Consider the following 115,343-nt stretch of genomic DNA (forward strand, 5'->3'; position numbering starts at 1 on the left):
AATTGCTACGGATTCATTCCGGCATTCGGATTCGGCGTCCCCCGCAATCCGACAGTACGGTCATACGCGTCGAAAATTTGTCTGGCGATCGGCGCGGCGCCGTACGAGCCGAATCCACCCTCCGGCACGACGACCGCGATCGCCAGCTTCGGCTTGTCGGCGGGCGCGTACGCGATAAACACGGCATTGTCGACTTCTTTGCCCGCTACGCTTTGGGTCGACGTCCCCGTCTTGGTAGCTACCGGATACGGGAAGCCGTCGAAGCCGGATTTATTGACCTGCTCCATCCCTTTCTGCACCGCATCCCAATATTCTTTCGGGAAGCTGACCTCGTTCAGCACCTCGGGCTCCATCTTCTTGACCAGCTGCCCGTCGTTCGTCTCGATATGGTCGACGAACTGCGGCTTGAGTCGTTTCCCCCGGTTGCCGAGCATCGCCGTGAACTGCGCCAGCTGCAAAGGCGTATACCGGCCCAACTGTCCCCACGAGGCACGGGCCAAAGCGGATTGGGAGCTCGCCTTCTGCGCTTCGTGGAAGTAGTCGAGGACGCCTTCCTTCTCGCCGAGCAGACCGCTTCCGGTCAATACGCCCAAGCCGAATTGCTTCATGTAGCTGTCCCAAGTGTTCAAGCCGTTCGGGCGCGCGTACAAGCGTAAACCGACCATGTCCGTCATGTACGTATTCGAGGACTTCGCGATCGCGGAGATCGCATTCAGCGGTCCCCATGCTCTCCCGTCGGAGTTGCTGATCCTCGTCTTGTCTTTCCCGAATGTCGTTGATCCGCCGTCGTAATACGTCTCGTTAACGGTAATCAGCTTCTCCTGAAGACCGATCAGAACGGTCAGCGGCTTGATCGTGGAGCCCAAGTAAACGAGCGACGACGGGTGTTTCGCCCGCTCCTTCGGATCTTTCCAGTCGGCCGGAACGTCGCTGATCGTCCCGTTGCGGTAATACAGCATAATATCGTTCCACTCTTCATCCGTCAGCCCTCCGTACCAGGTCGAAGGATCGTAGTCGGGCATGCTGGCCATCGCGACGACGTTGCCGGTATCGACTTCCATCGCGACCGCATAGCCGGTAGTCGCATTCGGAGCATACGTGTACCGGTCCCTTCCGGGACTTTTAATATATTTCAGATGGTTTACGATCGCTTCCTGGGCGGTTATTTGCACGTCCTTGTCGATCGTCAAATACAGGTTTTGCCCTTTCTCCGGCGTCGTCAAGGACACTTTGCCGACGATCTTCCCTTCGGCGTTGACCGGGTAGCTTTTCACGCCGTTTTTGCCGCGCAGCTCCTCCTGGTACATATATTCGATTCCGTCGAAGCCGACGTACTCGTTGTCGAGATACTTCTCCGTCGGATCGGTGGACTTCGCCTTCTCCTGATAAAACTTCAATCCGTTCGTCGCGTTGCGGGCGCCGGAAAACTGCTTCAAATATCCGGTCAGCTGGACGGCGATCCGGTTGTTGTTGTATTCGCGGATGCTCTCTTCCTGAATGTCGACCCCTTTGAACTCGTCGCGGTACCAGGAAAAGTAGGCGATTTCCTGCTGCGTCAAGTCGCCTTTGATTTTGCGCGGAACGGAATAATAGCTGGGGTCCTTCGTCTTGGCTTTGTTCATATCGTATCCGACGTCCATCAGCTTCAATATTTCGTCGGCGGTCGGCTGCTGCTTCTTCGGATCGCCGTAGCTTTTGAACGACTGCTCCAGCTTGAGGGCCAGCTCGATGACCGAATCCCGGTTTTTGTTGCTGGCGTCCACCGTATAGTAAAGCGACTGGGTCGAGGTGGAGGTCGCGATCGGGTAGCTGTTTCTGTCGTAGATGTTGCCCCGGATCGGCGGAATCGAGTGCGAGCGGATCGTGCTGTTCGACTCTTCCTCGGAATACCGCTTGCCGTCGACGAATTGGAGCAGCGCGAGACGGACGATCAGAATGGAAAACAGCAAAAACGTACAGAAGAAAAAAAAGTTGAGCCGGAACGAAAAATGCCGGCGGCGGATTAGTTCCTTTTTATCGGGGTCTTCCATGTTCACGGGGAATGCTCACTCCTTACCCGAGCTCGCGCAGCGAAACGATGCCGTCTCCGGTCATATGGGCGTATCTCTTTATTTTGACGGCACGGATGCCGATTTGGTTCGGTGCCCAGATGTCGTTTTTGTCGTGATCACCGACGTACAGCGTTTCTTCGGGCTGTAAACCCGCTTGCTCGAGCGCGAGGCGAAAAATAGCCGGGTTCGGCTTCTCGAGGCCGACCTCGGTCGAGACGATAACCGGATCGAAATAATGCAAAATGCCTTTGTGGCGCAAAATATGTTTTAAAGTGGGCGCAAAGTTGGAAACGATCCCGAGTCTGTATCCGGAGCTCGTAAGCCGCTCCATCGTTTCAATCACGTCTTCGAACAGCTCATACTGCTCGGGCGAGGTGAACAACTCATAAAGCTCGTGGCTCCACTTGTGGATCGTCTCCTCCTCGTGCTGCTCCTGCACGCCCAGCCCGTTCAGTACGAACGTATAGATGCCGGCCCAGAACGTCCGGTCCGATTCCGGGGAGCAGAGCTCCGTACCGCTAGCCGGCTTCTCGTAATAAAACTTGCGGAACGCTTCGTCGAACAAGACGCCGATCGGCTCCTGCTCCCGGTGAAGCTCGCGTTCGGACAAATAGCGCTGCAGGATAGCCCGGGCGCCCGGAATCGTCAGCAGTGTATCGCCCGCATCGAATAAAACGGCTTTGATGCCGTGAAGTGAGATGTTCATGCCGTTCTCCTTGCCGATCAGAATAGCGGATTATAATGACTATTCCAGTGTATCATATTTTCGTCCCCGTATGCCAAAGACGCAGTACGACACATAGAAACAAATCCCCCAGAAGTGAAGATCTGCTTCGTAGATTATTCCTATTGCTTCTGGGGGAGTCCCCGTTTTCCACAGAAATTAGCTTCGCATAATTTCCTATACGAAAAAAGACGTATCCAAGCGTGCATGCCACCCGCCTGGACAACGTCCCCGATTTTCGCCGAAAAAATGCCTTCTGACGCTTATGGCTGGACCTATTCCATCCTTACGCCTGACGAATATGCGTCTTGTCGAAGCCGGGCGGATTAAACCAGTTGCCGCCGCTCGACAACCATGTGGAATCAAGCGGAACCCATTTGTTCTGTTCGGCCAGAAACACTTCGTTCCACGCATGCGGTCCGTACCCTCCCTGACCGTCGTAGCCGAGTCCCGTCACCACTTTCACATCCAGGCCGACCGAACGGGCCATTACCGCGTAAAGACGCGAGTAGTCGATACAGACGCCCTTGCGCGTGGCGAATGTCTCCTCCGGGTTTTGCTCCTTCCAGATCCGCTTCGTCTCGTACTGCTCGACCTTGTCCCAGTCGTACTGGACGCGGGTGCCGACCCATTGGTACAAAGCTCTCGCCTTCGCCTCGTCGTCTTCCTTGCCGGCCGTAATCGTCTTCGCCGCTTCCGCGATGTTATTCGGAATACGGGCGTCGATCACCTCGTATTTGCGCTGCAATATTTGGCTGAATTCTTGTCCGACCTGCTTGGCGAACACGGGCAGACGATCCACGAGCAGCTCGCCCCCGACCGGCGCGATCACCCGGGTCGCTCCCTGCATGTACAGATCCGATGCTTGTACATATTGCGCAAACTTCGATTCCGGATACAGCGCCGTATACACGAACAAGCAGGCGATCAGCAGCAGCGCCCGTCCGCAGCCGATCAGCGAGCCGATCGCTCCTCCGATGCCGCTGCTCATCCAGGACCGGCCTCGTTCTCCGGACGACTTGCCCAGTAGTCCCGTCGAGATCGCTACGAGCATCCAGAGCCGGACCAGCAGCGTTTTGCAAACGATATACACGATGACGAACACGATTCCGATCCGGAGCAAAGGAAAATCCCGTACCCCCGTTACGAACGTGTAGTACATTTGGCGGAATAGTCCCATGTCCTCATTTGGAATGCCGATTTGTTTGGAGACGAGCCAAGACTGCACCGCCGGTGAGAGCATATCGGACAGCTTCCATGCCACAACAACGCTGACGACCGTAGCGGCCCCTTCGACCGCGAACAGCATGAATCGTTGAGCGGAACCGGATGCGCCCCGGATCGCCCCCTGAAGAATGGAGGCGAGTACCGTACATACGAGAACGACCGAAACGAGGTTGACGGAAAACGATTGTAGCAGCGATGCGGAATCGGCCATGCATCATTCCTCCCTGCGTTTCAGCTTGGTTTAAGGTACTGCGGCGTAAAAGCCCGAGACTAGCCGTTCTTCTTCGCCGTTTCGATCGCTTTCTTCAAAGCTTCATCCAACGAAAACTCCGCCGATACGCCGGCGATCGTAATTTTCACTTTATCCGACCCGTTTTTGCCGTCCAGACGGATGCTGCCGGACGTAATCGTATACGTGCCGTCGCCGTTATCCTTATACTTGGCGTCTTTGCCCGCCAGTCCTTGCAATGCCTTTTCCTTCAAGTCGGCGACCGCTTCCATGGCGGTTGCGGCTACGTTCTCGCCGATATCTTTAAGCTGATCGGTGTAAGTCGAGCCATAGTAAATCAATCCGGCGACGATGGCAAGCACGAGAATCCATTTCAGCACCGTCTTGACGATCTTGATGACGACGAAAAGCGCGATGATGGCGATAACGACTACAAGCCATCGGTCTTGCAAAAAGGCGGTAAGCTGGTCCATGAAACGTTCATCCTTTCAATGGCGTTCAATTGGTCGGAAACTAATTTCTAGCTTATCATACAAAACCGTCCGGGAAAACCGTCTCCTCCGGGGTTTCCGCCGCGTGAAAGCCTTCTCCCGCCAGCGGTACAGCACCGAGCTCGAACCAGTGTCGGCCGTTCGATCGATTCATGACATTTTGTCCGTTCAGTCATATCGCCCCGGACATATACGTACAAGTATTGGTGAGGCACGCGAAAGGGGGGTTCCGATGAAAACGGCCATATGGCTCTATTTGTTCATGTTCGTCGCGTTTTTCGATTTGCACGCCCAATACCCGATTCTCACTCCGTTCGCCATCTCGCTCGGGGCCGCCCCGACCTTCATCGGCTGGATGATGGGCATGTATTCGCTGACCCACCTCCCCGGCAACCTGCTGGCCGGCTATTGGGTCGATCGTTACGGCAGCAAACTGTTCATCACGTTAAGCTTAATGCTTGCCGGGGTGCTGCTGCTCTACCAGTCCAAGGTCGGCGACCCTTGGCATCTACTGCTGATCCGTTCGATCAGCGGCTTCGTGCTGGCGTTTCTGTCGCCCGCCTGTCTCGCCATGCTCGCCAAATTGGGCAGCTCCCGCGTCCAGCAGGGCAAGCTGATGGCCGGAAACGGTCTGGTCCATACGCTCGCCTCCGTCATCTCGCCCGCCGCCGGCGCCCTGCTCGTCGCCAAGGTCGGGTTCACGACCGCCTTCACCGTACTCGGCTGGGCCTTGATCGTCATCGGCGCGTGCTCCTATTTCTTTATCCGGGAAACCAAATCCGCGGCGGCGGCCGGAAGTGCTTTGGACCATTCCCATCATGGCTTGACATTGCCTGCCGCGAATCCGGACATGAGAGCCGGCGGCGGCATTCCGTGGCTGTTCTATGGAATCCCACTCGGACTCGCCTGCTCGCAAGGCATCTTGTTTTTCGAGCTGCCGCTCATGAAGGCGTCCCAGCAGTCGCTGCTCACATCCGGCCTGCTGTTCTCGATGGTCAGCCTCGGCGCGCTATGCACGCTCAGCATGATGTTTCTGCACAAGTACTCACCGTTTATCCGGACCACGTTCGGCGCACTGGCGCTGGCCATCGCTTTTTTCGGGCTTGCCGTCGGGTGGCCCGCGCCGCTTGCCTTCTCGCTGTTCCTGATCGGGATGGCGAAGGGCGTCGTCTTCCCGGCCATGGCGACGCTGCTCGCCAGCGTATCGAGCGCAAGCCGATACGGTCGCGTATTCTCCTTCTTGGCCATTTCATCCTCGATCGGCGCGTTTATCGGACCGGTCGTGGCCGGTCAACTGCGGCATACCGTTTCCCCTTACTTCATCGCTTTCCTCATCATGATGCTGGCGCTTACGCTGCTTGCGCCGGGGAAATTCCGGACGGCGGACGCTCCCCCCGTCGCCGAATAGACAATTACCCATTTTGCCCGGTACGGGCGGATGCACAGGCGATGTGCCCGGTTCGGTAATACGATGTTATTGTCAAAGCGACAAATCGTCTACCGAGAAGGAGTGAATGATATGTCTCATTGCGAACCCGGTTACGGTGGTATTTTCACCTCCACCGCCATTATCCTCGTGCTTTACATTCTGCTGGTCATCGTCCTGCGCTCCGGCTGGTTCTGATCCGCGAGCCTCTTCAGCCAGCCTCATACAGAAAGCCGTCGACGCCGCGACGGCTTTTCTTCGTGTATTCGTTTAACCGCCTTAATAGTAAACCCGGTTAGAAGCCCTCTGCCGTACATAAAATCTCTTTATATGGCGCCGAAACCGTACTCGCTCGGACCGTCCGCCGACCGCTTCGACATTTCCCGGGAAATCCGCCACCGGCCGACTTGTTTGTCGTAACGACGATTGGCTATACTGGTGAAAACGACAAACCGCAGCGAAAAGTCGAACCGGAGGTGCCGATATGTCGATCGCGATCATCGTAGAAGGAAAAAACGACAAGAGCCGCCTGCGCAGGCTGCTTGACGACGAAATATTGATTTTGTGCACATACGGCACGCTGAACTCGGAGAAGCTCGAGCAGATCAAGAAAAAGATCGGGGATCGGGACGTATACTTGTTCACCGACAACGACCCTTCCGGGAAACGGATTCGCGGCGTGCTGCGCGACGCCTTCCCGGACGCGGAGCAAATTTATACGCGCAGAGGCTATGCGGGCGTGGAAGGAACACCGGACGAATACATCGTCCAACAGCTGGAGAAGGCCGGACTCGACGAGTACATCCGTTATCCGGAGCCGGGACCTTCTTTCTAGGCGGTTATGAACCAAAAACAACCCGCCCGCTTCAAGCGGACAGGCTGTTATGCGCGCGTTACCCTACGAACTGAAGCAAGTAGATGACGAAGGTGACGGTAAAAATGCTGAACACGGTCGACGAGAACACGGCCTGGGAAGAAAACTCCGGCTCGTTGTCGAATTCGACCGCGAGCAGGACGCTGCTGAGCGATGTCGGAACGGCGCACGACAAGATGAGCGCCTTCGCCAAATCGCCCTGAAATCCGAACGCGAGCACGATCAGGAACCCGAGCAGCGGTCCTACGCATAACCGCAGGACGTTCGATATGGCGACGTCGCGCAGCTTCAGCTCCCACTTCATGCTTCCGAGCTGGACGCCCAGCGTCGTAAGCGCCGTCGCGATAAAGCCTTTGGCGATATAGTCTATCGATATATAGATCGGATGAGGAACGGGTATATGGAAGCCGCGCATGATCAGAGCAATCGGAATGACGTAAATGATCGGCATCGACATAATCGTCTTCATCGTGTCCTTCAGCTTCTGCCGGTGCGCATTGACGGAATAAACGCCGTACGTATTCGGAATAAGGCTCTGCATCATCATAATAATGATCTGAATCGACAGCGTGAACGGATCGCCGACGAATACGAGCTGGTTGAGCGGAATCGCATAGTTCGCGCTATTGTAGAAAATAACGCTGTTGCGCATCGCGCTCCGCATGCCGCCCTTATACCCGCGTATCCGCATCACGATCTCGACGACGCCGATCAGAGCGAAGAAAAATACGACGAAAAACAACAGCACCTGAGACATAACCTTAAGCGAAAGCTCCGTCTGATACAGCATCTGGAACATGATCGCCGGCGAGAACAAGTAAAAATTCAGTTTCGACAACGTCTTGATATCGAGCCGGAACGCCCGCTGCAGCACGATGCCGAGCCCGATCAGCAAGCTGAGCGGCACAACATTGTTCAGAAGAATGTAGACGAAGTATGACACGTCGGCGCTACCTCTTTCAAGTAGTTTGAACGGCTCCTTATTGTTCCTTGGCCAAGCTCTTCACGGCTTCCGCCACAAGCCTGTAGCTCAGGTTGCCGTCGGTAGCGACAAAATATTTGCGGAGATTGCCCGCCCGGTCCACCAAGGCGACGGAGTTCGTATGCGCAAAGTTGCCGTTATTGTCCTTCAAGACGCTTACCCCGTATTGCTTCGCCAAATCGACAACCGTCTTGGAATCCCCCCGCAAAAACTTCCAGCCCGACGGGTCGGCCTCGAAGCGGGCCGAGTACTTCTTCAGCTGATCGACCGTATCCCGGTCGGGATCGAAGCTGATCGAATAAATGACGGCGTCCGTGCCGAGCAGGCTGCTCTTCTGCAGCTCCTGCTGCACTTTCGACAGCTCGTACGTCGTCGGCTGGCACACATCCGGGCAGGTCGACCAGAAAAAGTAGACGAGCCGGACTTTGCCGTTGTCGTCGCTCAAGCCGATTTGCTTGCCGTCGGTATGCTCGAGCTTGAAGTCCGCCGCCTTCTTGATCACCGGAAGCTTCTCCCCGCCTCCTTGCGATTTGTAATACCATCCCGCGGCCGCGGCCACGATTACGGCTGCGATCAAAACTTTGAACCAGTGCTTCTGCCAAAAAACGCCCACAATCCGTTCCCCCTGTCCCTTCTATAAAAGAAAAAGTTCCAGAAAAAAGAACAAGCCCGTAGAAGCTTGTTCCTTCCCTTTATCTAAAATCGATTAAGCGCGAATCGTATCGATAATCATCACGATAAACAAAAGCGGCAAATAGTTGATCGAGAAGACGAACATTTTCTTCGCCCAGTTGTCGTCGTCGTTCGTTTTGAACCCGGCCAGCCCGATAAACGTCCAGACGAGTCCGAGCGCGATAGCCGCGATCAAATAAATTTCGCCGACATAGCCGTATGCGTACAGCAGCAGCGAAACCGGAACGAGCATGACCAAGAAGCGGATCATGTGCATTTTGGTCACTTCGTTGCCGTGCACGACCGGCAACAACGGGAAGCCCGCCGCCCGGTATTCTTCCTTGCGGCGCATGCCGAGCGCCCAGAAGTGAGGCGGCTGCCAGAAAAACAAAATGCCGAACAAAATCCACGCGCCCATATCCACCTGATTCGTAACGGCGCAATAGCCGATAACCGGAGGCATCGAGCCGGAAATGGCGCCGATCGTCGTGCTGAGCGGCGAAGTACGTTTAAGCCATGCCGTGTATATAAAGACGTATACGAGCAGCCCGACTACGCCAAGCAGTGCGCTTAGCGGATTCACGAGCAGGCATAGCACGCTGAGTCCCGCGGCCCCGAGCACGATCCCGTACCAGAATACGATCCTCGGATCGACAACGCCCGTAGGCAGTGCGCGCTTGCGCGTGCGGGTCATTTTCGTATCCAAATCGCGGTCCAAATAATTGTTTAACACGCATCCGGAAGCCATAACGAGCAGCGTTCCGAGCATGGCGAAAATCAACAGTTTGAGATCGAACGTATCGCCCGAATTACCCCAAGCGACCCAATAACCGCCGAAAGCGGTAATGATGTTGGAGAACAAGATTCCCGGCTTGGCCAAGTGAACGAAATCTTTCCAAGTCGCTTTCCGCACGACGGCCTGCGCGTCTTGCGCCCCGGCGACCGCGGCTGCATCGATGCTAAGCTGTTTGTCCATATAGTGGCAAACCTCCTGAACGCTTCCTTACAACGCGCCTGACGGGCGTTGTTCACAACTTATCATAGCAACACGGACCGCTTTTGACAACAAACGGAATCCGTTATTCATAATTTTGTCGATAATGGTGTCACGTTTCCGACATACGCCCATACACTATAATGTAGGTTTCAGCCTATTGCCCTGGCGGGACGGGCAATACAACTTGAAGGAGGCTCATGATTATTATGATGAACATGAATCCTTACAAACCGGGCGCCGCTGCGCCGCAAGCGATGCCGGCTCCCCAACCGATGCCGGCGCCCCAGACGATGCAAGCGATGCAAGCGCCCCAGGCCGTACAGGCGGCGCAAGCGGCACAGCCGCCGCAATACTATTATTATCCAATGCCGCCGCAACCATCCGGCGCAGGCGCCCCCGGTTATCCGATGCCCGGATTCCCGATGCCGCCCGGCGTTGGTCCGACCACACCACCCGGCATGCTGCCGGCCGAAGAATCGTATATCGAGAACATACTTCGCCTGAACCTGGGCAAGATGGTTACCCTGTACATGACGTATGAGAACAACAGCGAGTGGAACGCGAAAATTTTCAGAGGCGTTCTGGAAGCCGCCGGACGCGACCATATCATTATAAGCGATCCGAAAACGGGCATGCGCTTTTTGCTGCTGATGGTCAACCTCGACTATGCCACCTTCGACGAGCCTTTGAATTACACATACCCGTTCCGTTAATTCCGTTAACAACATGAAAAAGCGATGCGTCCCCTTAAGGATGCATCGCTTTCTTGTTGCCGATCCTTATACGCCCACTTCCGCAGGTATCCGTTCGTAGGACAGCAGAACGCCCAACTGACCGCGCGGGTCCGACATAAACTTCTCGTAAGCCGAAGCCGCATCCTCGATCGGAAAGCTGCTCGTAATCATCGAGCCGATCCGGACTTTCCCGTCGGCCAGCAGCCTGACATACTCGGACATATTGCGCCCTTCCGTCCACCGGACATAGCCGATCGGATAGTCGACTCCCCCGCCCTCGTAGACGGGATCGTAACGACCCGGCCCGCCCGCCCGCGATATCAGAACCTGGGCTTCTTTGGAGAACAGGCGGTTGCGGTCGAATTCGGCCTTTACATCGCCGACGATTACGACTTTGCCCCGGTCTCTCAGCCATGTAAGCGCCTGATCGATCAGGCCGCCCGCTTTGCCGCCCGCGCAAACGAATACGGCGTCGGCGCCTGCGCCCTCCGACCGCTCTTTAATCGCTTCGGCCAGCTCCTCCGCATCCGCGCATGCCCAGCCCGCCCCGCTTGCGCGCAGCTGGTCGCACCGTTCCGGCAGCAGATCGAAGCCGATCACGCGAAATCCGGCGGCGCTGGCGATCTGGCACAGCAGCTGTCCGAGAATGCCCAGGCCTACTACAACCGCCGTTTCGCCGAAACGCAGATCGGATTGGCGGAGCGCATGGATGGCGATCGTCCCGTGCGCGACGAATGCCGCTTCGCGAATATCGACGTGATCGGGCAGCGGAACCGCCAAATTTTTCGGAACGGCGATTTTCTCCGCATGCCTGACGAACGGCGCCCCGTAGCAAGCTACACGCTGGCCGACGCGCAGCTTGTCGACTCCGGCTCCCGCCTCGCGGACGATTCCCGCGGAGCTGTATCCGAGTACGAGAGCCTGCTCGACCTCCTTGCTTCGGTTGATGATCAGCATTTCCGTACCCGGACTTATAGCGGAATATATATTTTCTACGATTACATAATTGTCGGAACACGAAGGTTCCGGCATGTTCTGGGTTTGAACGTTCCCTTTGCTCGACGTCACTACTTTCATGGTGCCCGCTCCTCTGGTTCACATCTTGTATATATAAACTAAATTATAGGCGGCGAACGAACGAGCGTCAACTTCTCTTTTGCCGGCTTTCCCGCTATAATGGGTACCACAACCGTGCAAGATTTTGGCCGAACGCACTTATCGGAGGGTTCCGATTCATGACCGAGAAACCGAAGCGCACCACTTTCCGGATCAGACTGGAAGAAATGGTCGTCACGTTACGAAACGATATCGCCATGGGCCGATACGGACCGGGCGACTTTTTGCCGTCCGAATTCCAGCTGATCGAACAATTCCGTCTGAGCAAAAACTCGGTGCGCAAAGGATTGGACAAGCTCGTCGAGCAAGGCTTGATCGAGAAAGTGCCGCGCGTCGGAACGCGCGTCGTCGTCCGGCCGGAAGCCCGTCCCCCGGCAGCGATCCGGCTCGGCTATCATTCCACGATGATTGGGCAGGCGAATTTGCATGCGCTGCTCGACCTTTTCCATCGCGCTCATCCGGATATGATCGTCCAGCCGGTACCGCTTCCCCAGCTCCGGCTGGCTGCGGAATGGAACGATTTTATGAGAACGGAGCCGATCGACGTCCTGACGGTCAACAACCAGCTGTTCGAGAGAATCTCGGAATTCGGACCGGTCCAAGACGTGCTCGAGCCCGTGGAGAAGGCGGAAGGAACGTACCCGTTCTTATTCCGCTCCTTTACCGAAGAGGATACGTTGTATGCGCAGCCGTTCGTGTTCTCGCCGCTTGTGCTGTGCTACAATAAATCGCACTTCCGGCAATGCGGCTTGCCCGAGCCTAGCGACAGCTGGACATGGGACGACGTAGCCGAGGCGTCCGGGCTGCTCTCGGCCAAGCTGGGCAGTTTGGGCTTCTACATTCATTATTTATCGCTCAACCGCTGGCCGCTCTTCCTGCTGCAAAGCAATCTCCGTTTCGAACGCGGTGCGGACGGACGGCTTGCCTTCGATAACGGCCGGTTCGGGGCCGCCGCCGCGATCGGGGCGGCGCTGCTCGCGAAGACCGGATCCATGTCCGCTTATTTGTCGGAAAGGGACGACGACGCGGAACGATTGTTTATGCAGCAAAAAGTATCGATGCTCGTCACGAGCTATTTCGGCCTCAATTCGCTTCGGGACACCGACCTGGAATACGATATCGCTCCGCTCCCCCACTCCGGACAAGCGTCGACGCTGCTGCTGCCGATCGGTCTCGGCATCAACAAACACGGCAAACAGAAGCGGGCGGCCATAGCGTTCGTCGATTTCTGCTTGGGCGAGGAAGCGCAGCTCCACTTGCGCCAAACGACCCTTTCCGTTCCCGCCCGGATACGGGCTGCGGAATGGAGGGGGGAAGACAAGCTGAACCGGCCTTCCCGATTTTTCTTGTACCGCGACATCGTTCCGACGTTTCGCCTGCACTCGGATATGAACATCAGTGGCGGCGAGCTGGAGCGGATGTGCGAGGAGCTGAAGCTGTTTTGGGCCGGACTGGAGGACATGGACACCGTATGCCGCCGGATCAGGGATAACGTCTGACAGGAGGACCGGACGGGCTTATATTTTCTCCGAGGCGTGCTTCGAAATAAGCGGGGCCGCCGTGTTTACATAGCAATATCATGCCTGTATAATCTCACTGTAGATTCCGCTCATGAGCGGCTGCGCTACATATTGGATACCTTATCTCAACTCGGCGGAACATCACGGACAACGAACTGGGAGGAATACAGCATGTTGAGTTTTGAGCAAAAGCTGGACAATTACGCGGAACTGATCGTGAAAGTCGGGGCGAACGTCCAGAAAGGACAGACGCTTATGCTCCAAGCGTCGATCGACGCCGCGGAGCTCGCCCGCCGTATCGTCAAGAAAGCGTACGAAGCCGGCGCCTATTCGGTCAAAGTCCGCTGGAGCGATGATGAAGCGTCCCGCATCGCCTACGACCTCGCTCCCGAGGAATCGTTTCTGGAGGAGCCGAAATGGACGGCGGGGGAGAAAATCGAGCTGGCCAAGAACGGCGCGGCGTTCGTTACGATTACATCGGCCGACCCTGATCTGTTGAAGGGCGTATCGCAGCAAAAAATAAAAAACGCAAACAAGACGACCCGCCAAGCTATGGCTCCATACAGCGAGCTGGCCAGAGCGTTCAAAATCAGCTGGAATTTGGCGACTACGCCTTCCAAAGCATGGGCCGCTAAAGTATTCCCCGAGCTTCCCGAAGAAGAGCAGGTTGCGAAGCTGTGGGACGCCATCTTCAAGATGGTCCGTGCCGATCAGCCCGATCCGCTCGGTTTGTGGGAAGAGCATATCCGGGAGCTGAAACGGAGAGCCGCCTACTTGAACGGTAAGCAGTATAAAGCGCTGCATTACACCGCACCGGGCACCGACCTGACGATCGAGCTTCCGAAAAACCATATTTGGCTCGGCGGTAGCAAACAAAACGAACAAGGAACGTGGTTCGTCCCGAACTTGCCGACGGAGGAAGTGTACACGGCCCCGTTCAGAACCGGCGTGAACGGCACGGTGTCCAGCACGAAGCCTTTAAGCTACAGCGGCATCATCATCGACGGCTTCTCGTTCACGTTCGAGAACGGCCGTGTCGTGAACGTAACCGCGGCTCAAGGCGAAGAAACGCTGAAGGGCTTGATCGAAACCGACGAAGGAGCCCGGTACCTCGGCGAAGTGGCGCTCGTGCCCCATCGCTCGCCGATTTCCGATTCGAACATTTTATTTTATAAAACGCTGTTCGACGAGAACGCCTCTTGCCATCTTGCCGTGGGCAGCGCCTATACGGCTTGCATCGAAGGCGGCGTCGGCATGACGCAGGAGCAGCTGCAGCAGAACGGTCTGAACGTCAGCATGGCGCATACGGACTTCATGATCGGTTCGGCGGAGCTGGACATTTACGGCATAACCGAAGACGGCGCGAGAGAGCCCGTGTTTCTTAAAGGGAATTGGGCATTTTAAGAAGTAGAAGGAGCTGTCCGGCCCAGGACAGCTCCTTATTTTATCGCAAATAAAGGATAACCCCCCATCCGGGGATTGACAAATGCTGGTGGAGACGATATGATTGAAACGCTTCAATGATATCGTTTTCACAAAATGGATGATTCAAGGAAGGCTGTTCATGAAGAAGAAAAAAAGCGCAACGATCGTGGATGTGGCCAAATTCGCCGGAGTATCGATCGGAACCGTTTCGAACGTATTAAACCGCAGAAACGATGTTCCGCTCGCGGAGGATACGATCCTGAAGGTCAACGAAGCGATCCGGCAGCTCGGCTACAGGCGAAATGCGATTGCCGCCCATTTAAGCCGCCAAAGATCTTACGAGCTTGGCATGCTGCTGCCGAGCTACGACGACTATTTCGTGAAATTCGCGGGCGAAGTCGAACACATCGTGCTTGAGAAAGGGTACCACCTTTCCGTCTTCTCCGCGCCCGATAAACCCGAGCTCGGCCGTAGACATTTGGAATTGCTGCTTCAGCGCCGGGTGGACGGTTTGTTCTGCCACGGTCTGGCCATGCCTCCGGATACGGCAAGAGCGATCGTTAAGGAAGGCACTCCGATCGTGCTGTTCAATGCATGGGGCTGGCCGGACGATATCGCAGCCGGTCTCGTCAATTTGGATGTTGCCTCCGCTTGCGCAGAGGCGGTGCTCCATCTGTACGAGCAAGGCTGCCGAACGATCGTCTACCTGGGAAACATGATCGCGGCGGCTACCGACGAGCAGCGGCGAATCGGATTCGAGGAGGGCATCCGCAGGCTCGCGAACGAACCTATCGTAATAGGCATGCTGGATAGCCATAATCCAAGCTGGCTGAAAGAACTGCAACGTTTCATCACCGGCGACCATCCGGTCGGCGTTCTCGGCTTCAACGATTTGACCGCCTTTCATGCGATGTCGAAGCTGCTCGAGCTCGGGTACCGCATCCCGGAGCAAGTGAAAATCATAGGCATCAACAACACGCCCGTAAGCCGGCTAAGCTTCCCCGGCATGACGAGCATCCAGAACCCTTACAAGCTTCAAGCCGAAGCCGCCGTTCGCATGATGATGGCGCGGCTCGAAGGCGAACCGGGCGAAGGCGCAATCGTACAAATTCCGCTACAATTAATTCCCCGCAAATCGACGGAACGTTGAGCGGCTTCTTTTTGGCCAATGTTGAAACGTTTCAACTATTCTTGAAGGAGGTGAATCCGAGTTCGAACCGACGGCATCAGCGCCGGGTTGGATAGCGGAGTTGCAATGGATGAATTGGAAGCGATTTCGTCGGGGAAGAAATGAAAGCGTTTAATACAGCGGGTACTGCCGCACCACCATGCAAACCGATCAAGGGGGAAAAACTCGTGAAACGTAAATTGATGGCAAGTTTGACTTTGTTGTCGCTCTCTGCAGTGCTCGCCGCATGCGGCGGAAACAACGGCGGCGGAGCCGCCTCCGGATCGGGCCCGGACAAAGCGAAGGATGCTTCGGGCGCTCCCGCTCCGCGCAAAGATCCGGTCGAGCTTTCGATCGTCAACGGGATGAGCAACATGACCGAAGAGCAGTTCATGGATGAATACGGCAAGAAGATCATGGAGAAGTTCCCGCACGTGAAAGTCAAATACGTGATGAACAATACGAGCAAATTGATACAAGACCGGATCACCTCCGGCGAGCCGATCGATATCGTCTTCGCCTCCAGCGGTCTGACCGACCAAAGCTTGCTTACCCCAGCCTTGCAATTCGACATCTCCGGTCTGATCAAGACCTACCAGTACGATTTGAGCAAGCTCGAGCCGACGACGATCGATTTTCAGAAAATGATCGCGAACGGGGGGATTTACGGGCTTCCGGTCAATACGAATACGGTCGCTCTGTTCTACAACAAAGATATTTTCGATAAATTCGGCGTTCCGTATCCGAAGGAAGGCATGACGTGGGACGATATGTACGACTTGGCGAAGAAGCTGTCCCGGCAAGACGGCGGAGTGCAATACCGCGGCTTCCTCATGTCGTTCCCGCACGTGTTCCGCCTGAACCAGCTGTCCGTCCCGTTCGTCGATCCGAAGACGAACAAGCCGACATTCGACACCGACGCGTTCAAGAGGCTGACGGAAACGTTCACGAAATTTTTCACGATACCGGGCAACGAAGGCACTACGGCTACTGTGCAAGGCTTGTCGACGCAAAGAAATTTGTTCTATAAAGAAAAAACCGCGGCGATGATCGCCGATTTGGGCGGAGCCTACACGAACCCGCTGCTGAAGGATATGAACTGGGACATCGTGCAGCTGCCTTCGTTCAAGGACAAGATGGGGCTCGGCACGCAAACGTACCCGACCTATTATTACATAAGCAGCTCGAGCAAATACAAAGAGCAATCGTTCGAGATCATTTCTTATTTGACGACAGAGGAGTTCCAGACGTATCAAGCGAGGAAAGGCTACGCGCCGATCGTGAAAAACAATGCGGAGATCATGAAGGTCGTAGGGCAGGATACCGATGTGCTCAAAGGCAAAAATGTGAAAGCGCTGCTGCCGGAGAAGTTCGCCTCCCCCGTCATGCTGTCGCAGCAATCGTCCGCAGTGGAAACCGCGCTGTGGAAAGCGTTGGAGAACATTGTACAGAACAAGTCGGACATGAATACCGCTCTCAGGGAAGCGATGGAGGCCGGAGACAAGGCGCTCAAGGAGCTTGAGGCGAAGAAGAAGTAAGCGAACATGTGAAAAGCTCGGTACCGCCGCCGCTATTTGGGGCAGCAGTGGTGCCGAGCTTCTTTTCTTTAAAAATAAGTATAGTTTTTGTTCACGATAAGCACGTTGATTCTCCACTGCATCCCTTCCCTGCTTCGGAAGCGGATTTTCGCGTAGCCGTCCTTCCTTTGCGTCACGGCCAAAATATCGGTGGCGAATTCGCCTGCCGCAAGCACTCGCTCCGGTTTCCAACCGGCGCCTTGCCCTTCGATCTCGATCTCCGTATAGGACGGGGCGTCCGCGTCTCCGGATACGAACAGCACATCGTACCTTCCTTTCGGCAGCTCGAGCCAAAACGAGCGCTCCCCGGTTCCGCCGATAAAATCTTTCCGCAGCTCGTCCGGCCCGCCCCGCTCCTCCGCGATCAAGCCTTCGGCACTTTCCCAACCGTGCCCCCGGAAGCGCGTAAATGCCGTCTCGGGCGTTATTCGCCGGAAATCTTGCCCCAATACGCCGTCCATATGAAACTGCTTCGGCAGCGCCTTGGCATAATCTTTCGCCGGGCGGTCGCCGGCCCCGAAGTCCAGCCGGTAAACGGCGGTACGAGATTCCCGGTAATTGCCGGAGTAGTAGTCGAAGGTGAAATGATCGAGCAGTTGGATATGGCGCGTGTCCCGGTTTTTGCCGAGAAATACTCTCCGGTGCGTATGAGCCTCATGAACCCGCGGATAAACTCCCGGATCGGACGGTATCATTGCCGGATCGGCTGCGGACGTTTCCGTATTCGGCGAAGCCGATTGCGGCACAATCCAATACTCCCCGCCTACGACCGTCTCGAATACGATGCGGTCGCCTTCCGTTCGGTGCTCCGCCGGGGCAGGATACGTTCCGTTTCCGTCCATCCGTACGACCGATACCGTCTCGCCGGAAGCGAACGGATAACGTACTACGGCCTGCTTGCCTGCCAAGCTTTTGATTCCGACACGCACGGCCCGGCCTTCTTTCCTAACGGCGCTAACCTCGAAAGCGCCTACGGCGAGCAGCCCCTGAAACTCGCAGTCGTCCCACCTGGCGTATGAGCGGTGCATCCTCGCGGCATCTTCCTTCTTCATGCCGATCCCCCGTTCTTGCTCGGGCTCGCCGTTCGGAATCGCCGGGAATACGTCGATGACGCCGTCATAGCTTTGCAGCAGCATTTCGTTAATGGAGGCTACCGTCTCGCCGGAGGCTTCCATTACATGCGGGTAATAAAGCGGCTCGTTCGTAATGTTGCAGTAGTTGATCCATCGTTCCGTCTCTTCGGCGAACAGCCCGTTGCTCCGCAGAGACAGGTCGATTCCTTGCTCGTACAGCAGACGGATCGCCGTATTGCCTTTGCCTAGCCTCGACGCCGCGCATGACAGCCAGCCGAACTGGAACACCCCGGTTTCCGTATGCTCCTCGACATAGCGCAGCGTATTCTCCGCTCTTCGGCGCAGCTCCTCCCCGCTGTTCTTGTCGATCTCGCCGATCGGATAAATCGGCATCAACAGCGACGGATGCCGCAGGTGCAAATCCTCAGGCGCCCATTCCGAATCCAGAATAACGTCCCCGTACGTTCCGGAAACGCCGGTCGGATAAGGAGCCAGCTTCTCCGCAAGAATCGCCCATTTGTTCCGGTCCTCTTCCGCTTCCCCGAGAATAACGTTCGCTTCGATTGCGATTTGCAGCAAATATTTGACCGTCGCGAGCGTGATGGTCGAGTTCCGCGTCAACGGCCCCTGCTCCGGCGATATATCGGGATATACGACGTAGTGCCCCTTGTCGGAATCGTACTGCAAATAGCCTTCGAAAAACCGCAAAATCGAGCGGAATAACGGATACGCTTTCTCCTTCAAAAAATCCGCATCCATGCTGTACTGGTAATAATGCCAGCAAAACTGCGCGCACCAAGGCCATATGCTCAAATACAGCGCATGCGGATAATCGCCCGCAACCCCTTCCAAGCCGTAAAACTGCTTGGCCATCTTCTCGGCCGAATCGGTGTACGTCAGCAGCGCGTCATGGAATGCTTCGGCCACTTCCAGATGGTTCGCCGTGTAGAGCGGCCAGAAGGCGGCTTGTATGTTGACGTCCCAGTACCACATGCTGCCCCACTTCGTCGGCTGCTTGATGTCCCATAGCCCGTTAAGCCCGCACGCCTGCTCGAACATGCGCCCGCCCTTCCCGCTGCTGCAGGCGATGGCGTACAAATTGACGTACCACAAATCTTCGAGCATTTTATCCGGCAGCATGACGGAGGAGCGCTTCCAGAAGTCGGCCCAATGGTCCCGGTGACGATCGATCAAGCCCCACACATTCGACTCGGCTTCGTCCAGCCTGCTGCGGGCGGTCTCGAGCAGCTCGGCGGTTTCTTCCTCCGTAACGACCGTCGTAATCAAGACAACGCTCTTCTCCGCATCGCGAAGCCGAATCGTCATGCCTTCCTCGGCGATTTCCGCGCTCCCTTTGGCTCCGGCCAGCCTCGTCATAACAACAAACGTAAACGGTCCGTACTTGTCCCGGTCTTCGCCGTCCGGGTAGAACGAGCCCGTGTAATAAAAGGTCGTATCGTCCAGCTGGTAATAGCTTGCGGATAAATTCTGGTATTTCCGGACCGGCAGCGTCATATGCACCGCCTCCAACAAACCGGAGTCGGTTTGCCCGACCTCCGTTACGATGCAATCGCTCTCCCATGTCACGATCGTGCGCGCCTCGAGCTTGTCGGCGCCTTTCTCAATCCGCAGCCCGACGGATGCCTGCTCCACGTCGAGCTGGAGGGTATAGTGGTCCGGCTCGGCCAGCCGACCCTCCGGAAGCAGTTGGATTTCGCCGGTCGGATAATGCGAGGAGCCGCCCGCCGGTTTTCCGTAGCGGGTTTCGTTCCAGCTGTAGCCTAGCGATTCCCTGTAGCTGAAGTACGAGTCTTGCGCAGGGTCTCGGTACTTGTCGGCCGCGAGCCGCTTCAGCTCGTCGAACGTCATGCCGGCTTGCTTCGAGTAATCGCGTCCCGACCCGCTGCGGGATTTACGGCTGTACCGGTGCAGCTTCTTATAGTACACCTCATAATGGTTCATCGCCATCGTCAATCGGTTGTCCTCGAAGTACACCATCCCGCCGAAATGTCCGTTGCCGAGCGGCAGTGCCTCGTTCCAGCTCGACGGAGCGTTCTCGTAAACCACCTTGTGCACGGAAACTCCTCCTCCTGCCTAATATATCGCCTTATTCACCAATATAGCTTCCAGTTCCTCGCCACCCGCATAAGCGCTTCGAAATAGTAGTAGTCTCCCCAAATGCAGCATTCGTCGATGCCGTTGCCGAGCGGCTTGCCATAAACCGCATGCAGCAGCACGCCGTTGGAATGCGGTACGTCTTTCGACGTATACGACTCGGCAAGCGATTTCAATATATGCAGCGAGGCGTTCTCATACACGCGTCTCCGTTCATCGACGAGAGGCAGATGCTTGGCCAGCTCGAGCATGCCGCACACGGCGATCGCGGCCGCGGAGCTGTCTCTTTCCTCGCCGCCTTCCGTAAATGTCAAATCCCAGTAGCACACCAGATCGTCTGGCAGCCGGTTTAGAAAGTAGTTGGCCGTTTTTTGCGCGATATCGATCATGGACCCGTCCCTGGTATAAATGTAGCTGAGCGGGAACCCGTATATCGCCCAAGCTTGACCTCTGGACCAACACGAGTCGTCCGAATATCCTTGCGACGTTTTGCCGTATTTCGGTTCGCCGGTCTCCACATCCATGTAGAACGTGTGGTAGCTGGATGCGTCTTCGCGGATCAAATAACGGGCGGCCCGATCGGCATGATTGCGGGCGGCCGTCTCATATTTCGGATTCCCGGTCATTTCCGACGCCCAGTACAGCAGCGGCAAGTTCATGCAGCAATCGATGATCATGCGGCCCCGCTGGCTCGGATTATCCAGGTTGCCCCACGCCTGAATGATGCCGGCTTTGTCGAAATAGCGCTCCATCAGCAAGTCCGCCGCGAGAAGCGCCGTTTCCTTGGCGAATTCGCTGCCGGTCAGCTTGTAGGCCGACACGCATGACAGCGTATACAAGAAGCCCAGATCGTGTGTCGCCGTATGCTTTCTTTCCTCCGCCCTTGCCCGGTAGCTTTCCAGCTGCCCTTCGGCCGCGCGGCGGTATTTCATATCGCCCGTTGCCTCATAAGCAAGCCATAGCATCCCCGTCCAGAAGCCGGGCGTCCATTCGACGTTGTCCCAAGGCATGTATACGTTGCCGCTGCTTGCCGGGGACGGAAACTTGTGCGCGAACGTGTCCAGATTGCCGTCGATCCGGGATAGGACAAAACGGATCGCCTCCTTGCAATCCGCCTCGGAGAATGTTGGAGCTTCCGAAAACAAGCTCGTGTTTCGAATCGGTTCATTTATGACGTTTGGCATGGCAGCCATCCTTCCTAAGAGAAATTGAAACGTTTCAACAATGTTCATAACAAAACCGATAGCAATCAAACGGTTACACGCTTCCCAAGTTACCAAATGCCCGCCCTATTGTCAACCGCCTGCTGCAATCGCACAGCTATGGGTTCGATATACTGGCAGCCTTCGGTCACGATTGAGGAATCTCCTCCTCCTTTATAGTGCCGCTTTGGCGGTAACGCCCGCCCAGCTCTTGAAAAGGCCAGCCGGTTTTAACCGGCCGGCCTCTTTGGTTCGGCCGGAGCCGAACATTTTGGCTGGAAGAGGAAGCTTGACTATCCTTGTCCGACATTGTACCCCTGCAGCGCTTTTCTTTCCAGCTCTTTAACAAACGCATCTTTTCCGTCCATATAAGCTTCAATGTCTTTGGGAAACTGTTTGGCTAGGCTTTCCTTTAAATTTCCGTAGCGGTTGGCTTCATCGGGATGCGCTCGGAGATAATCCCTTACCGCCAAATGGCGAATGATATGTTCCTTGTTATCCCCTTGAAACACGTGCACTTGATGCGTGCGGTCGTCTCCGCCTTTACGAAAATATCTTCTCCCCTCCATGCCGAGCTCTCCCATGCATTCGTAACCAAGGCGCTCCATTTGTTCATTGAACCTATCAACTTTTTCGATATCTTTCACAACCGGCATCATATCAATAATTGGTTTGGCTTTCAGCCCTGGAACGGAAGTGCTGCCGATGTGGTGAATGTCAATTAACTCGTCACCGAAAATATCTTTTATTTTTTGAGACTCCTCACTAAACTCCCGCTTCCAATTATCGCTGTATTCGGTTACCACAACATTCATCTAATTCATCTCCTCCTTGCCGGGCAAGCTCCGGAACTCGTCGACAACCATCCTTCGCTTTCCATTTTGACACCATCTCCTATATAGAGGCCATAGTACTAAACATTTATACTTAAAAAAGGATTGCCGGTGTTACCATAGCGCTTTTTATGCAATAATTGGATTCAGGCGTAATAACATCAGTTCGTTTGAGCAAGAATCGGTATTCCAAACTAACGCCAAATAAGCTGATTTCAGATCGTCTGAAGTCAGCTTATTGTATACGGTCTCCCGCTACTCCACAATCGTGATCACATTGCCGTCCGGATCATGAACATGAAAATATTTGCCGCAGGGTAAGTTGTCATAGCGATTGGTCACAGTTACTCCCTTTTCCAACAACTGTGCATAAAACGTTTCCGTGTCATCGGTACGCAGCTCGAAAATCGGCGCCGGCTTTCCGTTTCGCGTAAAATGCAACGGTGTCCGTTCTTTCTCTTCGTGCATCAGCACGGTCGGACCATATTCTCCGAATTGAATGATCGCATTGGCACCCTGCTCAAAACGAGTAGGCTCCCTTAGCAGAAGGACGCCCAGGTTCTCGACGTACCATCTCGCCGAAACATCCACATTCAGGACCGGGAGATTAATGCAAGCAAGCCCCGTAATTTTTTTCGTACCTAACGTTTGCTCCGCCAATTCAAACAGCTCCTTCTTACCCTTGTTTTAGCCGTGCGAAGTCGAAACTCACCTTTAATTTACCGCACATTTGTTCCTATGTAAATCATTACCTGTGCTGTTATAGCGAACATAGCGGAAAAGAATGCGCTTATTTCACCCGAATCCCTGCAAATGGGGTCTCCGAAGCTCAAAACTGAACGAATAAATGCAAAAATTTCCTTTATTTATTGGAAACGTGCGGAAAGTACGCGAATAACGCCGTTTTTTTCCGCTATCCACCTGCCGCAGAACAAAAAAGCCTAACCCCCTCAAGACTGCATAGGGCTAGACTTTTCCAACCGATCCGATCCTCCCGACTCTCCCCTACCCGCGCTGCTTCAAACGCGCCACATACTGCTTCGGCGTACACCCGTTATACCGCTGGAACAGCCGATAGAAGTGGGTGATATTCTCCAGTCCGACCATACGCGCCACTTCATTGACGCTGGCGGTTTTTGTCGCGAGATGCCGTTCGGCCATATGAATGCGTCTGAAGTTGACGTACTCGATGAACGGCGTCCCCATGACGTCCTTGAAATGCTTCGAGAAGTAGTTGTAGCTCATATTCAGCAGCTTGCATGCCTCTTTCATATCGATTTTGTCGGATAGCTGCTGGTCGATATACTGAAAAACGGGCTGGAGCGCGTATAGATCCGGTCCTTTGCGCACATCGGAGCGAAACGTATCATTTCGATAGAGGCTGAGCAAAATTTGTTTCACATGCAAACTGACAGCGAGTTCAAAACCGTCCGTCTGCGTTTGCATTTCCTTGAAAATGTGCCGCATGATCTGCCCGACCCGGCGTCTGACTGCGTCCTGTTGGCGGAAGATGACGTTCAGCTCGCTTAAGGGGCGATGATGCTCAGAAAAGTAATGGTAGTACGGGGTGATCGCCGGCTCGAAATAAGGCTGCAGCTTCACATGCATCACGAGATAGACCGCTTCTTCGCAATCGATTCTTTGGTTGGCGTGCAGTTGGTTGGAGCCGATCAATAGGACGTCGCCCTTATGCAGCCGATAGCTTTGATCCACCGTATGAAAGACGACGGAGCCTTTCTTGACGAAAATGAATTCCAGCTCTTTATGATAATGCCATCTCAATAGACCCAATTCCCAGTTGTTGCGCACTTCGATAATTTTGATCGCGAGCAAATTGCTTTGGTAATGGATCGGTTCCACATCTTCGTACAGCTGTATCATCCGCCCGCTCCTTCCCGCTGCACGTCCGCATACGCTGCATCGGATTGCAGGATGCGACATGCCGTCCCCCCTATGATGTGATTTCAATCTATCATATTAGGGGGCAAAAGGATACGGCTTGCTTCAGCGGCTTGCCGCTTTTTTCTCGGCGATCTTCAGCTTCGCCTGCTCGCTTGCATTGCGCAAAAACGTGTTCACGTCCTCTTCGCCATTGATCAGCTTCGGCTGGAGCGTATTCAGCAGTCGCGCGACTTCGAGATCGTACGGCCCCATATTCTGAATCGGCGGCGTATTGAGGAACAGCGCTTTGACGTTTTTGCCTTTCAGTGCAGGGTTGTCGCTGCCGAAAGCGTCTTTCAACTTCGGATCTTTCAGCGCAGGCATGCGGCCGACCTTGCTCAGCGCAAGCTGGCTATCGTTGCTCGTGACGACATCCATGACGCGGAACACCTGGTCTTTGTGCTTGCTGGTCGAGGTCATGATCAGCACAAGCGAATCGAGCGCCATCGACTGACCTTTCGTCTCCGCGAAGTTCGGATACGAGACCAAGTCCCAATTGAGCGGCGTCCCTTTGCTCATCAACTCTTTGACTTGACCGAACGTATACGTCGTCACGCCCGCATACATCGCCACATCCCGTTCGACGAAGAAGTTGTTCAGCTTCGTCACGCGATTTTCGGGCAAATCGTAGATCCGTTTGAAGTAGGTCGCCGCTTTTTTCCAATCGTCGCTTTCCAAAGCGGGCAGCGTCGTTTTCGGATCGGTATATGCGACAGCCATCTGCGAGGCGAACTGGGTGAGCTGGGACGGATACATCGCTTTATAGAACGTATCCCCGTCTTTGCGCGATACCCGCTTCCCGAGCTCGATTACATCGTCCCATGTCATTTTGTCGACGGGGTAGGCGACACCGAATTTGTCGAATATATCTTTGTTGTAAAACATCGCCGAGCTGTTGTACGAAAAAGGAAGCGCGACCATGTTGAATTTCGGCGCGTAAGATTTGAGGCTGTCGATGGTGACCGGCTCGAATCGTCCCAGATCCACTTTCTGCTCGCGAATGTAGCTGTCCAAATCCTGCACGATGTTCAAGCCGATGAAATCTTCCATATAGCCTTTCGGCGAATAGATCAAATCCGGCGCCGATCCGCTTGCGACCAGATCTTCCAGCTTGGTGCCCGGGGCGTTGCGCACCAGCTTCAGCGTCAGGTGCGGGTATTTCTGACCGACCGGCTTCACGAAATACGTTTGAAACTCTTCATCCGTCAAATCGCCGCCATAATAGTAGATGGTAAGTGTAACGGGTTCGTTGCTGATTTGTTTCGGCACCGCCGGCTGGGTCTTGTCTCCCTTGTCCCCGCCCGCGCCGGAACCGGACGAACATGCAGATAGAGCCAGAACCGGCAAGCACAAACCGAATACCAACGTTTTTTTCCAAAGCTTCATGGTCATTTCCCCCTTGTTATGTTCGAAACTGACTCCCGCGAATCCCGTAAGCGCTTTCGAATTGAATATTCGCACTCCCCCAAAAGTGCCCGGTGTTAGCTTTGAATGCTCCCTGCACTTTTGGGGGGGGCTTTTAACGTTAAGGAAAGTTTAACTTCGCTAAAGCGTTAAGCGGAGTGAGACTTTCCTTACCAAGCAAAACTTCCGCAAAGTCGCGGTCGCTCATCCTTGAGTTACGTCGATAGACGTTTTTCTTATCGATAAAGAAAGTTTAACTTCGCTAAAGCGTTAAAGCGAAGTGAGACTTTCTTTACCAAGAGAAACTTCCGCTAAACCGCGGTCGCTCATCCTTGAATTACGTCGATAGACGTTTTTCTTACAACTGAACCCACTGTTGTTCTACACGTGAACGATCTGCCGCAAATCCTACGAAGTGACCATTGACCGAATCGGCAAGTGTCGTCGTGGATATGGACGGCTGCTCTCCCCGGATGACGCGCAAGAAGTCGCTCACTAGCCGCATATCGCCGCCACCGTGCATGTTATCGGTAACATCGACATTTACGCGCTCTTCCCGGTAACCGTGTCCCGCCGACAAATCGAAATGGCGGATCGTGAACGAGCCTTCCTCCATGACGCCTTCGATCTCACCATGGGTGCCTATGAGATGCAGGCGGCGACCCGGCTTGGCCGCATTGCCGTTCAAGCTGAATGTTCCCGTGCACCCATCGGCAAATTCGATGTTGACCGCCTGGTGATCGACGACATCGTTATCGCTGGCCCATACGCAACGTCCGTACGGATTGTCGGTACGAAGAGATTCGCGCTTTTGTTCTTCTGTGGGGTTCTGGCTCAAATGCTCGATCCCGTGCCAAACGTACGTCCCCCACAAGTTTCGTTCCAAATACATCGCTTTGGCGGAGTACGCGCAGCTATCGACCAACGGACAGTCGACCAGGCATCGGGTACCCGCCCCTTCCGGTTTTTGCTCCTCGCGGAAAAACATCCGCCCCCCCATACTCGATACGCGCTTCGGTTGGACGCCGGCTTTCATCCATACCATCAAATCCAAGTCGTGACAGCACTTGGCCATCAGCATGGAAGAACCGCCGCGCTTTTGGCTGTTCCACTTGCCTCGTACATAAGCGCTAGCAATATGGTGGTAGCTCACATTTTCCGCAAACTGCATGTTGATCACTTCGCCGATGGCGCCCTGGAGCAGCCGCTTGCGAATCTCCGCGTAAAAAGGCGCATACCGCAACTCGTGGCAAATCATCACCTTGCGGCCCAAACGGTTCGCGGTTTCCAGCAGCTCGCGCACTTCTTTCTCGGATACGCCGATCGGCTTCTCCAGCAGCACGTCATAGCCGGCTTCCAGCAGAGGCAGCGTCGTCGCGACGTGCAGATGATCCATCGTGCCGTTGAATACGACGTCTGCAATACGCGGACCGGCAATCAATTGTTCAATCGACTCATAGCCATGCTCCGGCGGGAGCTTGTACGCGTCCATCGCCACCTTCCGCCGCACTTCGTCCGGCTCCACAACGCCTGCAATGTGCAGCTCGTCGGCATGCGAGACCGAATACGATGCATACAGCATGCTGCGGTGTCCGGCACCTACGATGACGGCGCGGACAGGTTTTTGTTTCAGAAGCGTGTTGCCTGTATCCCCTCGTTGTGTGTCGGTTCCATCCGAATGTTTCATTGGTATCGCCCCCTCCTAAAGAAGAGGATACCGCGGATCGCCGCCGTTCGGATATGACGGTTTTTAACGCGTTCTTATCCATTTTTACGATGAACGTTCAATCCTTCAAGCCATATCGCAATTAGTCGAAACGCGTGCTTTTCGTCCCGGTCCGTCATAGTCCTCTGTTCTCATTTTGGTCTTATAACGCCTGTGTTTACGAATTCTTAAGCTCCGATTTACATTGCGCTAACAGAGCGCTGATACGCTTTCGGTGAATCGGGAGGAGTTGATAAACACAGCCAATTGATTTTTCGGGATATTAAAACACTTTCAAACTCGGAAAGGATGGTTGAAATGAAGAAACGGTTTAAACGACTTGCCGGCGTCGTTCTGACATCGGCTCTGCTTGCCGCGAGCATGGCAGGAAACCCCGCCGCGCTCGCGCTTGGAAGCGATACTGGCGGCCAAGCTCAATCCGCAGCAGTTACCCAGGCCGTATATGCACCAGGCGCCCCAATCGCGCTTTCCGTAAAGAACGGCGATTTGTTGAAAGGAACGCGTACCGTCCAAGCCGAAACGTATAACCCGGCGGATCAAATCACGATTTCGATTGACGGCAGCCCGGTACCTGCGATTCAAGTGCTTCCCGCATCGCCGGAGCTCGTGATGGAAGTAGACGGGTTCGATACCGGCTATAAAAATGGGATTCTTGTCGGCGACCAGATCGTCAAGGTGTTCGACGCCAATATCAAAGGCTACCAAACGGTAAAAGTGCCGATTCCGACTCCCCTCCTGCAAAAAGGCGCCAATACGATTTCGCTCCATTCGGGCAATAATAAGTCTCCGACCGGTACGGAAGGCAATAACGACGACTTTTCGGTACGGAACGTTCGCTTGGCTTTATCGGACGGAACCGTGCTTCCTGTCGAGGACGTCAAGGTGAAGATCGGCGACGGTACTGTCGTGAACGTCAATCCGACCGACCGCATCACGCTTCGCGACGGACTCCCGCCGAACGATTTGACGGCGAGAGAAAGTGCGGCGTTCCGGTTCACCATCCCGAACGACCGGTTTCTGGCCAAATGGTATAGCTGGGATACGACGAAGGCCGCGGACGGCAAACATGCGGTTTCGGCTGACGCGCAAAGTCCGGACGGGAACAAGCGCATCTCGGCAGAAGTCATCGTCGACAATACGAAACCCGTATTCGAATCCATATCGCCTGTCGAAGGCAAAACGTACAAAGGCGACATCGATTTCACCGTTCAAGCCGCCGATGCCACATCGGGGATCGACAAAGTCGAAGCGAAGCTCGACGGCAAACCGATCGTGCTGCCTTCCCGGATCGCCGGAGTGGATCTCGCCCCTGGACTGCATCAGTTCAAGGTCGCGGCGACGGATAAGGCGGGCAACAAAGCAACCGCATCCGTTTCCTTCGGCGTCGTCGAAGAGCATCCGTATAAGCCGGAAAACCCGGACCCGCAAGACGGAAGCGTCAAACAGTCGATCAATCCGAAGCTCTCCGTCAAAGTAGTCGACCCGACCGGCGACCCGATGGACGTCACCTTTTACAAAGGGTATAGAGCGGATATGACGAACACGGCAAACAAAGCATACGTCCATTCCGCGGATCGCGAACCGCCTCTCGAACTGAATCCCGCCGGACAGCGGCTATTTACGGAAGAAGCTAACGAGGCGGTGCGGAAAAAGGACGGCAATTATTTTACGACGGACGACACGGAGGCATTCCCGTATCACCGGTTCGATTTGAAGCTGGAGAACGACTTGACCGCCGTGGAACAAGTCGAAGTCGTATGGCAGGGGCACTCGCTGCCGAGCCGTCAGGTGACATTGTATACGTGGAACCATAATACGCAGCAGTGGGTGGCCGGCGCATCGGGCATGGGCGAGCAAGACTTCACTTTGAAAGCGTCCGTGAACGTGGCCGACATGGTAAAGGACGGCGTGATCAACGTCCTGGTTCAAGACTTGATTCCTTCGCCGGATGAATTCGATTTCACCTTTGCCTGGGTAACGGATACGCAGTATTACTCGGAACGTTATCCTAACATTTATGACACCATGTCACAATATATCGTCGAAAACCGGGATGCCGAGAAGATCGACTACGTCATCCACACCGGCGATATCGTGGATGATTGGGATCAACCGCATCAGTGGGCCAATGCCGACAAGAGCATGAAAATACTGGATGACGCGGGCGTACCGTACGGTGTCGTATCCGGCAACCATGACGTCAATTTCAGCAAAGCCGATTATGCGGAATACTGGAAATACTTCGGCAAAGACCGCTTCAAGGACCGCTCCTATTACGGCGGCGAATTGGACAACAACCGCGACCATTACGATTTGATTTCGTCGAAGGGCAATGATTTCATCATTCTTTATCTCGGCTGGTCGATCGACCAGCAAACGGTGGATTGGGCGAACGAAGTGCTGCGCAAATATCCGGACCGCAATGCGATCGTCGCCACCCATGAGTACATCTCTCCGAACGGCAATTATTCGGGACAAGGACAGGAAATTTGGAGCAAGATCGTCGCGAAAAACCAAAATGTGTTCATGGTGCTGTGCGGCCATCACCACGGCGTCGCTTACAACGTCAAGCATGCGGAAGACGGACGAACCGTCATCGAGATGCTGTCCGATTACCAAGCCGGACCGGAGGGCGGGCAAGGGTATTTGCGTCTCCTCCACTTCGATACGGAGAATAAGCAATTGATCGTGAACACTTATTCGCCGTACATGAAAGACTACAATTTCTTCGACGAGAACGGCAAAGACGAGTTCAGCCTGCCTCTGACGCTGAAGCCGATCCAGAAACGGGTGGCTACGGATTATATCGCCGTGAACATGTACGGCAAAGAAGCAATCGGCCAAGATACCGGCGTAAAGAGCGGCACCGAGGCGAAGACGCATTGGCACAAGCTGGACAAAGATAACAGCTACTACTGGTATGTCCGTCTTTCCGACCGCTTCGGCGGACGCGCCAGATCGGATTTATGGGGCTTCGAGACGAAATAAACATCGGGTTCGCATAAGGAATACGGGGCCGGCTCATGAGCCGGCCCCTCATCTTAACAAATAGGGTGATACGATCGTGGCACGTCAAACGAGGTTTCCGTTCGGAAGACGCTGGATCTTTCTAATTATGCTGCCTGCAGTCGCTATGTGGATAGGGACTGCGCCGGTCGCGGAAGCGCATATGTCGACCGTCGGCTATTCGGAAGTAACCTTAAACGACAACTCCGTCCATTATTCCCTTTACCTGGATCCCCAGGAGGTCGGTCAATGGATGGACCTTCATTCGGGACAAAAAGTGTTCGTTCTGGATCCGGACGGCACGTCGAAGCCGGATTCGAAGCCGAACGGGATCGGTTGGGACCGGTCACGGCTGCAAAACATGGCCACCCGTTATTTGACGGTATTGGGCGAAGGAAAACCGGGCCGAATCGAGCTGGAAAACGCCACGCTTGCCAAGCGCGGAAATAACGAGTATATCCGCTTCGATATAGCCGCACAGTTTGGCGTCCCGATCCGGAACTACGAAATCCGGTATAATTTCTTCTTCGACGATCTCGATCCGTCGCATCAAAATTTCGCGAGCGTCCATGCCGGAGAACAAACGATCGAGAAGGTAATCGACCGGGACAATAGGGTGATCAAAGGGTCGACAGCGGACGTTTCCATGTCAAGCGGGAAGAGCACGATCGAAATCGCGCTCCCCGGCTGGCTGAATACGTTTTGGACCTATACGTATATGGGGATGCTGCACATTTGGGAAGGGTACGACCATCTGCTGTTCTTGCTCGGGCTCATACTGCTCCGTCAGAAAAAAACCGATTATGTTAAAATGCTGACCGCCTTTACGATCGGACACAGCATTACGCTTGCCCTATCCGCTCTCGACTGGTTCACCATTTCTCTGCGGATCATCGAACCGCTTATCGCGCTCAGCATCGTCTACGTGGCAGTGGAGAACATCTGGTTCAAGCGTCCCGCCTGGAGATGGGGAACGGCACTGCTGTTCGGCTTGGTCCATGGCTTCGGCTTCGCCGATATTTTGCGCGGCGCGCTTCCGGAACGATTCGTTTTGTCGTTGTTTTCCTTCAATCTCGGCGTGGAAATCGGTCAACTGGCCGTGCTGGCCGTTTTGCTGCCGCTTCTCTGGTTTCTCGCCAAAGTGCGCTGGTACCCGTCGTTCACGACCGGCATGTCCGGCATGATCGGCTGTCTCGGCTTGCTCTGGTTCGTGCAGCGAATTATCGGGGATTGAACGCGCCGTTAGCGCAACAGAGGCTGCAATCTAAGCCTGCAGCCTCGTGATTTCGGGCGCAATTCGCGGACACCTCCGCGGGGTCCGTACGATCATGATTCAGGCGATCTCATTAGCCTTTTTCAGTGTTATCGCCTTAGTATCTCTGTATATGGATAGAGAAACCGGACTTATCCTTCTTGCGGCAGGTTATATTGGCCACGATTTGGGATATTGCCCACTTACGGACCGGAAAGATTGTTCGGCGGGGGTATGAGGTCGAGTGGATATTTACTCCCCGAACAAATAACGAAACCTTTGTTACGATTACATGCTCAGGGTATACAGGAAATGGAGATGATATCGTAAATCGAGCCATTGACGATATGGGAGGATACACGATTGTGCTTTGCGGGCTAAAGGCGTTTCTTGAACATAACATAGTCTTGAATCTTGTAGCGGACAAGGCTCCTGACGCCAACGTTAACCGGTGAATGCCTTCCACCGCCTGAAGAGGCGGGGGCTTCTTGTTTCAACGATCTCTGCCTTTCCTTGGAGAATGGTCTTATAGGATCTCCACAAGCGTTCGATGCTTTCCGCATACCGTTTGGGGGCAACCCTCCCTACGGTGTGTGTTCTTCGATAATCCACCTTTGCATTTGGTGAAAAGCCCGCTCTTGGCGGACATGCGAATGGTTAATGAAAAATTGGGCGGTATCGGCATAACACTCATCCTTGATCAGATTTGTTATATGCAATATCTCGCATATCGGAATCCATTACACCCGATACCCGATCGCGCCCGCGATCTTGCCCAACCCTCCCAGGGCGATGCGTTGAATCCATCTGGGGGGACCCGCTATATACCCATCCATCGTCTCCCAGACAAGCCCCATCCAGAGCGGATTTCTCGGAATGCCCTTGGCAGTTAACTTCCCCTCGGCTTCAAGCCTGTGCAATAGCTTGAACATGCTCCAGTGCAGGCCGGGCGGACGAACTTCGTGGATCACGAGCAGCATGGCCGCGCCCTCATTCCAAGCTTGGTGAATCCGTTGGGGCTTAATATGAACTTGTTCCCCCGGTCCGGCGAGAATGGTCTGCCCATCGATCATGAAACGCATATTCCCTTCGACAATCGAGAACTTTTCTTGCAGAATCGGATGCGAATGCGGGCCATTCATGGCACCTTGGCGAACAATCGCATGCACCAGAATTAAATACTCTCCTTCGCGATCCGTGCCACAGTTTCCCAAAGTAACCGTGTTTCCGTTCAAGAAGGTCAACGTTTGACCGATTGCGTTTTGCAGGTCCTGCATGAGATATCACCTCTTGGATAAAAGTCAATCCGGCAAGTTCCCCGACCGCGTCCAACAGCCAGATGGGAAACGATCATGACCGGCATTACCGCTTTAATTGTTCCCTCATTAAAGTACAATCCCTTTGAAATGCCTGTTTCCAAGCAGTACGAACGATACGACATTGCGTACAACTGAAACATAGAATTACGATCCCTTTCCTTCGCTCTGACGGAACACCTTTAAAAATCCCATAAAGATCAAGATCGATCCGGCCACATTGCACAACAAGCGGAACCAGTGAACAATAATGAATTCGTTATAAGCTTGCTGCAAAACTTCGGCGGAATGCACGGCCGAACCTTCGATAAACATGATTTCATTGCGCGGCCATTCCCATATAACCGAGGCCGCACCTTCCGCGAACATCATTAGAACGCTGCCGATGATCAACATCCGGGCGTTATTAAAGCGCCAGCTAAACAAGATGGCTATTACGCCCGTTACCCAGCTGGCAAACCCGAGCGGCGGAAAATAAGTGTGAGGACTTGCGACCTTCATGAAGTTCATCGCAGTGTCCAGCGAGTTCGGAATATCGTGAAAAATATTCGGGTACACCATAAACGTATTCAGCAGCATGGAGCCCAATAGAATCCACTGTACCCAAAGGTGCGACATGACGGTCAAGATCGGAAGCTTTATTTTCATAAATCGGTTCCTCCTTGGAATTGGCTGTATTGTGCTTAACAGCTCTTATCATAACGGTTAGTTGTTGGATAAATATGTTCCGTTTCTTAAGCAATTCTTAAATAAAAAAAGCCCCGAGCTAATAAATGGTCGCTCTGGGACTAATGGAGATACTATTCTTTTCTGAAACGGTAGCCGACTCCCCAGATCGTCTCGATATATCGGGGATTGGACGCTTCCTCTTCGATTTTTTCGCGAATTTTCCGTATATGTACGGTGATGGTCGAGCTGTCGCCGACGGGATCCGCTGACCAGATCCGCTCAAACAGGTGATCTTTACTGAATACCATATTGGAATTGGAGGCCAAGAAAACAAGAAGCTCATATTCTTTGGCCGTCATCGTCCGTTCGGCTCCTTTGACGAATACGCGGCGGGATCGGGTGTCTATCGTAAGCTCCCCGATTCTGATCACATGATGGTCGCCGTCCCTTTGGATAAGCCGATTATACCGGGCGATATGGGCTTTAACGCGGGCAACCAGCTCATTTGGGTTAAACGGCTTCACGATATAGTCATCCGCGCCGCGGTCAAACCCGCGTATTTTATCGATATCCTCGTTCTTCGCGGTCACGATTAAGATCGGAACGTCGATGTCTTTCCGAATTTTTTTGCAAAGATCAAGACCATCGATTCCCGGAAGCATGAGATCCAGCAGGATGAGGTCGTACGTATGAGTCAGCGCTTTCTGCAGACCCGTTTCTCCGGTTAGCGCGATGTCGCTTACTATCCCGTAAGACTCCAAGTAATCTCTCTCCAGCTCGGCGATATACTGCTCATCTTCAATAATTAATATTTTCGGCATTGCATGCTCCCTCATCCCCCGGGTTTATTCAGACAGAATGAAATCGTCGTGCCGGACCCCATCTCGCTTGCCGCCCATATTCGTCCGCCATGAGCTTCGACGATTTGCTTGGCGATCGCCATCCCGAGTCCGCTTCCGCCGGTCGACGAGCTCCGCGCGGCATCCGTACGATAAAAGCTATCGAATATGTAAGGCAATGACTCCGGGGATATTCCGCTTCCATTGTCCTCCAGCTCGATCTTGACCCGGTCGGCCTCGGAGCTTAGCCTCACCTCGATCACCTTTGACTGCTTATCCATATACTTCAGACTGTTCTGAACGATATTTTCCACGACCCGCCTTAATTGAGCCCGGTCCGCCATGACGACATACGATTCGTCGCGGTTATACTTGAATATCGTTTGTCCCCCGTCCGGCTCGAGCGTATAGCTCAACTCTTCCAAGTAGTCGGCCAAAAAAGCCTGCAGATCGACTTCTTCCAGCAGCATAGGTACTTTATGAAGATCCAGCTTGGAATACAGAAACAGCTCGTCGATCATCTTCTCCATCGAGCAAGCATTTATGTATATAATCCGCGTATAATGCTCCACCTTATCCGGAGAGTGAGCCACTCCATCCAAAATCCCCCGTGCATATCCTTTGATCGAGGTCATCGGCGTCCTTAGGTCATGCGAAATGCTGGCGATCAGCTCTTTGCGATTTGCCTCGTATTTGGACTGAAGCTCCTTGGCTTCCGCCAATTTGCCCCGCATGTGCTCGAAGATGGACGCGAGTTCGCCAATCTCGTCGTTGCTGCTCACCGTTAAGGAGAATGTCAAATTGCCTTGCGCGATCTCCTTTGCCGCCTTGGTAAGCGTCCCAACCTGCCGCAGGATGCTTCTGGACACGACAGTCGTGATGATCCCATTCGACACTGTTATGGCAATGAGCAATCCCGTCACCCGGATCGTCGTGAACAGCTGAAGGTCCGCTTGAAAATTGCGCTCCAGGGCATAGAACAAAATATACCCGGCGATGAGCTCAATCAATAGAAACATGGCAAAAGGGACGATAACCATGGCAATATTGGATAAAATCAATTTCTTTTTAATGGACATCCGGCACCGCCTATGGAAGTCATGCGACTCATTCGTTTAGTAACGATTCATCATAGCGATCGGTTGATCCGCGCATCTTCTTCGAGTATTTCTAATCCTTCGGCGATCCATTCCTTCTCCCCGGACCTTATGCCCTCCAACAAGTAACCGACTTGATCGAAAGTAACAAAGTAAGATACTTTTTCGATGCGGGCATCCGGATCGGCCTGTTCTCTATAAGTCATCACTTGCCGGGTAAACGTCTCGCCGCAATCTTCCAACAGATACACATAATCGGAGTCGGGATCACCGATCGCCACATCGCCGAAATCGATTACGCCAGTTAATTCAGTCTTTCGCGAATCCATCAAATAGTGATCGGGCGACAAATCCCCATGAATCAGTGCCGGTGTATACGAACCATATTGCGGATTATGCAAATACGTTTGAAACCGTCGGGAGATATAGTCTCGCAAAGACTCGTGAAGAAGCGGGAATGCTTCTTTCTTCGCAGATTCCATAAGCTGCAGCACTTCGCTTTTAAGGTTCCGAATGGGAACTCCCGCCTGAATGGCCGTTTCGACTGGAAATGCGCTCAATGCGCTCATGAAATCCGCCAGTCGGCGTGCGAGCGTATCCCTTCCTTCATCGGACAGAGCGGACATCCCGTCTTCCCCCAGGATCTCGCCCGGGACCTTCCGGTAGCCGACAAAAGGGCGCCCGTCGCTTTGCCGTCCGACATATTCAAATTCCGGGATACCGACATGCAGCCGGCCCGCCAACAGCGGCAATAGCCGTATTTCTTTGTTCAATTCGTCCGCCCCTTGCCAGCTCTTGGGAAAACGAAAAACCCATTCTCCATTGACGAGGACCGCATAATTCCTGAAACCTTCGCCAAGCGACTCGACGGTTTGCATGCACAGCTCGGGAAACTGTCCCGCGATCGCCGCTTTTGCAAGCTGGAGTTCATTTTGTGCCATTTATGTTCCCCCTTATCAATAAGTTTCATAGACGAGATCGCCGCTCATTTCCAGCTTCCTATTAAAAAGGCGCCGTCTTTATCGAATGCGAGCTCGGACAAAGTCAACTCCGTCACATCTTCGTCCGGGTGCAGCAACGGATTGCGTCCGACGTCCAAGCTCCTCATTTCATTTCTACTATAGCTGCTAATTTGAATGTTCACGATCGTCCCGGCTAGCTTTATTATAACTTTCGCCCGAAGTATTGTATAATGACCTACTTCGTTCCCGGACGGTCCTTGTTATGCAAACCCATACGTTAGCGCGTTGGAGGGAATGGTACCCGGCTCCAACCGCTGCCCACAGTCGTGTTATCTTGATTAGGCTTGGTGGTAACAACACGACTTCAAAGGCGGCCCGTAATAAGGGCATTTTCAATATAGCGGAGGGATTGAACGATGACGAACGGAAAGCTTTTAACAACAAAGCATAACGGCCGCGGACGTCAAAGCGGGGCTGCATCCGCAGCCCCGTAAGCCTATTATAACTTCCGTTTACAGCGCCGGGACTTTGGCGAAATGATTGGCCACCTTGCGGATCGCCCGAACCGTCTCCTCGATGTCCTGCGCCGTGTAAAATTCGTTCACGTTCAGGCGGATGGCCGTCTCCAGAATCGCTTCCGCATTCGGGCACAGTCCTTCCTCGTACGTAATGCCCGTAATGTCGAACGGGAAATGACTGCCGAGGTATGCTTGGCGCTTCTGGAACAGCGGCTGCATGTACATGACGGAAGCGATATAGCCCGCCGAGTTCGGAATGCCTTCCGCCGCAAGCGCCGCGCTGAATTCCTTGCGCGTGCACGTCAGCTTCGATTCGTCGACGCGCAGCATGTAGAACCAGTACGTGCCGTAGTTGTCCGGTTCGACCTTATGTGGCTCGATGCCCGGGAGACCGGCAATACCTTCGCTGATCCGGTCGCCGTATTTGTGACGCTGCTCGCAAATCCACGGCAGCTTCTTCAGCTGCGCGATGCCGACTGCGCCCTGCAGCTCGGTCATCCGGTAGTTCGGAGCTACATAATGAAGCTCCTTCTGTACCGTATCGCCGAACCGTTTGAAGTTTTTGTCGGCGAAAGCGTGCGTCGTCAGGAAGTCCTGCTCGTCGCCCGAGTTGACCGTCACGATGCCGCCGTCGCCGGTCGACATATGCTTGAAATCGTTCGTGCTGAAGCAGCCGTAATCGCCGATCGTACCCGCCAGCCGGCCTTTGTATTTGGTCAAATAGCTTTGAGCGCAGTCCTCGATTACTTTCACGTTGTGTCTCCGGGCGATTTCCATGATCGCATCCATGTCGGCCGGATTGCCCGCCAGATGAACGACGAGAATCGCCTTCGTACGCGGAGTGATGCGCGCCTCGATCGATTTCGGGTCCATGTTGTATGTGTTCGGGTCGAGATCGGCGAATACCGGAATCGCGTTCTGGTACAAAATACCGATCAAGGTGCCTTGGTCGGTGATCGGGCTCGTGATGACCTCATCGCCCACCGTCACTCCCGCAGCGCCGAGCGCCACATGGATCGAGGCGGTCCCCGACGTAGTCGCGACGCTGTATTTTACACCGTACAGCTCGTTGAAATCGCTTAAAAACTTTTTCACTTTTTTGCCGAAATGGTAAAACAGCGTATTCTGCTCGAGCGCCTCCAGAAGCTCCTTCGCTTCGTCGAATCCGAACCGCTTGCCCGTTCCGAAAGGTGTCGTCTTCGTCTTCGGTCCGCCGTGTATCGCTAACGTTTCTTGGCTCATCGCTTCTATCCCCTTTACCTTGTCTTGCCTTCATTATAAGAGCGGCGGCGATCGGGTTACGCGCCAAATTGTGTAGGAAAACAGGTCAAAAATTGTTACAATGGGATCATTCGAACGATCGCGACGAGGGACGAATCGTATGACAACTTTCCCGATATTCCAAGACAGCTTGCGGCTGAACAAGTTCAAAAAAGGCGAACTGCCGCTATTTATTACGCATTATTCGATGGGCCACGGATACCCGAACCATCATCACGAATTTGCGGAGATGTCGCTCGTGACGGCAGGTCAAGGGACGGAAATCGTCAACGGCGTGGAGCATCGGCTGAAGCCGGGCAGCATCTGCCTGCTGCCGCCGTACCATCTGCATGCGCTTAAGCTCGACGCGCAGCAGCCGCTTCAAAAATTTTGCTGCATGTTCGACATGAACTTGATGTTCCAGCCCGAGTTCGCCGAGATCGGGCCTTGGCTTGTCAAGCTGTCCGACGAGATGACGCCGTTTTACGATATGCCCGACCAGCCGTTTCAGACAATCCGATCGGTCCTGTCCGCCCTCGGCGACGAATACGCCTCCGACTCTCTCGGCAAGCAAGGCTTTATGCGGGTCAAGCTGATGGAAGCGATTTATTTGTTTTTCCGCCATCACCCGGGCTTTGCTTCGCTCGATTCGGCCGTCGACCTGCATCCGGAGGAATGGGACTATGTCAAATATGTAAACACGCACTTCATGGAAGAGACCATCTCGCTCGAAGAGGTGGCCGGCAAGTTCGGGGTCAGCGTATTCGTAGTACGCAATGCGTTCAAGCGTCTGCTCGGCAAAAACTTTCTCGAATATTTGCATATGCTGCGCATCCGCCGTGCCTCAAGCCTGCTGACCGCCACCGACATGTCGGTTGCCGAAGTCGCCTACGATGTCGGCTTCTCTTCGCTGCGCTCGTTTACCCGCGTCTTTAAAGAAACGACCGGCATGAGCGCCACCGACTACCGGAAGCATCGGACCGATTCGGCAAAATGACCGGCTAGGAACTTTAACGGAATTACCTCCCATTCCGTTAAAGTTCCTTATTCGGGGCCCCCGTTAGCTATACCCTCCCGGCCGGGAAACTATGAAAACGAGGAAGTTAAGCTAAGAAAATCGTCCGGATAAAACGCCCGGACGGTCATGCAAACCAAACGTTAGTGCGTTGGGAGAGTGGAGTTATTTCGTAGTGACTTCTACTTCCAATGCCCTTTCGTCATTCAGTGAACCCAATTTGCTTATTAGTAAACTTCTCTGCGCTATTTGGCTCCAATTCTCGGTAATTGGAGGAACAATGAACCTAGAGTAACTATTACTGAACTTAAGTTTGGTAATAGTAAAATTGAGTTCGTTATTCGTTGTATTGGGCCATCTGGTGAGCGAATAGCGCAATAGGGTTCAGTAATAGTGAAGATTGGTTCGTTCAAGCCAATTTCCAAATTGCCCATGCAAAGAGGTCACCCTTTCGCTTTAGTTCGATAAAGAACTTAAACAATCTGATGTTTCAAAAAAGAAACCGCAGTATGTCGCTCGCGGCCGGTCATTCAACCAACCGGGAGCAACAACTGCGGTTCCTTTGCGTGCGGGCTGGATGAGCCCGATTAAGCCGCTTTCGTATGGAGGCGTATAGCCGGAGTGTTCCAAAGCTCGATCCATTTCTTGATGGCAGCGATCAAGATGATGACGCCAAGCACGAGCATGATGACGGACAGAGAAGCATTCAGTACGCTGTACCCCTTATTGGCCGGATTCAAGTATACGTTCGCTACCATCCAGTACCCCGCATACATAACCGTTACGAACAAGTAAGCTAGTGGAATGAGACAAGTAAGCATGTACCACCGTTTGTCGGCGATTTTCATAATGACGGTAGCCCCGACGATCAGTCCGATCGAAGCCATCAGCTGATTCGATACACCGAACAAGGCCCAGATCGAACCGATATCGCCGGACACGAGCAGGTACCCCCACAAGAAGCAGGCAAGTGCGCTGGCGAAAATCGTACCGGGCATCCAATCGGCCCGCTTCAGCGGCTTGTACAGCTCCCCGAAGAAATCCTGGATCAAATAACGAGCGACCCGCGTGCCGGCGTCGATCGCCGTCAAGATGAATACCGCCTCGAACATGATGACGAACTGGAAGAAATAAGACGACAAATGGCTGAACCACGGTATTTTCGTGAAAATGTAAGTCATGCCGACGGCAAGCGTCACCGCGCCGCCCGTTCTTCCTTCCAGATTGAGCCCGATTTTCTCGGCCAATTCGGGAAGATGGACGACGTCCATGCCGAGCGTCTTGAATACTTGCGGCGACGAGTTGATCGCGAAGTAGTCGGCCGGCTGCAGTGCCGTAGCGGCGATCAGCGCCATAATGCCGACGACGCATTCGACCAGCATCGCACCGAAGCCGACCGCTTTAATGTCGCTCCAGCGGTTGATCATCTTCGGAGTCGTTCCCGAGCCAACGAAGGCATGGAAGCCGGATATCGCTCCGCAGGCGATCGTAATCGAGATGAACGGCCATACGGGACCGGCCATGATTGGGCCTCCCCCGCCTACGAAGCTCGTGAACGCCGGGAATTGGATCGACGGATTAATAATAAAGACGCCGATAATAAGCGCGATGAACACGCCGATCTTCATAAAGCTGCTCAAATAATCGCGCGGTGCGAGAAGCAGCCACACCGGCAGCGCGGCGGCGAAGAACGCGTAGATCGGCAGGATGAAGCCGAGCGTACGGGTATCGAGCGTCAGCAGCTCGCCAAGCGCCGTACCTTGGATCGAAGGGCCGGCGAATACGCCGATCATGAGCAGGATGAATCCGAGTGTCGAGGCTACTTTCAAATTGCCGGTTTTGCGGTAAAGCAGCCCTACGCCCATAGCGATCGGGATCGTAATGCCGACGGCGAACGTGCCCCAAGGATTGTTCTCCAGTGCATGGAGAACGACCATCGACAGCCCGGCCATCGTGATCGTAATAATAAAGAGCATGGCAAGTCCGGTACAGAAGCCGGCGACGGGGCCGAGCTCTTCTTTCGCCACCTCGGAGAGCGATTTGCCCTGCTTGCGCATCGATGCGAACAGAACGACCATATCGTGAACCGCGCCGCCGATGACGGCACCGATCAAGAGCCACAGCAGGCCGGGCAAGTAGCCGAACTGCGCGGCCAGAATCGGTCCGACAAGCGGACCGGCTGCGGCGATCGCCGCAAAGTGATGGCCGAACGTAACCCATTTATTCGTCGGCACATAATCTTTGCCGTCATTCATCGCATGCGCGGGCGTCTGCTTGGCATCGTTCAGCTTCAATACCTTCGCTGCCATAAACGTGCCGTACAGCCGGTAGGCGATCATCAGAATACATATCGAGCCGATGACGATTGAAATCGCATTCATTGTCGTGCACCCCTTTTCGCTTATGTAAATCCGATTATAGATTTTGTAAACGACGGATGGCGGTTTTCACGCTACAATGCACGGGAAAGGGCTTAACTTGCACAAAAGCGGTGCTGAAACGCACAGGATACGCTACTTACTTGCAGCTTCAGAAGCCGAGCTGCTGCTTCAGCTCTTTCAAATAAGTGCGGCTTACGGGGATGGAAGCGCCGCCCCGCATAATGAGGTTGCAGGTGGAATGAAACCACGGCTGGATTTCCACGACGCCTTCCAGATTGACCAGATAGGCGCGGTGTACGCGCAGGAAGGAGCCGTGCTGCAGCTTGCGCTCGATCACGGTCAACGGCTCGCTCACCCGGTACACGCGGTCGTCCGTCGCGATGACCGTCTTGCCTTCTTCGAAACCGACGTACAAAATCCGGTCTACTGGAATGAGCATAATTCGGTCGTCTACCGAAATCGCGAGACGCTCCAATCGTTCCGGCTGCTTCGTCCCGCGAGCCGGTTCCGGGACGGTTCGGCTTCCCCGCCGTTCGATGCTTTTGGCGATTTTCTCGACCGTCCGCTTGATCCGGCTCTCCTCGAACGGCTTCAGCACATAATCGCTCGCGTTCAGCTCAAACGCCTGCAGGGCGTATTCATCATAAGCCGTCGCGAATACGATCTCCGGCCTCGACTCGCCGTTCTCCTCTGACAGCAGCCGGGCGATATGCATCCCGTTCTCGTCGGCAAGCTGGATGTCCAGAAACACAACGTCCGGCTTCAGCTCGCGAATCAGCTCGATGGCCTTCTCCAGCCGGTCCGCTTCCCCGACGATGTCCACCTGCCCGGTCCGGCGAAGCAAGTAAGCCAGCTCATCCCGCGAGATCGGCTCGTCATCCACGATCAAAGCTCTCAACATGATGATCCTCCCATTGCGATTGATGGATCGGCAGCCGGATCGTCACCGTAGTACCCGTCCCCGGACGGCTCTCGATGCGAAACTCTCCTTTGGCGCCATATAGTTCGTCTATTCTTTTGCGGATGTTGTAGAGGGCGGTTCCGGTACCCTCCAGCGATTCGACCGTTCTGGTGCCGAGCGATGCAAGCAGCTCCGCCGTGATTCCTCTTCCGTTGTCTTCGGCGACAAGGACAAGACGATCGCCCTCGCGGTAAGCGCGAAGCACGATGTGCGCCCTGCCGGTGTCCAACCGGGCGGGAAAAGCGTACTTGAGCGCATTCTCGACAAGCGGCTGCAGCGTAAAGGGCGGCACGCCGATCGGTTCGAGCTCCGGATCGATATCCATCTCGAGCGTATACTTGTCCGGGAAGCGCGCCTTCTCGATGGCGAGATACGCCTTCACATGCTCTAATTCTTTGTAGAGCGGTATTATGATTTGCCGCGCTCCCTGCAAATTGCTGCGGAAAAACACGCTTAATTGGATAAGCAGACTCCGCGCCTTCTCCGGATCGGTCCGGCATAAGGAAGATATCGTATTGAAGGCGTTGAACAGAAAATGCGGGTGCACCTGCGCCTGAAGCGCCTTGATCTCGGCGTCCTTCAACAGCTTCCGCTGCTTCTCCGCTTCGGCGAGCTCGAGCTGCGTCGAGAACAGCTTGCCGAGCCCTTCGGCGAGCTCCTTCTCGGCCCGGTCCAGCTTGCTCGGCCTTTTGAAATACAGCTTCAGCGTTCCGACCGTCGTCCCCTTCACCTTGAGCGGCAGCACGATCGCCGCCTGCAGCACGCAGTCCGGCTCGCTGCATTGAATTTGCTCGCGCGATGAGGCTTCCCTCGTCAGACCCGATTCCAGCACTTGCCGGGTGAGCAAGGTGGAAATGCTCTGGAGCGGAATATGATGGTCCGCCCCTTCCCCGATGTGGGCCATCACCCTCTGCCGGTCCGTAATCGAGATCGCGTCCGCGTTCGTCCATTTCAGGATGACTTCGGCCGCCGCCCGGCACGATTCCGGGTTCAGCCCTTGCCGGAAAAACGGCAGCGTCTCGTCCGCGATCGAGAACGCCTGCTGGGTTTGCAGCGCCCGGGTGCGCGACTCTTCGCGGACAATCGACTGAATGATCAGCATGAACAGCAGCGTGCCGAAGCCGTTGACGACGATCATCGGAAAGCCGATGACTTCGACGAGCGCCCAAGCCGCTTCGAAGGGACGGGCGGCGAGCAGAATGATGCCCATCTGCGCCGCTTCCATGAAGATGCCGATCGCGACGGCTTGCCAGAGTGCCCTTTTCTCCCATATCCGGATTCGCTTGCCGATGTAGCCGGTGACGATTCCCGCCAGTATGCTGGACAAACCGCACGATATCGCCGTAAAGCCACCGAGCGTAAACCGGTGAATTCCCGCGATAAGCCCGACGCCCGTCCCTACGAGAGGCCCACCCAGCAAGCCGCCGATGACGACACCCATAATGCGCGTATTCGCGATAGCCCCATCCGTGCCGATCCACGTCTGCCACGCCTGGGGCGATATCCAGCTGCCCCCTCGAATCTCGACGCCGGTGTAGTTGCTGATCACGCCGAACGCGCCGAATATGAGGATGAGACTTATTTTTTCCGTATAGCCATGCTCGTGATAGACGATACTCCGGAACGACTTCAGCCGCGAAAGCAACATCGCCACGATCAGTAAAATGCCGACCCGTTCCAGCATGAGAGGCAGCAAGCCGACCATGTTGTTCACCCTCTCCATAGAAAGCTGCTCATTGTATATACTCGTCCATTATACTCGTCCTTATGAGTTTTAAGTACCCCTGGCCCGAAGGTGTGAAGAAGGAACGAAAAAACTGCCTGATCTCCCGATGAAGCACTCGGGAAATCAGGCAGATTTGGGGTTATACAAGTTTCAGATATTGGTCTAGCGTTCGTTCCAGCGTATTGCTGACAAGCTTTATGAACGAGGAATTATCTCCGGTCACATGAGCTTCATCCAACGCCGAGTAGTATTCCGCCCGCTGCTCCTTCTCGATCACGATCGGGGGAAATCCGTTTTTCATCAATTCGAAGTTGAGCAATAGCCAGGCCGTTCTTCCGTTGCCGTCGATAAACGGATGAATTTTTACGAAATCGCTGTGTATAATCGCTGCCCCCGCAACGGGGTGCAGTTCGGGCGCTTCGCGCTCTATCCAGCTTGCGAATTGTTCCATCAACAAAGGAATTTGCAAGGCGTCAGGCGGAACGTGCCTGGCTCCGCTGATCAGAACATTTTCTCTGCGATACGTTCCGGCGTATTCATCATGGATTCCTTTCAGAATAAGACGATGTATGTTCTTGATCTGCCATTCCGAAAGCGGCTCGCGCCTCTGTACGATTTCCTCTACGTACAGAATCGCTTCTTTATGATTAATCGCTTCCAAATGCTCCTGTATGGTTTTACCGCCGACCGTTATCCCTTCAAGAGCGACCTTCGTCTCCGAAAGGGTCAGCGTATTCCCCTCAATGGCATTGGAATGATACGTCCAATAGACGATGAGATGCTCGCGAATGCTCCGGTGGGTGTGAACCGGCCAAGGTCTTTTCTGATCCAACATGCTCTTCTTATGGTCGATTTGCTCGAACATGCTTTCTCTCCCTTGGCTCACTTTCCCCCCATTATACCATCGGCAGTAACGATAATGCATCTCGCATATGCTGCTCAATTCGTCCATTGCCCGATCAGCTCGTCCGCGTACGCACTCAACGAATCGGATGCCGCTTGCTTTCACTTCGCCCGCAGGCGGCTCCCTACTCCGTCTCTTTATGTGTAATTCTACCGCTTCTCCCACTCGGCGATCAACGTTCTGATCTGCTGGTCCAACGGCCATTTGGCTTCCGGCTTGACGGAAGATTCGAACGCCGTGTTGTGGAGATGCTTGAGGAAGTCGCGCAAATGCTTGACCGCTTGATCGTCGCGCCGTTCTTCATGGTGGTGCACGGCCTGCCGCAGGGAGTTAGTCAATTGCGCCTGAACCGGTTGCGGAATTTGACCGGCGAGCGAGGCCCGCTGCAAGATCCCGGTGACCGTCTCCTCATCGGCGGGCAGCGTGTATTTCCACAGATTCGCATCGTTAGACATGTAGAGATTGCCGTAGAAGTCCTGCGTCAAGTAGTTCCCGGCACCGCTCTTGATTTTGATGAAATCCATCGTGTCCGGCTTGATCATGAACAACGTTTTTTGCCGGTTTGTGCCGTATACGTTGCCGTCCTTTCCGAGCTCCATGAATGCGTCCACCCATACCGTTCCGGTGCCGTAACGGCCCAGCTTCGCGGCTTTATAGACGATTTGCCGGGTTTGCGGATCGAACTTGAAGATTGTATCTTCCGCTACGCCCCAGATCATGCCGTCAGGTCCGGCCAGCAGGCCGCTTACCACTTTGCGCCCCGCTACCGGTGCGATCTCGAATACTTTGGCATTCGTCGCCGTATCGAAAACGAACAGCTTGCCTTCCTTCTCCGTTGGTCCGCTCGTTCCGAGGCCTCCGTATATCGTAGTCCCCCCGTATACGAGACCGTCCTTGTAGACCAGCGATACTACGCCCTGATTATGCACGATGTCCTTGAATACTTGCGTCTGCCGAGTCGGGACGTCGTATACTGTCAGCGCTCCGCTGAGCGAGCCGTAATCCGGTACGGAACCGACATATAGCTTGGAAAGCGAATCTACCCCGACCATCGCGAACGGCCGGTCCTGCCCATGATTCACAAGCTCGGCCACCCGGCGAGGATTCGTGGACGTCCAAGGCGCGGTCGGATCGTATTCGTACACCCTCGCGTTGCCGTAGGTGCCTATATACAGCTTGCCGTTTACGCTATCCACCGACTCGACTTGCCCGAACTGCTGCACTTCCGTAAACGTACCGTCTGATGGCTTGTATGAAGTAAAACCGGTGGCGCCCAAATAACCGCCGATATAGATATTGCCGTCGTAGCCGGTATGCAGGCTTTGGATCAGGATGGGCGAGCCGAAATTGTCCACCTTGGACGTGTCCAGCGTTCCCGTCTGCTTATTGAACTTCATGAACTGTCCTTTTTCGCTGAAGCCGATAAACGTATAGCCCGGCCATGCCGGATCATTCAGTTGAACGAACTGGCCGTCGAAGAAGTTGAACGCTCTCATCTGGGGATCCGGATATTCCACGGCGAACGTTCGTGTCGTAATATCGTACGAGCGTAAAATGCCCCCGCCGAAGTAAATTTTACGGTCGTCTCCCGGCATTGTCGCGAGCACTCTCGATCCCATGCCCAGGCCGTTCGGGTTATAGTATTCGACGGTTTCCGTCGCCGCGTCCACGATGAGCAGATGATCCGGCTTGTCCAGTCTGACGAACAGCTTGCCGAGCGCATAACCCATATTATAGGCGAAATCGTAATTCGCATAAGCTTGCGGGAGGAGCTGCTGCAAAATCTCCCGGCTGCCGCCGTTCGTCAGATCGAGCTTGACGATGCCGGCCGTCGACCCGCCGACCCCCGCATACAGTACGTTGCGGTCCGAATCGTAAGCGAGAGCGCGCACGTATTTCTCGGTCGGATGCACCCGGCCGAGGTCGCGCACCTGATTCGTCGCCGGATCGTATTCGAACACATGAGCGTTCGGGTACGTGCCGGCATATATTTTCCCGCCCGCTCCGGCGACCAATGCCCATATATGCGTCTCCGCACCCAACTGGCCCAAATCGACCAAGCTGCTGTCGCCCGGCGTATATTGGTACAAATGGCCGTCATAGTGGGTACCCGCATATATTTTCCCGTCGCTCGCAGCCTTGACGCCCCAGGCCCCCGTCACGCCGGGCATCGGAATCGTCTTCACCACATTCGCCGTATCCAGATCGATCACGGCGAATACCGTGCTGTCGTTCGCCCCCTTCACTACCGTGTAGGCGACATCTTTGCCCGACTCGCGACCTAACGCGGCGTCTTGATTAATAAAGTTCGTAATAGGCTGTCCTAAATTTTCGAAAGTACCGATCTCGATTACCTCCACCGTCACATCGTCGATATAGCCCGCCCCCTGCGCCGTCGATGCGGAATACAGCAGGACGGAAGCCGTTACTGCGTCGGCCGGAGCGGTTCCGGATACGCTCCCCTTCACGAATCCGGTTGACGGATCGACGCCGGCCGACGTATTTGCCACACGGACTCCGGCGGCATTAAAAAATTGCAAATAAATGGACAATGTGCCGCGCTCCACCTGGAACATCGCCGATGCGGAGTAGGCGGTTCCCGCGACAATCGGGAACTTGTCGCTGTCTATGCCGAGCGACGCGGTCGGGGAGGCGTCGTCGAGGCGGATGCTATAGGCGCCGCTTGCCTTCGCGGCACTTGTGACCCCGTAAGTGAGGGCCGTTACGCCGACACCGTACGTTTGCTTCCACCCCGGAATCACTCCTCCGACTACAGGCTGCTCGAAGCCGGGGTTTGTTACCGGTATCGTTGCGGGAGCGGCCGATCCGACTCGGTACGGACCGAAAACCGCGGCGATGCAAATCATTATGCCGAGGCAGAAGGTCAAGAATTTTTGGATATCCTTGCGGGACATGAAATCACGCCTTCCTCAATGGGATAAGTAAGGGTGCCGATTCTCGCTGTCGTCCGGGTTGTCATTGCTTTTATCGCAAAACTTGGCTAAGCGTTTCATTTCACCTCCTGTCCATTTTTGAGAGGTCATGACGTGATGTTCTGGTTCCTAATTGGTGCACAAACTAATTCTCTTTCATTTTAGAAAGCGCTTTAAATATTGTCAACTGGTTTATTTCCATTTTATCCATTTGTTTTTCTACGAAAGGAAAACAGCCACAACACCTTCCATTCATAGCATTTATTGATTTTCTTTCTTGCATAGAGTACAAAAACGACATCTACTTTTGTGGTTCCAAATAATAATCAAAAGGAAACCACGTTGCACCACAAAAAGTATTTGATAGAAATAAAAGCCTTTTGCAGCTCTAATTATTCGCTTATCGGGTCCATTTCCGTAAATAAGAGTTGCCCACACCTCTTATTTTGGGTCATATCGTGCTTTTGCGAAGATTCGGCTGCAAACAACGCTTACTTCAAAAAAATACCCGACCTCCAGGGCCGGGTTGAACTCGGTCATTACTAAATCTTCAAACATCCGCATACTTGGGGGACTGCACCGCTCCGAGTTCTCACAATCTCTCCTCTGTAACCGCGCACAGTAGTCGTCCCGCAAACGGAGCGGTATGCACGATTTCGCAGGAAACCATCCCGCCCTCGTCCCTGTAAATATTGTAATACATGCCGTGCTCCGCCGTACCTTCCAGCCCGACCGTCAGCCGCGACGTTGCCGGGTCGAAGTGCGCTTCCGTGATTCTCGTCCTCGCTTTATCTTTGCAATATTCGGATATTTGGTCGTAAGTGCGATGCACAATGTGCCAACCGTCCAGCTCCCGGTGAATACCCTCGATAATGGCCCGCCATTCCTCCGGCTTAAGCGCCGCGATCCGCTGCTCATGCGTCATTAGCGTCCCGAAAAAACCGCTGGATATGCCCAGCTTGACGGCGTCCGCTCCTCTTCGAATCGCTTTGCGGATATCGGTTGCGGCACTCTCGTTGTTGAACGTCGTGCAGCCTCCGAGAAATTCTCCCGGCCCCATCCCGGTGTCGGGGGTTTTGTACCCTCCCAGATGATGCGCCACCGCATTCCAGAACCGCTGGTCCGGGTCCATCGGGCCGTAATTGAAGCCTTGATGGCCGTATGGATACGGCTCCCAGGAGTAGCTGTTCGCATACCAATGAACGCCCGGCGGGATCAGCGCCATCATGTAGGTTTGTTTGCGATTGAGCAGGAAGGGCAGACTGTTCAAGCCGAGCTCGTCATAATGGATATTGACGGTCCGGGAAGGCGTAACGCCGATCGAGCCGTAGAACCGGTCCAGCCGAGCGAAATGCTCCTTCAATTGCCTGAACGTATACTCGCTCCCGTCATGCCGGATATAGATTTGATCGGGCTGAGGTTCGCCCAGCTCGTGGAAAGAATGCGCGCTGAATTCCGCCATCTTGTTATCGTGGCAATATGTGATCTTGGCCGCGCACTCGTCATCGATATCGTCGACGAACAAGCCGATGTTCGGCACCCAGTTGTATTTATTCAACACCTTCACGTAGTCGAAACGATCGTAAGATCCGACCGCATCATCAACCCGGCACACGGCAAACGGAGGCATCATCAGAGTGGCGAACGGCTTCCGGGCCACCCAAACGAGACATCGCCACAGCAGGTCGTCCAAACCGGCCGCATGCCCGAAATGCTGCCTCGTCCATAATACGGGCGAGAAGTACAACGCGGCTCGACGGCCTCTCCGGGCAGTGTCGCCCGCATCCTCCGGAATCGCGGACACCAACATCCGCCCGGAACTATCCTTCGCGACGGTAACGGCTCCGTGGATTATCCCGTCGGGCAATGAAGCCGCCACAGGCTTGATCATGCGGTGCATTTGGCCGCTCGTCTGCATTTGCGCTATATAGTGGGCATTGTCCGGAATGCGGATCTCGTCTATTTCAGCAGCCGTCATGGACGATCCCCCGAAGAACCGTTGGATGTCCGGCTTCGCCCGCCACAGCTCGCCGTCGAAGCTTGCTACGCCTGCACCGTTGTCCGAAGCGGCGACAATTAGCGCCCATTGCTCCTCCGTAAGCGAAGCGGCTACTCCGTTATGAGCAAGAACGATCGCCGCCGCTTCCACCATGTTAGAGGGTACTCCCAGCTTGCTTAAATCTTCCACGCGATAAGGGAGGCCGAAATGATTCAAAGCGGGCAGCAGCGCCATCCGGAACACCGCTGCCGAACATTCGTCGCCGTCATTTGTCACGAATAGTATTGTTCTATTGCCAGTTGACTGGTATCGCTCGTATCGCCGGATTACTTCCTCCATACCCCCGAACACCTCCGAATAGTTGAGCTTCTGACTTGTCGATGCCACCATTTTACATATCCGTCTGTCATTTAGTAATACTGTCCGTAGCCAAGCTCTTGTATTATATGTTCATTGTGGGGGAGCGCGGACAGCCTATCTTGCAAATCTTAAAGAATCTATTCTGGAGGAGTTCAAAAAAAAATTTATATTATCATATAAAAAATAATTTGCTGCGGACATATCCCTCTTTCGTATAAAGTTCCTATTACAGAAGCAAAAAAGCACCTGCTCTCCAATGAGAGCCAAGTGCTTTTCGTTATACTGCCTCATACAATGCTAATTCAATCCTCCGCCTAACTATTTTTACGGTAATCGCTAGGCGAGATGCCGTAATACTTCTTGAACGTGCTCGTAAACGTCGAAGAGTTCTGGTACCCCGTCCTCTCCCCGATCTCGGCGACGGACAGCTCCGTTTGCTTCAGCAGCTCTTTCGCTTGCGCCAGCCGCACTCTGTTCAAATATTCGATAAAGTTGATGCCGAACGTTTTCTTGAAATAGTTGGAGAAATATTTCGGCGACGTCTCCAGCTTCTCCGCCATATGATCCAAATGCAGATCGTCGCGGTAATGCTCTTCAATATACCGGGCGATCGACGACGGGTCGAGCTTGCTTTTTTGCGCCGATTTGCCGCCCGTTTCGCCGATGGTGCGGATCGATCGGATCAATGCGTCGCGGATATCGCCCGAATCGGCCGCAGCCTCCGTCTCCTCATGGAACGACGCTTCCAGCGCGACGATCTGCTTCGGCTCCGCGTCGCCGGCATCGAGATGCTTCAGCATGTCATACAGCATCGTCTTCGCTACCGAAACGAGCTGGTACCTGTGAATGTGCCGCTCCTCGTTGCGCGCGAAAATGTGTTCGACGATTTTGACGCACTCCTCGACATTGCCGATGACGAGAAAACGGGATGCCTTCTCGATCTCGTCCAGCGGGGCATATACGTTCCACGTATACCGGATCGTCTGAAAATCGATGATCGGATCGTCCGAGTCGATATTGCGGTACTCGAAGCAATCGGTCAAATCGCGGTAAGCTTTATGACAATTCGCGGATTCGGCCGCATAGATCCGACTGACCGCCACTTCCGTCGAGACGCCTTCCCATTCTTCACCCGCCTGCTTGACGAAGGCGCGCAGCTGCTTGACGATCGGCTCGCGATCGGCGGGACGCCGCGCTCCGATATGGACATAGCACTTCCCACCGCCGGTCGGGAATACGAAGACATGTTCCCTCGTACTCTGCAGTCCTTGCTGAATCGAAGCCGCGATTTCTTCCAGCCCCGGGGGATTCGCCGTCTCTTCCCCGTTCTTCTCCCTCAGCCGAAATTCGGCCAGAACGAAATAACCGCTTTGCGCGAATTCCGCGAAATATCGCTGCATCCGCTGCTCCGTTTCCTTCGGGGAAGCAATGCCGAGCAGCGCGTTCTGAAACGCCGCCTTGCGCATTTCCGCGCGGAACACGTCCATTTGCGTTTTGAACGATTCGTTCTCCTCCTGCATCTTGGCGATACCGGACCGGATCTGACGGTAGTCGGCCCCTTTCGCGTCCCGGATGCCGATCAGCTTGACGAGGGTTCGCACGGGTCTGTACAAATAGAGGCTCAGAAGCGCGGAGAGGATGACGGCGCAGGCGATCGCGATCATCATGATCTGGCGGTTGACGCCGGTCACCGATTCCATGCCGGAGAATTGATAAGGCGCCTTGTGGATATACATGAACCCGTTATAGTCGGACTTGAAGACGTTGTACTCGAAATCTTTGTTTTTCAGTGTCTCTTCCTGATTCGTTCCCAGGTTGAGATCGTACAGCATGTCGACCAGATTCCATTTGTCCTCGGTGTTCAGAATCATATTCCGATCCTGATCCATGACCATGAGCGACGTTCCTTTCATCATCGACTCCTGATTGACGTGCCGCAGCATTTTGTCATAGTTCAGGAAGACGAGCACGTTCAGCTCGGATATCTGGTTGCTGCCGATAATCGGAATCAGCTTGCGCGACACGCCGACCGGGGAATCGTCGGTATAAGCCTCGGCCGGAAACACCTTGAGCGGGTGCTTCGTCTTGGCAAGCGTTTTCCAAAACTCGGAATTGTACGAAGGGTTGACGAATTTTTTGCGCAGCAGATCCGGCAGCTGCATCGTCCCGGAAGTCGTAATCGCCAAATCCGAGCCCATATGGAACACGATCACTTCCTCGACATAATCGATGGAGGAGACGAGCGACCGGAGGTTCGAATAAGTCATGTACGCATCTGCCATATCGGCGTTTCCGTCGCCCGTCTTCCATGCGTTATAGGAAAGCATCTGGATCGTGTAAATGATATCGTTAATATTTTTGAAGCTGTCATCGAAGGCGCGGATCATATTTTTGACGACGAGCTTGTTGTTTTCGCTGACCTGGTTGTAAATGCCTGAGATCGAATTGCGGTACACCATATAGTTGGATACGAACATAATGATCGCCACCAAAAGGAGCGCAAAAAAGATTTGCAGCAGCCCTTTGTTGGCAATCATCCTCATCTTGGGCAACATCGCCCCACCCCCACCCGAGACCGTGAGATCATACAAATGCTGTCGTACCCCTATATTCGACAAAAGTAGACATTATCCCTTCTCGGAGCCGAGCATAATACCTTTGGCAAAATATTTCTGGGCAAACGGATAAATGAGCAGTACCGGTATCATCGATATGAAAATCGTGGCGTTTTTCATCGATTGCGGCGTTATGGTCGATTTGTCGATCAAGCTCGTCTCCTTGGCCGTATCGAAAAACAGCATATCCCGGAGTACGACCTGCAGCGGATACAGCTTCGCATCGTTCAAATAAATCATCGGAATGAAGAAGCTGTTCCAATGGCCCATGAAATAGAACAACCCGATGGAAGCAAGGGCCGGCTTGGACAGCGGGATGACGATTTGGAACAAAATCCGGTACTCGGATGCACCGTCGATCAACGCCGATTCGCGCAGGGAGCCGGACATCGACTCGTAGAAGCTTTTCAGAATAAGCAGCTCGACCGTCCAGATCGCATTCGGCAGCACGATTGCCCAAATCGTATCGATCATGTGCAGCTTCTGCACGATCAAATAGGCGGGAATGATGCCCCCGTTCAGAAACATCGTCAAGACGATCGCGATCATAAAAAATTTGCGTCCGAAAAATCCCGGCCTAGACAACGGATAAGCCGCAACGGCCGTCATCAGCAGGTTGATAAACGTCCCCAAGCCGGTATACAAAATCGTATTCCAGTATGCTCGCGGAATTCGCGGGTTTTCCAAAATTTGTTTATAAGCGTCAAGATTGAACCCTTTCGGCCACAAAAACACTTTGTTCTGAACAATATAGGCCGTGTCGCTGAACGAAACCGCTACGATGTAGAGGACCGGATACACCGTCACGATAGCGACCAGCGACAAGATGACGGCAAGCACCGCATCAAAAAGGGTAAACCGTTGCCCGAATGCGCCGCCTTTTACCATAGTCCTTTCCCTCCCGCTTTCTTGCTGATGACGTTCGTAATAAGCAGCATGACGAGAGCGATCAGCGATTCGAACAGACCGACTGCAGCCGCATAGCTGTAATTCGTTTCAAGCAAGCCTTTCCGGTATACGTAGGTGGAGAATACGTCGGCGACCTCGTACGTCATCGGGTTGTAAAGCAGAAGCACCTTCTCGTAGCCGATGCGGAACATCGAGCCCGATTTGATAATAAACATGATCAGAATCGTCGGCATGATGCTCGGAATCGTAATGTAGCGCATCATCTGGAACCGGCTCGCCCCGTCGACTTTGGCCGCTTCATACAATGTAGGATCGATGCTCGCGATGGCGGCCAAATAAATGATCGCCTCGAAGCCCATATGCTGCCATATTTCCGAAGAAACGTAGATCGTCCGGAACCATTCGGGCGCGGCCAGGAAATATTTCGATTCCAGCCCGATCGCCTTCAGCAGCTCGTTGACGAGCCCGTGTGTCGGCGACAAAAAGTCGATAATCATGCTGCTGACGATAACGACCGACAGAAAGGACGGCAAATAGCTGAACGTTTGCACCGTCTTCTTGAACTTGATGCCCCGTACTTCATTAAGCAGCACGGCGAAAATGATCGGGAACGGGAATGCCCACACCAGCGTGAACAAGCCTAACAGAAACGTATTCTTGAACAGCAGCCAAAAGTCCGGGCTATCGAAGAAGCGTCGGAAATGCTCGAAGCCGACCCATTCGCTTCCCATGATGCCCTGGTACACATTGTAGTCCTTGAATGCGATAACAAGGCCGTAGATCGGACCGTACCGGAATAAAATAAAGAAGATAATGCAGGGTAGAAACAAAATCAGCAGCTGCCTGTCCCGTTTCATATGACGAAACGTATTGACGAGACGGGAGCCTGGAACGCGCTTGTGCCCTTTGGCAAGCTCGGGTTGTGTCGTGTGCATGGGCTACCTCCTAAGAGCTTTTCGCAAGAAAAGCTCACTTCGTAAGCATAAGCTAAGTTTTGCGGAGCAAAACTCACTTCGTAAGCATACGCTGAGTTTTTCGTAAGAAAAGCTCACTTCGTAAGCATAAGCTAAGCTTTGCCGAGCAAAACTCACTTCGTAAGCATTCGGTTATGAAGGACACCCGGGAGTTTCCCGCCCGGGTGCCGAGTACCGAAACGATATTCGTTCTATTCCGCGCTGTTCGCACGGATATCCATTACTTCAGCTGATCGTACCGTTTTTGTGCGGCGTTGTAGGCGTCGATAAACTTGCTCGCGCCAAGCTTCTCGGCGTTTTGCACCCATTCGGTCCATTGCGCCTGGCCGAATTCCTTCTTCATCACATACTTCGTGGCGAATTCGTTGGCCGCTTTATCGAGCGCGGTTCTCAGGTCGGCGATCGTTTTCGTCTCGTCATCCGTAAATTTCAGAACCGGGTCGGCCGGCTCGAATTTTTTCGCGTTGTTGATCTTATCTTGGGCTTCTTTCTCTTTCTCTGTGAAGTTGAAGTATACGCTGCGTTTGTCGGGACGGAAATACATGCCTTCCAGCCACATGCCGTATTTCGTTTCCAGCGCTTTGATGTCCACGTTCGCTACGTCTTTCAGCTCGGGATAAACTGGCTTGCCGTTCTCCATCTTGAACGTTTCGCCTTCGATGCCCATCGTAACGAGCGAGGAGCCGGACGGGCTGGTCAAATAGTCGAGCAGCTTGAGCGCGATTTCTTTGTTTTTGCCGTTCGGCACGACCGTACCGAAGTTCGAAATTTTCGGCAGCGTCCGGATATTGCCCGTAGGTCCGACCGGATTGGCATAGCGCAGGTTGTAGTCCGGAACTTGCGACTTCACTTGGTTCGCGAACGAGTCGAGTCGACCGATCCAGTCGAACGTTACGAACGATTTGTTGTTCGTCGTCATTTTCGCCGTCCAGGAAGCGTCCGTATCGGTAATAAATTCGGGGTCCATCAGCCCTTCGTCATACAGCTTCTTCATGAAGTCGAGCTGGGCTTTGTATTCCGCCGACGTGTACACTTGCTTCCACGTCTTCGCCTTCTCGTCGTAGTAAGCCGGATAATCCGCTCCGCCGATCCCCCAACCGTAAGCCCAATCCTTGAAAATGTTTTCCTTCGTTTTGGACGCGTACGGGAACGATTGCGGATAAGCTTCCTTCAGCTTTTTGAGCGCCGCGTAGAACTCGTCCGTATTCGTCCATTCTTTAATGCCGTGCTTGTCGAATATGTCTTTCCGGTACAGGAAGCCGTGGTTGACGTCGCGGTTCAGTCCGTAGATCGGCCACGAGTACAAATTGTTTTTGTCGTCCGACCACGATTTCATGACCCAGTTGTTCTCCGAATTGTCTACATACAGCTTCTTGAAGTTCGGAAGCTCGTTCAAATACGAATTGATCGGAGTCAGCGCGCCCTGCGCACCCATTTTGTTGATTTCCGGGATCGATAAGCCGTGGAAAATGTCCGGGAGCTTGCCGGATGCGACGACTACTTTCATTTTGTCTTTAAACGTTTGCGAAGAATACGCTTGGATATCCAGCTTGATTCCGGTACGCTTCTCGATTTCCTTCACGACCATCGATTCGCCCAGGTTCGGGTTGTCGCTGACCAGCATCCACGTAAGCGTCGTCGGCTTGTCGACGAGCGGAAGCTTGAGCCCTCCCGTATCGCCGTAGTTGGCGGCTGCCGCCGGCGCTTTCGTTCCTTCGGACGTGCCGTTCGTACTTGCGCTTCCGCTCTTGCTATCGCCCGAACCTCCGCCGCAACCCGCCGCGACTACCGACAACGCGGTAAGCGATAACAATAACGATTTGACCTTCCCTTGACCCATGTCTGTTTCCTCCTTGTAATCGTTTCCCAATGTGCCATTTCCGTGCTCAGACCCTAGTATAGAAATCCGTTCGCCGCTCGTAAATGAAGCGTTTTCACTTCGTTCGCGTTTCTCTTCCTTTTCTACCCCGATCCCCGGGAAACGTTGCGGCACAAGGGATTTCCCGCATGTGGAAAATGCTAAAGCGGTAGAAAATGAGAAATTTCGGCGTCATTTCCGGGCTTCTTGGCCCGTGAAACATGCAAAATTTACGCGTGATCGCATGGGGTGAAAGCACCCTTCCCGGCTGACGCATCCCGGACGCAATAAGCACCTAGCGCCCCCCCCCCCATCGCGTGCGGTGTTCCGCAGTATGACGGCGGTCGGTCGACCGCACGCAACGGTGGCAGCGGCATTTACCAAATAACGGTCTCTAGAGACTCTTATCCACGAACAAACGAGGCGGATGAACGAATTAGCAGATGTTTGAGGCTCTTATTTTACCCGATTCATCCAATTGTAGATCATTTGCCGCAAATAAGCGTCCCAAACATCTCTTATTTATATAAAAACGTCCGCTGTCCCCGAAATAAGAGGCGCAAAAGACTTCTATTTCCTAGTATAATGAGAGAGAGCAAGACCGAAACGTCATTCGAACGATCGGCATATCCCTTTTTTCATATACAAGTTGAAAGCCCCGCGTCCGTTGACGTGGGGCCCTTTTATTCAGACTTCAGCTTATCAGGTTCAGCGTTAGAGTAGGATCGAAATAAAACATACTTTCTTCTTCGAATTCGGGGATGATCTGGATATAGTCGTCCGTTTCCAGAGAAGCCAAAGTCGTTTTTCCGATCATCAGGATGGTAAACCCGATATCGGTATCCAAGTTTACATTCATTCTGGAACCCTCAAGAATGGTGTCGCCGTTTTTAACGATATTTACAACTACAGCCCCCGGATTCTCGGTTGTAACTGTGAGTTCCGCCGAGATCTCATAGACGCCGGGGATCGAAACGGTGATCCTTTCCATGCCCGTCGACGCATCCGGGACGGTGTTAAGGAATGGACCTTCATCGAAAAATTGTATCGGCGTTCCCGCCACGATTTCTCTAGGAATCGTGTCTCCAAATAATGCTCCGTACGCCCGAGTTCCCCCCGAGCCTGTCGGTCCGGTTACGCCAGTCGCTCCCGTTCCCCCGGTTGCTCCCGTTGCTCCCGTTGCTCCCGTTGCTCCGGTTGCTCCGGTACTACCTGTCGCGCCCGTGCTGCCGGTCACTCCTGTAGCTCCTGTCGCTCCTGTCGCTCCCGGCGTACCCGTGGATTCCAGAAGCTGAACATCGTCCACGAACAGATCGGCAGAGCCTGCCGCCGGCTGCTTGCCGATAAAGAGCTGCGCCTGCGTCGCAGTCGCCGGTACCGCCGTAGACGTCAACTGATAGGAGGTAAGCCAGTTCGAATTCGTGCTATCCGGCAGCCGATTCGCGTAAAACGAATTGGTCAAGCCGAAGCCGAGAAAATTGAAGGAGGCGTCGTAGTAAGCCAGCGACACCGAAACGAGCGGATTCGGAGCCGCTCCGGAATCGGATAACGAAAGAAGCAGCTCGTACGTCGACCCTGGCTTCACCGGTACGATTTGCGACATATAAGCGGCGACCGCCCCGCCTTGCAGACGGGCGCTGAACAGACCGCTGTGGCTGATCGTCGAAGCGATGCTCGTATTCAGCGATACCCACGGAGCCAGCATCCCGGACTCGAAATCGCCATTGACAACAAGATTGTTGAAGGACATGTTGGGCTCACCTATCCTCTTGACCGATTTGCTTTTCCCGATCGGTAGATATATAGATAGACAAAGCATATACCAATATATTCAGCATGAATACGATCGTGCGGGTGTTATCCAGGGGGAAGCGTACCCAAATTGCTATGCATGCGGCGGCGTATCATAGCTCCCGAAGGCATCGTTTGGTAAAATTAGAAGGTGTGCCCGTGCAACACGATCATCCTTGCGGAGGTGTCCCCAACATGTTAGAGCAAACCCTGGTCATAAGAGTCGAAACCGAGTCCGATTATAACCAAGTGTTCCGATTGAACGTCGAGGCGTTCGGAAACCGGGAAGACGAAGCCCGCTTGGTCGAGCGAATTCGCTCGTCTGAGACATTTATTCCCGAGCTGTCCGTCGTCGCCGTACAAGACGGAGCGATCGTCGGCCATATTTTGCTTAGCGAAGCGGAAGTGGCGGACGGCAATGTACGCCGTAAAGTAATCGCGCTCGCGCCAATAGCGGTCAAGCCTTCCATGCAAAAAAGAGGAATCGGCGGGGCGCTGATCCGCGAAGGGCTGCGGCGAAGCCAAAAGCTCGGCTACCCGCTCGTTCTGCTGATCGGTCACCCGTCGTATTATCCGAAATTCGGTTTCCGGCCGGCCCGGTCCTTCGGGCTGGAGCTGAAGCAGTTCGAAGTGCAGGACGAGGTTTTTATGGCGGCCGAGCTTGAACCGGGCGCGCTGGGCCGAATCAAGGGCGATCTGCGCTATCCTTCCGCTTTTTTCGGGTAAAGCGAAACAGCCTGCGCTGACGCAGAAGCCGCTCCGTCATTGGCGAGACGTTCCAATTGTCCGGCGTTCCCGCCGCACGCCATTCGCGGATAATGACATCGTCGGCCGCTTTAATTTCGCATTCCTCCAACTTGTTCTTACTTCCACCGCCGCAAATCGGGCAAATCGAAATAACGCAGCATGCCGGGCATGATGATGCCTTCGCTGTCCAGCATGTCGTAATGGCGCGAGCGAACCAGCTCCGCGATGCTGCCGATGCCGTTTGCAACCTCCACCTGCTTCAGCCGGTCGTCCAATAGCTCCGCCAGTTGGCCGTACAAGCCGAATCGTCCATCCGCATACAGCCGGATATCGCCGTTCGTTCCGCCGCTTAACAGTTCGACGATATCCAAGGCGCGCAGCACGTCGAATGTCCGCAGAGCGGCCAAGCTGTCGCCTAGCCAATATAGATCGATCGCAAGCTTATGGATCGTGCCGAAAAAATCGTGCAGCCCGCTGCGGGCCGTAATGCTGTTCGGCATAACCGCCCCGTCGCCCGATACGTCCAGGACGAATACGGCCCGGCCGGTCTTGCACGTTTCCCGAATCCAGTCGAGACGCGGCTCGATGCTTCGCGTACCGCGCGCCCATAGAGCGATCGTGACCGGCGAATCGCTCTCCCCGCTTGCGGCGGATCGGAACATGAACCCTTGATTGAACAGCGACGTCTGGCTCCAATACAGCACGCTTTCAACGGCTATATCGTCGTCCGGCTTGCCGAGCGCGACTCTGCGCGGATTGAGCGGGCACGGCTTACGTCCGCCGTATACCCTCTCGCGCAGCCAAGTAAGCGCGCGTTCCTTTCTTGCCGCATCCGGCAAGGCGGAGGCGGCTGCCTCCAGCTCGGCGAGCCGATCGCCATTTTCTTCATGCACGGCGCGCGCATCGTCTCTATCGCCCCGCACTTGCCCGCTAGCCGTACACCACAGCAGCTCCGGTGCGATAGGCCGTATCCCTTCCCAAGAACAATCGGGCCGCCTGCCCAGCAGATGCTTACAGAAAAATTCGGCAGCTCCTTGCGCCATAGGAGGCGAATAACCGTGTACGCACGCGTCTTCGAAATATTCGAGACGGGCTTCCCCGCCGTACATGTCCCAATACCGCTTCGCTCTCTCCACCGTTCTGCGCGTTCCTTCGATCGGGAAGAAATCGTACTCCGCCGCCAAGACGAGGGCGGGACGCGGCGCCATCGCCATCAGGATGTCCTCGTGATCGAAGCCGATCTTCGTGAGTCCCGGCCATATTTGCTCCGCATCCTGCGCCTGGCCCGCATTCATGTACGACTCCCGGTTCATGATAAAGGCAGCCGGGGCGGCGGCGGCGATGCGGGGATCGCACAGCATCATCATGCTCGTCTGCGTCCCTCCGCCGGAACAGCCGGTTACGCCGATTTTCGCCGGATCGACTTCAGGGCGGGTGCATAAATAATCAACCGCTCGCATCGCATCGTGGACGAAGTAGCGGGCGATATTGTCGCCGAGCGGCAAGCTTTGTCTGCCTGCGTATTCATGCTCGCGCGTGGAGGCGGCGACTTCGATCTTCTTTGTGTCGCGGTCGTAATAGCTTAACCGCTCCCCTTGTCCGATCGGGTCCATCGTAAGCACGATCAACCCGGCGCGGACAAGGTGCTGCGAGACGGTCTGGTACACGTCCCCATGCTTGCCCAGCGGATTATGCCCGCACAAGTGCAGCACAGCGGCGGTTGGGGCGGCGATTCCGTCCGGTATGTACAAGTTCGCCGTCACATAGTGGCCCCGTCGCGACTCGAACATCACCTTCTCGACCCCATAGCCGTCGCCCCGCACAGTCCCTGTAATTTGCGGACGGAGCGGGGTATCGCTCGGCGGAAGACCGCCGAGCGACTTTATAAACTCGCTCCTTATCCAAGCTCTTCGCCGCTCAAGCTGTCCGGCGTCGGCAATCTCGTCTCTCGCCTGGTCTCCCGCGGTGAACGCTTCCGCCGATCGGCCGTAAACATGCTGCTTCAGCTGATCTTTCACATCGTAGATGGCCAGCTTGTATTGCTCGAAATCGGTTGCTTTCATGACTTTCCCTCTTTTCGGCGGATTCGGATCACCCTTCGGCCGGACCCGCTACTCGATGATTTTCTCGATTACGACATCATCCAGCCAGACCGATCCTCCGACGCTGTCCGCCATAACGCCGAAATAGAGCATGGCCTTGACAGCGCCCGGGGAGGCGGTAAAGGTCGAGGAGACGTAGGTCCAGTCCGAGCCGTAAGGCGTCGTCATCCCCGGTTCGTTCCTCACCGTCGCCGCAGCAGCCGAAACTTGCCTGATTCTTAGCTGCAGCGGACCGGACGTCAGTCCGTTTTTGACCCAGGCGCCGACCCGGTACCGCTGGCCGGTCACGATCGGAACGGAAGCCGCGTCAGTCGGATAGACCCGGTTGTACGTGCCGGTCGGGTCCACTCGCGCGGAAGCCTGGCCGCTATGCGATACGGTGCGGTCCCACACCGCGTTGTTGAATGTCCAGCCGACGGGCGAGCTGCCGGCCCCTTCTTCAAAGCCCGGATTCGATTGCAGATTGCGGTCCAGCTTGACCTCCATTACCGCCTCGGGGTACGCGACCGACCCGGCGCGGGGCGAGACGGATACGGGGTAGGAGCCGCTCGCGAGATGTACCGGCAAATAGACCGAGCCTTGAACGGCCGCGGTGCCATAGGCGGACAACGTTACCGTCTCCGGCAAGCTGATCGAGATTCCTCCTCCCGCACTGACGGCTGGCGCGATTGTCAAGACGCTGCCGGTCCGGTTCGTCAGCCTCCATTCTATTGGGTAGTTCCCTCCCTCGCTCGCCTTAAGTGTCACCGGGAGAAGTCCCGACACGAGCGCCGGCTCGATATTCCGTACAGCTTGCTTGGCCGCCGTGATCGTCACGCCGTTATAGTCGAAGCTCGCCGTCGCTCGGAAAGGATAGCTGCCCACCGCCGCAGCGCCCGGAATAACAAATTCGAATCTCTTCTCGGAGACCTCGTTCGCCGCAAGAGTGCCGACCTCGTAGTCTGCGGGCGGCAAGGCGAACGCTTCCGGATAATCTATCCGAATACGCATATTGTCCAGTGCCTTCTCCCCATTGTTGCGTACTAGAACGTTGAATTCGCCCGTTGCTCCCGTTAGCCAGTATCCGGTATCGCTTGTCAGGTCCAGCGCTGCGAGCGAGCCGATAACCTTTTCCGCCCGGCTTCCGATTCCGTCCGTTAGTTCCAATAGTGCTTCTTTGCTTTGTGCCGGTATTTCTTCCGGCCTCTCCAGTATCCATTCACGCAGCTTCTGAAGCCGCCTGACGGCCGAAGCGACCGAATTCATCGCATCGCGCATGTCGGGTGCGGAAGCGCCCAATTCATCCGCGGCCTGGGCCAATAAATCGGCCGCCGCTTCTATCTGCCGGCTCCAGAACGGATGAGCGTATAACGTCTTCCCCTCCAACAGGTCTGCCGACGCCTTTTCCAATACGGTTCCGAACGGGGTGATCTTGTAGACGGCCGCTTGCTCCGGCGTCAGCAGAACGTCAAGCTCGTTTCCGTGTCCGGCCAGCTGTCCCGGCGCGCCGTCGAACAACGGTTCGTAGAAAAAGCCGGTAAAGCCCAAAGGAATCGCAACGCTCTTGTCCTCTTTGGTCAAATTGACAGCGATGGCGTAATAATCGGATTGATGGCGCCATAATCCCCACTCGGCATCCTCTCCGTGCCCGCCCCTTGTTTTCTCGCCTTCCGTAACGAGCGAGGCGATCCATTGCAATTCCTCGCGGAACTGCTTCAAGTCATTCCACAGCGCCGTACTTCTGAGCGTCCAGCCCGGATCGTTCAGCGAATAATAGCCGAGTCCCGTCGCTCCGCCCAATACGGCCTGATACGCCATATTGCGAAACTCGCTTCGGGTAGGCTCCATCCCTTGCGGCAAGCCTTGGCCGGCATAGGTGCGGAATGTCTGCAGCACCGTCCACACCGGACGTTTGCCCTCCATCCGTTCCACCGCCGTCCGGGTATGCTCGCCAACGAGCGAGATCGGCTGACGGTGCAGCGGATAAGGATCTACGGCCAATACATCTGTGCCCTTCGACGATTCGATGAAATCTTGATCGTCCGCCTCTACCAGATAGACGGGATGGACGGGATCGAGCGACCGGATCAGATGATACGACGAAGCCAATTCCTCCGCGCCGATCCATTTCGCCGAAGGCTCGTCGATCAAATACCAGGCAAGCACGGCCGGGTGGTTTTTAAACCGGGTGACATAATTCTCGACAAGCCCGATATTTTCTTTAACCGTCCCGCCCGGGTACAAGTAGACGAGCGCCTTCAGCCCGTTCGCCGCCGCACCGTCCAGCTGGGCTTTCATCCGGTTCCAGTCCTCCGTCGCCTTCGTCTGTATCGTATTGATGCCCGCGGCGGACAAATACGGATAATCTTCGGGCTCGGCATGATAACCTATGACCGGAAAGAAAGGCTGTCCGCCCGACGTCACAATTCCGCCATCCGGCAGAGCGGTCGGCCGGTTCCAGCGGTACAGCGTTTTTTCCTCCCTCCCGAGCGTTTGACCGTTCGCATCCAGCAGGGACGCCTCCAGCGCATAGGGGCGGCCGACGGACATGAGCCTCGGGTCCAAAGTGAGCGGAACCGTTTGCGCGGCCGGAAGCGGAGCCCATTGATAGACCGAGGCGCCCGCCGTTTGATCGACAAGCCGCAGCCGCACGTTTTTGCCCGACATGATGCCGTCCTCGGGATCGACGTACAAGGTCGCTTCCATCTCCGTCGCGTCGGAGTAATAAAATTCCTGGTCCGTATGAACCGCAACCTGCGGCTTCGGCTTCACCATCGTGAGGGCGGCATTATCGAAATAGATCGTTCCGGTCCCGTACAGCCGCAAATAAAATTTCACGTAAGCCGCTCCCGGCGGGGCGGTCCGGGTCGCGGAGCCGTACCTCCATTCGCCGTCGCGAATCCGGTACGTATTGAAGTATGCGGCGGACTCGGCGGCACTCTTGCCTTCGGCCGTATAAAACTCGAATTTGAATCCGGCCTGCCCCGTCACGCCCATTCCTTTGAACCAGGTGGAGAACTCGTAGGTCGCGCCCCCCTCGACCGGAACGGTCTGCTGAATCCACGGCTTGTTGCCGGTCGTCGTCTCGATGGAGACGCCGTAGTTGCCGGTTTGCGCCGCCCCAGGAAGCAGCTTCGCCGTACTGCCCCATTGGCCGCTTATCGCACTCCAATACGTCGCCTGGTTCACGCTCGTTTGCTCAAAACCCGGATTCGCCAGCAGGTTTGCGGAATACGTCGAGCTTGCCACGCCGCCTGACGTCGGCGCCAAGCCCGGGGAGGCGTCAAGCCCGTAGCCTGACGCGGAACCGCCAAGCGCCGATGCGGGCGCCGCCGTCAGCAAGCCGATCGTCAATGTCAGCGCAAGCCGCAGCATGATGCTCGGAAGCATGCTTCGTCTCATGTCCGGATCACCCTTTCGCCTATTTCTTCATCTCGCTCTCCAAATATTTATCGGCCTGCTCCTGCGCGCTGCGGATCGCGCTGTTCAGATCCGTTTCGCCCGTTACGACCTTCAGCACGTTCGGCGTCAGGAACGACAAAATTTTCGTATCATAAATGCTCTTGTAGGCCATCGGGGCGAGGCTGTTGTAATAAACCGCGCTCCAGTTTTTCCCTTTATGCTGGCTCTCCGAGCCGATCGCTTTCTTGATGCCGTCGTCGTTCAGAACGGTCATGTAGCCTTGCTTGGAGTAATTCATCTGCATTTCGGGCGAAATCATATATTTGATCACTTCCATCGCCGCATCTTTGTTTTTCGATGTCTTCGTGATCGCGAACGTCTTCGGATTCGCCTGCGATCCGAGCTTCGGCTTGTCTTTCAGCACGGGAAGCGAGACGAGATCCCAATTGATATCTTTCACGTACTGAGGGCCGTCGAACGGAAACTGCGAGTTGAATACCATCATCGCCAGCTCCTGCGAGGACGTCATCTCCGTATAATACGGCAGCTTTTTCTTCGCCGTCGCCCATTCCTTATAGCCCGCCGTCGCGTTGTTCAGGAAATACGTCTCGAGCGCCATCCGCCACCGCTCGTCGGTCAGCACCGGCTTCTTCGTCTTCGGATCGTACAGCGGCATCGAATATTGGCTCATGTTGAGAATGTGGGCGGGGGAAGCCGAGTACCCCATATAGGACACGCCGCCTTCGCTGCGGGTCATTTTCCGGTTCAGTTCGCCCACTTCGTCCCAAGTCATGCCGTCCTTCGGATAGGGGACGCCGAACTTGTCGAATATGCCTTTGTTGTAAAACATCACCTGCACCAGATTCGTCACCGGCAGGAAATACAATTTCCCGTCGCCCATCGTCTTGATTCCGTCGATCAGCGTTGGCTCGAACTTGGTCAGATCGACGCCGTGCTTTTTGACAAGATCCGTCATATCGAATTTCATATCGAGTCCGAACAGCGGGTCCGGCATGCCGTTGATGCCCGCGATGATGATGTCGACGTGCTGGCCGGCCACGATAAGGTCTTGCAGCGTCGAGCCTTTCGTCGCCTGAATAAATTTGATCGTATAATTCGGAAATTTCTTCTTGATAAAGGAGCCGTACGATTGATTGAATACTTCCTCGCCCGCCCCTCCCTGGTCCTGAAAGATGAGCTCGACCGGCTCGGAGCTTGCCTTCTGCCCCCCGGACGGGGCCGTCGCGGCACCGCCGCCATTCTTTCCGTCGCCTGCATTGCTTCCGCAAGCCGTCATCAAGCTTGCTCCGACCAAACAGCCGATCGCCGTCTTCCATACTTTGTTTGTCATACTTGGCACCCCTTGTCGTTTTGTCGTGTTATAAACCTTGCAGGCCGGCCTATTTCCGCCGTTGACCGGCAAAACGCGCGACCCTTATAATGAGAGGGAACGGAAATCGATTACTGTATTTCCGTAAAAGTCAGGAGGAAACGCTCATGATGAAACGCGGCCTTTCGCTGTCGCTCAGGTGGAATTCCTTATTTGTCAGACTGCTATCTTCCTTCCTGCTGCTGATCGTCCTGCTGCTTTCGTTCAACCTGTTCTCGTTTGCCTTCTTCAAGACGAATGTCCATCAAGATATCGTGAGCTACAATATGCTGGGCTTGGCGAAATCGGTCGAAAGCTACGAGAAGCATTTCAATCTGATCGAGTTCAATCTGATGCAGCTCGGCATGAGCCGGCCGGTAGCGGCCTTAGGCAAAAGTGCGGACGCCTACGACTACAGCGTCGTTTCTCAGGCGATAGAGCAAATTCGGACTTTGACCGGCAATCCGCTGTTATTTCTGAACAATATCGTGATCTACGCGCCAAATCGCTCTTACTTTCTCGAGAAAAACGGCACCGGCACCACGTCGGAGCTATTCTTCAAGCAATACGCCAGCGCCCGTTACGGTGCGGACTTCTGGGCGAAAGAACTGTCGGACAACGCCTCCGCATTCCGGCTGTACCCGGCTGCCCGATTTTATTCCGATGTCCCCGTAAACGGCGTTTCCGATAAAGGAACGCTGTTCCCGATTGCGGTCCGGGCCGGATCGTATGCGATCCTTTCTTTTCTCGACGCGGGACAGTTGTTCGATCGCTTCCACGTGTCCCCGAATGACCATTTCCTTATTCTGGACCCCGCCGGCAAGCTTTTGTTCCAGAACGGCGATCTATGGGATACGGATATGCTCTCGCTTGCCTTTCAATCCGGAGAAGGCCAGCTAAGGATGGACGACAACTACTTGTTCTACAGAAAAGGCGCCGACACCGGCTTCACTTATGTCAATATCGTGCCGTTCTCGAATATTACCGCTCAAGTATCGCGGTTAAATAAGGTGCTCGCTTCCGTGCTGGGGGGCGCGCTTCTCATCGGCTTCCTCCTGTCGGTCGCGCTCAGCATCAAGTTCAACCGTCCGATCCGCAAAATGATTTCCGGCTTCCAGAAGCAAGGCTCCCCGCTTCAGACAAGGAGCAACATCCGCGAGCTGGACTGGATCAGCGACCAAATCGACGCCATCGTGCGTTCCGAGCGGGAAATCCGCAACCGCCTTGATCACAGGAACGACTTGCTCAAATCGTACGGGTATTTAAGCAAGGTGAAGAAGATGCACCAGCAGAGCCTGAACGAGCTGATCGACACCGACAAACCGTTCCGGCTCATCTTGTTCAGGATCACGTTCACGGACCGGTTCGACGGGCTGCCCGCCGCGGAACGCGAGAAAGCGTCCTATTATATCCGGGAGCTGATCGCCCTGCAGCTCGGCGAGAGCTTCGCCGAATCGACCACCTTGCAGGTGGAGCACGACCAGGTGCTGACCCTTTTGAGCGGCGACGCTTCCCATGACGGCATGATGACGGTACTCCGCCGTCTGAAGGAAGTTGCGGACCGGGATCAAGAGCTGTTCCTGTTGACGATAGCCGTATACCCGCAGCCGTGCCGGCCCGGCGAGCTCGCCTCGGCCTATGAGGAAGCGTGCCGCATGCTCCTGGATCGGCGTCTGGTCGCGGAAACGGAGATCGTCACGAAGCGTTCTGCTTCCGCACCCGATCTGCTGATCGCTCCGGCGGACGATCAGGAGCTGTCGATCCAGCTGCAAGCCGGCGAACGGGACCGCGCGCTCGAGCTGCTCGGCAAATGCATGCGCCGCCTCGAGGAGAAGGACGCGAGCGCCCACCGGTTCGGTTTATTCGCCCGCGAAATCGCCGCGAAAATCGAGAAATCGCTGCTTTTCTACCAGCTCGATACGAAGCCCTTCATGGATCGGCACTCGCCCTTCGAGCGGATCGGGAAATGCACCGGGATCGGCCGGATGGAGCTGCTGCTCACGCATATGATCGAGGAATGCTGCATGCTGATCCGGGAGAAGAAAGCGCGCCACGACCCGGTCAAAGATTTCGTGCTGGACTATATCGTCACCCATTATCGCGAGGATTTGTCGCTGGAATCGGTCGCCGACCGGCTGCAAATGTCGCGCAGCTATTTGTCCACCTATTTCCGCGACAAAACCGGCATGACCTTCACCGACTATTTGAACGCGCTCAGGATGAGCAAGGCCAAGGATCTGCTCAGCTCCAAGGAGGACATCCGCATAGGCGAAGTGGCGGCGGAAATCGGTTATCGGAACGTCAATTCGTTCATCCGCATGTTCAAGAAAATATGCGGTGTGACGCCCGGGGAATACCGCCGATCGGCGCTGCAAAATATGGACGGCCGCGGGTAGGTCCATTAAAGTCCATACATCGGCCTTTTAGGCCTCCTTATGGCGACGGCGCTCCCTTATAGCGGTCATACTGCCGCTGCCTCGCCTGAAGCACGCGGTCCAATCCGAGCGAAGCGACGGCGCGGCCGAACCGGTCCCAGTCGATTGCTTCCGCTCCGGTAATGTAGCGGGCCAACGTCGACTCGACATAAGCGCGCAGCGGAGTGCCGTACAGCTCGTCCGTTTCCTTCTCCTCGGGAGTGGGGAGCGTAAGCGGAAGCGATTCGACCAGATAGGGCCTGACCTTGCGGGCCATCTCCGCCCCGACCGGATCGGAATCGAGCATTGCCTGCGGCTGATGCGACAGCGGACCTTTATCCGCGCGAATCCACGGCAGCGTCGGCATCGCCCCGAGCGAGCGCAGCAATCGGGTCAAGTCCAGGCCGTCGGGATTGCGGGCCGCATAATCGGTAAATTTCGGTTTGCCGTCCGACATCGTGAAGGTCAGCCCTTCCACTCCGAAATTGACGAGCCGGCTGCCTTCCTCGCTCGCATAGATATAATCGAGCCACCGGATCGCGAGCTCCGGATTCGGACTGCTGGCGGATATGCCGAACCACGAGCTGACCGGGCCGTATATTTCATAAAATCCGCCGTGACCCGCGCCTCCGGGCGGTACGGTCATCACCCATTCGGCTTGCGGATCGCCGGCCTGGCGATTGCCCGACTCGTATTTCGGCCGCTGATTCAAAAATCCGTTAAGCGCTCCTACGCGTCCCCCCGCCACCTCGGACAGAAACGAATCCGTGGTTTTCGTCAAGAAATCGGGCGCGAGCAGCCCTTCGCCGTACAATTTGCGCCACCACTCCACCAGTTGCTTCGTTTCCTCGGACAGCCATTCGTACTTCACCTTGCCGCTTGCATCCGGGTAAAAACCGTCGCTGTAAAACAAATGTTTCCGGACAGCGCTTCCGAACAGCTTCAACCCTTTCAGGCCGAGGTCCGGCAGCAGCGGAATTTCGTCCGGAAGGCCGTTGCCGTTCGGATCGTTTTCCTTAAACGCTTTCAAGACGGTGTACCATTCGTCCAAAGTGGTCGGCTCACGCAGCCCGAGCCGGTCGAGCCAATCTTTGCGGATCATCAGCCCGTACGGATCGGTATAGGCGACGCCGGTCACGACCGATGCAAGCGCATACAGCTTGCCGTCCGAAAGCCGCAGCTTTTTGTCGATATCCGGATTGTCCCGCAAAAAGGCGGCTATGTTGGGCGCCTGCTTCGAGATCAGCTCGTCGAGCGGAAGGATCGTACCGTTGCCCGCTAATCTCACCGGGTCGCTCTCCGGGATATAGAAGATGTCCGGCAAATCCGTCCCCTTCGACAGCCTCAGCCTCATTGCGTCGCCAAACTGTCCCCTTGGAAGCACTTCCCAGACGATTTTGACGCCGGTCCGCTTCTCGACCTCCCGCCATACGGGCAAATCGTCCGTGTAGCTATTGGCGGTATAGTAGTTGTCATTGGTCGCGACCCGCAGCACGGGCTTATCGCCCGACGCCGGATGGGACCCGGCAATGGCGCCGCCCGCCTCTTTCTCGCAGCCGCCTATCATCAATGCCATAGCGGACACGATGGCAGCTCCCGCGATCGGCCCGTTCCTTCTCATCGGATAAGCCCCCCTCGGCAAAGTCGTTCGTTCGGATTCGATATGTCCTTATCGTACAACAACCCGGGACGATTCGCGACTCCCATTCCTCCTTTCCACGAACGTCTTGGCCGGGCTTCGTCGCCGCAAACGGACGGTGCCGGCTACATCAAATGTAACCGGCACCGGAACGGCTGTATATCGCATTTTCGTTGCATTTTCTCAGCAATGTCGTTTTTTCCAACGATCCGCATATAAACGAACGGTCGGCATATCGGGGAACCGGCACCTGTCGTGCATGATAAGTGCCTTCATTTCCGGTCGTCCGGAGCAGCCAGTAGCCGTTCCAGCCGCCGGACGGCTTCCTCTTCCGTCTCCAGCCCGGACCAATACAAATTCGCTTCCTTGTACAACGATTCGAGCCGCGCAATCGGCATATTCAAATCGCGGAACGTGCGGAAGGTGGGGATAATTTCCCGATACATATGAAACCGGTACGGACGGTACACGCTCTCCTCCCCGGTCCATTCCGCAGCGGGCTTCAGGCTTGGTATGCTAAGCGTCTTGCGGCGTATGAGCATCTGCGCTTCGCCGGAGGCGAGATAATCGACAAACCGTCTGGCGCTTTCCTTTTCTTTGCTATGGGTGCTTATCGCCAAACCGACCAGCATGAGCAGCGTTTTCGGCTCGTTCAAATACGGCAGCGGGGCGATATCGTACTCGAACTCCGCACTGCGTTCGTGGCGGTTCAACCCCATATAAGTGGTCAGGATCATCGACACTTTCCCTTGAAAGAACAATTTCTCGGCGTCGCTGTCCTCCTCCGACAAAAACAACGGGAACCGGTTCCGCAAATAAATCGTCCGGCACGCCATCAGGCTTTCCTTCAGTTTTCGTCCGTCCGTTTCAAATCCTCCAGCATCGTTCCGTTCGAAACGCAGGCCGTTTTGCATGAACAATACCGGCCATCGGTTACTGGACGGGAAATGGAAATAAAAGCCGAACCGCTCCCGCTCCACGGTCAGCCGGTCCGCGGCCTCGAACAGCGTGTCCCACCGCCAGCCGCTGTCCGGCTCCATCAAGCCGGCTTCCCGGAAATGGTTTTTGTTGTAGCACAGCATAAGCGGAGTGAATAGGAGAGGCCGCAGCTTCAGTTGCCCCTCTTGCGTGAACGCCTCGTTCAGGAAAGGGTATGTTTGCGAATCGGGCTCGAACGATTCCAGCTGCCCGAACCCGTCGTTTTCCCTGAAGCTGTCGAAGCCGTTATAGTTCATCGTGAAGATGTCCAATGACGATTCGTCAATCCGTTTCTTTACAGTGGAATAAACGTTCAATTCCGGCGACATGGCGATCAGCTCGACGCGAATGTCGGGATTCCGCTTGTGGAATTCGGCCACCAGCGTCTTCATCGCCGCTTCCTGAAGCAGCGATACGTGACAGCCGAACCTTAGAACGACCGTCTCTTCCCGCGCGCGTCCGGCGACTCTGTTGCCGACTCTCGGCACTTTCTCAATTAATCCTTCGGCTACCAGCTCTTCGAGTCCTTTACGCACCGTGTTGTTGCTTAATCGATACAAGCCGGCGTACGTCTTCTCCGAAGGAAGGAACTCCCCCTTCTGCAAAACGCCGCTTGCAATATCGCCGCGAATCGTCTCCACCATCGCTTCGAGCCGCAGCTGAAACGTTTTGCGGCTCGCTCTTTCCGACTTTTCCATAGCATGACCCTTCCGCCCGATGTCTCAATCTATGTACTAGCATACAGGAAGCGGCGAACCGCTTCAACAGCGAAGGCTCGCCCTATGTTCGGGGCGAGCCGTGTATAAGCTTGAGGCGTCCGCTAGTCCACAGCGGCGGCGAAACTTTAAGCCAATATGCTCATCTGTTCTTCCTTCACTTCGCCCCCAAGCGGCTCTCCGGCGATCAGCCGCCGCAGCTCGTCGATCGCGAACTGCCCGAGACGCTTTACGCCGTTGTTGACCGCGCCGGCCAGATGCGGGGTTATGATGCAATTGGGCAAACTGCGCAAAGGATGGTCGGCAGCCGGCGGTTCCGGATCGGTCACGTCTAGGCAAGCGAATAGTCGGCCTTGCCGCAATTCGTCGGCCAGCGCCCCTTCGTCCACGATCGATCCGCGCGCTGTATTGATCAAGATCGCATCGTCCTTCATCCAGCCGAGACGCTCGCGATTGAACATTTTGTACGTTTCCGGAATGGACGGGGCATGAATGGAAACGACATCGCTCCTTCGCAGCACCTCCTCCAGCTCCGCCTTGACCGCCCCCATCGCCTCGGCCTGTTCCGCCGTCAACACGGGATCGTATACGAGGGTCGTCACTTCGAAATTGCGCAGCAGCCGAACGTAGTGCGCGCCGGCCTTGCCGGCCCCGATTACGCCTACCGTTACCCGGTACAGCTCCCGGACGCGCCCTCTGCCTTCGCTCCATTTCCCGTTGCGCGTATCCTGCGACAGCCGCCACATTTCCTTGAGCGAAGCGATCGTCATCCCGAGCGCCGTCTCGGCCACGCCGATCCCGAGCGGGCCATTGCCGCTCGATACCCGGATGCCCCTGCTCCACAAGTCGGGAGTGACGATGCCCTTGACCGTTCCGGCCGCATGGATGACCGCCTTGAGCTCCGGGGCGACCTCCAATATGTCGCGGGGAAGCGACGGGCAGCCCCACGAGGTGATGGCATAATCGGCCCCTTCCAACAGCCGTTTCAATATCTCCGGCCGGGGGACGCCGGGCTGATCGTTTCTCGCGACGTCTCCGATGTCGGCCAGCTGCCGCCAATGCGAATCGTCAAAAATCCGTTGCTGGATGTTCGGCTCCGCCAGTATGGCAATTTTAACTCCCATGCTTCTCCACTCCGTCTCTTTGTATGTGTGCATTTCTACTGCTTTTCCCACTCGGCGATCAACGTTCTGATCTGCTGGTCCAACGGCCATTTGGCTTCCGGCTTGACGGAAGATTCGAACGCCGTGTTGTGGAGATGCTTGAGGAAGTCGCGCAAATGCTTGACCCCTTGATCGTCGCGCCGTTCTTCATGGTGGTGCACGGCCTGCCGCAGGGAGCTCGCCAATTGCGCCTGAACCGGTTGCGGAATTTGACCGGCGAGCGAGGCCCGCGCAAGGATTCCGGAGACCGTCCCCTCGTCCGTGGGCAGCGTGTATTTCCACAGATCCGCATCGTTCGACATATAGAAATTGCCGTACAAATCTTGTGTCAAGTAATTCCCGGCCCCGCTCTTGATGACTACAAACTCCATCGTGTCCGGCTTGATCATGAAAAACCTTTTGCCCACATGCGTCCCGTATACGTTGCCGTCCGTCCCGATCTGCAGGAAGGCGTCCGCCCAGACCGTCTGCGACGCGCCATACCGTCCCAGCTTCACCTGATTGTAGACGATTTGCCGGGTAACCGGATCGAACTTGAATATATAGTCTTCGGCCACACCCCAAATCAGACCGTCCGGTCCGGCCAGAAGCCCGCTGACCGCCTTCCGCCCGGGAGCCGGAGCGATCTCGAACACTTTCGTGTTGGTCGCCGTATCGAACACGAACAGCATGCCGCTCGTCTCCGTCGGCCCGCTCGTGCCGAGCCCTCCGTATATCGTCGTTCCGCCGTAAATGAAGCCGTCCTTGTACACGACGGATACGACGCTCTGATTGGATACGATGTTCCGGAATACTTGCCTTTGTCTCGTCGTGGTATCATATACGGTCAAAGCCCCGCTCAGCGAGCCGTACCCCGGAACCGTGCCGATATACAGCTTGCCCAGCGATTCTACGCCGGCAATCGCAAACGGACGGTCCTGCCCGTCGCCGACCAGCTCGAACAACATGCGCGGGTTGGAGCCGGACGTCCAGGGCGAGGACGGGTCGTACCGGAAAATCCGGGCGTTGCCGTAAATGCCCACATAGACGTCATCGCCCATGCTCGCGATCGTTTCCGCCTGGCCGAACTCGCGGTTTTGCAGAAACGTCCCCGCCTGCGGGTCGTAACCGCCGAAGCCCATCATATACGCGCCCGCATAAACTTTGCCGTCCGGGGCGCCATGGAGGCTGCGGATCAGCGTCGGAGCTCCCGCATTCATGACCCGCTGCAACAACGTTTGCTTGGTCGTCGGATTAAACCGCATGATCTGTCCGCCGTCGCCGGAAGCAAGCATCGTATAGCCGGGCCAGTCCGGATCGTTCAACTGCACGAATTTCGCATCTTGGAAGTTGAACGCCCGCATTGCCGGATCCGCAAACTCCGAAGCGATGGCGCCCGTATCCGCATTGTACGAACGCAGCTGGTAGCCGCCGAAATAAATATGCTGCGGATCCCCCGGCATGGTGACGACTTTGCTCGAGCCGAGCCCGATTCCGCCGTCCGGGTCGAAATAGTCGACCGTCTCCGTAGCCGTGTCGATCACGAGCAAATGGTCGGGCTTGTTCATCTTGACCAGCAGCTTGCCCAGCCCGTACCCCATTGAATAGGGGAACTGGTAATCGGCGTAATGCTGCGGAAGCAGCCCGGCCAATAGCTCCCGCTTGGCCCCAGTCGCCGGATCGATCGCGTACAGTCGGGCCGTCTGCCCGCCCGCGCCGGCATAAAGCGTATCCGTCTCCGGGTTATAAGCAAGCGAGCGGACATAATGCTCGACCGGATCGATTTTGCCGAGATCGCGGATTTGCGACGTCGCCGGGTCGTATTCGTACACGTGCGCGTTCGGGTAAGTGCCTGCATAAATGAGGCCATCCTTGCCTTCGACCAGGTCGAATACATGCGTTTCCTGGCCGAGCCGTCCCAGGTCATCCAGCGTATTGCTTCCCGGAACGTGACGGTACAGCCGGCCGGTATGGTACGTTCCGACATAGACGGAGCCGTCGCTTGCCGCAAGGACCGCCCATGCGCCGTTCACCCCCGGCATGCCGATCGATTTCTTCACTTCGGCGGTGACCGGATCGATCATCACGAATACCGTGCTGTCATTCCCGCCCTTGATGACGGAATAGATGACGTCATGGCCTTGACCGTCCGTGCCGATCGCGCTTCCGTTATTGATGACCGACAGCAGCGGAGAGCCCAAATTTTCGAAAGTTCCCATTTGCCGCATCTCCACTTGGACGTCATCCGCATATCCCGCCCCGAGTCCACCCGCCGACGAATACAGCATAACCGCACCCACGACCGCATCCTGCGGAGCGACGCCGAGCGCCTCGCCCTTCACCCACTGACCGCCGGTGCCGGAGACGGATTGATAGGCAAACCCGACCCGAACGCCTGCCGCGTTGTAAAACTGCATATAGATGGCGATCACGCTTCGCTCCACCAGGAACATCGCCGAAGCGTTATAGCCGGTGCCTGGCACGACGGGAAACTTGCCGCTCTCGACGCCCAGCGCCGCCGAGGCTGAGCTGTCATCCATGCGCAGGCTCGAGCTTCCGCCGTACTTGACGGCATCTGAAATGCCGTAGACGGCTGCGGTCACTCCCTGACCGTATAGTTGCCTCCAGCCGGGAACGCTCCCTCCCGAAGCCGGTTCCTCGAAGCCGCCGTTATAGACCGATACGGCCGGCGAGTCGGCATTGCCGATCCGAACCGTACCGGCAGCCGAAACGATGCAGAGCAGCAAGCACAGCCAGCAAGCGATAACGATCCGAAGCGTTGAGTTGACGAACAACATGGGCTTTACCTTCTTTCAAAATGAAGTGGGCCGCGCCGATTCCGTTTCGGCGCGCAATCCGCTTCCCGCAGGCCGTTCTTGTCCAACTGTCCGCCTTGTCTTTACTTGCTCTTCTCCTTCTCGACCTCGGCCCGCAGCTTCTCTTCCATTTCCCGCAGCGCCGTGTTGATATCGGTCTTGCCTTGGGCGACCGAGATAAACGTATTGGCTACGAGATTTTGCTGCGTCGCACCGGGTACATCGGCCAAACCTTGCTTGCGCTTTTGCGTATAAGGCGTCGGTTCGTAGAAATTGACCGCAGCCATATGTTTGGTGCGATACACCGGATCTTCCGTTCCGAGCACTTTCTCAATATTTTTGTCGGCGAGCGTTGTCGGAATCCCTTTCTTGGAGTCAGCGAGCTGCATCTCGTCGGAAAGCATTGCCACAATGACTTCGAACGACTCCTTCTTATGCTTGCTCGTATTGGAAATGCCCAAATAGGCCGGTCCTCGCTGCGGCGCCAGCTTTGGCGCTCCTGGCAATGTCGGATACGAGACGATGTCCCAGTTCACCTCGGGAGGTATCGTCAAATAGACGCTGTGCTGGTTCGGCATCAAGGCCACATTGCCTTTGGAAAAGGCGACGCTCTCGGCCGTATTGTTCGCTTCCACGACGTTGTTCGGCAGATCGTAAAACCGTTTCAGGTTGGCAAACAGCTGCTGCCATTTGGTCGGATCGGCCAGTTTATCCGCCGCCGGGTCAAGGATCGGCAGAGAGAATTGGTTGTCGCGCAGCGTATTGACCAGATTCGAGCTGAAGCCCCGGTACGTCACGCCGCCTTCCGTCCGGTTCATTTTCCTCGCGATCTCGTACACCTCGTCCCAGGACATGCCGTCCTTCGGATAAGCGACACCGAATTTGTCGAACAAATCTTTGTTGTAGTACAGCACCTGCGGGAAGTAAGGCGGGATCGGCAAGCCGTAAAGCGCCTGCGAACGCCCGGAATCAATCACTTCATCCATGAACACCTTGACGAAGCGTTTCGTATCGTATTTGTAGGATTGAACGTACTCGCTCAAATCGTGCCCGAGCTGCAAATCGAGATAGTTGGTTCGAATCGTCGGGACGTCAAAACGGATAATATCGGGAACTTCGCCCGAGGCGACAAGCTCCGGCATCGTCGTTCCTTTGCCGCTCTGGATATATTCAATCGTAATGTGCGGGAATTTCTGCGTGAGCATCGCCCGAAACCGGTCCTCGAATTCTTTGGCCGTCACCCCGCCGCCCCAAATTTTCATCGTAAACGGTTCTTTCTTCTCTTCGGTCCCTTGCCCGGACGGCTTTCCTTGCTCCTTGCCGCCGCATCCGGATACCAGTACCGCCGCCGCTACAAGCATCGCGGCCCAACTGCCCTTCATTCCCATAGCCCTTTCCTCCAGCTTCGCATTTTTCTGTCTGTTCCCCTTCATTTCCGGTCAGCCCGATTTATCGGGATACCTTTGCGGCTTGCCTCCTCTCTCTTCGATTTTTGAGTGTAGATCACGGATTGCACTTGTTCTGATTCATACTGGTTCTTTATAATTTCTACTTCATTTTAGGAAGCGCTTTATATTTTGTCAACTGGTTCATAATGAATAATCCAAAAAAACCTCGATGAAATAAAGTGAGTTTGTCATTAAACCTTGTAATTTCAAGGTTTGTATCATTGAATATACTAGGGTGCTTAATTATTACCGAAGCCCGATCCCATTTGCGCCGATGAAAAACATAAATATTCATCTTGAATTCTGGTTTTTATTATATTATAAGTGAACCAGTAAATAAATAAATTAACTCTTCCACGAAGCCGATAGCAATAAGAAAAGTCGTCCGGGATGACGCCCTGACGGTCCTATGGTATGTAAACCCAACGTGTTGTCTTGATTAGAATTCACAACACGACTTCAAAGGCGGCCTAGTGTGATTTTGGCAGGCTTCTTGCCATATTCACACCGAGTGTGATTTTGCGAGCTTCCCTGCCAAATTCACACCGAAACTTTACTCTCCCATACCATTTCCTCTTGGAGTTACTTCTGGAGTTACTTCTGGAGTTACTCTACTCCCAGAGACCCTTTCGCTTCAATGAACCAAACTTGCTTATTTATGAACCTCTTTGCGCTATTTGGCGCAACTTCTCAGCAATTCAGAGGATAATGAACCTGAAGTAACTATTACCGAACTTAAGTTCAGTAATAGTAACATTTAGTTCGTTATTCGCTGGATTCGCCCTTTTGACAAGTAAATAGCGCAATAGAGTTCAGTAATAGTGAAGTTTGGTTCGTTCCAGGGCAGTATCCGAATAAGGAAAACGTCTATCGACGTATTTCAAGGATGAGCGACCGCGATTTAGAGGAAGTTTTTCTTGGTTCAGAATGTCGCTGTTCACTTTATCGCTTTAGCGAACTTAAACATCCTGAAACGTTAAAAGGAAAGCTTCTAATCGAAGCCTTTTCGATGATGTACATCCGTGGTTTAGCGGCAGCTTATTCTTGGTTCAGAAACTCGCACTTCGATTTAACACTTTAGCGAAGTTAAAATTTCTGAATCGATGAAAAAGGCGGAAACGGAAAAGCCCCGGACCATGCGGCAATGCCGACGATCCGGAGCTTTCGTTCCATCCGATATTTAAATGTCTCAACCTCGATAACCGACGTTCTCGATCACAAGGGCCACTCCCTGCCCGCCGCCGACGCAGAGCGCGGCGAGTCCGTAGCGCTTATTCCGTCTCCTCAGCTCGTAGGCCAGCGTCAGTGCGACCCGTGCGCCACTCGCGCCGACCGGATGGCCGATCGCGATCGCCCCGCCGTTCACGTTCGTCTTGCCGCGGTCCAACCCGAGCTCCTTCTCCACGGCTAAATATTGGACGGCGAACGCTTCGTTGATTTCGACCAAGTCCATATCAGCGACGGTGAGCCCGCTTCGGCTCAGCGCCATTCGGGCGGCCGGAACAGGGCCGAGTCCCATCACGTTCGGGTCGACCCCGGCGATCCCCCATGCCGCTATGCGCGCAAGCGGCTTCCTGCCCCGAAGCGAGCTTTCGCCGGCAATGACGAGTGACGCCGCCCCGTCATTGATGCCGCTCGCATTGCCGGCGGTCACGGTGCCGTCCTTACGAAAGGCCGGCTTCAGCCTCGCCAGCTTCTCCGCCGATGTATCCGCGCGGATCAATTCGTCCTGCTTAGCCTCCGTGCTCCCGCCGCGAGTCTGTACTTCGACCGGGACGATTTCTTCCGCCAGTATGCCCGCAGCCGTCGCGGCAGCCGCCCGGGCATGGCTCGACGCCGCATATTCGTCCTGCTGTTCCCGCGTGATGCCGTACCGGTCGGCCAAATTTTCCGCCGTCACGCCCATACCGCAGCCGATATAGCTGTCCGTCAGCGTGCTCATCAGCATATCCTCGAGCTGGATCGCGCCGAGCTTCATCCCCCCGAAGCGGCTGACGAAATCGGCATGAGGCGACTGGGACATGTTCTCGGTGCCTCCCGCCAGCGCCACGCCGGACTCGCCCAGCCGGATGCTCTGCGCAGCGGAAATGATCGCCTGCATGCCCGAGCCGCACAGCCGGTTCACGATCATCGCCGGTACCTCGATCGGAACGCCCGCCTTCAAGGCGATATGTCTGGCCGTATAAGCGGCATTCGAATGGGATTGGATCACGTTGCCGTATACGACTTGATCGATCTCGCCCGCTTCCGCACCGGCCCGGCGCAGCGCTTCCGTCGCGCTGATCAGCCCCAGCTCCGTGGCGTTCAGCTTCACGAACGATTGGCCGAACCCGCCGAAGGGCGTCCTTGCCCCCTCCAAAATATACACTTGCTCGCTCATGTCGATTTCAGCTCCCTCTTAAGCTTGATCAGATGCATGAAATTCCGGTCCCGCCGTTCGACGGTGCTTACCCGGCTGTGCCCGTCCCCGTAATCGTAAAAGCCGCTCCCGCTTTTCACGCCGAGTTTGCCGTTATGCACATTGTCCCGGATCGGTTCAGGTGCCGTCAAGCCGTTGTCCAGCGTCGGAAACAGATTGCCCGCCACCTTCTCCCAAATGTCCAGGCCGCCGAAGTCGGTAATTTCGAACGGCCCGTTGATCGCCCACCGGAGCCCCGGCCCTTCCTTCATCGCCCGGTCGATTTGCTCCGCGTCCGCCACGCCGCTCGCGAGTAGATGGCACGCTTCCCTCAGCACCGCGGCCTGCAGCCGGTTCGCGATAAAGCCGGGGCAGTCTTTTTTCAAGACTACCGGTTCTTTACCGCAATGAACGAGCACGTCGATCAACCGGCCCGCCAAGTCCGTACGCGTGCCGGGAAGCTTCACAATCTCCACCAACGGAACGAGAAGCGCCGGATTGAAAAAATGCGCGATGACGAACCGTTCGCCGAACGGCTGCCCCTCAGCCAACGCTTCCAGAGCCAGCGAGGACGTATTGGACGCAACCAACGCGTCGGCCCCGAGGAACGGAGCGATCGCTTTGTATATCTCCCGCTTGATCGCGATATTCTCCGGTCCCGCCTCCAAGATCAGGTCAGCTCCCTGCACCGCTTCCTTCATCTCGTCCGTAAGCCGCAGCAAACTACTGACCCTCTCCCAAGCTTCACCTTCATTCGGCCATTCGCGGATATGCAGCCGACTGCTGCGGGCAATCGCCTCTTGCGCCTTATCCAGTGCCTGCCGATCCGGGTCGTACAGCACGACCGGTATCCCGAAGCGGGCGAACAGCTGAGCCAAACCGCTTCCCATCGTACCTGCTCCGAGTATGGCTATTTTATGGAACAAGTTGATTCCCCCCTACCCTGCCTATTCGCATAAGATTCTTATCACTGGGCCGTATAGCCTCCGTCGATTACGATCGCCTGACCGGTAACGCCTCTCGCCTTCTCGGAAGCCAGAAACACTGCATAATCCGCTATCTCGTCGACCGCAAGCAGCCTACGCTGAGGGACGAGCGGATAAATGACCTCCTCCAGCACGCGCTCCTCCTCGATTTGCCGGGTAGCGGCCAAATCCTTGAGCTGATTGCGCACGAGGGGCGTATCCACGTATCCCGGACATAAAGCGTTCACCGTGATGCCGTACGCCGCGCTCTCCAGCGCCGCCACCTTCGTCAGCCCGATCAGTCCGTGCTTCGCACTGTTATATGCCGCCTTCCCGGCGAAGCCGACCACTCCGTTGATCGAAGCGATATTGATCACGCGGCCGAAGCTCTGCCGCTTCATCGCCGGGAATACGTGCTTGATCGCCAGGAACGGGGCGGTCAGCATCAGCTTGATCATCTGCTCGAACTTGTGCGCCGGAAAATCTTCCAGCATCGCGACATGCTGCATGCCGGCGTTATTGATAAGCACATCGAGCGTACCGTAATGCGAATAGGCAAAATTCAGCGCCTTCGCAAGCTCGCTTTCGTCGGTCACGTCGCAGGGAACGCCTGCGCACTCCAGCCCTTTCGCAGCTATTCGGGAAGCGGCCTCCTCCACTTTGGCCCGATCGATATCGCTCAGGACGACTTTGGCTCCGTGCTCTGCGAACACCTCGCCGATGCGGAAGCCGATGCCGCCGGCCGCCCCCGTGACGAACACAACTTTGTTATGCAGCATGCGGTTCTCTCCTTATCAGTTATCGTCCGACAGGGTGTGTTGTCAGTAAGCATCCATTCGTACTGCGTTATGAATAAGCAGCGTCGGTTCAACGGTTGCCTGCACCTGCTCCACGGTACAACCGGACGCCACCTCGCGCAGCAGCAGCCCGCTTGCGGTCACATCCATAACGGCCTTATCCGTAATGATGCGGTGTACGACCTGTTGGCCGGTAAGGGGCAAGCTGCACCGGTTCAATATTTTGGGCTGGCCTTGCTTGGTCGTGTGCTCCATGACGACGATGACTCTTTTCGCCCCGTGGACGAGATCCATCGCCCCTCCCATCCCTTTGACCATGCGGCCCGGCACCATCCAATTGGCCAAGTCGCCGTCGCCGGACACTTCCATCCCGCCCAGAATGGCCAAATCGACATGTCCGCCGCGAATCATCGCGAACGATTCGCTGCTGTCGAAGAAAGCCGCTCCGGTTATGGCGGTTACCGTTTCTTTACCGGCGTTGATCAGATCCGGATCGACCTCGTCCTCGGACGGATACGGGCCGATTCCGAGCAATCCGTTCTCGGATTGCAGCATGACGTTCATCCCTTGCGGAATGTAATTGGCAACTAGCGTCGGTATTCCGATACCGAGATTGACATAATAGCCGTCCATCAGCTCGCGGGCCGCGCGTTTGGCGATTTTTTCCCGCAGCGCCTGAATGGGATCGTGTCCGTTAGCGTTCATTGAAGCGCTTACCCCCTCGTCGTCCGTTTTTCGATTCGTTTCTGCTGCGCGCCGACAACAATCTTTTGAACGTAGATGCCCGGTGTGTGGATCGAATCGGGCTCCAGATCGCCCACCTCGACCAACTGCTCCGCCTCGGCGATCGTCACGGTTCCCGCCGCCGCCATGACCGGATTGAAGTTTCGCGCTGTCTTCCGGTAAACGACATTGCCCATACGATCCGCCCTCCACCCGCGGATAAGGCTGAAGTCCGCCTTCAGCGCGGTTTCGAGCAGATAAGAGCGGCCGTTGAACTCCCGCACCTCCCGGCCTTCGCCTACAGGCGTACCGACTCCGGCAGGAGTGTAAAAGGCCGGAATACCCGCACCGCCGGCCCGAATCCGCTCGGCCAACGTTCCTTGGGGCACGAGCTCCACCTCAAGCTCGCCGGACAACAGCTGCCTCTCGAACTCCTTGTTCTCGCCGACGTAGGAGCCGATCATTTTCTTGATCTGCTTGCCGCGCAGCAACAGTCCCAATCCCCAATCGTCGACTCCGCAATTGTTGGAAATCACCGTCAAATCTTTCACGCCCGACTGCGCCAACGCCATAATCAAGTTTTCCGGAATGCCGACCAATCCGAACCCCCCGACCATGATGGTACATCCGTCCCGAATTTCCGACACCGCTTCGCCGAAGTCGGCGTAAACCGGCTTGCCCATACGATCACTCCTTTTTTCGAATGCTTCATGAAATGTATAAGCAAAAATTGTGCCAATGATGAAAGCTTGCGGTTTTCCCCCGATGGCGGGCTATGTTAAGCTGCGGAAATGTCATGATTCCATAATATCGGAAGATTCATTCCGGAATTTTGGAAAGTCTCCGGGAGAGGCGAGAACGAGTCGCACTCGTGCATGCTCGGGAGGGGTAACGCTCTTGACTAGTGCGGTCAGTTTAAATGTCCTTGCAAACAAAAAAACGCCCCCGCTTCATCGAATGATGAATAGGGACGTTCTTCGCCGCTTTGCGCTCATTATAGCTTAACCGAGAAGCGACTCGCAAACGCTCGGCGTCAAGCCTTCTCCGCCATAGCTGACCAACGGGGATATTTCGATATCGCGGCCCTTCAGCCGGTGCGCGGGCACCCCCGCTTGCTCCAGCCATCTCCGGTGCAGGTCGAACAGAAGTCGGCGGGCGCTCTCCGGGCTATCTTCGCCGTCTTTATTTTTGACCGGGGCGAACTCTTCCTCCCGGCGAATATTCAGCACGGTCATCCGCTCGATGAGAGGGAAAAAGTCGAAAATAAACCGCTCGAATTTGTATGCGTTCGGCCGCTCCGGAACGACCGGCTCGCCTTCCACGTTAACCGACTTGATCTTCTTGTGCGCCGCGTGATAAGCGATATCCGCCTCTGCATGCTCTTCCATAAAATCGGCGCGAAACAGATGAATCGAAAGGTTGCCCAAGCCGTAGACGAGCCGGCCGTTACGATCCGTTTCGACCATGAGCTCCTTCGGCACCTCCGTATATTCGACCACCGCCGGGCGGCCGTCGCGCAAGCATAGAATGCCGACCTTCTCCTCGGGGTGCGACTTCTCCGCCACTTTAGTGGCAATCGGATGATTGTAGTGCGCGGCGATGCCTACAAACAGCGGATCGGCGATTTGGATCAAGGCATTATCGACATTGTAGTAAAAGACCCACTCGACGCCTCTTCGCCGCATGTCCGCCAAAGCGCCGGATTGCTTCGCCGATCGAAACGCGTCCCCGTTCCCGCTCGGAGCCATGGCGATTTCGTCCTTCGCCGAAAGGACGATGCGGCCGTCCGGATCGAGAGCGGGCAGCACATTTTGCCGGAAAAAGAAAATGTCTTCCTTCGCATATCCGAAATATCCGGACGATTCAAAAAACTGTACGGTCTCCCGTTCGTTATCCGGACTCGTCATCACATACCACGGGATCGGCCGCCCCGCTCTCCGCGAAACATTCAGCAAGCGCTCGGCTTGCAGCTGGAACAACGATTTCCCGGACGGGAGCCCGATATCGTACGTTCCCTTCGGCCCCTCGTGCCCGAGACGGCTCCCTTGCCCTCCGGCCACGACAAACGCGCCGACTTTGCCTTGACGAAGCAGCTCCCAGCCTTTCCGGATGAAATGCTCCCGCTCCTGCTCGCCGAATGCAGCCGCGTCGTAAGCCTCGATCGGCGTTATCGCGCCGGATATCGCTTTGTCGGGATTCGCGGCTTCTCTCGCATGCCACGAAAGGCCGGCAATCGCGGCAAAATCGATCTGCTCGATTTGTCTAAGCAGCTTGGACTTCGACGATTCGGACAAAGTCTCGTAATAACGAAGCAAATGCTCTTGTCCGTACGAGCTTGCCAGTTGACTGAGTCGGTTATACAAATGATCCACGAATACCTCCGTCATTTACTCGTTATGAATATCGTACTGCTCGCACTTCTGGTACAAGCTGGATTTGCTCATTCCGAGCAGAACCGCCGCCTTCTGCTTGTCCCCTGCAGCCTCAGCAAGCGCTTCGCGCAGCAGCATCTTCTCATGCTCCGCCATCCGTTCCTTCAAAGTTTGCCCCGTCGCCGGTCGTTCCGGCTTATCCCGCTGTCCCGCGCTATCGTCGCCGGCCTTCAACCGCCCGCCTCCGGCCGAAGCGGCATTCACCTCCGCAGGCAGCGCCGACCGGCCGATCGTCGTCCCCTCCATCATGTACAAGGCGCGCTCCACGACGTTGCGCATCTCGCGCACGTTGCCGGGCCATTCGTAGCCGGTCAGCAAAAGTTCGCACTCCGCGTCAAAGCCGGACGCGCGGATGCCGGTCTCCTTTGTCAGCTGCCGCAGCAGCGCTTCGAGAAGAATCGGAATGTCTTCCCTGCGCTCCCGCAGCGACGGTATGTTTAGGGGCACCACATGCAGGCGGTAATACAAGTCTTGGCGGAACTTGCCTTCCCGTACGAGCTGCCCCAAATCGACGTTCGTAGCCGCAATCACTCTCGCATCGACAGGCTCCGGGCGGTCTCCGCCGACAGGCTCGATCTCCTTCTCCTGCAGCACCCGGAGCAGCTTGACCTGCTGGGGGAGCGACAGCTCGCCGATCTCGTCCAAAAGAATCGTCCCTTTATGGGCAAGTGCAAACTTCCCTTTCTTGCCCGATCGTTTAGCCCCCGTAAACGAGCCTTCCTTGTAGCCGAACAGCTCGGATTCGAACAGCGTCTCCGGAATAGCCGCACAGTTGACGGCGACGAACGGACCGAAGCGTCGGTTGCTTTCCCGGTGGATCGCATGGGCGAACAGCTCCTTCCCCGTCCCGCTCTCGCCACTGATCAGGACGGTACTGTCGCTTTTGGCGACTTTAATCGCGAGCGTCTTCAGCTTCTTGATCGATTCGCTTGCGCCGACGATATGCTCCAGTCCGTATTTGGCTCCTGTCGTCTCCCGGGCTTTGGCATCGTTATAGTGCAGATGGGATTGGATTTCCCGGTACTTCGAATTCATCTCGAACAGCCGGTCGATATGCTGGAACATGATTTTGCCGACGACGGCGATCAATTCCCCGTTATGCCAGATCGGGATGCGGCTCGCGATCATCCATTGCCCGCGAATTTGCTGAAGATCGGCGATTTCCGCCTTGCTCGTCTCCGCCACGATATGCAGACGCGTATTCGGTATAATCTCGGTGACATGCTTGCCGATCATATCGGACATCTCTACTTGCAGGAAGGAGGCGTACGCCCGGCTTGCGGTCAGCACGATTCCTTGAGGATCGGCGATGACGATGCCTTCATAGGCGTTTTCGAGGGCGAATTGATACAGCGCCAGCTCTTTCTCGGCTTGGGCCGCTTTCGCTTCCGCCTGCCGGATCAGCCGGTGCACCCAGCGGCCTTTGGAAATTTTCATACTCGGTCACATCCCTGCTGATTGGCGTTTGCGAGCCATACATGAGCCGAAGGCTGCTTTCTCCATTGTATAACGATTCACTCTGTATCGGTAAGAAAAACCCGTCGGGAAAAATGCCCGGACGGTCATGCAAACCGAACGTTAGTGCGTTGGGAGAGTGGAGTTATTTCGTAGTGTCTTCTACTCCCAAAGGCCCTTTCTTCATTAATGAACCAAATTTGTTTAATAGTAGACTTCTCTGCGCTATTTGGCTCCACTTCTCGGTAATTGGAGGAATAACAAACCTAGAGTAACTATTACTGAACTTAAGTTTGCTAATAGTAAAACTGGGTTCGTTATTCGCTGTATTCGACCACCTGATGCGCAAATAGCGCATTAGAGTTCAGTATTAGAGAAGTTTGGTTCGTTCAAGCCTATTTCCAAAAAGGGTCACCCTTTCGCATAGTATTTAAAAAAGACGCCGATCCCCAGCGCCTCTCTTACCAACTATTGACCCGTTTCCAAATAGAGCGCGGTCTCGCCGTCAAGCCGCAAATCCCCGGCCCTGCAGCTGTCCGTCAATTGCTCGGCCGTATGCGAGCCGATGATCGGGAATACGGGGAACGGCTGAGTGAACAAGTAGGCGAGCGCCACCGCCGAAGGCGTCTCATTCAATCGGGAAGCGACCTCCCGTACCCGATCGAGTCTGCCGAAGTTCGTATCGCTAAAGTATACTTTGCCTACAGACGACTGCTTGCGCTGATCCGCCTCGTCCCGCCCGTAACGGCCTCCGAAAAATCCGCCCGCCTGAGCCGAGAACGGAACAAGCGCCATGTCGGTCCGGGCATGGTACTGTCTCGTCTCTTCATCCAGCACGACGATCGTCTTGTCCGACATGTTGTCCGTATTCGGCGCGGCGAGACTCCACATGATCTGGCTGGCGCAAAATCCCGGCTTGCCCTTCCCGGCCGCGATCCGCTGCACTTCCTCGATTCTCGGAAGCGTCCAGTTCGAGCAGGCGAAGTGGCGGATTTTGCCGGCTTCGGCCGCATCCAGCAGGACGTCGAGTATTTCTTCCGCCGGCACATTCGGGTCGTCCCGATGAAGCCAGTACAAGTCGATGCATTCCGTCTGCAGGTTGCGCAGGCTGCCGTGCAGGTCGTGCATTATATCGTCGCGGGTCAGGCGGAAGAAGTGCTCCTTCGTCGGACATGCTCCTTTCGTACCCACTACGATGCGGTTCCGGTTGCTTCTCTCCTTCATCCACTTGCCGATCGTCTTCTCGCTGATGCTCTTGATTTCGCAAGCCCAGTCCGCGTAATTGTGCGAAGAGTCGAGGAAATTCCCGCCGAGCTCCACGAACAAGTCCAGCAGCCGGAACGATTCTTCTTCATTCAGTTTGCTTCCTATGGACGCGGTCCCCATACAGATGGAAGACGCGTTCAGCCCGGTATTCGGTATCGCCGCATATTTCAACGCTCCGGCCTCCTTCCGATTCAACTGCATACGCCCATCATAGCAGACAAAATCTGGTTTGAGAACCGTTCAACGATTGCCGGAACCATGTTGTTTCGAATACAGCTCTTTATAGTAGCCGTTCCGCTCCATCAGGCTTTGGTGGCTGCCGCTTTCGATAATCTCTCCGTCCTTCATGGCATATATCGTATCGGCATTTATAACCGTGGATAGCCTGTGAGCAATCATAACGATCGTTTTATCTCGGTCAATCTCATTGATCGATTGCTGAACCAGCTTCTCGCTTTCGTTGTCAAGCGCGCTCGTCGCCTCGTCCAGGATGAGCAGCGACGGATTTTTAAGAAACACGCGGGCAAGGGCGATGCGCTGCTTTTGGCCGCCCGACAGCTTAATCCCTCTTTCGCCGATTTCCGTATCGTAGCCGTTCTTAAGCGGTGAAATAAAATCGTGCGCATAAGCTTTGGTCGAAGCGGCGATCATTTCCTCGTCCGTCGCGTCCAGCTTCGCCATTTTGATATTGTCTTTGATGGAAGAGCTGAACAGGAAGCTTTCCTGCGTAACGATCCCCATATGATCCCGGAGGCTTGCCAGCGAATAGTCCTTAATATTGACGCCGTCTATCCGGATTTCCCCTTCGTTCGCATCATACATCCGGATCAGCAGCTGCAGCAGGGTGCTTTTGCCGCCCCCGCTTTCGCCGACGAAAGCATACGTTTTCCCTTTCTCAATCGTAAACGATACGTTTTTAATGACGGGGCTATGTCCGTTGTATGAGAACGAAACGTCCCGGAACTCGATGCGATCCGCAAACCGCTTGAATTCCACCGCATTTTCTTTTTCTTGAATCGTAGACGGAACGCGGAGGAAATCGAATATTCGTTGCAAAGCGACCGTACCTTCCGTTATGGCGGGAAAGGCTTGAACCAATGCGATGACCGGACTTCTCATTTTATCCACGTAGGCGAAAAACGCGATCAAGCTGCCGATCGTCAAGCTGTCGTCTATAACGAAAAGACTGGCGATCAGAACGACAATGAAGGGGGTCATGTCGCTTAACACGTTCACGGAAGCCAACATGATCGCATTCAGCCTGGCATGCTTATCCGTCAATACCTCGTAACGGTTCAAATGCCGGTCTAGCTCTTCTTTGTCCCGCTTCTCCGATGCGAACAGCTTCGATATAAACGCGCCTTGGATTTTCTCGAAAATAAACCCGCTTAACACCGAGCGGTAATTCATCATGCTTCGCGTTGTCGTTTTAAACCTTTTGGACAGAACATGGGCCAACCCGAATTGAAAGCCTACCAGCAAAACGGCCAGTACGGTTAGCTTGGCGTTTAACGTCGTCATGGCGGCGATGACGAACAGCAGCACGATCAGTTCAATCCAGACGTTCGCCATAACCGCCGTCATAAAACCTCTTACTTTCTCGATATCGTCAAAAAAACGAGTCCCGATTTCACCGCTTTTATTGTCCGCGAAGTACTTTGCATCCAGGGAGTGCACTTTTTGAAAAGCGTCTTTGCGAAGCGCTTTGATCGTATTGTTGTTGGCCCGATGCAGACAAAATTGTCGCACGTACTCCATCGGCGTCCGGATGAATAGGAACACGACAAGCATCGAGACGGCGATGAACAACAGCTGCTCCAATTTTTCCGTGCGGGTGAACGCTTCGTTCTGCAGCAAATGATCGAAAATGTATTTGATGATCAAAGGAACGGCGAGCGGGATCAGGAACCGGAACAAGCTCCCGACGAACGCCCATGCATACAGCTTCGTTTCCTTCCTCGCATAGGCCATAAACGGCTTTAATACCGATGACGCCGACCCGGTGCGATGAGGTTCGGACCCTTGTTTGGATAACGCTTTAGGGAGCAGCAATTCGAGTTTCATTTTATCCCCCATACAATACTTATGTAAGGTATAATGTAGACCGACTAACGTTCTATTCGGAACTTCCCCGGAACAATCTTTTGTCGATATAACCGATCAGAAGCGCTATACCGATTATGGACACGACGATAACACACGTATACACGATGATTCGAGCTATAAACCTGAACATTCGACTTGCTCCTCTATTTGGGTTCCAGCCGTTAACCGGCATTCGAATAGCAGCTGCTTACGGAACATGGACGACATAGGATGAAGTGAACACCCGGCCTTCTCTTTGAAACTGTCCCCATATTTTGTAAATCCCGCTCTTCGGAAATGTCGTCTCGAAAATCGCGTCAGGCCCCGTTCCTTGCCCGTCCAGCGCATGGACGTGAACATAACGCTCCCCGTCCTCGGTCAAAATGACCACATGCCCGATCGAGCCTAAATAGGGCTCGAGGTCGGCAACCGGCTGCCCGGTCGCACTGTCCGCAATCGAGAACTTCAGCGTCAGTTCTTTGTTGGCCTCCAGCTGATCGATCGAAAGCTTGACCCTGTTCCCCTCGAAAACGTTGTCCAGCTTCGCATCCGGGATGACCGGAGCCGGTGCCGCGCTTGCTCCTTCGACCCGCACCCAAGCCATTTTCGTCATGGAGCTGCCGCGGGTCGGCTTAAAATCGGCAATCAGCCTGTATTCGCCCCCCGCGGGGAAGCGATTCGCGATCTCGAACATGCCGTTCCCTTTATATTCAGGATGAATGTGATTGAAGTAAGATAAATCTTTGCTGATGACGATCAGATGAAGCAGCTTCTCGTGACTCACATCGAACTCGTCGATCCGGGCGCCGTCCTTCTTCTTGATTTCGAGTCGAATCCGCTTCTCCACGCCCGATCCGGACACTTGACTGCCGTCAAGCGTCCATTCCGCAGTTACTTCGTCCGTCAGTATCGTATGACTGACGGCGGATACTTCTTCGTTATCCCATGCCGGCTTGGACCCGCAGGCCGACAGGAGCACGGACATCAACAGGATGGACACGATCATCATTCGTTTACTCATATCGAAGCGCCTCGCTTAACCGGGTTTTGGCCGCTCTGGATGCCGGGGTAAGACTGGAAATCAAGCTGATCAGGATGCCGAACAAGCCTACGAGCACTATGATGATCCAGGAAACGGTAAATGTATAGCTCAAGGAGTTGATCTCCAGGAAAGTGGAGGTAAGATAGATCAATACTACGCCGAAGACGCAGCCGATCACGGTGGCCGTAATCCCGATGCCCAGCCCTTCGAATAGGATCATTCGGATCACTTGGCTGCGCGTAACGCCAACCGCGCGCATCATCCCCAGTTCACGAATCCGCTCCATAATATTCATGAGCAGCGTATTCGTAATTCCGATGCTGGAGATTACGATAGATAGGAGAATAAGAGCGTTGACCACGGAGAATGCACCTGTATACGCACCGCTAATGACCGAAACCGCATCTTCCGGCCCGAACATCGTTTCGATCCTTTCCCCGAATTGATTAAAGATGTTTTCCCTCAATTGCAGCGGGGTCGTATTCGGATCTTTGATGACGAGCGCATTCCGTTCATACTTAAGCCCGAAGCTGTCACTAAAATGACCTTTGCCCATAAAAGCGCCGTAACCGCCATGCTTCATCGTTTCGACAACCGCGACCACGGTGAACGCCTCGACGCCATGAAGCGTCGTAAGCTCAATCTTTTCCCCTATCTTGCCGCCCCACACTCCATAGGCACTCTTATCCAGAATGATTTCATTCTTGTGCAGCTGCTTGATCATATCGCTATGCTTGCTCCCTGACGCGACGAACAGCGGGAACCGATCCGCCCACTCTTCCCCTACCCCGTAAACGGGCAGCTTCCGTTTCTGATCGTGCATCATCCAGATGGCCGAATATTGGGGGTACGTTTGTGCCTCGGCCACGCCTTGAATGTTTCTCAGCTGCTCCAAATCCGTTTTCTCAATATGATGTAGATGGATATCCAGGTTTCCGCCGTAGGAGGAATAAATGACTCTTTCGAAAGTCTGGATGAGCGCGGAGTTCAGCGAGCTCACCATGACGACCATCGTAATGCCCAGACAAAGGACGACGGAAGTCATCGCCGTGCGGCCCCGATTCCGGTTTAAATTGCTCGCGGCCATCTGACCGCTGAAGCCGAACAGCAGCCGGTAGACCGGACTTAACAGAAAGACGAACATGCTAAACAAATACGGGAACACCAGAACGACACCGATCATCAAAGGGACGATTACGATCAAATGGTGGATGAAAAATCCCGACGCAATGAGCAATGCTCCGATGACACCCTGCCACTTGTTCCGGGACGCCCCCCCGGTCCGGTTTTCCTTCAACGCCTCGATCACCCCGACCTTGCCCGCCTGGCGGATCGGATACAGCGCAGCCGCTACGGGAACGAGCGTGCCGGCAAGGACGGAGACGGCAATGGCTTTGGCTAGCATGATGCTTCCGTCGTCCACGACGCCGAACACTCGGAAGATGAGGCTCTTTAATCCGATGGCGAGCCCGTATCCGAACAATAGACCGACGGCGGTACCGATGATGGAAAGCAGCAATACCTCGAACAAGACAAACGCCTGCAGCTGCTCGGGCGTGTACCCGATCGTCTTGAGTGCGGCGAATTCGTTCCTTCTCTCTTTAATGCTGACGTACATGGAGTTGAAAATGATAAACGCGCTCAGCGCTATCCCCAGCGCCCCGGCAAAATACAGCGCGAGAAAGAACGTATCCGCTTCTTTGAGGGAATCGAAATCAAGGATGACGGGCTGCATATAAATATTGCCGTAACGTTTGACGAGCTCATCCACCTGCCGCGCTGCAGCGCTCCGATCCGATTCGTGCGCGGACTTGATCTGCACGTTCTCGATTTTCCCTTGCAGCCCGAACCAATCCTGGACAACGCTCAGAGGTACGGCCACCGACCACGGATGATACTTGGCCATCCCCCAGCTGTTGGGAGCCATCAGTTCGCCTGTATACTTGATGATGGCGGATATCGGAATCTCTCTTCTCCCATTGTCCGTGTCGAAGGAAAGCGTGTCGCCGACGTCGGATTTCCATACTTTCGCCGTCCGGTCCGTAATGATGGCGCCGCCCGCCGTCAGGCTCCCTTTGATCACTTTGAAATCCGTAACCGGCGTATCCAGTTTGCTGTACCCGGTCAGATCGACTCTTTTCTGAATCGAGGAAATTTCCTCCTGTTCGAGATGCAGCTTCGTATTTTGCTTTAAAACCGCGATAGAAGCCGTTTGCTTCATGTTCTCGACTTCTTTATGCACCTCTTCCGAGAAATACGCTTCCGTACCGTTAATGTTAAAATCCGCTTTGCCGAATACCGCCTTCAAATACAGCGGAAATGCTTTCTTGGCTGAATCTACGGAAGCAATTACCGCAAACGTGGAAGCAACTCCGATGACAATGGACAATAGAGTAAGCAGTGTCCGCAGCTTGCGCCGCATTAAATTACGCCATGCCGTCTGCCACAGATTCAATTCCAGTCCCCTCCGTCCGGTCCATCCTGCACGACTTCCCCGTCCCGGATCATGATGATCCGATCCGCCGTTTTCGCCGCATGCCGATCATGCGTCACCATCACGATGGTGATTTGTTCTTCCTTGTTCAGCCGCGACAGAAGCTGCAGAACGCCTTCTCCGTTTTGCCGATCCAGATTGCCCGTCGGTTCGTCCGCCAGTATAAGGCGCGGCTTCATCGCGAGCGCCCTCGCGATCGCCACGCGCTGCTGCTGCCCTCCGCTTAGCTGCGACGGGAAGTGGGATTGCTTCCCTTCCAGATTGACGTCCTTCAGCAGCTGCTGGACTCTCGCTTGGATGTCCGCCTTGGGGGCTTTATTGGCCGCCATGGAAAGGCCGATGTTCTCGGCCACGGTCATCATCGGCAGCAGCTGATAATTTTGGAACACGAAGCCTACTTTCGTCCGGCGGAACAGCGTTCTCTGCTTCTCGTTCAGCTCGTTCAGCCGAACCCCGTCGACGGTAATTTGTCCGGACGTCGGAAGATCGAGGCCCCCGATCAATTGCAGCAGCGTACTTTTGCCCGAGCCGCTCGGCCCCATTATGGCGATGAACTCCCCTTTCTTGATGCGAATATCGTTTGGCTTCAAGGCGGGGAAATTACCCGCGTCCAAAGCGAACACTTTGGATACTTGGTCAAGGCTGATCATTTGTTTCGTCCTCCCTATTGATTGCGAATGCATCTGATTGGCATGAAACCATCATAATGCAGATCCGGACACGTCAACGCGCAAACGAATTACGTGCACACGCAAATATTTGCGGACTCCGCGCAATTTGCTTCGCTTTTTTTTGGGTATAGGCCGGAGAAATGACTATAACGGAACAATCCTTTATTTGCCAAAACAAGTAATGATACAATGGCCTTGGTAGAAGTAGGAATTTCGCCAAACGCATTCAATTTTCAGAGAGGTGATCTTGCGAATGAACGATTCGAAGCTGCACGAAGGTACGCCGGAGCAAGTCGGGATGCGGTCGGTGCGAGTGGACTATTTGGAGAACAGAGTGAAGCAGTGGGTTGAGGAGGGAGCGACGCCGGCTGCCGCTATGCTGGTAGCGAGGAAAGGGGTGATCGTTTCCCACAACGCCTACGGTCCGTTGACTCCGGATGAAGGGGCGCCGCGTTTGGAGAAAGATTCGTTATTTCCTCTCGCTTCGTTAACGAAACCGCTCACGGCCACTTGCATCATGATACTCGTTGAGGACGGGAAATTGGATTTATTCGATCCGGTGAATCGGTTTATACCCGAATTTATCGGGGAGGAGAAGGCGGCCGTCAACCTCCATCATCTGCTCACGCATACATCGGGCTTGCGCCCGGACGATGTGCGCGAGTTTGTGATCAAGCAGGAGCAGGAAGGGGTTGTTGTTCCCGAACCGGAGCCGACGTCGCATCCGAATGGGCATAAATATTTATATCTCGGCTATGGAACTCCGCTGTGGAAACCGCCCGGGACGGAGATGCGTTACTTGGATTATGGCTACCAGCTGCTAGGCGAAATTGTCAGACGTGTAAGCGGACAATCGCTGCAGCATTTTGCCGCAGAACGCATTTTTGCACCGCTTGGGATGAAGGATACGTTTTACACAGTCCCGGATGCGTGGTTTGGAAGAGCGGTCAGAAGAGAGGAGAGCTTGGTAGGGGGCAAATGGTTCGGCACACCCGCAGCACTGCGGGATCCGTCGGCTTCCGGGGGTGCCTATTCGACCGTGATGGATATGGCCATTTTCGGGCAAATGTTTTTGAACGGCGGTCGCTACGGCAATACGCGAATACTAAGTCCGATCACCGTACGCGAAATGGTGAAAAACCAAATTCCCGGCGTTCCCGCCACTTCCAACGGAATTGTTTTCAGAGAAGGCTCATGGGGCTACGGCTGGAACGTGCGCAGCATGAAGCAGGATGACAGCGGCTGCTTGCGATCGGCACGTGCGTATGATCATGGCGGAGCAGGCGGAGTCAGACTGCTGATCGAGCCTGAATATGATCTGCTGTGGGCGTATTTTCCGATTGTGACGGATAAGCTCTATACACGCAATTTATTCCATAACATGGTTATGAGCTGCATCGACGAGTGAACTCGTTCAGCCAAGGCTGAACATCGGGGAATCAGATGGAGACACACGAAATCCCGCCAAAGTGAAGAGAAGCTTCAAAGCTAATTCCGAGTACTTTGGCGGGGGCCCGACTCCACCTGATTCAAAGCCCGCCTATAGAGGCGGGGGTCTTAACCCGATAAAGTAATCAAAGGCCGGTATCCACCGGCCCCATCCTACTAATACAAATCTTCCGTCGGCAAAATCCCGATGCTTTTGGCTTTTTTGATCACTTCCACCCGCGACCCGACATGCAGCTTCTGGAAAATTTCCGTCAAACTGTACTCCAGGGAGCGCTGGCTGATCATCAACGTTTTGGAAATTTCCTTGTTGCTTTTCCCTTTGGCCAATTCCCGAAGCAGCTTTTCTTCATCGGGAGTAATCGTTGTTTTCTCGCTGTCCGTATCTCCGAGCACGACGATCTCCTGACGCCTCAGCTGCTTGAGCAGCTGCATCGGGATGATCGCCTCTTTGCGCGCGGCGCAGCGTATCGCTTGGATCAGCTGCTCGCGCGTGGACGTCTTGGCGATGAAGCCGGAGACGCCCGATTCCATAAGCAGATTGAAATGAGGGGCGATATCGAAGCCCGAATAGATGAGAATGACGGCATCGGGGACGTAGTCGAGCAGTTTGCGCGTCAGATCGGCACCGTTCATATTCGGCATGTATAAATCGAGCAGCATGACGTCAAATTTTTTCAGCCGCACCAAATCGGGCACGCGATACACATCCGTCTCGATCGTAACGTTCATGTCCGGCTCCGATTCGATCAGCATTTGGGTTCCTTCCACGACCGACCGATGATCGTCAACCAATAAGATTTCCATAGCGTTCACCTTTAAGCTGAGTATTTAGCGGAATCGAAATCGTCACGTGAAACCCGGCTTGCGGAGCGGATTTCAATCCCACTTCCCCTTCCAGACTGAGCACTCTTTTCTCGATGCCCGCAATGCCCATATGCTGAAACGAGCCTTCGAATGCGGACAAATCCATCCCGACCCCGTCGTCCGAATAGGAGAAATGTAGCCGGTCCTTTCCGCCTGTCAGCGCCATCGTCACTTTGTTCGCCTCGGAGTGCTTGGTCGCGTTGTTCAGCAGCTCTTGCACGATCCGGTATACGCCGAGAATTTGCTCTTCATTTAATGCACAATCCATTTGTTCCGCCGAAAATTCGATCTCATAATTGGAAAACATGCGCGTATACGAAAACAGGCTTCTCAACGATTCGGCAAGCCCCATCTTGAGCAGAAAAGGAGGTCGCAGCTCGTTGCACGTAATCCGGATCTGATGAATGGCGTCCAGCAAGCCCTCCTCGATGCGGATCAGCTCCTGCTTCGTTTCCTTGGCGAACGACGCGGACGATCGCAGCGATTCGAGCTTGCGGTACCATATAATCAAATCCTGCAGCACCGAATCGTGCAAATCGCCGGATAACGAGGTCCGTTCCTTCTCCGACAGCCGGAATAACAGCTTCAGCATCCATTTGGGCGTTTCCTTCTTGGTTACCATGTCCTCGAGCCGCTTCATCAAGTCTTCGATCAGATGCAGATTGTCATACAGAATCGTAACGTAATGGACGGCCGTCTCCAGCCATTCCTCCTCGATCGCAAGCATCTCGTGTTCCATCTCGATCCGTAAATAGACGGGCTGCTGCTTCTCGCCGATTTTGATCCATACGTCCGGCATGCCCGCGAGAGCGTGCTCCCGTCCTCTCGGCACTTCCTCGATCGATATCCGGCGCACTTGCAGCACGGCCTTGACCTCATCGATGAGCCGGTTTTCCAGCTCCGCTACTTTCATGACGTTGGCGAGATCGCTGGAAAACCGATTCAAGCTTTGCTGGAGCGATTTATACCTCTCCTCGCTGCGGATCAATTCCCTCTCTTCTCTTTTCCGTTCCGTAATATCTTTTACGATGCCATGGATGCCGTTCAGCTCGCCGGATAAGAAGATCGGAACAAACGTAATGCTTACGATCTTCTCGTCCTGCCCGGAACGGGTGAGCCGGCATTCTATATCCTTCGACTCTCTTTGCTGCATCACCTGGAAAAGCGCTTCATAGACGGACGGATGATCCTCGTCGGCAATTAAACCGATAAAGCAGCGATCGCTAAGCTGATCCATTCGGATGCCGGTTATCTTCTCGAAAGACCGGTTCGCATTGACAAAATAAAAGCCGTTCAACTCGATCGAAAAAACACCGTCCAAATTGTTCTCGAACAAAGACTTGTACCTTTGCTCGCTTTCCTCCAGCGCCAATTCGGAGCGCTTCTTATCGGTAACATCCATCATGATGCCGTCGATCCGTTCGATGGCGCCCGTATGATCCAAATACGGATGCATCGTGATTTTGATCCAACGGGTTTCTCCCGGATGAATCAATCGGAGCGTTTGGACAACGGGCAGCCCCTGATCGAGCTGCTGCTTCACTTCGTTCATAAGAAGGGAATCGTCGTCCGGGTGCATATGGGTATGCATAAGGATAGGTTTGGCGATCACTTCCTGCTTGGGCAGTCCGAATATTTTCTCGATGCTGTCGGAACAGAACGTCATCCGGGAAAAATCTTTATCCGTCGAAACTACCGCGGCGTTTACATTATCCAAAATATTTTCCAGCAGCTGCTCCGTCTGTTTCCGCTCGGTCACGTCTCTCGCGACAGCCACGACATATTGTACATTGCCGTCTTTGTCCAGAACGGGCTTCACTCTGGCTTCGACGTAAACCGTATGACCCTGCACATGGACAAGCCGATACTCCAAATCGACCGGCTGCTTGGATTTGACGGCCTCCGCATGAGATAACCGGACGCGGCTAACATCGTCCGGGTGAAGCATATCGAAAGCATCCATTCCTTCATACTCTTCGACGCTGTAACCCGTTAATGCCCGAATGGAGGGGGATACGTAGCGGACCACGGCTTCGTTATCGACCAGAACAATCGTATCCGACGTATTCTCCGCGACGATCCGGTGCTTCTCGAAAGGCTGTACGACAGTTTGACTATGCTCCATGATCGTATGCGCGCTCCTTCTATGAAGATTGATTGACCCGAGTTACGCTAAAGACTATTATAAAGGATCCCGCCCGGATCAGCGCGCAAAAAAATAGGGGAGGTCCGCAATTTCCGATCATCCGCAGCCAGCCGTATGGAGCGCATAAATATTTCCATGATAGAGATAATAATTCCATTCGAAGGAGTGAAACAATGGGAATTTGGTTTGGTTACATTTCGCTGGCCTTCACGATTCTAATCATTTGGTTTATGCCGAAGCGTATAACGAGAAAAGAAATATATATAACGTGGGGATGGTTAGCGGCTATAACGGTTTACTCGGACCTTGTTTTCGGACTCATTTTGGACCTCTACGATTTCGTGGAGCCCCAAATGAATTTCTTGGACCTGTTCCTTCAAGCAACGCTGCCTCCTTCGTTCGGCATTATATTCATAAACTTCATGCCAATAGAAAAGCGGCCATTTCTTGCGTATTTGGCCGCAGTGGTCTTCATTTCGCTATTTTTCGAGTGGCTTTCCCAACTAACAGGCTACTTGGTATATAAGGGCTGGAAACTTTGGTATTCCGCTCCGTTTTACTTGTTAGGAACGATTTATTTGAGGTGGCACTTGTCTTACTTGAGAAAACATGCCGAACCGCGCGATGGAGCTGTATAGAAGCGGCCGCCATAACCATAGCCGGAGCGCGGTTCGGACTCCCGGGAGACGTAATTCCGCTATCCTTTCGGATCGGATCGAGTTGAAGCCAAATATTTTTGACAAGTCCATTCTGATTCCCCCTTTATACCGCGCTGAACGAATAGGCGGTCTGCTTTTCCCAGTAGCTGCGAAATTTGCCGCCCCGCTGCAGAAGCTCGGATGGGGATCCTATCTCGGCTACTGCGCCGTCTTCAATAAAAACGACCAGATCCGCTTGTCGGACGGTTGACAGCCGGTGGGCGATGATGATTTTCGTGCAGGATTCCGCCCATTCGCCCAAATCCCGCTGGAACGACTGCTCCGTCTCCACATCAAGAGCCGATGTCGGTTCGTCCAGGATGAGAATCGGAGCGCGCCGCAATATGGCTCTGGCAATGGAAATACGCTGCTTCTGCCCGTGAGACAGCTTCAGCCCGCGTTCACCGACGCGCGAATCGTACCCTTCCGGCAGCTTGACGATAAAGTCGTGGGCCTGAGCGAGACTGGCGGCCCGTTCCACCTGCTCCCGGGACGCCGCAGCGCCGGAGAGAGTAATGTTATCTTCTACCGTGGAATCGAATAAATAGATGTCTTGGGACACCAGCGCCATCGAGCTGCGCAAAGAAGCGATCGAATAGCTGTTCAGCGGCATGCCGTCGATCTCGATTCCGCCTCGCTCCGGCTCGTAAAACCGGTACAGCAGCTTCAGAATCGTGCTTTTCCCCGCTCCGCTCGGCCCGACCAGCGCGACCGTCTTTCCTGCCGGTATCGTAAACGAAACGTTTCGGAGCGTCGGATGCTCTTCGAGGTATGCGAATGAGACCCCCCGGAACGCGATTTCCGGCGCTGCATCCGGCATCGGAATACCCGACTCCACATCTTCCTCCGGCAGCCCCATCACCTGATGAAGCTTATTGGCACCGGCAATAAACCGCTGCAGATTGTCGATCACTTCAACCACCGTCGTAAAAGGCTCGGCCACTTTATCCAGCAGCGTGATGAACGCGACCAGCCCGCCCGCTCCGATATGACCGGAGGCCATCATGACAGCGCCTACACCAAGTCCGGCCACATAGCCGATCTGACCCGGGATGTCTTTGCTGATCCCCCGGATGGACCCGAGCTTGGTCAGCAGGACGTTATAATCTACGCCTTTGCGCTGCAGATCGAGCATCTTGGCGTCGACGCGGTTTTCCAGCTGGTTCGCCTTGACCTCTCGGATGCCCTGCAGCGTCTCGCCGATCCGAAAGAAAATATCCCGCGTCACTTCGTTCTGCAGCCGTGCGGCGTTCATGAACCGCTCTTTCATTACCAGATTGCTCAGCAGTTGGAGAGGTCCGATAGAGAAGGCGATCATGCCGAGAAGCGGGTGGACGGTAAGCAGATAAATGCCCACAATAATGAAAGAAATGGGCAGTGCGATAAGCTTCTGAATATCCGCAACGAGAAAGTTTTTGACGATCTCGAGCTCGTTGTGCATCACATTGACGGAGTTGGAGCTGTGGGTTTGTTCATGAAAGCCGAGCGGCAGACGCTGCAAATGGTTGAGAATGTTACGTCGCATCTCGTACACGACCGATTCGTTCAAGTAAGACCTCAACCATTCGTTGCAGAATCGGAGCCCGATGCGGCACAGCGTCAATACCACAAAAGAGGTAAGCACAATGATGAGTACCTTCGCAGGCACATTCGGGGCATGGTCGAACAATCGTCTTCCCGCCTCCGCGAACAACAGGGACACGACCGTAAGTGCAACTTGCGAACCGATCGCTCCTGCGTAATGCAGCTTGTACTTGCCAACCGACTTTATAAAATGCAAGAACACGGGATCGCGAAACAATCCGAATACGGTACGTTTTGCCTTCTGGTCCAATGGAAAATCCTCCTGAGCAGCTGCAGCATGCTTTTGCCGCATTTTCCCATTATCGTAGCACAGCTTCTTGATGTGCGGGAACCGGAAAGCATGATTGAACGAAAATTCTAGGTCCGAACTCGATCAGGACGAAGCTATCCTTCACACCGATCACATTATTGAACGCGTTCCATGTAAAATGAACGCCGATCGGCAGCCATAACCGGACAGCTCCCGCAGCAAAGCCAGGAATACGCCTGCCAGAACAAGATCAAACAGATCGAACGGGTACCCAAAGTCATAACTTGCTCCGTGACCGTACCTTTCACTTTACCGCACCCATATTTTTCAGCTTCACCTTGACGGAAACGTTGATGTCGGCTTTCGCCATCTGCCCGCCCCAATCGTCCTGCACTTGCTTCCAGGCGTCGTACTGATGCGCGCGGGCATACAGCCCCAAGCCGATCGGATCGATTTGTTCGGCTTGAAATTTGCGCATTAAGCCGTCCAGCTGCTTCTTCATCTGCTCTTCGATCGATCGCTGCAGCTTGGCAGAATGCTCCCTTATGTCATATCGGAACAAGCGCTCCACCAGTCCGAACATCATGTGGACGCTGATATCGAAACGGAACTTGTCCTGCTCGTATGCAGTCCGTACGTCTACCTTCAAGCTGTTGACTTCCAGATTGAGTTGGCTCGTATCGATTGCGCCGCCGTCTTTCTCGGACGGAATGGAGAACATGAGCGACAAATCCCCTTTCGTACGCCGCTGCAGCATGAGCAGCAGAGCCGTTTCCTGGGAGCCGAGCGAACCGGTGTAATTCCCATGCTCGTCAAGCAGCGCCGTCCCTTTCACGACTACGTCCTTGTCTTTCTTCACCTCCGAAATCGATGCGGTCATCCCCTTCTCGAACTTTTGCCGGTGCAGCTCCTGCAGCGTAGTTTTGACCGTGATATTTCGGCGGTTGGCCGTATCGATCAGCTTGACCATATGTTGGGGAAGACGGGGCTTGTCCGGCGGAGAGAAGAAGATGACATCCGAAACCGCGCCGTCGACGGCTACCGCCTTCGCATTTACGGCGAATTTCGTATCACGGTATACGACATCGAGCAAAGAAAACCAGTCTTTCTGCTGCAGCAGCCGTTTCCCGATCAGCAGCAGCTGCACTTTGCCCCTCACCGTCAAGCCTGTAGCCAATGTGTCCAATTTCCCTCTCGATTCGCGCATCGTTATCGCCCTTACAGCGTATTCCTCGTTTTTCTTCTTCGCCTCTTTGCTGAACACCGGACTGGACAAATAGTAGACGATACGGTCTTGTTCGTCCATGTCGACGCCCAGCATCAATCCGAGCGTGATTTCCTCGAGATCGTTCCGATCGCCGCAGCCCGGCACGATTGCGAGCAATACCGCGAGGAGCATAATCGGCATCGAGCGCCTCATGCGTTTTTCCTCTTTCTGGCGGCGGGATGCATCCGCAAAATCATCCATAGAAAAAATGGGACTATAAACGCAAAAACCAAACCAAATTGCGAGTACGTTTTCTGCCACATGTCGTTCTCATTGAAGTTCGTCTCATACAGCATGGTGAACATCGAGGCCGCCAGCAAATACAGAAGCAGATGCGGGCTGTGGTTTTGCTTGCCCAGCAGCCGGGTCGTACAGAAGACACACCAATATAAATACGGAATCCAGGTCGTGGAAATGACGAACAAGTAGAAAGCGAGGAACACGATTTCCACCCGCTCCATAAACTTGAATTCGATCACTTTCAACACGCTGAGGGTCGGGTCGTTGACCGTAACAATTCCATCCGGGCCAAAGTAGGCGAAGCAAATCATCGTGATCGCTGCATATACGAGCATGGTCAACGTATTGGCTACCACAATGCCCATGGACGCCCTCTGCTTGTTCTGCAGAAACGGATACAAAAAAAAGGCGAGCTCGAAGCCTTGAAAGGAAGAAAGAGTCAGTTGTACGGTCTGGAGCACCGGCATCCAGCCCTCCTTCAGCAGCGGCAGCATATAAAGCCAGTGGCTTTGCCCGAGAGGAGACAAATATAGAAACGGAATCCACATCAATATGAAGAAAACGAACTCCGCATACCGTCCCAACACCCTAAGACCGTTCCGGACGATGACGTAAGTCGGGATCGCAAACAGGATGAACAGCTTATAATCCTGCGTTAGAGGCAACAGCCATGCTTTAATGAATAAAATCGCCCGCAGCATAATACTGAGTGCGATAAAGCCGAATGCGGCGGCAAACACAATCGCCGCCGCTCTTGCGGTCCATTTGCCGAAATACCGGGCAAGCAAATCGAGCAATGTTCCGTCCGGACAGCTTTTCATCACTTGAACGATCATTAAGCTTGATGCAACAGCGAGCACCCAACCGAGTACGATCGCGATCCAGCCGTCCGTACCCGATTTTTCCGCCAATTCGCGGGGCAGCTGAAGGATGCCGACACCCAGCTGGGCACCGTGGATGAACATAATGTATTGCATCAAGGTGATCTCGTTGTAGGCATATTTCTTCATCAGCTACCCCCGTAACGGCTTGAATCCAACGTCGCTTGCGACCGTTATTTGACGGCTCCCTTTTTCTTGATTTCCACTTTCACGGATACGTTAATATCGGATTTCGCCAACTCTTCTCCCCAATGTTCCTGTACTTGCTTCCACTCCTTGTAGTGAAACGCCCGCGCATACATTCCCAGTCCGAGCGGATCGATCCGATGCGCTTGGAACTTGGCGATAAGAGCCTTCAGCTTCATTCGCAGCTGCTCCGCGATGATCCGCTCCAAATCGATCGATGGATCATCGGCGAACAGCCGCTCGACCATATTAACGCCAAGAGACGCATTCAAGTCGAAATGAAACCGGCCTTTCTCGTATGACGATCTCGTATTGGTCGAGATCCGCTCGGCCATGAAGCTCAGCTTGTTCGTTTCGATCTTGCCTGTGCTCCGCTCGGCGTCGGGAATCGAGATCGTTATCGTCATCTCTCCGACCCGGCGACCCATCAGGATATGAAACAAGGCATTCTCCTCGATACCGAGCGGTAGCGCATACTTTCCTCGTTCATCCAGCAGCGCCGTCCCTTTTAGCTCCAACCCCTTCCCTTTCTTAATTTCGGATATGGAAGGGGTTAATCCCTTATCCGTGACTTGCCGGCGCAATTCTTGCAAGGTCGTCTTCACCGTCAAATTTCTGCGGTAACTCGTATCGATCAGCTTCGTCAAATGGAGCGGGAGACGCGGCTTGTTTTCAGCCTTTTCATAGATGATGTCCTTGACCGGGCCATCGACAGCCACGACTCTAGCTGAAACGGTCGATTTCTCTTCCCTGTAGAAGATGTCGAGCAGCCGGAACCAATCGTCGCTGGCCAGCAGCTTCTTGCCCAGAAGGACAAGCTCGATCTCGCCGCCTACCGTTAGGGCTGTTACCTTTGTATCGAACTTTTCCCTTGCTTCGCGGAACGTCATCGCTTTGACGCCGTACTGCTCCTCCTTGTCCTTGGCCTCTTTACTGAACACCGGGCTTGATTCGTAGAAGATCACGTTGTTGTTCTCATCCAGATCGATACCTACGATAAGAACGATCGTCAAATCCTCGAGATCTTTCCGGTCTCCGCCTCCGCACCCCGACAAGCTCAACGCCAGGAGAACGAGCAGGACAAGCCGACTCTTCCGGTTCATTTGCCGTTCCTCCCTGTGAATCGTTCGTGTATTCGCACATATACGTACAGACATAGCGGGAGCGCGCACGCGAATATCAGGCTGATCTGCTGCATAAGGCCGATCAGCTTCGCATTCAAGTCGTACGACGGTTCGAGCAGGAACGCATAGGCGATGAGCAGCACGAGCATAACCGCCACGGGCAGACGGATATCGCCGGTGCGAAACAGCCGGCTTGCGGAATAAGCGGCGCAAAACAGCTGAGGCATCCAGGTAGTCGAGATCATGAACAAATAAAAAGCGAGAAACAAAATATCGAAACGTTCCATAAATCGGAATTCTATCACCTTGAGCAGGTTGAGCGTCGGCTGACTGTACTGCGTAATTTCGTCGGGACTGAAATAAAGAAAACAGACGAGCGTAATGAGCAGGAAAACGAGAAGTGACAGCGTGTTCGCGATGACGATCCCGATTGAGGCGAATTCCTTGTTCCGCAAAAACGGATAGACGATAAAGGCGACCTCATACCCCGTAAAGGAAAATACGGTCGTGCCGACCGCCGACAAAATCGGCTGAACGCCATCCTTGAACATCGGGAATAAATGCAGTAGATAACTTTCCCTTAGCGGAATGAGCAAAAAAAGCGACAGTGGCACGAACATCAAAAAAACGAGCTCCGCATACCGCCCCAATACGCGAACTCCATTCCTCACGATCAAATACGTCGGAACCGCAAACAATGCGATCAGCATATACAGCGGCGTCCGCGGCAGCAGCCATCCGGAAATCATGATCCCCGCCGACATCGTAATAGCCGTCGCGCAAAAAGCGAAATACAAGGCAAGGCACACCGCTCCGGCTGTCCCCGCCCATCGGCCGAAATATTGCGCGAGCAGATCGATCAGCGTTCCGCCCGGAACCCGCTTCATTGCTTGAATGATGCATAAGCTCGCCGCGACAGAGGCGGCCCAGCCGATAAAGAGCGCCATCCAGCCGTCCGTCCCTCCCGCTTCGGCCAATTCGCGGGGAAGCGACAGCTGGCCGACGCCGACCTGGACTCCGTGAATGAGAAAAACAAACTGCTTCGTATTGATCTCGTAGTTCGCGTGCCCTTTCATTTCCCATCACCTTCGGGGCGATTCGAGCCTTGTTTTTTCAGTTGAACAGACCTTGAGCTAAGCGGTCGGTTGATCATTTTCCATAGCGGCAGCCGGACGAACGTATCTTTCCAATCGGCGAACCGGATCGGGGCGAGCGGACTGCCGTACGGCGTTCCGAGCGACTCGAGCGAGATCAGATGGCCGATCAAGGTCATCAATCCGATAATGATGCCGACGATCCCGAACATCGAAGCGATCAGCATCATCGGAAACCGGAGCAGACGTATGGCGGAAGCCATGTCATAGTTCGGAATGATAAAGGAGGCGATCGCCGTAGTAGCGACGACGATGACCATAATATTGCTCACGATCCCGGCTTGGACGGCGGCTTGACCGATGACGATCCCGCCGACGATGCCGACCGTCTGCCCGATCGGGGCGGGGAGCCGTACGCCGGCCTCGCGCAGCATTTCGAGCGTAACCTCCATCAGCAGCGCCTCGATGATCGGCGGGAACGGAACGCGCTCTCTCGATTCCCCGATCGAGATGATCAGCTTCAACGGGATAACCTCGTAATTGAAGGAAATCGCCGAAATGTACATCGCCGGCAAGAAGATCGCGACAAGAAAACCGGCGAAACGCATGAGCCTGATGAACGTAGCGGTAAGCCAGCGCGTGCTGTAGTCGTCCACGCTTTGAAAAAACGACGTAAACGTCACCGGTCCGATCAGTACACTCGGAGAACGGTCGACCACCACGGCGAATCTCCCTTGCAATATATGAGAAACCGCTGCATCCGGTCGTTCCGTCGTAATGAATTGCGGGAAAGGCGAATATGGATTGTCCTCGATCATCTCGGCTACTTCACCGGTATTAATGACGGAATCGATATCGATTTGCCGAATCCGGTCGGAGAACTCCTGAAGCACTTCCTTGTTGGCAACGTCGGACAAGTACATGATGGACACCTTCGTCTTCCCTCTTCGTCCGACGATAATCGTTTCCACTTTCAATTCTCTGTTCGGGATATACCGGCGGATCATGGCGATATTTTGGCTTCCGGTTTCGACAAACCCTTGATGCGCCCCTTTTAACGACGTTTCGATTTGCGGATCCTCGATGGCGCGCTGCGGCCATCCTTGCGTATCGAACAGCAGCGCTTCCTTGCGGCCGTTCACGAACAGGACGCTGTAACCTTGGAAAATGGCATTCTCGATATCCGGCCAATCGCTCAGCGCTTCCACGCAGCCGATCGTTACCGTGATATTCTCTGCCGTACCGGTTTCGTATTGAAGCGGGCGGAGTACGTTGTTGTTGATCGAGTTTTTATCGACCAAGCCGTCCAAATAGACGAGCGTCGCCTGATCCCCCGTCTGCTTGATGACGAACTGCCGCATAATGAGGTCTGGGGCTTGGCTGAATACGAATTTCATATGATACATATTTTCCTGCATATGTTCGCTGACCGGAATGTCGGCATGCCGATTGACCGGCGTCCGGCTCTCCGGACGGTTATGCCGCTTCTTCGCCGCCCGCAACCACTTCCCCAAAAATCCCACGGCATTCGCCTCCCCGGCCACATAGAGACAAGTTCCACATTATTACAAGCCAAATATAGGGTGCCTGCGAAACCGGACTATTATGCATCCCGGCGTGAGTTGTCGGTCGCAGCTGCTATTTCTCGCGCCCGACTCCTTTCTCGGCGAATAAAAGTCCCGGCAGACCGTCATCCCGAACGAGCAACGCAAAAAACAGGCAGCCGGATATGAACCAACTGCCTGCTCTCCGTTACTTTTTCGAGATTCCGTGCCTAATCCGCGAACAGCCCTTGCGGCAGCTTCGCTTCCCACGACGGCGGCGCCGTGACTCCCAGCGCGCGGGCGACGACGGCGGCCGTATCCGCAATCGTGAGCCCGGCTGGAACGGCCGAGCCCGGCTCGATTCCCGGGCCCGCCGCCACCCAGAAAATCGTCTTGTCCAGCGGGTGATCGCTGCCGTGGCGGGTCGGGTGCTCTCCGCCCCCTCCATGGTCGGTCACGGCGATGATCAGGCCGTCCCCGAGCATCCCGACCTCTTCGATCGCGTTAAGAATAACGCCCATATTCGCGTCCGTCTCCTCGATCGCCGAATGCTGTCCCGGTGTATCGTACCCGTAGCGATGACCGGCCGCGTCCGGCAAATCGAGCTGGACGAACATCAGCTTCAGATCGGGATGCTCCCGGATGTAAGCGGCCGCGGCGTGTGCCAAATCGCCGTCCTTCATGGACACTTTATGGACGCCTGACGTCGTCTCGATAATGCCGTGATTGATCGGATACCAGGCGCTGAACGAAGCGAGCCCGGCGTCGGGATAAGCGTCCCGCACGACCCGAAAGACGGAAGGGTACGGCGAGTCGTCCGGATAAGTCTCGCTGCTGACCTTTTCATTGGTCAGAAGGTGCTTATCCGGCTCTACCCCGTGCAGGAGCGTTCCCCAGCACTGCGCGCTGATTGTGGGCGAAGCGGTTTGGACGTCGAAGCCGGATGCCCCGTCGCGCATAAGCCGGTCCAAGTTCGGCGTATCGGCGTTTCTTACGAAAGTGCCCGCCCCGTCCCAGCCGATAATAAATACGCGTTCGATATGATTCATATGCACGACCTCCTTATTAAGCATTTCGCCGGCTGTTACACAATTTCCTTCAATTCGTAGCCCGGTTGCCGCTCCAGCGCTCCATCCGCTCCGCGAATTTGGGCGGTACGATACGCGGTTTCCCCGCCTGGCAGACGAGCCGCCCGCCCTCGGTCAACCCCGCCGCCCGCGGCGTAAGCGTCCGGACGAGCCTTTCCCTCCATATACGGAGTTCCGCCGCGTATTCCGGCCTCCCGGCCAAATCGCCGCACTCCCCCGGATCGGCGGCCAGATCGAATAATTGCTCCGTCCCGAGCCGGGCAAGCCATATATATTTCCATCTTCCGTCCGTCAAAAAGTGCATCTCCTGTTCCTCCGAATAACAGATACCATGCTCGCCGTGCAGGTACGCCCGCCAATCGGCCTGCTCTCCGCGCATTAGCGGCAGCATGCTCCTTCCGTCTACCGCCTGCGGAACAGCCGCCCCTACCGCCTCCAGTATCGTCGGCATAATGTCCTGCAGCCCGACCACCTTGCCGGATTCTTGCACCCCGGAGCGCCCCATCGACGAAGGCAGCCGGACAATCATCGGAATGTGGGCCGAGCCTTCGTAGCCGTACGTTTTGCGCCACATATGGTGATCCCCGAGCATATCTCCGTGGTCCGATGTAAATATAATGAGCGTATTGTCATAGACGCCCATATTTCTCATCTCGTAGAACAGCCTTCCGATCTGATGATCGATATGCGAGATGTTGCCGTAATAGCCAGCCCGCGCGCGATGAATTTCCTCGTCGGACCGTCTTCCTCTCCAAGCTTCGGGATGGACCGCGCGTACGTCGTGCACGCCCGCCCAATCGCCTATGTACGGTTTGGGCAATGTTTTGCGCATATACATCTCGAAGTAATACGGAACGGCATCGTATGGAGAATGGGGACGGGCAAACGACGTTTTCAGGAAGAACGGCTTCTCCGGATCGCGCTGCTGCAGGAAACGGATCGATTCGTTCACCGTCCAGTTCGTCGGATGCAGAAATTCGGGCGCGTGGTACGGTCTCGCCATCCAGGAATTCCATGTAATCCCGTGGTCGATATAACCGTAGTCCCCGGTCTTCCGTTCATCGAACCACCTTCTATAGTCGGACACGAAGCCGGGGTTGCCCACCCGTCCCGATTCGTCCAGCACGGTATGGTGAAACCCGTTCAAAGCTCTTTGCGGCTCGAAATGCATTTTCCCTACGCCGTACGTATGGTAACCCGCCTTCGCCAATTCGCCGGGAAGCGTATGCTCGAATCCTCCACCCATCCCTTTCGCCTTGCCTCCGCCCGTCGAATAGATCAGGCCCGTGTTCCAGGGGTCCATCCCCGTCAGAAGCGAGGCTCTGGCCGGAATGCAGGAAGGCGAGCAAGAATAGGCGTTCGTAAATAACGTGCCTTCGGCGGCGAGCGAATCGAGATAGGGCGTCTCGATCGCCTCGTTCCCGCAGCAGCTCAGCGTATCCCACCGCTGCTGGTCTGTCATAAGCAGCAGCACATTCGGCTTGTTCATACGGTCCTCTCCTTTCGATTGCACGATACTACCGGTTCTGTTTTTTTGACATATATTCCGGCACATCCTATATGCTATGATGGCATCATACCGGTTCGAATCTTGTATGGCGGGAAGGGGCCAAAGGCCATGTTTATCCTCAACGAATCGTTCTATCTCGATTATCTTCAGATCAAAGTGCGATGGATTCGGAGCATGTACAAGCCTGTAACCTATAAGTCCGACATGCAGTATCCCCATACGATCGCATGGCTCGTATTCGAAGGCTCGTGGCGGATGATCGTCCAAGGCAAAGAACAGACAGCCAAAGCCGGCGATCTGCTCCTCTTCCCTCCCAATACGCTGATCGGCCTGCAAGCCGGTGAAGGCTCGATCCGCTATTTATCGATGTGCGCGGATTTGAAAATCGGCAACCTCGACCTCGTTACGCTGTACGGCCTTCCCGCCTTGACGCCGCTTCCTTCCTCGGCGGAGCGGGAGAAGCTCGTATCGATATGGCGCCATTCGGTGCAGGCGTTCGATACGCTCGGAGAGCTCATTACCTCCAGGAAGCCGGCAACTGCTCCGTCCGACGCCAACACGCATATGATTCACACCGATGTTTCCTTGAGCTTCCTTGGCTTGCAGGGCCTTGTATACCAATGGCTGCAGCAATTTCTGACGATTATGAGGCACCGGCTGCCGGACGAGCCGCTCCGCTTCGATCACCGGGTGATGAAGGTGTGCGATTATATTCAGCACCATATCGACGAGCCGCTTCGTCTGGACGAGCTCGCCGGACACGTCCATTTGAGCGTCAGTCATCTCAGCCATTTATTCGTGAAAACGTTGGGGCTATCCCCGCTCGAATATGTGCGCAAAGCAAGAATCCAGCTGACCAAGGAGCTTCTGATGCACTCGACGCATACGATCAAAGAAATATCCGAGAGAATCGGCTACAAGGAGCAGAGCCAGCTGAGCCGATTGTTTCAGCAAAGCGAAGGGATGAGCCCGAATCAATTTCGCAATGCCGTTCATGCGTCGTTGTCGATCTAACAACTTACCGGGACGGCTACTTTTTCTTCTCCGCGTCTATTTCTTTCCGGGCCGCTTCCGCCGCGTCTCTCAGCGCCGTATTGACGTCTTTTTTGCCGGTTACGATTTCCTGAAACGCCGTATTCGCTTTGCCGCTCGCGATCCCGTTATATTTATCCTTATTCGAGATCGGAGCCGATTTTTCCGGGAAAAACGATTTGATATTTTTGCCGGCGTACGCCTTCTGGTTTTGCGCATAAGCGTTTTTGACGTCCGAGCTTTTCACGGTCGGGATCGTCCCGTCCTTGGACTGCTTCAGCTGGAACTCGTCGGAGGTCAAATAAGCGAGAATTTCGAACGCCTGCTCCTTGTGCTTGCTCATGCTTGCGATGCTGAAGTAGGCGGGCGACTGCTGCGGTGCGGTCCCCATCGCTTCCTTGAAATAAGGCATCGAGATGACGTCCCACTTGAACGTCGCGGGCGAAGTGAGCATCTGGCTTCCATAGTAGGCATACATGGCCGCTCTCTCGTCTTTCTCGAACAAAGCCATATGCTTCGTGAGCAGGTCGTTCACGTATTCATTGCCCGCGATCTGATAAAACCGGGAGAAGTTGTTCACGACCGCCTTGAATTTGTCGTCCTCGATCATCACTTTATCCGTCTTCGTATCGTAAGCGGGCACCGACAGCTGGTTATTCGTAAACATATGCGAGTACGACGTAGTCAGGCCGAAATATTGCACGCCTCCGTCCACGCGGGTCAGCTTCCGCGCCAAATCGTAAATTTCGTCCCAGGTCGAGCCTTCCTTCGGATAAGCGACGCCGAATTTATCGAACATATCTTTATTGTAGAACAGGTTGAACGTATTCGTCCGGACCGGCAGCCCGTACATCCCGCCGTTTGCATAGTCCTTCATAAATTGAACCGAGGACGGCTCCAGACGGCTCAAATCGTATTTGTATGTTTTGATCAGCCCGGATATGTCGTACTGCAGCTGGTAATTGACCAGCTCGTTGATCGTGCTCGTAGAGGAAATGATAATATCGATCGGCTGTCCCGACGACAAGAGGTCGGCCGTCTCGGTTCCTTTGCCGAACTGAACGAATTTCACGGTCACATGCGGAAATTTCTGCTTGATGTCGTTTCCGTTCTCGTTCATGAATTGCTCCGGCGTTCGTCCCGCATTGGGCGAATAAAACACGATCTCTACCGGCTCCTTGCGCGCCGGGGCTTCTCCCGCCGGCTGTGCGGCTTCCTTGCCCGCCGTATTGCCTCCACCGCCGCAAGCCGTCGCAAGCGAGGCAAGCAGGACTGCCGCCGTAACCGAACCGATGCTTTTCGCATAAACCTTTTTCATTTGCATCCCCCCTGGATTCGCCCTTATTCTCCCCGAAGCAAACCTTTCCTTACACGATAAGCATCCATAAATAAAACGCTTACAACTTAATCCTATCACGGGAGGAAGCCGGCTTCCCATGGCAAAACTGTTGCTCTTTTTGACATTTCTTACGGTCGTATGAATGGATGCAAACAAAAAAGCCCCGCGGCCGACCCTCTTTCCATACAGAGGTCCGGTTGCCGGGCTTATCACGTCGATGCCGCGTTAAATGGAAGGCAAAGCATGCATCTTGCGAAAAACCGAAGGATTCATCTTCGTATATTGGGTGAACATGCGGCTGAAATAGTAACCGTTATCATACCCGCACAGCTGAGCGATATGATCCAGCGTGTAGTCGGTTTGGATGATCAGCGACTTGGCTTTCTCCATCCGGATGGAGAACAAGTAACGCGAAGGAGATACGCCGAACACTTTCTGGAAGCGGCGGGTGAATTGAACGGGATGCAGGTCGAGCTGTACGGCGATGTCTTTCATCTGGACGTTCTCGAAAGCATGGTGCTCGATCCGGCTTTTCGCCGCCTTCATGAGAGGATCGTGAACGATATTGCCGTACTGGACGAGCGATTCCGCCTGCATGCAGAACAACGACCAGATGTCGCTGATGAAGTGGGTCGTCCATCTCCGGCTGTTCCAATCCCCCTTCCCGTATACCGCGAGCAAGTTCCGGTAATTGTTGGACAATCGATCCTGCTCGGGCGTCGTAAATTTATACCCGTAAAGATTGCGCAGCAAATGAACGATATGTTCCTCCTCGACCTCCCCGGCCCCCCGGTAACGAAATCGCGAGTAGAAAAACGACAGCGGATCGATCATCTCGCGGCAAAATTCCGTTTGCGGAGGACAGAGCACGATATCGCCGGCTGCGGCTACTCCGGGAATACTGCCGATCGTAAACGAAAACCGGCCGTCTTCGACGGCGATCATCGTCCATACGTTGTCCCGGCTTACAGAGGACTTGAACTGCGACTTCGCCTTCCAATATTCCGTCGGTCCGTAAATACAAAGCGGATACTCGAAGAAATCGCCCGAACCTCCCATAGCATCCTCCTCGCGGATTGGTTACCATTTTTTCTTCATCTTACCACGTCGGATCACAAATTAAGAGTGGTTTGGAAACGTTATCGGCCGCAAAAAAGCCTTGAAGACGAATGACGGTCCCCAAGGCTTCTATTCTTATTTTATCGCGGCCATTTCCTTCGTGGCGGCTTCAGCGGCTTCGCGCAGCGCGGTTACGGTATCTTTGGTACCCGCGCTTATATCGTTGAACGCAGCTTGCACTTTCTTCTCGAACAGGTCGTCGTATTTGGTTCTCGTCGACGGAGAAGCCCGTTTCGCCGGGAAAAACGCGCTCACGTTTTTGCCTTTGAATTTGCCCGATTCCTGGTCGAACGCTTTAATAATATCCGGATTGGTAACGATCGGCATCGACCCCGCCTTGGACTTCTTCATTTGGTATTCGTCGGACGTCAGATCGGCCAATATTTCGTAGGCGACGTCTTTGTTCTTGCTCGTGCTGGCGATATTCATATAGGTGGCGTACACTTGCGGCCCGATCCCCGGCGCTTCCTTGAAGTACGGGAGCGACACCGCATCCCAACTGTCGAATCCCCAGTTGCCGCTTTGGAACGCCATCATCGCCGTCTTCTGGTCTTTGCTGAACGAATCGGTAGTCGCCTTCTCATTGCCGGATATGCGCGCGAATCTCGTAAAATTGTCGATAAACAGCTTGAACTTGTCGTCGTTCAGCGTAGGCTTGTTCGTCTTCGGATCGAGGTACGACAACGATAGCTGGTTGACGTTGAACATGAACGGATATCTCGTCGCGAAGCCGTAGTAATCCGTGCCGCCCTCCGAGCGGGTAAGCTTCTTGGCGAGCTCATACACTTCGTCCCAAGTCATGCCGTCCTTCGGATACGGGACGCCGAACTTGTTGAATAGATCTTTGTTGTAAAACAAAGCGACAGCCGTATTGCTGATCGGCAGCCCGAAAATGCCGCCGTTCGCGAGCTGTCTCTGGAACTCGATCGCCGTAGGCTCCAGACGGCTCAAATCGTATTTGTTTTTCTTGAGCAGATCGGACATATCGAACAGCAGACCCGCTTCCATCAAGATAGGAAAGGAGAATACCGAATTGATGATCAGGTCGATTTTCTCGCCGGATGCGATCACTTCCTGCGGCATCGTGCCTTTGCCCGTGGCGATGAATTTGACTTTGACATGCGGGAATTTCTCGGTAATCCGCTTGCCCTCTTCGCTCGCGAGGAACGTCTCGAGCGTCGCGCCCGAGTTCGATGCATTATAGATGACGAGCTCGACCGGCTCTTTGCTTGCCGGCTTCCCCGGCTGCTCGGCGGAAGGCTTCGCTCCGTCCCCGGTTTTGCCGCAGCCGGCCAGTGCGACGGTCAAGGCGGCGCCGATGCAGACGGCCGACAAGCTTTTGCGTAAGTTGTGATTCATGTGACTTCACTCCTTCAGGTTATCGTTCCCAATCTGCAGCATAAAAGGATCGTCGATTTTCCTCAGCCAGCCTTGCAGCTGCCGCTCCAGCTCGAGGGCAACCGGATCGGTCCGCGCATCCTCGATTGGCCGGGGGTTCATCTGATAAGGGTCGTTCTCGTTATCGTACAAGAGCCGTTTCGCCCCAGCCGCTCCGAAAGGCTTGTCTACGACATACGTATAGTTCGCGGTCCGAACGCCCCGCCAGCCGTATGCATGGATATCCAGACCTCGGTTGCGCGCCGCCTCGTGTTCTTTCACCGAGCCTGGATAGTGGCAGATGAAGGTCGAAGTCGGCTTGTCCGCCTCCAGTCCCTTGAATACGTCCGATAAATCCCGGCCTTCGACCCGCTCGGGGACTGGAATCCCTAACAATCCGAGCAGCGTGGGTACCATGTCCGCGCTGTTGAACAGAACGTCCTCCCGGCCCCTTCTCAGCTTCCCGGGCCACCGGATGAAGAACGGGATGCCGATCGACTCTTCGTACCAAATGTTTTTATGCTCCAGCCAGCCGTGCGCCCCCATCGTCTCGCCGTGATCCGAAGTCAGCACTACGATCGTATCGTCTGCAATCCCCTCGTCCCGAAGCGACTGCAGC

General features: G+C 54.8%; 82 protein-coding genes and 1 pseudogene (1 of these 83 only partly in view). 16 read left to right on the forward strand and 67 right to left on the reverse strand.

Features of this window, described 5'->3' with window-relative positions; genetic code table 11:
* Nucleotides 1–5: 5 nt before the first annotated feature.
* The 4 genes from FE783_RS22410 to FE783_RS22425 all read right to left on the reverse strand — a co-directional run bounded on the left by FE783_RS22410 (nucleotide 6) and on the right by FE783_RS22425 (nucleotide 4,704).
* Nucleotides 6–2,030 (reverse strand): peptidoglycan D,D-transpeptidase FtsI family protein, encoded by a 2,025-nt coding sequence (locus FE783_RS22410; protein WP_138881709.1) that lies wholly within the window; start codon nucleotides 2,028–2,030, stop codon nucleotides 6–8.
* Between the two features lie 22 nt (nucleotides 2,031–2,052).
* Complete coding sequence (locus tag FE783_RS22415; protein WP_138881626.1) at nucleotides 2,053–2,757, reverse strand: HAD-IA family hydrolase; 705 nt, start codon at nucleotides 2,755–2,757, stop codon at nucleotides 2,053–2,055.
* Between the two features lie 304 nt (nucleotides 2,758–3,061).
* A complete protein-coding gene (locus FE783_RS22420) occupies nucleotides 3,062–4,213 on the reverse strand; it encodes a transglutaminase domain-containing protein (protein ID WP_138881627.1) in 1,152 nt (383 codons plus the stop codon).
* A gap of 59 nt (nucleotides 4,214–4,272) precedes the next feature.
* Nucleotides 4,273–4,704: a hypothetical protein gene (locus FE783_RS22425; RefSeq protein WP_138881628.1), complete on the reverse strand. Its 432-nt coding sequence runs from the start codon at nucleotides 4,702–4,704 to the stop codon at nucleotides 4,273–4,275.
* Between the two features lie 250 nt (nucleotides 4,705–4,954).
* Between FE783_RS22425 and FE783_RS22430 the strand changes: the two genes are divergently transcribed.
* From FE783_RS22430 to FE783_RS22435, 3 genes are all read left to right on the forward strand, one after another.
* Complete coding sequence (locus FE783_RS22430; RefSeq protein ID WP_138881629.1) at nucleotides 4,955–6,130, forward strand: MFS transporter; 1,176 nt, start codon at nucleotides 4,955–4,957, stop codon at nucleotides 6,128–6,130.
* A 111-nt stretch (nucleotides 6,131–6,241) separates the two neighbouring features.
* Complete coding sequence (locus FE783_RS38020) at nucleotides 6,242–6,346, forward strand: sporulation protein YjcZ (protein WP_202916237.1); 105 nt, start codon at nucleotides 6,242–6,244, stop codon at nucleotides 6,344–6,346.
* A gap of 286 nt (nucleotides 6,347–6,632) precedes the next feature.
* Nucleotides 6,633–6,983: a ribonuclease M5 gene (locus tag FE783_RS22435; protein WP_138881630.1), complete on the forward strand. Its 351-nt coding sequence runs from the start codon at nucleotides 6,633–6,635 to the stop codon at nucleotides 6,981–6,983.
* 58 nt (nucleotides 6,984–7,041) lie between these two features.
* Here FE783_RS22435 and FE783_RS22440 read toward each other — a convergent pair whose 3' ends face one another.
* The 3 genes from FE783_RS22440 to cyoE all read right to left on the reverse strand — a co-directional run bounded on the left by FE783_RS22440 (nucleotide 7,042) and on the right by cyoE (nucleotide 9,652).
* The gene (locus tag FE783_RS22440; RefSeq protein ID WP_138881631.1) at nucleotides 7,042–7,965 is read right to left on the reverse strand and encodes an AEC family transporter; all 924 of its coding nucleotides are present in this window, start codon (nucleotides 7,963–7,965) and stop codon (nucleotides 7,042–7,044) included.
* Between the two features lie 37 nt (nucleotides 7,966–8,002).
* Nucleotides 8,003–8,617, reverse strand: coding sequence for an SCO family protein (locus tag FE783_RS22445; RefSeq protein WP_158301973.1), 615 nt, complete (start codon nucleotides 8,615–8,617; stop codon nucleotides 8,003–8,005).
* A 93-nt stretch (nucleotides 8,618–8,710) separates the two neighbouring features.
* Complete coding sequence (gene cyoE, locus FE783_RS22450; RefSeq protein ID WP_138881633.1) at nucleotides 8,711–9,652, reverse strand: heme o synthase; 942 nt, start codon at nucleotides 9,650–9,652, stop codon at nucleotides 8,711–8,713.
* 227 nt (nucleotides 9,653–9,879) lie between these two features.
* Here cyoE and gerQ point away from each other — a divergent pair, with 227 nt between their 5' ends.
* Complete coding sequence (gerQ, locus tag FE783_RS22455) at nucleotides 9,880–10,386, forward strand: spore coat protein GerQ (protein ID WP_238403203.1); 507 nt, start codon at nucleotides 9,880–9,882, stop codon at nucleotides 10,384–10,386.
* A 66-nt stretch (nucleotides 10,387–10,452) separates the two neighbouring features.
* Here gerQ and FE783_RS22460 read toward each other — a convergent pair whose 3' ends face one another.
* Nucleotides 10,453–11,484, reverse strand: coding sequence for a zinc-dependent alcohol dehydrogenase (locus FE783_RS22460; RefSeq protein ID WP_138881634.1), 1,032 nt, complete (start codon nucleotides 11,482–11,484; stop codon nucleotides 10,453–10,455).
* A gap of 158 nt (nucleotides 11,485–11,642) precedes the next feature.
* Between FE783_RS22460 and FE783_RS22465 the strand changes: the two genes are divergently transcribed.
* The 4 genes from FE783_RS22465 to FE783_RS22480 all read left to right on the forward strand — a co-directional run bounded on the left by FE783_RS22465 (nucleotide 11,643) and on the right by FE783_RS22480 (nucleotide 17,174).
* A complete protein-coding gene (locus tag FE783_RS22465; protein WP_138881635.1) occupies nucleotides 11,643–13,022 on the forward strand; it encodes an extracellular solute-binding protein in 1,380 nt (459 codons plus the stop codon).
* Nucleotides 13,023–13,214: 192 nt separating this feature from the next.
* Complete coding sequence (locus FE783_RS22470; protein WP_138881636.1) at nucleotides 13,215–14,447, forward strand: aminopeptidase; 1,233 nt, start codon at nucleotides 13,215–13,217, stop codon at nucleotides 14,445–14,447.
* Between the two features lie 160 nt (nucleotides 14,448–14,607).
* A complete protein-coding gene (locus tag FE783_RS22475; RefSeq protein ID WP_138881637.1) occupies nucleotides 14,608–15,618 on the forward strand; it encodes a LacI family DNA-binding transcriptional regulator in 1,011 nt (336 codons plus the stop codon).
* 206 nt (nucleotides 15,619–15,824) lie between these two features.
* Nucleotides 15,825–17,174, forward strand: a complete 1,350-nt coding sequence (locus FE783_RS22480) for an ABC transporter substrate-binding protein (RefSeq protein ID WP_158301974.1) — start codon at nucleotides 15,825–15,827, stop codon at nucleotides 17,172–17,174.
* 68 nt (nucleotides 17,175–17,242) lie between these two features.
* Here the strand turns inward: FE783_RS22480 and FE783_RS22485 are convergent, their stop codons facing one another.
* The 7 genes from FE783_RS22485 to FE783_RS22515 all read right to left on the reverse strand — a co-directional run bounded on the left by FE783_RS22485 (nucleotide 17,243) and on the right by FE783_RS22515 (nucleotide 27,468).
* Nucleotides 17,243–20,362: a glycosyl hydrolase family 95 catalytic domain-containing protein gene (locus tag FE783_RS22485; RefSeq protein WP_138881639.1), complete on the reverse strand. Its 3,120-nt coding sequence runs from the start codon at nucleotides 20,360–20,362 to the stop codon at nucleotides 17,243–17,245.
* A 35-nt stretch (nucleotides 20,363–20,397) separates the two neighbouring features.
* Entirely contained in the window at nucleotides 20,398–21,585 is a 1,188-nt protein-coding gene (locus tag FE783_RS22490) for a glycoside hydrolase family 88 protein (RefSeq protein ID WP_138881640.1), read from the reverse strand.
* A gap of 311 nt (nucleotides 21,586–21,896) precedes the next feature.
* Nucleotides 21,897–22,418 carry a GrpB family protein gene (locus FE783_RS22495; RefSeq protein WP_138881641.1) on the reverse strand — a complete coding sequence of 174 codons (522 nt, stop codon included), beginning with the start codon at nucleotides 22,416–22,418 and terminating at the stop codon, nucleotides 21,897–21,899.
* A gap of 273 nt (nucleotides 22,419–22,691) precedes the next feature.
* Nucleotides 22,692–23,096, reverse strand: coding sequence for a VOC family protein (locus FE783_RS22500; protein WP_158301975.1), 405 nt, complete (start codon nucleotides 23,094–23,096; stop codon nucleotides 22,692–22,694).
* Between the two features lie 345 nt (nucleotides 23,097–23,441).
* Nucleotides 23,442–24,377, reverse strand: a complete 936-nt coding sequence (locus tag FE783_RS22505; RefSeq protein WP_138881643.1) for an AraC family transcriptional regulator — start codon at nucleotides 24,375–24,377, stop codon at nucleotides 23,442–23,444.
* A 63-nt stretch (nucleotides 24,378–24,440) separates the two neighbouring features.
* Complete coding sequence (locus FE783_RS22510; protein ID WP_158301976.1) at nucleotides 24,441–25,763, reverse strand: ABC transporter substrate-binding protein; 1,323 nt, start codon at nucleotides 25,761–25,763, stop codon at nucleotides 24,441–24,443.
* Nucleotides 25,764–26,139: 376 nt separating this feature from the next.
* Nucleotides 26,140–27,468: a Gfo/Idh/MocA family protein gene (locus tag FE783_RS22515; RefSeq protein WP_138881645.1), complete on the reverse strand. Its 1,329-nt coding sequence runs from the start codon at nucleotides 27,466–27,468 to the stop codon at nucleotides 26,140–26,142.
* Between the two features lie 336 nt (nucleotides 27,469–27,804).
* On the opposite strand from FE783_RS22515, the gene FE783_RS22520 reads away from it, so the two are divergent.
* The 3 genes and pseudogenes from FE783_RS22520 to FE783_RS38400 all read left to right on the forward strand — a co-directional run.
* Entirely contained in the window at nucleotides 27,805–30,495 is a 2,691-nt protein-coding gene (locus tag FE783_RS22520) for a metallophosphoesterase (protein ID WP_158301977.1), read from the forward strand.
* 76 nt (nucleotides 30,496–30,571) lie between these two features.
* Nucleotides 30,572–31,747 (forward strand): HupE/UreJ family protein, encoded by a 1,176-nt coding sequence (locus tag FE783_RS22525; RefSeq protein WP_138881647.1) that lies wholly within the window; start codon nucleotides 30,572–30,574, stop codon nucleotides 31,745–31,747.
* Between the two features lie 248 nt (nucleotides 31,748–31,995).
* Nucleotides 31,996–32,220 (forward strand): annotated as a pseudogene (locus tag FE783_RS38400) (SRPBCC family protein); the annotation flags it as partial.
* 285 nt (nucleotides 32,221–32,505) lie between these two features.
* On the opposite strand, the gene FE783_RS22535 reads toward FE783_RS38400, so the two are convergent.
* From FE783_RS22535 to FE783_RS22560, 7 genes are all read right to left on the reverse strand, one after another.
* Complete coding sequence (locus FE783_RS22535) at nucleotides 32,506–33,042, reverse strand: cupin domain-containing protein (RefSeq protein WP_138881648.1); 537 nt, start codon at nucleotides 33,040–33,042, stop codon at nucleotides 32,506–32,508.
* A 186-nt stretch (nucleotides 33,043–33,228) separates the two neighbouring features.
* On the reverse strand, nucleotides 33,229–33,729 hold the full coding sequence (locus FE783_RS22540; protein ID WP_138881649.1) for a hypothetical protein: 501 nt from the start codon (nucleotides 33,727–33,729) through the stop codon (nucleotides 33,229–33,231).
* Nucleotides 33,730–33,881: 152 nt separating this feature from the next.
* Nucleotides 33,882–34,571, reverse strand: coding sequence for a response regulator transcription factor (locus FE783_RS22545; protein ID WP_138881650.1), 690 nt, complete (start codon nucleotides 34,569–34,571; stop codon nucleotides 33,882–33,884).
* A gap of 11 nt (nucleotides 34,572–34,582) precedes the next feature.
* Nucleotides 34,583–35,668 carry a sensor histidine kinase gene (locus FE783_RS22550; RefSeq protein ID WP_138881651.1) on the reverse strand — a complete coding sequence of 362 codons (1,086 nt, stop codon included), beginning with the start codon at nucleotides 35,666–35,668 and terminating at the stop codon, nucleotides 34,583–34,585.
* A gap of 50 nt (nucleotides 35,669–35,718) precedes the next feature.
* Complete coding sequence (locus FE783_RS22555; protein WP_138881652.1) at nucleotides 35,719–36,627, reverse strand: phosphotransferase family protein; 909 nt, start codon at nucleotides 36,625–36,627, stop codon at nucleotides 35,719–35,721.
* Between the two features lie 44 nt (nucleotides 36,628–36,671).
* The gene (locus tag FE783_RS37660; protein WP_158301978.1) at nucleotides 36,672–36,830 is read right to left on the reverse strand and encodes a hypothetical protein; all 159 of its coding nucleotides are present in this window, start codon (nucleotides 36,828–36,830) and stop codon (nucleotides 36,672–36,674) included.
* Between the two features lie 330 nt (nucleotides 36,831–37,160).
* On the reverse strand, nucleotides 37,161–38,408 hold the full coding sequence (locus FE783_RS22560; protein ID WP_138881653.1) for a DegT/DnrJ/EryC1/StrS family aminotransferase: 1,248 nt from the start codon (nucleotides 38,406–38,408) through the stop codon (nucleotides 37,161–37,163).
* Nucleotides 38,409–38,547: 139 nt separating this feature from the next.
* Between FE783_RS22560 and FE783_RS22565 the strand changes: the two genes are divergently transcribed.
* Entirely contained in the window at nucleotides 38,548–39,423 is an 876-nt protein-coding gene (locus FE783_RS22565; RefSeq protein ID WP_158301979.1) for an AraC family transcriptional regulator, read from the forward strand.
* A 605-nt stretch (nucleotides 39,424–40,028) separates the two neighbouring features.
* Here FE783_RS22565 and cstA read toward each other — a convergent pair.
* From cstA to FE783_RS22620, 11 genes are all read right to left on the reverse strand, one after another.
* Nucleotides 40,029–41,822, reverse strand: a complete 1,794-nt coding sequence (cstA, locus tag FE783_RS22570) for a carbon starvation protein CstA (RefSeq protein WP_138881655.1) — start codon at nucleotides 41,820–41,822, stop codon at nucleotides 40,029–40,031.
* Nucleotides 41,823–41,970: 148 nt separating this feature from the next.
* Nucleotides 41,971–42,723, reverse strand: coding sequence for a LytR/AlgR family response regulator transcription factor (locus tag FE783_RS22575; RefSeq protein WP_138881656.1), 753 nt, complete (start codon nucleotides 42,721–42,723; stop codon nucleotides 41,971–41,973).
* Nucleotides 42,698–44,488, reverse strand: a complete 1,791-nt coding sequence (locus FE783_RS22580; protein WP_138881711.1) for a sensor histidine kinase — start codon at nucleotides 44,486–44,488, stop codon at nucleotides 42,698–42,700. The genes FE783_RS22575 and FE783_RS22580 overlap by 26 nt, the downstream gene beginning before the upstream one ends.
* Nucleotides 44,489–44,648: 160 nt before the next feature.
* The gene (locus FE783_RS22585) at nucleotides 44,649–45,374 is read right to left on the reverse strand and encodes a Fic family protein (RefSeq protein ID WP_138881657.1); all 726 of its coding nucleotides are present in this window, start codon (nucleotides 45,372–45,374) and stop codon (nucleotides 44,649–44,651) included.
* Between the two features lie 188 nt (nucleotides 45,375–45,562).
* On the reverse strand, nucleotides 45,563–48,328 hold the full coding sequence (locus FE783_RS22590) for an FIMAH domain-containing protein (protein WP_138881658.1): 2,766 nt from the start codon (nucleotides 48,326–48,328) through the stop codon (nucleotides 45,563–45,565).
* Between the two features lie 610 nt (nucleotides 48,329–48,938).
* Nucleotides 48,939–50,684, reverse strand: a complete 1,746-nt coding sequence (locus tag FE783_RS22595; RefSeq protein ID WP_138881659.1) for a hypothetical protein — start codon at nucleotides 50,682–50,684, stop codon at nucleotides 48,939–48,941.
* Between the two features lie 335 nt (nucleotides 50,685–51,019).
* Complete coding sequence (locus FE783_RS22600; RefSeq protein WP_138881660.1) at nucleotides 51,020–53,260, reverse strand: helix-turn-helix domain-containing protein; 2,241 nt, start codon at nucleotides 53,258–53,260, stop codon at nucleotides 51,020–51,022.
* A 72-nt stretch (nucleotides 53,261–53,332) separates the two neighbouring features.
* The gene (locus tag FE783_RS22605) at nucleotides 53,333–54,208 is read right to left on the reverse strand and encodes a carbohydrate ABC transporter permease (RefSeq protein WP_138881661.1); all 876 of its coding nucleotides are present in this window, start codon (nucleotides 54,206–54,208) and stop codon (nucleotides 53,333–53,335) included.
* Complete coding sequence (locus FE783_RS22610; RefSeq protein ID WP_138881662.1) at nucleotides 54,202–55,164, reverse strand: ABC transporter permease; 963 nt, start codon at nucleotides 55,162–55,164, stop codon at nucleotides 54,202–54,204. The genes FE783_RS22605 and FE783_RS22610 overlap by 7 nt, the downstream gene beginning before the upstream one ends.
* A 259-nt stretch (nucleotides 55,165–55,423) precedes the next feature.
* Nucleotides 55,424–57,043: an extracellular solute-binding protein gene (locus FE783_RS22615; protein ID WP_138881663.1), complete on the reverse strand. Its 1,620-nt coding sequence runs from the start codon at nucleotides 57,041–57,043 to the stop codon at nucleotides 55,424–55,426.
* A gap of 712 nt (nucleotides 57,044–57,755) precedes the next feature.
* Entirely contained in the window at nucleotides 57,756–58,811 is a 1,056-nt protein-coding gene (locus FE783_RS22620; RefSeq protein WP_158301980.1) for an NTTRR-F1 domain, read from the reverse strand.
* Nucleotides 58,812–59,047: 236 nt separating this feature from the next.
* On the opposite strand from FE783_RS22620, the gene FE783_RS22625 reads away from it, so the two are divergent.
* Nucleotides 59,048–59,578: a GNAT family N-acetyltransferase gene (locus FE783_RS22625; protein ID WP_238403204.1), complete on the forward strand. Its 531-nt coding sequence runs from the start codon at nucleotides 59,048–59,050 to the stop codon at nucleotides 59,576–59,578.
* 137 nt (nucleotides 59,579–59,715) lie between these two features.
* Here FE783_RS22625 and FE783_RS22630 read toward each other — a convergent pair whose 3' ends face one another.
* The 3 genes from FE783_RS22630 to FE783_RS22640 are packed head-to-tail and all read right to left on the reverse strand — an operon-like array spanning nucleotide 59,716 to nucleotide 66,433.
* Nucleotides 59,716–61,662 (reverse strand): alpha/beta hydrolase family protein, encoded by a 1,947-nt coding sequence (locus FE783_RS22630; protein WP_138881665.1) that lies wholly within the window; start codon nucleotides 61,660–61,662, stop codon nucleotides 59,716–59,718.
* Between the two features lie 48 nt (nucleotides 61,663–61,710).
* Complete coding sequence (locus FE783_RS22635; protein ID WP_138881666.1) at nucleotides 61,711–65,082, reverse strand: glycoside hydrolase family 2 TIM barrel-domain containing protein; 3,372 nt, start codon at nucleotides 65,080–65,082, stop codon at nucleotides 61,711–61,713.
* A 19-nt stretch (nucleotides 65,083–65,101) separates the two neighbouring features.
* Nucleotides 65,102–66,433 (reverse strand): ABC transporter substrate-binding protein, encoded by a 1,332-nt coding sequence (locus FE783_RS22640; RefSeq protein ID WP_138881667.1) that lies wholly within the window; start codon nucleotides 66,431–66,433, stop codon nucleotides 65,102–65,104.
* A 146-nt stretch (nucleotides 66,434–66,579) separates the two neighbouring features.
* Between FE783_RS22640 and FE783_RS22645 the strand changes: the two genes are divergently transcribed.
* Nucleotides 66,580–68,847, forward strand: coding sequence for a helix-turn-helix transcriptional regulator (locus tag FE783_RS22645; protein ID WP_158301981.1), 2,268 nt, complete (start codon nucleotides 66,580–66,582; stop codon nucleotides 68,845–68,847).
* A gap of 37 nt (nucleotides 68,848–68,884) precedes the next feature.
* Here FE783_RS22645 and FE783_RS22650 read toward each other — a convergent pair whose 3' ends face one another.
* From FE783_RS22650 to FE783_RS22730, 17 genes are all read right to left on the reverse strand, one after another.
* Nucleotides 68,885–70,486 carry an extracellular solute-binding protein gene (locus tag FE783_RS22650; RefSeq protein WP_138881669.1) on the reverse strand — a complete coding sequence of 534 codons (1,602 nt, stop codon included), beginning with the start codon at nucleotides 70,484–70,486 and terminating at the stop codon, nucleotides 68,885–68,887.
* Between the two features lie 290 nt (nucleotides 70,487–70,776).
* On the reverse strand, nucleotides 70,777–72,180 hold the full coding sequence (locus FE783_RS22655) for an extracellular solute-binding protein (RefSeq protein ID WP_138881670.1): 1,404 nt from the start codon (nucleotides 72,178–72,180) through the stop codon (nucleotides 70,777–70,779).
* 146 nt (nucleotides 72,181–72,326) lie between these two features.
* A complete protein-coding gene (locus tag FE783_RS22660) occupies nucleotides 72,327–73,322 on the reverse strand; it encodes a hydroxyacid dehydrogenase (RefSeq protein WP_158301982.1) in 996 nt (331 codons plus the stop codon).
* 35 nt (nucleotides 73,323–73,357) lie between these two features.
* Nucleotides 73,358–76,138 (reverse strand): FIMAH domain-containing protein, encoded by a 2,781-nt coding sequence (locus tag FE783_RS22665; RefSeq protein WP_138881672.1) that lies wholly within the window; start codon nucleotides 76,136–76,138, stop codon nucleotides 73,358–73,360.
* Nucleotides 76,139–76,239: 101 nt separating this feature from the next.
* Nucleotides 76,240–77,589 (reverse strand): ABC transporter substrate-binding protein, encoded by a 1,350-nt coding sequence (locus FE783_RS22670; protein WP_138881673.1) that lies wholly within the window; start codon nucleotides 77,587–77,589, stop codon nucleotides 76,240–76,242.
* A gap of 1,204 nt (nucleotides 77,590–78,793) precedes the next feature.
* Nucleotides 78,794–79,984 carry an acetyl-CoA C-acyltransferase gene (locus FE783_RS22675; RefSeq protein WP_138881674.1) on the reverse strand — a complete coding sequence of 397 codons (1,191 nt, stop codon included), beginning with the start codon at nucleotides 79,982–79,984 and terminating at the stop codon, nucleotides 78,794–78,796.
* Nucleotides 79,981–80,928 carry a 3-hydroxyacyl-CoA dehydrogenase family protein gene (locus tag FE783_RS22680; RefSeq protein WP_138881675.1) on the reverse strand — a complete coding sequence of 316 codons (948 nt, stop codon included), beginning with the start codon at nucleotides 80,926–80,928 and terminating at the stop codon, nucleotides 79,981–79,983. Before FE783_RS22680 ends, FE783_RS22675 begins: the two co-directional genes overlap by 4 nt.
* Nucleotides 80,929–80,969: 41 nt before the next feature.
* Nucleotides 80,970–81,746 carry a 3-hydroxybutyrate dehydrogenase gene (locus tag FE783_RS22685; protein ID WP_138881676.1) on the reverse strand — a complete coding sequence of 259 codons (777 nt, stop codon included), beginning with the start codon at nucleotides 81,744–81,746 and terminating at the stop codon, nucleotides 80,970–80,972.
* A gap of 42 nt (nucleotides 81,747–81,788) precedes the next feature.
* Nucleotides 81,789–82,469, reverse strand: coding sequence for a CoA transferase subunit B (locus FE783_RS22690; RefSeq protein ID WP_202916238.1), 681 nt, complete (start codon nucleotides 82,467–82,469; stop codon nucleotides 81,789–81,791).
* Nucleotides 82,470–82,477: 8 nt separating this feature from the next.
* A complete protein-coding gene (locus tag FE783_RS22695; protein ID WP_138881677.1) occupies nucleotides 82,478–83,170 on the reverse strand; it encodes a CoA transferase subunit A in 693 nt (230 codons plus the stop codon).
* A 318-nt stretch (nucleotides 83,171–83,488) separates the two neighbouring features.
* On the reverse strand, nucleotides 83,489–84,859 hold the full coding sequence (locus FE783_RS22700) for a UTP--glucose-1-phosphate uridylyltransferase (RefSeq protein ID WP_238403205.1): 1,371 nt from the start codon (nucleotides 84,857–84,859) through the stop codon (nucleotides 83,489–83,491).
* Between the two features lie 15 nt (nucleotides 84,860–84,874).
* Entirely contained in the window at nucleotides 84,875–86,356 is a 1,482-nt protein-coding gene (locus FE783_RS22705; protein ID WP_138881679.1) for a sigma-54 interaction domain-containing protein, read from the reverse strand.
* 486 nt (nucleotides 86,357–86,842) lie between these two features.
* A complete protein-coding gene (locus FE783_RS22710) occupies nucleotides 86,843–87,811 on the reverse strand; it encodes an aldo/keto reductase (protein WP_158301983.1) in 969 nt (322 codons plus the stop codon).
* Nucleotides 87,812–87,880: 69 nt separating this feature from the next.
* A complete protein-coding gene (locus FE783_RS22715) occupies nucleotides 87,881–89,704 on the reverse strand; it encodes an ABC transporter ATP-binding protein (protein WP_138881681.1) in 1,824 nt (607 codons plus the stop codon).
* 229 nt (nucleotides 89,705–89,933) lie between these two features.
* On the reverse strand, nucleotides 89,934–90,746 hold the full coding sequence (locus FE783_RS22720) for a hypothetical protein (RefSeq protein ID WP_138881682.1): 813 nt from the start codon (nucleotides 90,744–90,746) through the stop codon (nucleotides 89,934–89,936).
* Nucleotides 90,739–93,222, reverse strand: a complete 2,484-nt coding sequence (locus tag FE783_RS22725) for an FtsX-like permease family protein (protein ID WP_138881683.1) — start codon at nucleotides 93,220–93,222, stop codon at nucleotides 90,739–90,741. The genes FE783_RS22720 and FE783_RS22725 overlap by 8 nt, the downstream gene beginning before the upstream one ends.
* Nucleotides 93,219–93,911, reverse strand: a complete 693-nt coding sequence (locus tag FE783_RS22730; protein WP_138881684.1) for an ABC transporter ATP-binding protein — start codon at nucleotides 93,909–93,911, stop codon at nucleotides 93,219–93,221. The genes FE783_RS22725 and FE783_RS22730 overlap by 4 nt, the downstream gene beginning before the upstream one ends.
* A gap of 274 nt (nucleotides 93,912–94,185) precedes the next feature.
* Between FE783_RS22730 and FE783_RS22735 the strand changes: the two genes are divergently transcribed.
* Nucleotides 94,186–95,340, forward strand: coding sequence for a serine hydrolase domain-containing protein (locus FE783_RS22735; RefSeq protein WP_138881685.1), 1,155 nt, complete (start codon nucleotides 94,186–94,188; stop codon nucleotides 95,338–95,340).
* Nucleotides 95,341–95,537: 197 nt separating this feature from the next.
* On the opposite strand, the gene FE783_RS22740 is transcribed toward FE783_RS22735, so the two are convergent.
* From FE783_RS22740 to FE783_RS22785, 10 genes are all read right to left on the reverse strand, one after another.
* Nucleotides 95,538–96,185, reverse strand: a complete 648-nt coding sequence (locus FE783_RS22740) for a response regulator transcription factor (protein ID WP_138881686.1) — start codon at nucleotides 96,183–96,185, stop codon at nucleotides 95,538–95,540.
* Nucleotides 96,166–98,370 (reverse strand): sensor histidine kinase, encoded by a 2,205-nt coding sequence (locus FE783_RS22745; RefSeq protein ID WP_138881687.1) that lies wholly within the window; start codon nucleotides 98,368–98,370, stop codon nucleotides 96,166–96,168. Before FE783_RS22745 ends, FE783_RS22740 begins: the two co-directional genes overlap by 20 nt.
* A gap of 783 nt (nucleotides 98,371–99,153) precedes the next feature.
* A complete protein-coding gene (locus FE783_RS22750; RefSeq protein ID WP_158301984.1) occupies nucleotides 99,154–100,923 on the reverse strand; it encodes an ABC transporter ATP-binding protein in 1,770 nt (589 codons plus the stop codon).
* Nucleotides 100,924–101,227: 304 nt separating this feature from the next.
* Nucleotides 101,228–102,343, reverse strand: coding sequence for a Ger(x)C family spore germination protein (locus tag FE783_RS22755; protein WP_138881689.1), 1,116 nt, complete (start codon nucleotides 102,341–102,343; stop codon nucleotides 101,228–101,230).
* Nucleotides 102,340–103,440, reverse strand: a complete 1,101-nt coding sequence (locus tag FE783_RS22760; RefSeq protein WP_138881690.1) for a GerAB/ArcD/ProY family transporter — start codon at nucleotides 103,438–103,440, stop codon at nucleotides 102,340–102,342. Before FE783_RS22760 ends, FE783_RS22755 begins: the two co-directional genes overlap by 4 nt.
* A 44-nt stretch (nucleotides 103,441–103,484) precedes the next feature.
* Nucleotides 103,485–104,600 carry a Ger(x)C family spore germination protein gene (locus FE783_RS22765; protein ID WP_138881691.1) on the reverse strand — a complete coding sequence of 372 codons (1,116 nt, stop codon included), beginning with the start codon at nucleotides 104,598–104,600 and terminating at the stop codon, nucleotides 103,485–103,487.
* On the reverse strand, nucleotides 104,597–105,697 hold the full coding sequence (locus FE783_RS22770; protein ID WP_138881692.1) for a GerAB/ArcD/ProY family transporter: 1,101 nt from the start codon (nucleotides 105,695–105,697) through the stop codon (nucleotides 104,597–104,599). The genes FE783_RS22765 and FE783_RS22770 overlap by 4 nt, the downstream gene beginning before the upstream one ends.
* A complete protein-coding gene (locus FE783_RS22775; RefSeq protein WP_420799761.1) occupies nucleotides 105,694–107,229 on the reverse strand; it encodes a spore germination protein in 1,536 nt (511 codons plus the stop codon). Before FE783_RS22775 ends, FE783_RS22770 begins: the two co-directional genes overlap by 4 nt.
* Nucleotides 107,230–107,489: 260 nt before the next feature.
* A complete protein-coding gene (locus tag FE783_RS22780; protein ID WP_138881693.1) occupies nucleotides 107,490–108,308 on the reverse strand; it encodes an alkaline phosphatase family protein in 819 nt (272 codons plus the stop codon).
* A gap of 49 nt (nucleotides 108,309–108,357) precedes the next feature.
* The gene (locus tag FE783_RS22785; RefSeq protein ID WP_138881694.1) at nucleotides 108,358–109,836 is read right to left on the reverse strand and encodes an arylsulfatase; all 1,479 of its coding nucleotides are present in this window, start codon (nucleotides 109,834–109,836) and stop codon (nucleotides 108,358–108,360) included.
* A gap of 129 nt (nucleotides 109,837–109,965) precedes the next feature.
* On the opposite strand from FE783_RS22785, the gene FE783_RS22790 reads away from it, so the two are divergent.
* Nucleotides 109,966–110,871 (forward strand): helix-turn-helix domain-containing protein, encoded by a 906-nt coding sequence (locus FE783_RS22790; protein WP_138881695.1) that lies wholly within the window; start codon nucleotides 109,966–109,968, stop codon nucleotides 110,869–110,871.
* A 16-nt stretch (nucleotides 110,872–110,887) separates the two neighbouring features.
* On the opposite strand, the gene FE783_RS22795 is transcribed toward FE783_RS22790, so the two are convergent.
* The 4 genes from FE783_RS22795 to FE783_RS22810 all read right to left on the reverse strand — a co-directional run.
* The gene (locus FE783_RS22795) at nucleotides 110,888–112,207 is read right to left on the reverse strand and encodes an ABC transporter substrate-binding protein (RefSeq protein ID WP_158301985.1); all 1,320 of its coding nucleotides are present in this window, start codon (nucleotides 112,205–112,207) and stop codon (nucleotides 110,888–110,890) included.
* Nucleotides 112,208–112,453: 246 nt separating this feature from the next.
* Complete coding sequence (locus FE783_RS22800; RefSeq protein ID WP_138881697.1) at nucleotides 112,454–113,287, reverse strand: helix-turn-helix transcriptional regulator; 834 nt, start codon at nucleotides 113,285–113,287, stop codon at nucleotides 112,454–112,456.
* Between the two features lie 135 nt (nucleotides 113,288–113,422).
* Entirely contained in the window at nucleotides 113,423–114,706 is a 1,284-nt protein-coding gene (locus tag FE783_RS22805; protein ID WP_138881698.1) for an ABC transporter substrate-binding protein, read from the reverse strand.
* A 6-nt stretch (nucleotides 114,707–114,712) separates the two neighbouring features.
* Nucleotides 114,713–115,343: the end of a sulfatase family protein gene (locus tag FE783_RS22810; protein WP_138881699.1), read on the reverse strand. 782 nt of this gene lie beyond the right edge of the window; the window shows 631 of its 1,413 coding nt (coding positions 783–1,413); its start codon lies beyond the right edge, outside the window — the gene reads right to left on this strand; its stop codon occupies nucleotides 114,713–114,715.

This window comes from Paenibacillus mesophilus (genome assembly GCF_005938385.1).
In the GTDB taxonomy this organism is placed as follows: domain Bacteria; phylum Bacillota; class Bacilli; order Paenibacillales; family NBRC-103111; genus Paenibacillus_AB; species Paenibacillus_AB mesophilus.

Excerpts from the sequence above, each read along its gene's own strand:
- FE783_RS22410 (WP_138881709.1), bottom strand. The coding sequence starts at position 2,030 with ATGGAAGACCCCGATAAAAAGGAACTAATCCGCCGCCGGCATTTTTCG.
- FE783_RS22415 (WP_138881626.1), bottom strand. The coding sequence starts at position 2,757 with ATGAACATCTCACTTCACGGCATCAAAGCCGTTTTATTCGATGCGGGC.
- FE783_RS22420 (WP_138881627.1), bottom strand. The coding sequence starts at position 4,213 with ATGGCCGATTCCGCATCGCTGCTACAATCGTTTTCCGTCAACCTCGTT.
- FE783_RS22425 (WP_138881628.1), bottom strand. The coding sequence starts at position 4,704 with ATGGACCAGCTTACCGCCTTTTTGCAAGACCGATGGCTTGTAGTCGTT.
- FE783_RS22430 (WP_138881629.1), top strand. The coding sequence starts at position 4,955 with ATGAAAACGGCCATATGGCTCTATTTGTTCATGTTCGTCGCGTTTTTC.
- FE783_RS38020 (WP_202916237.1), top strand. The coding sequence starts at position 6,242 with ATGTCTCATTGCGAACCCGGTTACGGTGGTATTTTCACCTCCACCGCC.
- FE783_RS22435 (WP_138881630.1), top strand. The coding sequence starts at position 6,633 with ATGTCGATCGCGATCATCGTAGAAGGAAAAAACGACAAGAGCCGCCTG.
- cyoE (WP_138881633.1), bottom strand. The coding sequence starts at position 9,652 with ATGGACAAACAGCTTAGCATCGATGCAGCCGCGGTCGCCGGGGCGCAA.
- gerQ (WP_238403203.1), top strand. The coding sequence starts at position 9,880 with ATGATGAACATGAATCCTTACAAACCGGGCGCCGCTGCGCCGCAAGCG.
- FE783_RS22460 (WP_138881634.1), bottom strand. The coding sequence starts at position 11,484 with ATGAAAGTAGTGACGTCGAGCAAAGGGAACGTTCAAACCCAGAACATG.
- FE783_RS22465 (WP_138881635.1), top strand. The coding sequence starts at position 11,643 with ATGACCGAGAAACCGAAGCGCACCACTTTCCGGATCAGACTGGAAGAA.
- FE783_RS22470 (WP_138881636.1), top strand. The coding sequence starts at position 13,215 with ATGTTGAGTTTTGAGCAAAAGCTGGACAATTACGCGGAACTGATCGTG.
- FE783_RS22475 (WP_138881637.1), top strand. The coding sequence starts at position 14,608 with ATGAAGAAGAAAAAAAGCGCAACGATCGTGGATGTGGCCAAATTCGCC.
- FE783_RS22490 (WP_138881640.1), bottom strand. The coding sequence starts at position 21,585 with ATGCCAAACGTCATAAATGAACCGATTCGAAACACGAGCTTGTTTTCG.
- FE783_RS22495 (WP_138881641.1), bottom strand. The coding sequence starts at position 22,418 with ATGAATGTTGTGGTAACCGAATACAGCGATAATTGGAAGCGGGAGTTT.
- FE783_RS22505 (WP_138881643.1), bottom strand. The coding sequence starts at position 24,377 with ATGTCGCATCCTGCAATCCGATGCAGCGTATGCGGACGTGCAGCGGGA.
- FE783_RS22510 (WP_158301976.1), bottom strand. The coding sequence starts at position 25,763 with ATGAAGCTTTGGAAAAAAACGTTGGTATTCGGTTTGTGCTTGCCGGTT.
- FE783_RS22515 (WP_138881645.1), bottom strand. The coding sequence starts at position 27,468 with ATGAAACATTCGGATGGAACCGACACACAACGAGGGGATACAGGCAAC.
- FE783_RS22520 (WP_158301977.1), top strand. The coding sequence starts at position 27,805 with ATGAAGAAACGGTTTAAACGACTTGCCGGCGTCGTTCTGACATCGGCT.
- FE783_RS22535 (WP_138881648.1), bottom strand. The coding sequence starts at position 33,042 with ATGCAGGACCTGCAAAACGCAATCGGTCAAACGTTGACCTTCTTGAAC.
- FE783_RS22540 (WP_138881649.1), bottom strand. The coding sequence starts at position 33,729 with ATGAAAATAAAGCTTCCGATCTTGACCGTCATGTCGCACCTTTGGGTA.
- FE783_RS22545 (WP_138881650.1), bottom strand. The coding sequence starts at position 34,571 with ATGCCGAAAATATTAATTATTGAAGATGAGCAGTATATCGCCGAGCTG.
- FE783_RS22550 (WP_138881651.1), bottom strand. The coding sequence starts at position 35,668 with ATGTCCATTAAAAAGAAATTGATTTTATCCAATATTGCCATGGTTATC.
- FE783_RS22555 (WP_138881652.1), bottom strand. The coding sequence starts at position 36,627 with ATGGCACAAAATGAACTCCAGCTTGCAAAAGCGGCGATCGCGGGACAG.
- FE783_RS22560 (WP_138881653.1), bottom strand. The coding sequence starts at position 38,408 with ATGAGCCAAGAAACGTTAGCGATACACGGCGGACCGAAGACGAAGACG.
- FE783_RS22565 (WP_158301979.1), top strand. The coding sequence starts at position 38,548 with ATGACAACTTTCCCGATATTCCAAGACAGCTTGCGGCTGAACAAGTTC.
- cstA (WP_138881655.1), bottom strand. The coding sequence starts at position 41,822 with ATGAATGCGATTTCAATCGTCATCGGCTCGATATGTATTCTGATGATC.
- FE783_RS22575 (WP_138881656.1), bottom strand. The coding sequence starts at position 42,723 with ATGTTGAGAGCTTTGATCGTGGATGACGAGCCGATCTCGCGGGATGAG.
- FE783_RS22580 (WP_138881711.1), bottom strand. The coding sequence starts at position 44,488 with ATGGTCGGCTTGCTGCCTCTCATGCTGGAACGGGTCGGCATTTTACTG.
- FE783_RS22585 (WP_138881657.1), bottom strand. The coding sequence starts at position 45,374 with ATGTTCGAGCAAATCGACCATAAGAAGAGCATGTTGGATCAGAAAAGA.
- FE783_RS22590 (WP_138881658.1), bottom strand. The coding sequence starts at position 48,328 with ATGTCCCGCAAGGATATCCAAAAATTCTTGACCTTCTGCCTCGGCATA.
- FE783_RS22595 (WP_138881659.1), bottom strand. The coding sequence starts at position 50,684 with ATGGAGGAAGTAATCCGGCGATACGAGCGATACCAGTCAACTGGCAAT.
- FE783_RS22600 (WP_138881660.1), bottom strand. The coding sequence starts at position 53,260 with ATGTTGCCCAAGATGAGGATGATTGCCAACAAAGGGCTGCTGCAAATC.
- FE783_RS22605 (WP_138881661.1), bottom strand. The coding sequence starts at position 54,208 with ATGGTAAAAGGCGGCGCATTCGGGCAACGGTTTACCCTTTTTGATGCG.
- FE783_RS22610 (WP_138881662.1), bottom strand. The coding sequence starts at position 55,164 with ATGCACACGACACAACCCGAGCTTGCCAAAGGGCACAAGCGCGTTCCA.
- FE783_RS22615 (WP_138881663.1), bottom strand. The coding sequence starts at position 57,043 with ATGGGTCAAGGGAAGGTCAAATCGTTATTGTTATCGCTTACCGCGTTG.
- FE783_RS22620 (WP_158301980.1), bottom strand. The coding sequence starts at position 58,811 with ATGTCCTTCAACAATCTTGTTGTCAATGGCGATTTCGAGTCCGGGATG.
- FE783_RS22625 (WP_238403204.1), top strand. The coding sequence starts at position 59,048 with ATGTTAGAGCAAACCCTGGTCATAAGAGTCGAAACCGAGTCCGATTAT.
- FE783_RS22630 (WP_138881665.1), bottom strand. The coding sequence starts at position 61,662 with ATGAAAGCAACCGATTTCGAGCAATACAAGCTGGCCATCTACGATGTG.
- FE783_RS22635 (WP_138881666.1), bottom strand. The coding sequence starts at position 65,082 with ATGAGACGAAGCATGCTTCCGAGCATCATGCTGCGGCTTGCGCTGACA.
- FE783_RS22640 (WP_138881667.1), bottom strand. The coding sequence starts at position 66,433 with ATGACAAACAAAGTATGGAAGACGGCGATCGGCTGTTTGGTCGGAGCA.
- FE783_RS22645 (WP_158301981.1), top strand. The coding sequence starts at position 66,580 with ATGATGAAACGCGGCCTTTCGCTGTCGCTCAGGTGGAATTCCTTATTT.
- FE783_RS22650 (WP_138881669.1), bottom strand. The coding sequence starts at position 70,486 with ATGAGAAGGAACGGGCCGATCGCGGGAGCTGCCATCGTGTCCGCTATG.
- FE783_RS22655 (WP_138881670.1), bottom strand. The coding sequence starts at position 72,180 with ATGGAAAAGTCGGAAAGAGCGAGCCGCAAAACGTTTCAGCTGCGGCTC.
- FE783_RS22660 (WP_158301982.1), bottom strand. The coding sequence starts at position 73,322 with ATGGGAGTTAAAATTGCCATACTGGCGGAGCCGAACATCCAGCAACGG.
- FE783_RS22665 (WP_138881672.1), bottom strand. The coding sequence starts at position 76,138 with ATGTTGTTCGTCAACTCAACGCTTCGGATCGTTATCGCTTGCTGGCTG.
- FE783_RS22670 (WP_138881673.1), bottom strand. The coding sequence starts at position 77,589 with ATGAAGGGGAACAGACAGAAAAATGCGAAGCTGGAGGAAAGGGCTATG.
- FE783_RS22675 (WP_138881674.1), bottom strand. The coding sequence starts at position 79,984 with ATGAGCGAGCAAGTGTATATTTTGGAGGGGGCAAGGACGCCCTTCGGC.
- FE783_RS22685 (WP_138881676.1), bottom strand. The coding sequence starts at position 81,746 with ATGCTGCATAACAAAGTTGTGTTCGTCACGGGGGCGGCCGGCGGCATC.
- FE783_RS22690 (WP_202916238.1), bottom strand. The coding sequence starts at position 82,469 with ATGAACGCTAACGGACACGATCCCATTCAGGCGCTGCGGGAAAAAATC.
- FE783_RS22695 (WP_138881677.1), bottom strand. The coding sequence starts at position 83,170 with ATGGGCAAGCCGGTTTACGCCGACTTCGGCGAAGCGGTGTCGGAAATT.
- FE783_RS22705 (WP_138881679.1), bottom strand. The coding sequence starts at position 86,356 with ATGAAAATTTCCAAAGGCCGCTGGGTGCACCGGCTGATCCGGCAGGCG.
- FE783_RS22715 (WP_138881681.1), bottom strand. The coding sequence starts at position 89,704 with ATGAAACTCGAATTGCTGCTCCCTAAAGCGTTATCCAAACAAGGGTCC.
- FE783_RS22720 (WP_138881682.1), bottom strand. The coding sequence starts at position 90,746 with ATGAGTAAACGAATGATGATCGTGTCCATCCTGTTGATGTCCGTGCTC.
- FE783_RS22730 (WP_138881684.1), bottom strand. The coding sequence starts at position 93,911 with ATGATCAGCCTTGACCAAGTATCCAAAGTGTTCGCTTTGGACGCGGGT.
- FE783_RS22735 (WP_138881685.1), top strand. The coding sequence starts at position 94,186 with ATGAACGATTCGAAGCTGCACGAAGGTACGCCGGAGCAAGTCGGGATG.
- FE783_RS22740 (WP_138881686.1), bottom strand. The coding sequence starts at position 96,185 with ATGGAAATCTTATTGGTTGACGATCATCGGTCGGTCGTGGAAGGAACC.
- FE783_RS22745 (WP_138881687.1), bottom strand. The coding sequence starts at position 98,370 with ATGGAGCATAGTCAAACTGTCGTACAGCCTTTCGAGAAGCACCGGATC.
- FE783_RS22755 (WP_138881689.1), bottom strand. The coding sequence starts at position 102,343 with ATGAGGCGCTCGATGCCGATTATGCTCCTCGCGGTATTGCTCGCAATC.
- FE783_RS22760 (WP_138881690.1), bottom strand. The coding sequence starts at position 103,440 with ATGAAGAAATATGCCTACAACGAGATCACCTTGATGCAATACATTATG.
- FE783_RS22765 (WP_138881691.1), bottom strand. The coding sequence starts at position 104,600 with ATGAACCGGAAGAGTCGGCTTGTCCTGCTCGTTCTCCTGGCGTTGAGC.
- FE783_RS22770 (WP_138881692.1), bottom strand. The coding sequence starts at position 105,697 with ATGAAAGGGCACGCGAACTACGAGATCAATACGAAGCAGTTTGTTTTT.
- FE783_RS22780 (WP_138881693.1), bottom strand. The coding sequence starts at position 108,308 with ATGAATCATATCGAACGCGTATTTATTATCGGCTGGGACGGGGCGGGC.
- FE783_RS22785 (WP_138881694.1), bottom strand. The coding sequence starts at position 109,836 with ATGAACAAGCCGAATGTGCTGCTGCTTATGACAGACCAGCAGCGGTGG.
- FE783_RS22790 (WP_138881695.1), top strand. The coding sequence starts at position 109,966 with ATGTTTATCCTCAACGAATCGTTCTATCTCGATTATCTTCAGATCAAA.
- FE783_RS22795 (WP_158301985.1), bottom strand. The coding sequence starts at position 112,207 with ATGAAAAAGGTTTATGCGAAAAGCATCGGTTCGGTTACGGCGGCAGTC.
- FE783_RS22800 (WP_138881697.1), bottom strand. The coding sequence starts at position 113,287 with ATGGGAGGTTCGGGCGATTTCTTCGAGTATCCGCTTTGTATTTACGGA.
- FE783_RS22805 (WP_138881698.1), bottom strand. The coding sequence starts at position 114,706 with ATGAATCACAACTTACGCAAAAGCTTGTCGGCCGTCTGCATCGGCGCC.